Annotated in this window: 111 protein-coding genes, 3 tRNA genes, 1 pseudogene and 1 riboswitch (2 of these 116 only partly in view); of the genes and pseudogenes, 52 read left to right on the top strand and 63 right to left on the bottom strand. The window is 57.9% G+C overall.

Going from position 1 to position 113,166, the window contains the following annotated elements; all coding sequences use genetic code 11:
• Positions 1 to 1,311 carry the 3' portion of a TadG family pilus assembly protein gene (locus QE435_RS20265; RefSeq protein WP_349042463.1) on the top strand. 420 nt of this gene lie to the left of the window's left edge, so only the last 1,311 of its 1,731 coding nucleotides appear in the window; its start codon lies off the left edge, out of view; the stop codon is at positions 1,309 to 1,311.
• Between the two features lie 68 nt (positions 1,312 to 1,379).
• On the opposite strand, the gene QE435_RS20260 is transcribed toward QE435_RS20265, so the two are convergent.
• Complete coding sequence (locus QE435_RS20260) at positions 1,380 to 2,756, bottom strand: 3-deoxy-7-phosphoheptulonate synthase class II (protein ID WP_130979659.1); 1,377 nt, start codon at positions 2,754 to 2,756, stop codon at positions 1,380 to 1,382.
• A gap of 498 nt (positions 2,757 to 3,254) precedes the next feature.
• Between QE435_RS20260 and QE435_RS20255 the strand changes: the two genes are divergently transcribed.
• Entirely contained in the window at positions 3,255 to 4,163 is a 909-nt protein-coding gene (locus QE435_RS20255; protein WP_349042462.1) for a LysR family transcriptional regulator, read from the top strand.
• Here the strand turns inward: QE435_RS20255 and gor are convergent.
• From gor to rpiA, 3 genes are all read right to left on the bottom strand, one after another.
• Positions 4,141 to 5,529 (bottom strand): glutathione-disulfide reductase, encoded by a 1,389-nt coding sequence (gene gor / locus QE435_RS20250; RefSeq protein WP_349042461.1) that lies wholly within the window; start codon positions 5,527 to 5,529, stop codon positions 4,141 to 4,143. The two genes, QE435_RS20255 and gor, sit on opposite strands and share 23 nt — an antisense overlap.
• A 201-nt stretch (positions 5,530 to 5,730) precedes the next feature.
• Positions 5,731 to 6,327: a DUF2059 domain-containing protein gene (locus QE435_RS20245; protein ID WP_306932473.1), complete on the bottom strand. Its 597-nt coding sequence runs from the start codon at positions 6,325 to 6,327 to the stop codon at positions 5,731 to 5,733.
• A gap of 17 nt (positions 6,328 to 6,344) precedes the next feature.
• Positions 6,345 to 7,043 carry a ribose-5-phosphate isomerase RpiA gene (gene rpiA, locus QE435_RS20240; RefSeq protein ID WP_349042460.1) on the bottom strand — a complete coding sequence of 233 codons (699 nt, stop codon included), beginning with the start codon at positions 7,041 to 7,043 and terminating at the stop codon, positions 6,345 to 6,347.
• Between the two features lie 349 nt (positions 7,044 to 7,392).
• Here rpiA and gph point away from each other — a divergent pair, with 349 nt between their 5' ends.
• Positions 7,393 to 8,082, top strand: a complete 690-nt coding sequence (gene gph / locus QE435_RS20235; RefSeq protein WP_349042459.1) for a phosphoglycolate phosphatase — start codon at positions 7,393 to 7,395, stop codon at positions 8,080 to 8,082.
• A 120-nt stretch (positions 8,083 to 8,202) separates the two neighbouring features.
• Here the strand turns inward: gph and rpsD are convergent, their stop codons facing one another.
• On the bottom strand, positions 8,203 to 8,820 hold the full coding sequence (gene rpsD, locus QE435_RS20230) for a 30S ribosomal protein S4 (protein ID WP_062425433.1): 618 nt from the start codon (positions 8,818 to 8,820) through the stop codon (positions 8,203 to 8,205).
• A 437-nt stretch (positions 8,821 to 9,257) separates the two neighbouring features.
• Here rpsD and QE435_RS20225 point away from each other — a divergent pair, with 437 nt between their 5' ends.
• Positions 9,258 to 10,247: a TerC family protein gene (locus tag QE435_RS20225; protein ID WP_349042458.1), complete on the top strand. Its 990-nt coding sequence runs from the start codon at positions 9,258 to 9,260 to the stop codon at positions 10,245 to 10,247.
• Positions 10,248 to 10,330: 83 nt separating this feature from the next.
• Here QE435_RS20225 and QE435_RS20220 read toward each other — a convergent pair whose 3' ends face one another.
• The 6 genes from QE435_RS20220 to QE435_RS20195 form a co-directional block, all read right to left on the bottom strand.
• Positions 10,331 to 11,848 carry an ATP-binding protein gene (locus QE435_RS20220; protein WP_349042922.1) on the bottom strand — a complete coding sequence of 506 codons (1,518 nt, stop codon included), beginning with the start codon at positions 11,846 to 11,848 and terminating at the stop codon, positions 10,331 to 10,333.
• A gap of 128 nt (positions 11,849 to 11,976) precedes the next feature.
• The gene (locus tag QE435_RS20215) at positions 11,977 to 12,864 is read right to left on the bottom strand and encodes an EamA family transporter (RefSeq protein WP_349042457.1); all 888 of its coding nucleotides are present in this window, start codon (positions 12,862 to 12,864) and stop codon (positions 11,977 to 11,979) included.
• A 43-nt stretch (positions 12,865 to 12,907) separates the two neighbouring features.
• Positions 12,908 to 13,543, bottom strand: a complete 636-nt coding sequence (locus QE435_RS20210; RefSeq protein ID WP_349042456.1) for a LysE family translocator — start codon at positions 13,541 to 13,543, stop codon at positions 12,908 to 12,910.
• 105 nt (positions 13,544 to 13,648) lie between these two features.
• A complete protein-coding gene (bluB, locus tag QE435_RS20205; RefSeq protein WP_349042455.1) occupies positions 13,649 to 14,335 on the bottom strand; it encodes a 5,6-dimethylbenzimidazole synthase in 687 nt (228 codons plus the stop codon).
• A gap of 93 nt (positions 14,336 to 14,428) precedes the next feature.
• Positions 14,429 to 14,608, bottom strand: a riboswitch (cobalamin riboswitch).
• Positions 14,609 to 14,641: 33 nt separating this feature from the next.
• Positions 14,642 to 15,472 carry a TolB family protein gene (locus tag QE435_RS20200; protein ID WP_349042454.1) on the bottom strand — a complete coding sequence of 277 codons (831 nt, stop codon included), beginning with the start codon at positions 15,470 to 15,472 and terminating at the stop codon, positions 14,642 to 14,644.
• Between the two features lie 38 nt (positions 15,473 to 15,510).
• Positions 15,511 to 17,190, bottom strand: a complete 1,680-nt coding sequence (locus tag QE435_RS20195) for an NAD+ synthase (protein WP_349042453.1) — start codon at positions 17,188 to 17,190, stop codon at positions 15,511 to 15,513.
• Positions 17,191 to 17,471: 281 nt separating this feature from the next.
• Here QE435_RS20195 and QE435_RS20190 point away from each other — a divergent pair, with 281 nt between their 5' ends.
• The 3 genes from QE435_RS20190 to sthA all read left to right on the top strand — a co-directional run bounded on the left by QE435_RS20190 (position 17,472) and on the right by sthA (position 21,651).
• Positions 17,472 to 19,367, top strand: a complete 1,896-nt coding sequence (locus tag QE435_RS20190) for an LTA synthase family protein (RefSeq protein ID WP_349042921.1) — start codon at positions 17,472 to 17,474, stop codon at positions 19,365 to 19,367.
• Positions 19,368 to 19,449: 82 nt separating this feature from the next.
• On the top strand, positions 19,450 to 19,995 hold the full coding sequence (locus QE435_RS20185) for a DUF1003 domain-containing protein (protein WP_306932450.1): 546 nt from the start codon (positions 19,450 to 19,452) through the stop codon (positions 19,993 to 19,995).
• Positions 19,996 to 20,232: 237 nt separating this feature from the next.
• Positions 20,233 to 21,651 carry a Si-specific NAD(P)(+) transhydrogenase gene (sthA, locus tag QE435_RS20180; RefSeq protein ID WP_306932448.1) on the top strand — a complete coding sequence of 473 codons (1,419 nt, stop codon included), beginning with the start codon at positions 20,233 to 20,235 and terminating at the stop codon, positions 21,649 to 21,651.
• A gap of 6 nt (positions 21,652 to 21,657) precedes the next feature.
• Here the strand turns inward: sthA and QE435_RS20175 are convergent, their stop codons facing one another.
• The 4 genes from QE435_RS20175 to QE435_RS20160 form a co-directional block, all read right to left on the bottom strand.
• A complete protein-coding gene (locus tag QE435_RS20175) occupies positions 21,658 to 22,311 on the bottom strand; it encodes a hypothetical protein (protein WP_349042452.1) in 654 nt (217 codons plus the stop codon).
• 350 nt (positions 22,312 to 22,661) lie between these two features.
• On the bottom strand, positions 22,662 to 23,234 hold the full coding sequence (locus QE435_RS20170) for a nucleoside kinase (protein ID WP_349042451.1): 573 nt from the start codon (positions 23,232 to 23,234) through the stop codon (positions 22,662 to 22,664).
• A gap of 162 nt (positions 23,235 to 23,396) precedes the next feature.
• Complete coding sequence (tig, locus tag QE435_RS20165; protein ID WP_349042450.1) at positions 23,397 to 24,872, bottom strand: trigger factor; 1,476 nt, start codon at positions 24,870 to 24,872, stop codon at positions 23,397 to 23,399.
• 189 nt (positions 24,873 to 25,061) lie between these two features.
• A tRNA-Leu gene (locus QE435_RS20160) sits at positions 25,062 to 25,146 on the bottom strand.
• Between the two features lie 554 nt (positions 25,147 to 25,700).
• On the opposite strand from QE435_RS20160, the gene QE435_RS20155 reads away from it, so the two are divergent.
• From QE435_RS20155 to trmFO, 3 genes are all read left to right on the top strand, one after another.
• Complete coding sequence (locus tag QE435_RS20155) at positions 25,701 to 25,847, top strand: DUF1127 domain-containing protein (RefSeq protein WP_082447210.1); 147 nt, start codon at positions 25,701 to 25,703, stop codon at positions 25,845 to 25,847.
• 440 nt (positions 25,848 to 26,287) lie between these two features.
• Positions 26,288 to 26,431: a DUF1127 domain-containing protein gene (locus tag QE435_RS20150; protein ID WP_082447266.1), complete on the top strand. Its 144-nt coding sequence runs from the start codon at positions 26,288 to 26,290 to the stop codon at positions 26,429 to 26,431.
• A 296-nt stretch (positions 26,432 to 26,727) separates the two neighbouring features.
• A complete protein-coding gene (trmFO, locus tag QE435_RS20145; protein WP_309770952.1) occupies positions 26,728 to 28,197 on the top strand; it encodes a methylenetetrahydrofolate--tRNA-(uracil(54)-C(5))-methyltransferase (FADH(2)-oxidizing) TrmFO in 1,470 nt (489 codons plus the stop codon).
• Here the strand turns inward: trmFO and QE435_RS20140 are convergent.
• From QE435_RS20140 to yajC, 5 genes are all read right to left on the bottom strand, one after another.
• Positions 28,149 to 28,631 (bottom strand): hypothetical protein, encoded by a 483-nt coding sequence (locus QE435_RS20140; protein WP_306932438.1) that lies wholly within the window; start codon positions 28,629 to 28,631, stop codon positions 28,149 to 28,151. The genes trmFO and QE435_RS20140 overlap by 49 nt on opposite strands.
• Positions 28,632 to 28,778: 147 nt before the next feature.
• Positions 28,779 to 29,627: a phytoene/squalene synthase family protein gene (locus tag QE435_RS20135; protein WP_349042449.1), complete on the bottom strand. Its 849-nt coding sequence runs from the start codon at positions 29,625 to 29,627 to the stop codon at positions 28,779 to 28,781.
• Between the two features lie 13 nt (positions 29,628 to 29,640).
• On the bottom strand, positions 29,641 to 30,033 hold the full coding sequence (locus tag QE435_RS20130) for an Mth938-like domain-containing protein (protein ID WP_349042448.1): 393 nt from the start codon (positions 30,031 to 30,033) through the stop codon (positions 29,641 to 29,643).
• Positions 30,033 to 32,594, bottom strand: a complete 2,562-nt coding sequence (gene secDF / locus QE435_RS20125) for a protein translocase subunit SecDF (RefSeq protein WP_309770949.1) — start codon at positions 32,592 to 32,594, stop codon at positions 30,033 to 30,035. Before secDF ends, QE435_RS20130 begins: the two co-directional genes overlap by 1 nt.
• A 63-nt stretch (positions 32,595 to 32,657) precedes the next feature.
• Positions 32,658 to 33,014 carry a preprotein translocase subunit YajC gene (gene yajC, locus QE435_RS20120; RefSeq protein ID WP_309770948.1) on the bottom strand — a complete coding sequence of 119 codons (357 nt, stop codon included), beginning with the start codon at positions 33,012 to 33,014 and terminating at the stop codon, positions 32,658 to 32,660.
• 233 nt (positions 33,015 to 33,247) lie between these two features.
• On the opposite strand from yajC, the gene QE435_RS20115 reads away from it, so the two are divergent.
• Both QE435_RS20115 and QE435_RS20110 read left to right on the top strand, forming a co-directional pair.
• Positions 33,248 to 34,144, top strand: coding sequence for an ATP-binding protein (locus QE435_RS20115; protein WP_306932430.1), 897 nt, complete (start codon positions 33,248 to 33,250; stop codon positions 34,142 to 34,144).
• A gap of 499 nt (positions 34,145 to 34,643) precedes the next feature.
• Positions 34,644 to 35,543: a PhnA-like protein gene (locus tag QE435_RS20110; protein ID WP_349042447.1), complete on the top strand. Its 900-nt coding sequence runs from the start codon at positions 34,644 to 34,646 to the stop codon at positions 35,541 to 35,543.
• A 121-nt stretch (positions 35,544 to 35,664) separates the two neighbouring features.
• On the opposite strand, the gene dksA is transcribed toward QE435_RS20110, so the two are convergent.
• Entirely contained in the window at positions 35,665 to 36,084 is a 420-nt protein-coding gene (gene dksA / locus QE435_RS20105; RefSeq protein ID WP_062425454.1) for an RNA polymerase-binding protein DksA, read from the bottom strand.
• A gap of 268 nt (positions 36,085 to 36,352) precedes the next feature.
• Between dksA and QE435_RS20100 the strand changes: the two genes are divergently transcribed.
• The 4 genes from QE435_RS20100 to QE435_RS20085 all read left to right on the top strand — a co-directional run bounded on the left by QE435_RS20100 (position 36,353) and on the right by QE435_RS20085 (position 40,198).
• The gene (locus QE435_RS20100; RefSeq protein WP_349042446.1) at positions 36,353 to 36,862 is read left to right on the top strand and encodes a histidine phosphatase family protein; all 510 of its coding nucleotides are present in this window, start codon (positions 36,353 to 36,355) and stop codon (positions 36,860 to 36,862) included.
• Positions 36,863 to 36,963: 101 nt separating this feature from the next.
• Positions 36,964 to 38,439, top strand: coding sequence for a YcjX family protein (locus tag QE435_RS20095; RefSeq protein ID WP_349042445.1), 1,476 nt, complete (start codon positions 36,964 to 36,966; stop codon positions 38,437 to 38,439).
• On the top strand, positions 38,436 to 39,512 hold the full coding sequence (locus QE435_RS20090) for a YcjF family protein (RefSeq protein WP_349042444.1): 1,077 nt from the start codon (positions 38,436 to 38,438) through the stop codon (positions 39,510 to 39,512). The genes QE435_RS20095 and QE435_RS20090 overlap by 4 nt, the downstream gene beginning before the upstream one ends.
• A gap of 128 nt (positions 39,513 to 39,640) precedes the next feature.
• Positions 39,641 to 40,198 (top strand): hypothetical protein, encoded by a 558-nt coding sequence (locus QE435_RS20085; RefSeq protein ID WP_349042443.1) that lies wholly within the window; start codon positions 39,641 to 39,643, stop codon positions 40,196 to 40,198.
• A gap of 18 nt (positions 40,199 to 40,216) precedes the next feature.
• On the opposite strand, the gene folK is transcribed toward QE435_RS20085, so the two are convergent.
• The 3 genes from folK to folP are packed head-to-tail and all read right to left on the bottom strand — an operon-like array spanning position 40,217 to position 41,884.
• Entirely contained in the window at positions 40,217 to 40,741 is a 525-nt protein-coding gene (gene folK, locus QE435_RS20080; RefSeq protein ID WP_309770944.1) for a 2-amino-4-hydroxy-6-hydroxymethyldihydropteridine diphosphokinase, read from the bottom strand.
• Entirely contained in the window at positions 40,734 to 41,099 is a 366-nt protein-coding gene (gene folB / locus QE435_RS20075; protein WP_062425460.1) for a dihydroneopterin aldolase, read from the bottom strand. The genes folK and folB overlap by 8 nt, the downstream gene beginning before the upstream one ends.
• Positions 41,096 to 41,884, bottom strand: a complete 789-nt coding sequence (gene folP / locus QE435_RS20070; RefSeq protein ID WP_349042920.1) for a dihydropteroate synthase — start codon at positions 41,882 to 41,884, stop codon at positions 41,096 to 41,098. Before folP ends, folB begins: the two co-directional genes overlap by 4 nt.
• Positions 41,885 to 42,167: 283 nt before the next feature.
• On the opposite strand from folP, the gene QE435_RS20065 reads away from it, so the two are divergent.
• Positions 42,168 to 42,797 carry a DUF922 domain-containing protein gene (locus QE435_RS20065; protein WP_349042442.1) on the top strand — a complete coding sequence of 210 codons (630 nt, stop codon included), beginning with the start codon at positions 42,168 to 42,170 and terminating at the stop codon, positions 42,795 to 42,797.
• Positions 42,798 to 43,094: 297 nt separating this feature from the next.
• Here the strand turns inward: QE435_RS20065 and QE435_RS20060 are convergent, their stop codons facing one another.
• Positions 43,095 to 43,415, bottom strand: coding sequence for a 2Fe-2S iron-sulfur cluster-binding protein (locus tag QE435_RS20060; RefSeq protein WP_062425462.1), 321 nt, complete (start codon positions 43,413 to 43,415; stop codon positions 43,095 to 43,097).
• Between the two features lie 155 nt (positions 43,416 to 43,570).
• Complete coding sequence (locus tag QE435_RS20055) at positions 43,571 to 43,939, bottom strand: Hpt domain-containing protein (RefSeq protein WP_306932414.1); 369 nt, start codon at positions 43,937 to 43,939, stop codon at positions 43,571 to 43,573.
• Between the two features lie 477 nt (positions 43,940 to 44,416).
• Here QE435_RS20055 and QE435_RS20050 point away from each other — a divergent pair, with 477 nt between their 5' ends.
• Positions 44,417 to 47,713 (top strand): hypothetical protein, encoded by a 3,297-nt coding sequence (locus tag QE435_RS20050; protein ID WP_349042441.1) that lies wholly within the window; start codon positions 44,417 to 44,419, stop codon positions 47,711 to 47,713.
• Positions 47,679 to 51,332: a hypothetical protein gene (locus QE435_RS20045; RefSeq protein WP_349042919.1), complete on the top strand. Its 3,654-nt coding sequence runs from the start codon at positions 47,679 to 47,681 to the stop codon at positions 51,330 to 51,332. The genes QE435_RS20050 and QE435_RS20045 overlap by 35 nt, the downstream gene beginning before the upstream one ends.
• Positions 51,333 to 52,194: 862 nt before the next feature.
• Here the strand turns inward: QE435_RS20045 and QE435_RS20040 are convergent.
• Together QE435_RS20040 and QE435_RS20035 are read right to left on the bottom strand one after the other, a co-directional pair.
• Positions 52,195 to 53,139, bottom strand: coding sequence for a DUF2497 domain-containing protein (locus QE435_RS20040; protein ID WP_349042440.1), 945 nt, complete (start codon positions 53,137 to 53,139; stop codon positions 52,195 to 52,197).
• Between the two features lie 196 nt (positions 53,140 to 53,335).
• Entirely contained in the window at positions 53,336 to 54,007 is a 672-nt protein-coding gene (locus tag QE435_RS20035) for a protein-L-isoaspartate O-methyltransferase (protein ID WP_349042439.1), read from the bottom strand.
• A 241-nt stretch (positions 54,008 to 54,248) separates the two neighbouring features.
• Between QE435_RS20035 and QE435_RS20030 the strand changes: the two genes are divergently transcribed.
• The 5 genes from QE435_RS20030 (at position 54,249) to QE435_RS20010 (ending at position 56,121) form a co-directional block, all read left to right on the top strand.
• Complete coding sequence (locus tag QE435_RS20030) at positions 54,249 to 54,401, top strand: DUF3309 family protein (protein WP_306932407.1); 153 nt, start codon at positions 54,249 to 54,251, stop codon at positions 54,399 to 54,401.
• A gap of 165 nt (positions 54,402 to 54,566) precedes the next feature.
• Positions 54,567 to 54,640, top strand: a tRNA-Cys gene (locus QE435_RS20025).
• Positions 54,641 to 54,718: 78 nt separating this feature from the next.
• Positions 54,719 to 55,342 (top strand): RNA ligase family protein, encoded by a 624-nt coding sequence (locus QE435_RS20020; RefSeq protein ID WP_349042438.1) that lies wholly within the window; start codon positions 54,719 to 54,721, stop codon positions 55,340 to 55,342.
• Positions 55,343 to 55,396: 54 nt separating this feature from the next.
• The gene (locus QE435_RS20015; protein ID WP_349042437.1) at positions 55,397 to 55,699 is read left to right on the top strand and encodes a hypothetical protein; all 303 of its coding nucleotides are present in this window, start codon (positions 55,397 to 55,399) and stop codon (positions 55,697 to 55,699) included.
• Between the two features lie 176 nt (positions 55,700 to 55,875).
• Positions 55,876 to 56,121, top strand: coding sequence for a DUF982 domain-containing protein (locus QE435_RS20010; protein WP_349042436.1), 246 nt, complete (start codon positions 55,876 to 55,878; stop codon positions 56,119 to 56,121).
• 478 nt (positions 56,122 to 56,599) lie between these two features.
• On the opposite strand, the gene wrbA is transcribed toward QE435_RS20010, so the two are convergent.
• The gene (gene wrbA / locus QE435_RS20005; protein WP_306932403.1) at positions 56,600 to 57,199 is read right to left on the bottom strand and encodes an NAD(P)H:quinone oxidoreductase type IV; all 600 of its coding nucleotides are present in this window, start codon (positions 57,197 to 57,199) and stop codon (positions 56,600 to 56,602) included.
• A 245-nt stretch (positions 57,200 to 57,444) separates the two neighbouring features.
• Here wrbA and QE435_RS20000 point away from each other — a divergent pair, with 245 nt between their 5' ends.
• On the top strand, positions 57,445 to 58,218 hold the full coding sequence (locus QE435_RS20000; RefSeq protein ID WP_349042435.1) for a competence/damage-inducible protein A: 774 nt from the start codon (positions 57,445 to 57,447) through the stop codon (positions 58,216 to 58,218).
• A 119-nt stretch (positions 58,219 to 58,337) separates the two neighbouring features.
• Complete coding sequence (locus QE435_RS19995; RefSeq protein ID WP_349042434.1) at positions 58,338 to 59,183, top strand: universal stress protein; 846 nt, start codon at positions 58,338 to 58,340, stop codon at positions 59,181 to 59,183.
• 171 nt (positions 59,184 to 59,354) lie between these two features.
• Here QE435_RS19995 and QE435_RS19990 read toward each other — a convergent pair whose 3' ends face one another.
• From QE435_RS19990 to QE435_RS19975, 4 genes are all read right to left on the bottom strand, one after another.
• Positions 59,355 to 60,128 (bottom strand): amino acid ABC transporter ATP-binding protein, encoded by a 774-nt coding sequence (locus QE435_RS19990; protein ID WP_296018970.1) that lies wholly within the window; start codon positions 60,126 to 60,128, stop codon positions 59,355 to 59,357.
• Between the two features lie 11 nt (positions 60,129 to 60,139).
• Positions 60,140 to 61,297, bottom strand: a complete 1,158-nt coding sequence (locus QE435_RS19985) for an amino acid ABC transporter permease (protein WP_306932400.1) — start codon at positions 61,295 to 61,297, stop codon at positions 60,140 to 60,142.
• A 5-nt stretch (positions 61,298 to 61,302) separates the two neighbouring features.
• Positions 61,303 to 62,499, bottom strand: coding sequence for an amino acid ABC transporter permease (locus QE435_RS19980; protein ID WP_306932398.1), 1,197 nt, complete (start codon positions 62,497 to 62,499; stop codon positions 61,303 to 61,305).
• 105 nt (positions 62,500 to 62,604) lie between these two features.
• The gene (locus QE435_RS19975) at positions 62,605 to 63,627 is read right to left on the bottom strand and encodes an amino acid ABC transporter substrate-binding protein (RefSeq protein ID WP_349042433.1); all 1,023 of its coding nucleotides are present in this window, start codon (positions 63,625 to 63,627) and stop codon (positions 62,605 to 62,607) included.
• A gap of 340 nt (positions 63,628 to 63,967) precedes the next feature.
• Here QE435_RS19975 and QE435_RS19970 point away from each other — a divergent pair, with 340 nt between their 5' ends.
• On the top strand, positions 63,968 to 65,155 hold the full coding sequence (locus QE435_RS19970) for a cystathionine beta-lyase (protein WP_349042432.1): 1,188 nt from the start codon (positions 63,968 to 63,970) through the stop codon (positions 65,153 to 65,155).
• On the opposite strand, the gene QE435_RS19965 is transcribed toward QE435_RS19970, so the two are convergent.
• Entirely contained in the window at positions 65,152 to 66,321 is a 1,170-nt protein-coding gene (locus QE435_RS19965; RefSeq protein ID WP_349042431.1) for an FAD-dependent monooxygenase, read from the bottom strand. The two genes, QE435_RS19970 and QE435_RS19965, sit on opposite strands and share 4 nt — an antisense overlap.
• Before the next feature lie 21 nt (positions 66,322 to 66,342).
• Complete coding sequence (locus QE435_RS19960; RefSeq protein ID WP_296018961.1) at positions 66,343 to 66,588, bottom strand: zinc-finger domain-containing protein; 246 nt, start codon at positions 66,586 to 66,588, stop codon at positions 66,343 to 66,345.
• A gap of 152 nt (positions 66,589 to 66,740) precedes the next feature.
• Between QE435_RS19960 and QE435_RS19955 the strand changes: the two genes are divergently transcribed.
• The 3 genes from QE435_RS19955 to QE435_RS19945 all read left to right on the top strand — a co-directional run bounded on the left by QE435_RS19955 (position 66,741) and on the right by QE435_RS19945 (position 68,876).
• Positions 66,741 to 67,529 (top strand): alpha/beta hydrolase, encoded by a 789-nt coding sequence (locus tag QE435_RS19955; RefSeq protein ID WP_349042430.1) that lies wholly within the window; start codon positions 66,741 to 66,743, stop codon positions 67,527 to 67,529.
• Between the two features lie 133 nt (positions 67,530 to 67,662).
• The gene (gene cysE / locus QE435_RS19950; protein ID WP_349042429.1) at positions 67,663 to 68,487 is read left to right on the top strand and encodes a serine O-acetyltransferase; all 825 of its coding nucleotides are present in this window, start codon (positions 67,663 to 67,665) and stop codon (positions 68,485 to 68,487) included.
• Positions 68,488 to 68,672: 185 nt separating this feature from the next.
• Positions 68,673 to 68,876, top strand: a complete 204-nt coding sequence (locus QE435_RS19945; protein ID WP_062425480.1) for a DUF3126 family protein — start codon at positions 68,673 to 68,675, stop codon at positions 68,874 to 68,876.
• A gap of 24 nt (positions 68,877 to 68,900) precedes the next feature.
• On the opposite strand, the gene QE435_RS19940 is transcribed toward QE435_RS19945, so the two are convergent.
• The gene (locus tag QE435_RS19940) at positions 68,901 to 69,065 is read right to left on the bottom strand and encodes a hypothetical protein (RefSeq protein WP_349042428.1); all 165 of its coding nucleotides are present in this window, start codon (positions 69,063 to 69,065) and stop codon (positions 68,901 to 68,903) included.
• A 200-nt stretch (positions 69,066 to 69,265) separates the two neighbouring features.
• Between QE435_RS19940 and QE435_RS19935 the strand changes: the two genes are divergently transcribed.
• Positions 69,266 to 69,340: transfer RNA gene (locus QE435_RS19935), tRNA-Glu, on the top strand.
• 135 nt (positions 69,341 to 69,475) lie between these two features.
• Here the strand turns inward: QE435_RS19935 and recJ are convergent.
• The 4 genes from recJ to QE435_RS19915 form a co-directional block, all read right to left on the bottom strand.
• Positions 69,476 to 71,278 (bottom strand): single-stranded-DNA-specific exonuclease RecJ, encoded by a 1,803-nt coding sequence (recJ, locus tag QE435_RS19930; protein ID WP_349042918.1) that lies wholly within the window; start codon positions 71,276 to 71,278, stop codon positions 69,476 to 69,478.
• A gap of 96 nt (positions 71,279 to 71,374) precedes the next feature.
• On the bottom strand, positions 71,375 to 71,575 hold the full coding sequence (locus tag QE435_RS19925; protein ID WP_306932383.1) for a hypothetical protein: 201 nt from the start codon (positions 71,573 to 71,575) through the stop codon (positions 71,375 to 71,377).
• 230 nt (positions 71,576 to 71,805) lie between these two features.
• The gene (locus QE435_RS19920; RefSeq protein WP_349042427.1) at positions 71,806 to 72,246 is read right to left on the bottom strand and encodes a YqaA family protein; all 441 of its coding nucleotides are present in this window, start codon (positions 72,244 to 72,246) and stop codon (positions 71,806 to 71,808) included.
• A gap of 39 nt (positions 72,247 to 72,285) precedes the next feature.
• Complete coding sequence (locus QE435_RS19915) at positions 72,286 to 73,545, bottom strand: glycerate kinase (protein WP_349042426.1); 1,260 nt, start codon at positions 73,543 to 73,545, stop codon at positions 72,286 to 72,288.
• Positions 73,546 to 73,730: 185 nt separating this feature from the next.
• Here QE435_RS19915 and QE435_RS19910 point away from each other — a divergent pair, with 185 nt between their 5' ends.
• A complete protein-coding gene (locus QE435_RS19910) occupies positions 73,731 to 73,964 on the top strand; it encodes a hypothetical protein (RefSeq protein ID WP_306932377.1) in 234 nt (77 codons plus the stop codon).
• Between the two features lie 65 nt (positions 73,965 to 74,029).
• Positions 74,030 to 75,604, top strand: a complete 1,575-nt coding sequence (locus QE435_RS19905) for a phospholipase D family protein (RefSeq protein ID WP_306932375.1) — start codon at positions 74,030 to 74,032, stop codon at positions 75,602 to 75,604.
• A gap of 59 nt (positions 75,605 to 75,663) precedes the next feature.
• Here QE435_RS19905 and QE435_RS19900 read toward each other — a convergent pair whose 3' ends face one another.
• From QE435_RS19900 to QE435_RS19880, 5 genes are all read right to left on the bottom strand, one after another.
• On the bottom strand, positions 75,664 to 76,503 hold the full coding sequence (locus QE435_RS19900) for a response regulator (RefSeq protein ID WP_306932373.1): 840 nt from the start codon (positions 76,501 to 76,503) through the stop codon (positions 75,664 to 75,666).
• Between the two features lie 143 nt (positions 76,504 to 76,646).
• Positions 76,647 to 77,024, bottom strand: coding sequence for a response regulator (locus tag QE435_RS19895; RefSeq protein WP_309770924.1), 378 nt, complete (start codon positions 77,022 to 77,024; stop codon positions 76,647 to 76,649).
• A 3-nt stretch (positions 77,025 to 77,027) separates the two neighbouring features.
• Positions 77,028 to 79,055 carry a GAF domain-containing protein gene (locus tag QE435_RS19890; RefSeq protein WP_349042425.1) on the bottom strand — a complete coding sequence of 676 codons (2,028 nt, stop codon included), beginning with the start codon at positions 79,053 to 79,055 and terminating at the stop codon, positions 77,028 to 77,030.
• A 136-nt stretch (positions 79,056 to 79,191) separates the two neighbouring features.
• Positions 79,192 to 79,896 carry an SDR family oxidoreductase gene (locus tag QE435_RS19885; RefSeq protein WP_349042424.1) on the bottom strand — a complete coding sequence of 235 codons (705 nt, stop codon included), beginning with the start codon at positions 79,894 to 79,896 and terminating at the stop codon, positions 79,192 to 79,194.
• A gap of 25 nt (positions 79,897 to 79,921) precedes the next feature.
• Complete coding sequence (locus tag QE435_RS19880; RefSeq protein WP_349042917.1) at positions 79,922 to 81,085, bottom strand: aminotransferase class I/II-fold pyridoxal phosphate-dependent enzyme; 1,164 nt, start codon at positions 81,083 to 81,085, stop codon at positions 79,922 to 79,924.
• Between the two features lie 269 nt (positions 81,086 to 81,354).
• Here QE435_RS19880 and QE435_RS19875 point away from each other — a divergent pair, with 269 nt between their 5' ends.
• The 5 genes from QE435_RS19875 to aat all read left to right on the top strand — a co-directional run bounded on the left by QE435_RS19875 (position 81,355) and on the right by aat (position 85,183).
• The gene (locus QE435_RS19875; RefSeq protein WP_349042423.1) at positions 81,355 to 82,122 is read left to right on the top strand and encodes a DsbA family protein; all 768 of its coding nucleotides are present in this window, start codon (positions 81,355 to 81,357) and stop codon (positions 82,120 to 82,122) included.
• A 146-nt stretch (positions 82,123 to 82,268) separates the two neighbouring features.
• Entirely contained in the window at positions 82,269 to 82,706 is a 438-nt protein-coding gene (gene aroQ, locus QE435_RS19870) for a type II 3-dehydroquinate dehydratase (RefSeq protein ID WP_349042422.1), read from the top strand.
• 27 nt (positions 82,707 to 82,733) lie between these two features.
• Entirely contained in the window at positions 82,734 to 83,213 is a 480-nt protein-coding gene (gene accB / locus QE435_RS19865) for an acetyl-CoA carboxylase biotin carboxyl carrier protein (protein ID WP_349042421.1), read from the top strand.
• Between the two features lie 11 nt (positions 83,214 to 83,224).
• Complete coding sequence (gene accC, locus QE435_RS19860) at positions 83,225 to 84,568, top strand: acetyl-CoA carboxylase biotin carboxylase subunit (protein WP_306932358.1); 1,344 nt, start codon at positions 83,225 to 83,227, stop codon at positions 84,566 to 84,568.
• A 3-nt stretch (positions 84,569 to 84,571) separates the two neighbouring features.
• Positions 84,572 to 85,183: a leucyl/phenylalanyl-tRNA--protein transferase gene (gene aat / locus QE435_RS19855; RefSeq protein WP_349042420.1), complete on the top strand. Its 612-nt coding sequence runs from the start codon at positions 84,572 to 84,574 to the stop codon at positions 85,181 to 85,183.
• Positions 85,184 to 85,219: 36 nt separating this feature from the next.
• On the opposite strand, the gene QE435_RS19850 is transcribed toward aat, so the two are convergent.
• The 5 genes from QE435_RS19850 to gatB all read right to left on the bottom strand — a co-directional run bounded on the left by QE435_RS19850 (position 85,220) and on the right by gatB (position 88,906).
• Positions 85,220 to 85,657: a DUF2155 domain-containing protein gene (locus QE435_RS19850; protein ID WP_062425495.1), complete on the bottom strand. Its 438-nt coding sequence runs from the start codon at positions 85,655 to 85,657 to the stop codon at positions 85,220 to 85,222.
• Between the two features lie 143 nt (positions 85,658 to 85,800).
• A complete protein-coding gene (locus QE435_RS19845) occupies positions 85,801 to 86,199 on the bottom strand; it encodes an NADH:ubiquinone oxidoreductase subunit NDUFA12 (RefSeq protein WP_306932353.1) in 399 nt (132 codons plus the stop codon).
• A gap of 105 nt (positions 86,200 to 86,304) precedes the next feature.
• Positions 86,305 to 86,766 carry a GNAT family N-acetyltransferase gene (locus QE435_RS19840; protein ID WP_349042419.1) on the bottom strand — a complete coding sequence of 154 codons (462 nt, stop codon included), beginning with the start codon at positions 86,764 to 86,766 and terminating at the stop codon, positions 86,305 to 86,307.
• 4 nt (positions 86,767 to 86,770) lie between these two features.
• A complete protein-coding gene (locus QE435_RS19835; protein WP_309772989.1) occupies positions 86,771 to 87,268 on the bottom strand; it encodes a GNAT family N-acetyltransferase in 498 nt (165 codons plus the stop codon).
• A gap of 135 nt (positions 87,269 to 87,403) precedes the next feature.
• Complete coding sequence (gene gatB, locus QE435_RS19830) at positions 87,404 to 88,906, bottom strand: Asp-tRNA(Asn)/Glu-tRNA(Gln) amidotransferase subunit GatB (protein ID WP_062426125.1); 1,503 nt, start codon at positions 88,904 to 88,906, stop codon at positions 87,404 to 87,406.
• A gap of 152 nt (positions 88,907 to 89,058) precedes the next feature.
• Between gatB and QE435_RS19825 the strand changes: the two genes are divergently transcribed.
• Positions 89,059 to 89,343 carry a DUF1294 domain-containing protein gene (locus QE435_RS19825; RefSeq protein WP_349042418.1) on the top strand — a complete coding sequence of 95 codons (285 nt, stop codon included), beginning with the start codon at positions 89,059 to 89,061 and terminating at the stop codon, positions 89,341 to 89,343.
• A gap of 21 nt (positions 89,344 to 89,364) precedes the next feature.
• On the opposite strand, the gene QE435_RS19820 is transcribed toward QE435_RS19825, so the two are convergent.
• Positions 89,365 to 89,874 carry a GNAT family N-acetyltransferase gene (locus QE435_RS19820; RefSeq protein WP_349042417.1) on the bottom strand — a complete coding sequence of 170 codons (510 nt, stop codon included), beginning with the start codon at positions 89,872 to 89,874 and terminating at the stop codon, positions 89,365 to 89,367.
• Positions 89,875 to 90,157: 283 nt separating this feature from the next.
• On the opposite strand from QE435_RS19820, the gene QE435_RS19815 reads away from it, so the two are divergent.
• Positions 90,158 to 90,418 carry a YjhX family toxin gene (locus QE435_RS19815; protein WP_349042416.1) on the top strand — a complete coding sequence of 87 codons (261 nt, stop codon included), beginning with the start codon at positions 90,158 to 90,160 and terminating at the stop codon, positions 90,416 to 90,418.
• Between the two features lie 97 nt (positions 90,419 to 90,515).
• Here QE435_RS19815 and QE435_RS19810 read toward each other — a convergent pair whose 3' ends face one another.
• The 5 genes from QE435_RS19810 to QE435_RS19790 all read right to left on the bottom strand — a co-directional run bounded on the left by QE435_RS19810 (position 90,516) and on the right by QE435_RS19790 (position 94,190).
• A complete protein-coding gene (locus tag QE435_RS19810) occupies positions 90,516 to 90,986 on the bottom strand; it encodes an SRPBCC family protein (RefSeq protein ID WP_349042415.1) in 471 nt (156 codons plus the stop codon).
• 65 nt (positions 90,987 to 91,051) lie between these two features.
• Positions 91,052 to 91,543 carry a GNAT family N-acetyltransferase gene (locus tag QE435_RS19805; RefSeq protein ID WP_349042414.1) on the bottom strand — a complete coding sequence of 164 codons (492 nt, stop codon included), beginning with the start codon at positions 91,541 to 91,543 and terminating at the stop codon, positions 91,052 to 91,054.
• The gene (gene gatA / locus QE435_RS19800; protein ID WP_306932337.1) at positions 91,534 to 93,015 is read right to left on the bottom strand and encodes an Asp-tRNA(Asn)/Glu-tRNA(Gln) amidotransferase subunit GatA; all 1,482 of its coding nucleotides are present in this window, start codon (positions 93,013 to 93,015) and stop codon (positions 91,534 to 91,536) included. The genes QE435_RS19805 and gatA overlap by 10 nt, the downstream gene beginning before the upstream one ends.
• 57 nt (positions 93,016 to 93,072) lie before the next feature.
• Positions 93,073 to 93,360 (bottom strand): Asp-tRNA(Asn)/Glu-tRNA(Gln) amidotransferase subunit GatC, encoded by a 288-nt coding sequence (gene gatC, locus QE435_RS19795; protein ID WP_306932335.1) that lies wholly within the window; start codon positions 93,358 to 93,360, stop codon positions 93,073 to 93,075.
• Positions 93,361 to 93,485: 125 nt separating this feature from the next.
• Positions 93,486 to 94,190, bottom strand: coding sequence for a metal-dependent hydrolase (locus QE435_RS19790; RefSeq protein WP_306932334.1), 705 nt, complete (start codon positions 94,188 to 94,190; stop codon positions 93,486 to 93,488).
• An 80-nt stretch (positions 94,191 to 94,270) separates the two neighbouring features.
• On the opposite strand from QE435_RS19790, the gene QE435_RS19785 reads away from it, so the two are divergent.
• Together QE435_RS19785 and ruvX are read left to right on the top strand one after the other, a co-directional pair.
• The gene (locus tag QE435_RS19785; RefSeq protein WP_306932332.1) at positions 94,271 to 94,573 is read left to right on the top strand and encodes a zinc ribbon domain-containing protein YjdM; all 303 of its coding nucleotides are present in this window, start codon (positions 94,271 to 94,273) and stop codon (positions 94,571 to 94,573) included.
• A 9-nt stretch (positions 94,574 to 94,582) separates the two neighbouring features.
• Positions 94,583 to 95,071 (top strand): Holliday junction resolvase RuvX, encoded by a 489-nt coding sequence (gene ruvX, locus QE435_RS19780; protein ID WP_306932330.1) that lies wholly within the window; start codon positions 94,583 to 94,585, stop codon positions 95,069 to 95,071.
• Here ruvX and QE435_RS19775 read toward each other — a convergent pair.
• From QE435_RS19775 to QE435_RS19755, 5 genes are all read right to left on the bottom strand, one after another.
• The gene (locus QE435_RS19775; RefSeq protein WP_349042413.1) at positions 95,014 to 95,340 is read right to left on the bottom strand and encodes a DUF6105 family protein; all 327 of its coding nucleotides are present in this window, start codon (positions 95,338 to 95,340) and stop codon (positions 95,014 to 95,016) included. The genes ruvX and QE435_RS19775 overlap by 58 nt on opposite strands.
• The gene (locus QE435_RS19770) at positions 95,337 to 95,513 is read right to left on the bottom strand and encodes a hypothetical protein (RefSeq protein WP_306932327.1); all 177 of its coding nucleotides are present in this window, start codon (positions 95,511 to 95,513) and stop codon (positions 95,337 to 95,339) included. The genes QE435_RS19775 and QE435_RS19770 overlap by 4 nt, the downstream gene beginning before the upstream one ends.
• A gap of 206 nt (positions 95,514 to 95,719) precedes the next feature.
• A complete protein-coding gene (locus tag QE435_RS19765) occupies positions 95,720 to 96,370 on the bottom strand; it encodes a TetR/AcrR family transcriptional regulator (RefSeq protein WP_349042412.1) in 651 nt (216 codons plus the stop codon).
• Positions 96,371 to 96,501: 131 nt separating this feature from the next.
• Positions 96,502 to 97,116 carry a GNAT family N-acetyltransferase gene (locus tag QE435_RS19760; protein WP_349042411.1) on the bottom strand — a complete coding sequence of 205 codons (615 nt, stop codon included), beginning with the start codon at positions 97,114 to 97,116 and terminating at the stop codon, positions 96,502 to 96,504.
• Positions 97,116 to 98,768: an acyl-CoA dehydrogenase family protein gene (locus QE435_RS19755; RefSeq protein WP_349042410.1), complete on the bottom strand. Its 1,653-nt coding sequence runs from the start codon at positions 98,766 to 98,768 to the stop codon at positions 97,116 to 97,118. The genes QE435_RS19760 and QE435_RS19755 overlap by 1 nt, the downstream gene beginning before the upstream one ends.
• Positions 98,769 to 98,897: 129 nt before the next feature.
• Between QE435_RS19755 and QE435_RS19750 the strand changes: the two genes are divergently transcribed.
• From QE435_RS19750 to rpmG, 10 genes and pseudogenes are all read left to right on the top strand, one after another.
• Positions 98,898 to 99,839 carry an aspartate carbamoyltransferase catalytic subunit gene (locus QE435_RS19750; RefSeq protein ID WP_306932319.1) on the top strand — a complete coding sequence of 314 codons (942 nt, stop codon included), beginning with the start codon at positions 98,898 to 98,900 and terminating at the stop codon, positions 99,837 to 99,839.
• Positions 99,836 to 101,128: a dihydroorotase gene (locus tag QE435_RS19745; protein ID WP_349042409.1), complete on the top strand. Its 1,293-nt coding sequence runs from the start codon at positions 99,836 to 99,838 to the stop codon at positions 101,126 to 101,128. Before QE435_RS19750 ends, QE435_RS19745 begins: the two co-directional genes overlap by 4 nt.
• Positions 101,129 to 101,171: 43 nt before the next feature.
• Positions 101,172 to 101,789, top strand: a complete 618-nt coding sequence (gene plsY / locus QE435_RS19740) for a glycerol-3-phosphate 1-O-acyltransferase PlsY (RefSeq protein WP_349042408.1) — start codon at positions 101,172 to 101,174, stop codon at positions 101,787 to 101,789.
• A gap of 32 nt (positions 101,790 to 101,821) precedes the next feature.
• The gene (dprA, locus tag QE435_RS19735) at positions 101,822 to 102,979 is read left to right on the top strand and encodes a DNA-processing protein DprA (protein WP_349042407.1); all 1,158 of its coding nucleotides are present in this window, start codon (positions 101,822 to 101,824) and stop codon (positions 102,977 to 102,979) included.
• 243 nt (positions 102,980 to 103,222) lie between these two features.
• Positions 103,223 to 105,913 (top strand): type I DNA topoisomerase, encoded by a 2,691-nt coding sequence (gene topA / locus QE435_RS19730; RefSeq protein ID WP_349042406.1) that lies wholly within the window; start codon positions 103,223 to 103,225, stop codon positions 105,911 to 105,913.
• Positions 105,910 to 108,266 (top strand): annotated as a pseudogene (gene rnr / locus QE435_RS19725) (ribonuclease R). The gene topA and the pseudogene rnr overlap by 4 nt, the downstream one beginning before the upstream one ends.
• A gap of 72 nt (positions 108,267 to 108,338) precedes the next feature.
• Positions 108,339 to 108,773, top strand: coding sequence for a DUF983 domain-containing protein (locus QE435_RS19720; protein ID WP_349042405.1), 435 nt, complete (start codon positions 108,339 to 108,341; stop codon positions 108,771 to 108,773).
• Between the two features lie 51 nt (positions 108,774 to 108,824).
• Positions 108,825 to 109,457, top strand: coding sequence for an NUDIX domain-containing protein (locus tag QE435_RS19715; protein ID WP_349042916.1), 633 nt, complete (start codon positions 108,825 to 108,827; stop codon positions 109,455 to 109,457).
• Between the two features lie 9 nt (positions 109,458 to 109,466).
• Entirely contained in the window at positions 109,467 to 110,639 is a 1,173-nt protein-coding gene (locus QE435_RS19710; RefSeq protein ID WP_349042404.1) for an MFS transporter, read from the top strand.
• Positions 110,640 to 110,728: 89 nt separating this feature from the next.
• Complete coding sequence (rpmG, locus tag QE435_RS19705) at positions 110,729 to 110,896, top strand: 50S ribosomal protein L33 (protein WP_003496403.1); 168 nt, start codon at positions 110,729 to 110,731, stop codon at positions 110,894 to 110,896.
• A 694-nt stretch (positions 110,897 to 111,590) separates the two neighbouring features.
• On the opposite strand, the gene QE435_RS19700 is transcribed toward rpmG, so the two are convergent.
• Entirely contained in the window at positions 111,591 to 112,958 is a 1,368-nt protein-coding gene (locus tag QE435_RS19700) for a PleD family two-component system response regulator (RefSeq protein WP_349042403.1), read from the bottom strand.
• Positions 112,959 to 112,976: 18 nt separating this feature from the next.
• Positions 112,977 to 113,166 carry the 3' portion of a response regulator gene (locus tag QE435_RS19695; protein ID WP_034854043.1) on the bottom strand. It continues 182 nt past the right edge of the window, so only the last 190 of its 372 coding nucleotides appear in the window; its start codon lies beyond the right edge, outside the window; its stop codon occupies positions 112,977 to 112,979.

Genomic DNA, 113,166 nt, shown 5'->3' with positions numbered 1-113,166 from the left:
GTGAAGGTCGAGATCGTTGAACGAGGAACGCTCTTTTTCGCATCGAGTTTCACCACGCCACCGAAGGTTTCCGCAGTTGGAACGGCGGCAGCACAGCGTATAGCGGCCTTCTCCGTGGGATCGCGTCTGGTGTCACTTAATGAAGGCATCCTCAACGCGCTCCTCAGCGGGCTCTTGGGCTCGTCTGTCAGTCTCAAACTGATGGATTATCAGGCGCTCGTCAGCGCCGACGTCAATCTGTTGAAGGTCATCGACGTCCTTGCTGTCGATCTCGGTCTACAGGCTGGCACTTATCGGGAGGTGTTGGCGACTGATGTCACCGTCAGTCAGTTTCTCAGCGCGCTTGGCCGCACAACCGGCCTGTCGCCATCTGTGGCGGCAGCGGTCAAAACGCTGGAACGGACGGCCAACAAAAGCAGTATCAGCCTCCCTCTTGAGAAGATCGTCAACCTCGGTCCGTTTCTGGACTCGATGGTCGGCAACAGCGAAAACCTCAAGGTCACGGCGGGTGTCTTCGATCTGGTCTCAGCGGCAGCGGTTGCAGGCAACCGAAGCCAACAGATTGCGATCAATGCGGGCGCGTCCGTTACAGGGCTTGCGGCAACCAAGATCACGCTGGCAGTGGGCGAACCTCCTGTCAGCACGCCCCCACTGGCCGTTGGCGCATCCGGCACGGTCGTTCGAACGGCACAGACACGCCTTGCCATCGATACGTCGGTCGTTGGGTTGAAGGCGCTTCTCGGTCTACAGATTCACGTCCCTCTTTATGTCGAAGTGGCCAACGCAGAAGCACGGCTTGCCGATATCCGGTGTATGACGCCCGGCAACGGCGCGGTCGATATCGATGTGGTGCCGGGTCTTGCTGAGATTTCGCTCGGCAATGTCGACACCAGTGCATTCAACAATTTCGGCCGCACACCACGTGTCACCAAAGCGTCGATCGTCGATTCTGCCGTGGTCAAGATCAACGGCATGGCGCAGATCAACAGCGGCAATCTGACGAAGAGCCGACTGACATTCTATCAATCGGAAATCCAGCTCGGCAGGATCAAGCAGGTATCGACGAAGGATGTCACCACTTCGCTCGTCACCTCGCTTCTGAAGAAGCTTGATCTCGATATCAACGTGCTGTTCCTGACGATTGGCTCACCCACGGTTCTCCAGGCAGCGCTTGCCGATACGTTGAGCGCTGCGACAAAACCCATTGATGAGCTTCTCTACAATACCCTACTGGTCCTGGGCGTTAAGATTGGCGAAGCGGATGTGCGGGTGACGGATCTGCGCTGCATGCAGCCTGTGCTGGTTCAGTGATCCCTGCTCAAAACAAGAAAGCCGCCGGATCGCTCCGGCGGCCTCATCACATCTAAGCCTCAGTTCGCTCAAGCGTTGGCGACGGCCAAGCGCTTTTCGTCGCGACCGCTCTTCATGCGCTCGGACAGGAGGAAGGCCAGTTCCAGAGCCTGGTCGGCGTTGAGGCGCGGATCGCAGTGCGTATGGTAGCGGTCGGACAGCGAATCTGCTGTCACGGCGCGCGCACCACCGGTGCATTCCGTCACGTCCTTGCCGGTCATCTCGATGTGGATGCCGCCCGGATGCGTGCCTTCGGCGCGGTGGATCTGGAAGAAGCTTTCCACTTCCGACAGAATGCGCTCGAATGGACGCGTCTTGTAGTGGTTGAGCGTGATGGTGTTGCCGTGCATCGGGTCGCAGGACCAGATGACCTTACGGCCTTCCTTCTCGACAGCGCGGATCAGCTTCGGCAGATGGTCGGCGACCTTGTCATGACCAAAGCGGCAAATCAGCGTCAGGCGTCCTGCTTCGTTGGCGGGGTTCAGCGCGTCGATCAGCTGGATCAAATTGTCCGGCTGGAGCGACGGGCCGCACTTCAAACCGATCGGGTTCTTGATGCCGCGGAAATATTCCACATGCGCGTGGTCGAGCTGGCGCGTGCGGTCACCGATCCACAGCATGTGGCCGGAGGTCGCGTACCAATCGCCCGATGTGGAGTCGATACGGGTCAATGCTTCTTCATAGCCGAGAAGCAGCGCTTCATGGCTGGTGAAGAAATCCGTTTCACGGAGGCTCGGATTGTTATCGGCGCTGATGCCGATCGCCTTCATGAAGTCCATCGTTTCGGAGATACGACCGGCAAGCTTGCGGTAGCGATCGGCCTGCGGGGAATCCTTGACGAAGCCGAGCATCCACTGATGCACGTTCTCCAGATTGGCATAGCCACCCATGGCGAAAGCGCGAAGCAAGTTCAGTGTTGCAGCCGACTGACGGTAGGCGTCCAGCTGGCGCTCCGGGTTGGGAATGCGCGAGGCTTCGTTGAACTCGATACCGTTGATGATGTCACCACGGTAAGACGGAAGTTCTACGCCATTTTGCGCTTCGATGTTGGACGAGCGCGGCTTGGCGAACTGGCCGGCAATGCGGCCAACCTTGACGACGGGCAACTGCGCGCCATAGGTCAGGACTACGGCCATCTGCAGGAAGGCGCGGAAGAAGTCACGGATATTGTCTGCGCCATGCTCCAGGAAGCTTTCCGCGCAATCGCCACCCTGCAGGAGGAAGGCTTCGCCTTCGGCAACGCTCGCAAGCTGCTTCTTCAGGCGGCGCGCCTCACCGGCAAAAACCAGAGGAGGATAGCTTGCAAGCTGGGCTTCCGTTGCTGCAAGCGCAGCAGCGTCCGGATATTGTGGAACCTGCTGGATGGGCTTCTGTCTCCAGCTACCGGGCGTCCAATTCTGTGCCATTCTACTCACCTGTCTCCCCGCCCGAAAAATTGCGCGGGCGTCCGCACCTTTAAAAATTGAGCGGCTTATAAACCTTTGGAAGGAGCTTGCCTAGTCAATTACCGACGCTTTTGGACCTGCGGAACCCCCCCGGGATTCTAGATTATCCTTGAATTGAAGCCTGCGTGCTTCACGTCGTTGTTTTTGCAGCCCATCGCGATTGTGCAACCGCTGCACAACGCGCCAGAGAAACAAGCCGAAATGGTCGAGACGTGTCGATGGCCATGTCTCCCATCGGTCATCATCTCCACTCTTCCGCTCCGTGACGTTGTTACGAGCCAATCTCTCCATCGCAAACATGGTTTCCGGCAACATGATCTTCCTCCTGTTTTTTCGACAGGAGGTAAGGCAGAGGCTGCGGGCGGCGTAGATGCAGAAATGAAAGGCGCGTTTCAGCGGCGAACGGTGCAAAGCGGCATTGATCCGGCTATAAATGTCCGATCAGCCGGAGAGCTTGCCATGACAGACGTGAACTGGGACGATCTGAAACTCTTCCATATCGTTGCGACCGAAGGTGGTCTGGCAGGCGCGGCAAGCCTGACCGGCATCAGCGCGCCGACGATTGGCCGCAAGATGCTGTTTCTCGAACGGGCGATGGGTCGCACGCTCTTCATCCGCAGCCAGCAGGGGTACAAGCTGGCGCCCGATGGGGTAATCCTGTTCGAACGCGTGCAACACATGCGGCGGACCGCGGCTGAGATCAGCCAGTGGCACGGCGACGCCTTCTCGCTGCCAATCGTTTCCATTTCCAGCAATATCTGGCTGATGGGTTTCATTGCCGAAAATGCGAGCGCCATTCGAGGACCAGACGACGCCTTTCGGCTGTGCTGCAAGCACTTCGGCCCCGACGATGACCTCACCTACCGGCGTGGTATGATCGGGGTCTTTGATGCTCCTCCACAGCACGGCAACTTTGCTGTGCGCAAGTCCATCACGGTCAATTACTGCGTTTACCGGTCGAAGGAACTTCACCAGGATGCATCCGCGCCCTGGATTTCAATCGGCACGGAAGTTGCGGCGTCGGACGCGGAGATGTGGGTCTTTCGCAATCGGGAGCAGATGATCCACACATGGACAAATGCGCCGGCCCTTTTGCCGCGCCTGATCCAGAGCGGGGCCGGCAAGGGCGTGTTGCCCGCCTATATCGGCGACGCCCTGCCCGGCGTGGTGCGCGACGGCGACATTATCGAAGAACTCGCTCACAACCTGTGGATCACCGTCAATGACGATGATCGTCACACGCCGGAGATGCGTGTCGCCATCGACAGGCTCGCGGCATTGTTAAAGCGCAACGAGCGACACTTCGAAGGCCTGCACGCAGAGCCTGTCGACCATCAAAGCCCGGTTATACTCTTTCCCCGTTCTTGATGCGGTAGCTTGGCGTATACATTGTCACCAGCTCCTCGGCAGCCGTCGGATGGACCGCCATGGTGGCGTCGAAGTCGTCCTTGGTGCAACCGGCCTTCAGCGTGATGCCGAGAAGCTGCGCCATCTCACCAGCCTCATGCCCCAGGATATGCGCGCCCACGACCTTCCGGTCGGCGGCGTTGACGAGAAGCTTCATGATGGTCTTTTCCTGACGACCGGAGAGCGTTGCCTTCATCGGGCGGAACTGCGCACGATATACCTCGACCTCGTCGAATTTCGACGCCGCCTGCTCTTCCGATAGGCCCACCGTGCCGATTTCGGGCTGGGAGAAGACTGCGGTCGCAATCAGATGATGATCGGGCTTTGTCGGGTTGTTCTTGAATTCCGTCTCGATGAAGCACATCGCCTCATGAATGGCGACGGGGGTCAGCTGTACCCGGTCGGTGACGTCGCCGAGTGCATAGATGTGCGGGACATTGGTGCGCGAATACTCATCGACGATGATCGCGCCCTTCTCATTGGTCTTGACACCAGCCTTTTCAAGCCCGAGACCCTTGGTGTTGGGATCGCGGCCAAGTGCCAACATGACGAGGCCGACATGGATCGACGTGCCCTTTTTGGTGCGGGCCATGAAGCCGCCTGCCCCGTCCTTGCTCACGTCCTCGATCACATCTTCAAGGACGATGCGGATGCCCTTGGCTTCCATCGCCTCATGCAGGCCTTTGCGCATGTCGCCATCGAAGCCGTTCAGAATTTCCTTGCCGCGATAGATCAGCGTCGTTTCGACCCCGAGGCCGTGGAAGATATTGGCGAATTCGACGGCGATGTAACCGCCGCCGGCAATTAGGATCGACTTGGGCAATTCTTCCAAATGAAAGGCTTCGTTGGACGAGATCGTCAGCTCATGGCCCGGCAGTGACGCGTGGGCATTCGGCGTGCCGCCGACGGCAATCACGATACGCTCTGCCGTTACCGTCTGTCCGGTGCTGAGAAGCTTCACGCTATGCGCGTCGACAAGCTCTGCACGGCTATCGAAAACGTCGGCTTTGGCGTTTTCCAGGCCCTTGCGGTAAAGGCCTTCCAGACGCTCGATTTCCTTGTCCTTGGCGGCGATCAGCTTTTTCCAGTCGAAGGTGCTCTCACCGACGTTCCAGCCAAAGCCTTTGGCATCTTCGAAGTGCTCAGGATATTGCGACGCGTAGACAAAGAGCTTCTTCGGCACGCAGCCTCTGATCACGCAGGTGCCGCCGTAACGATATTCCTCGGCGATGCCGACCCGCTTGCCCAGCGACGCTGCTACGCGGGCGCTGCGCACACCGCCGGAGCCGCCGCCAATAACAAAAAGATCGTAATCGTAGGATGTCATCATAAACCCCTGTCATCGGCCGAGAGACGTACAGTATCGACTGTCGCAGCGTGGAAAATCAGCCCGTTAAGCAAAGCGGCGCATCAGAAACGCGCAGTACCCAGGCATCGTCTTGATGCTCATATAGGTGCCCGTACCGGCAAAAGAAAAGCCCGGAATTCTCTCCCGGGCTTTGAAAAATACTGAATGATCAGCCTGCGATCATGGCTTTGGCGCAGGCGCCGCAGCCGGAGCAGCCGTCGCTCCCGGAGCGCCGCCAATGTTGGCTGCGTTCGCAGGAAGCGGCTGGAGATCAGCGCCGGCGACCTTCTGAAGCTCTGCCATGCTGGAGGCGTTGAGATCACGGTTGATGCCAGCTGCCCAGATGTCGGCGGCCTTCATCAGTTCGCGTGTCGCAATCGGTCCGTCCTTGAGAAGCTTTTTGCCGGCTTCGCTGCTGTAGAAGCCGGAGATGGCCTTCAGCTCATCGATCGAGAAAGCGCGCGCATAGGTCAGGGCCGCTTCGCGTTCCAGGTCGGCGCGGCGTGGCGCGAGTTCCAGTGCCTTGGCATCGACCGTCGCGGTGATCTGGTCTTCGACGTTTGGCGACGACTGAATGAGTTCGGACTTCAGACGCTCCGCAAGACCCGGCAGAATGTTGTCGAAGCGATCGGTGACGCCCAGTGCCGTGATTGCCTGCTTTGCAGCAGCGATATGCTCTGCAGAAATCTCCTGCGCGCGTGCGGCAGTGCCGAACACGAGGCCGGAAATAAGGATCGAAGCAGCGGCAGCTTTGCCCAGTCCCGCTATTTTACCCATCAACTCTCTCGCTCCTGTTATATTTTCGCCTGCATGACGCGGGCGCCATCCGGCCCTGCGATGATAGCAAGCGATGCCAAATTAATGAAAAGTCCGTGCTCGACGACCCCTGGAATCGTATTCAGCTGACGTGCCAGCGCTTCTGCATCAGGAATACGGCCAAATGATGCGTCGAAAATGAGATGACCGCCATCGGTCTTGAACGGTCCATCCTCAGAAGAACGTAGCTTCAACTCGCCCGAAAGGCCCATTTTGGAAGCCAGTTTCTCGATTGCGATGCGGGTTGCGATCTGGCCGAAGGCATTGATTTCGATGGGAAGCGGAAAAGCTCCCAGCGTCTCGACCACCTTCGTCTGATCTGCAATCACGATCATGCGCGATGAAGCAGCCGCGACGATCTTTTCGCGTAGCAGAGCACCGCCGCCGCCTTTGACCAGACGAAGCCCGTGATCGACCTCGTCGGCGCCATCGATCGTCAGATCGAGCTCGGGCAGTTCATCCAGCGACTTCAGCGGAACGCCAAGCTCGACACACAGACGCGCGGTGCGTTCCGATGTCGGGACACCCTCGACTTTCAAACCGTTCGATACTTTTTCGGCAAGCAGGCGGACAAATTCTTCCGCCGTGGAGCCTGTACCGATGCCTAGACGCATACCGTCTTCAACATGGGCAAGGGCAGCCTCTGCGGCCTTGATCTTCATTTCGCGGGCATCCATGCGCCTGCAACTCCGCTTTACTCATGGGCCGTGAGGTGAATGTCCGCACGAAAATGCCCTGGTGGTTGTGCATCGGACAGGACCAGATGACTGGCCCCGATCTTTGCGACTGCGTGTGTTTACACGTCTAGAAACCCAAACGAAAGCCCCTTTTGCTGCTTCGAAATGGACCATTCAAGGGTTTCGTTCGAAACGAGATCTTGCCCAGGACTAGATCGGCTGAGGAAAAGTGCCGAAGCTCTGCGCAGACCTTCAACGTAATGCCGTGCTTTTCCGAAAATCGGTTACGATTTTCGGGCCGATGCTGTAGGTTCTCGTAATATTGACACAGACAGACGAGGTTTCCTCTTTGACTTCACCCCTTGTTATTTTCGATCTCGACGGCACGCTGATCGACACCGCCCCCGACCTGATCGACAGCCTGAACCACACGATCGCTGCCGCAGGTCTTGCGCCCGTCACCTTCAACGACCTGACGCACCTCGTCGGCCAGGGCGTTCGTGTCATGGTCCAACGCGCCTTTGCACTGAGGAACAAGGAGTTGCCGCAGGAAGACGTGGAGCCGCTACACCAACGCTTCATTGCGCATTACAAAGAAGAGATGCCAGGTCAGAGCAAACCTTATCCCGGTGTCGCCGAGGCTCTGGATCGCCTTGCTGCCGCAGGCTTCAGCCTTGCCGTCTGCACCAACAAAACATCGGATCTGGCCCTTCCTCTGCTCGAGAAACTCGGACTGAAGGACCGCTTCGCGACGATCACCTGCGGGGACACCTTTGAATGGCGCAAGCCGGACGCGCGCCACATTCTCGGAACCATTGAGAAAGCCGGTGGCGATGTAACCCGCAGCGTGATGGTGGGCGACAGCGTCAACGATATCCTGGCGGCCAAGAATGCCAATATCCCGTCCATCGGCGTGACCTTCGGCTACACCGATGTTCCCATGGCGGAGCTTGGACCGGATGTGACGATCGATCGCTACGACACCCTGGATGCAGCACTTGTCGAAAGACTTCTGGCGCAGCGCGTCGCTGCGGCCTGAAGGCGCGGCCGACCGTGAAAGTCCTTGGCCTCGCGCCAAGGACTGAAATTTTCTCATCAAAAAATGCGCACAAAAAAGCCGGCCACAGGGACCGGCTTTTTTGCTGAACTTGGACGCGGATTAACGCGAGTAGAATTCGACGACCAGATGCGGTTCCATGATGACGGCGTAAGGCACGTCAGCAAGAGCCGGTACGCGAGCAAACGTCGCGGTCATCTTGTTGTGATCGACTTCGATGTAGTCCGGAACGTCGCGCTCTGCGAGCTGAACAGCTTCGAGAACGATTGCGAGCTGCTTGGACTTCTGGCGAACTTCGATGACGTCGCCAACCTTGCAGCGGTAGGAACCGATGTTGACGCGAACGCCGTTAACCGTGACATGGCCATGGTTGATGAACTGGCGAGCCGCGAAAACGGTCGGTACGAACTTGGCGCGGTAGACGATGGCGTCCAGACGCGACTCGAGCAGACCGATCAGGTTCTCGGAGGTGTCGCCCTTACGACGGTTTGCTTCGTCGTAGGTTGCGCGGAACTGCTTCTCGCGGATTTCGCCGTAGTAACCCTTCAGCTTCTGCTTGGCGCGCAGCTGCGTGCCGAAGTCGGACATCTTGCCCTTGCGGCGCTGGCCGTGCTGGCCTGGGCCGTATTCGCGACGGTTAACCGGGGACTTCGGACGACCCCAGATGTTTTCGCCCATGCGGCGGTCAATTTTATACTTGGACGATTCGCGCTTGCTCATCGTATTTCCTTCTCAACAGTTTATACCGATCTGTTGTCAGATCGGATTAAGGAAACACGCCCTCCTCTGAGGCTCTGTTGAAGAACCTCTGACAGGCTTCTCACATGCGATATGGAGAAACCACGGGACATGTCGGTGATGTTGACCGCCGAACGTCAGCTCATTACTGCAAGGCAGTCAACGAAACACACCGGGCATTGCTACCCGGCGTTGGAGCGGCTTCTAGGGGCGCTTCATAAAAATGTCAACGATAAAACGCAGCAACCCTCTTGAAACCTTTGCGGCGCCTCCCATTTCATCCTGGTGATCAGGACTCGGGCCCCTCTGGCGTATTACCGGACAATACGCGATGTCGAGTCTCCAAGGATGGGGCGCGACTTTTTTCAATCACGTTCCCCCATCTGTTGAGCCAACCTCGTCCGGACAAAGGTTGACTGATGGACTTTCTGTTTACGGATTTTCTCGGTACCCCCACATGGATGTGGGGCATTTTCATTACTCTCGTTTTAGGCCTCCTGGCGCTCGATCTTGGCGTTCTGCATAAAAACTCCAAGGAGATCGGCATCAAGGAAAGCCTTATGATGTCGGGCTTCTACATCGCCATCGGCCTGGCCTTCGGCGGCTGGATCTGGTTTCAGTCCGGTCAGCAGCCAGCCATGGAATATGTGACGGGCTTCGTGGTGGAAAAAAGCCTGGCGATGGACAACATCTTCATCATCGCCATGATTTTTTCCTACTTCTCGATCCCGCGCCAGTACCAGCACCGCGTGCTGCTGTGGGGTATTCTCGGCGTGATCGTTCTGCGCGGTATCATGATTGCCGCGGGTGCCGCGATCGTCGAAAACTTCCATTGGGTTCTCTATCTCTTCGCCGCCTTCCTGGTGTTTACCGGCATCAAGATGCTGTTCTCGGCAGATCATGAGGAGCAGGATATCGGCAAGAACCCTATCCTGAAATTCCTGCGCACCCGGCTCCCCGTCACCGAAAAGCTTCATGAGGAGCGGTTCTTCGTCAAGCAGCCCGACCCGAAGACCGGCCGGTTGAAGACCTTCGTGACGCCGCTCTTCCTGGCGCTCGTCATGGTCGAAATCGCCGACCTGATCTTTGCGGTCGACTCGATCCCGGCGATCTTCGCGATCACCACCGATCCGTTCATCGTCTACACATCGAACATCTTCGCGATTCTGGGTCTGCGCGCCCTCTACTTCGCTCTTGCCGCCCTGATCCACCGCTTCGCATATCTCAAATATGCGCTGGCTGCGGTTCTGGTCTTCGTCGGCTCGAAGATCTTCCTGGCAGACATGCTCGGCATCGCAAAGATCCCGCCGTCCATCTCGCTCGGTATCACCGTTGCGATCCTTTTGACGGGTATCGTCGGCTCGCTGTTTGCCACGAGAAATGACAAGAAGGTCATCGACGAAGTCTAAAGGGCTTTGCCTCCAAGACTTTTAAAGGCGGGGCGACCCGCCTTTTTCTATGGGCTGTGTGATAGCTTGGCGCTTCGACGGCTTTATTCAGCAGCCAGACTCATATCTCCGTCGGGAGCATCCGCGTCGCCAGGCGCGGTCTTGGCTTCAAGGTCGGGGAAGGCGACGATGCGCTTGCCGGAAAAGTCCGCATGCACCACCACCAGTTCCTTTTCCTCAAAGTAGCCGAGCAGTCGTCTTGCGCGGCGCGCCGAATGGGTACCGTAGGCACGCGCAATCCGCGCGTCTGAAGGACATGGCTCTTCCGCAAGAGCCGCCTTCACCAGAAGCAGGAAGACGCCCTGCAGGTCATCCGAGACGCTGCGGGAAAGCTCCAGCGCCTTCTGCCAATTCTCGCTTGCCGCCATCTCCACATCCACACCTGAGCGCGTGATGGCGATCTGGCGGCGGAACTCCGATAGCGCCATCGGGGTACCCGGAATACGGCGCATGCGGGCGCGCACGAGGAAGTCCTGATAGAGGACAGCATCGGTGCGATAGGCCGATTGCGGGTCGTCGAGAATTTCGGTCAGAACAGCCGTGATCTTTTCTTCCCGCTCTTCCGGCGTGAGGTCCGGCTGGCTCGAACGCTGCGGCTGTTCGGACGTCGGCGCGATAGCGGCGGGCGTCGAGCGCGAGAGTTCGGCGAGAATGTCAGTCGTCGGCCGCGGTGCTGGCGGCGTACGGCGAACAGCGGGCCGGGCGAACTCTTCCGGATCTGGCGTGAAGATCAAATCCTCCACATCCTGCGGCGCGTCCGGCAGCGGCATGAGCTTCGGCGACGAGGAGCGCGCCGATGTTTCCACCGGACCGATGACGATCGGCAGCGGGCGCCGAGAGAGAGCGGGACCAAGGGCAACAAAATTGCCGCGTTGAAGATCGCGGAACATTTCCGCCTGACGGCGGTCCATGCCGAGAAGATCGGCGGCGCGCGCCATGTCGATATCGAGGAAGGTGCGCCCCATGAGGAAGTTGGACGCTTCCGCCGCAACGTTCTTGGCAAGCTTTGCCAATCGCTGCGTGGCAATTACGCCGGCAAGACCGCGCTTACGCCCGCGGCACATGAGGTTGGTCATCGCGCCGAGCGACGCCTTGCGGGCATCCTCGGTGACTTCGCCACCGACAGAGGGCGCGAACATCTGCGCCTCATCCACGACCACCAGAACCGGATACCAGTATTCGCGATCGGCATCGAACATGCCATTAAGGAAGGCGGCTGCGGCGCGCATCTGCTGCTCGATATCGAGCCCTTCCAGCGTGAGGACGCAGGAGACACGATGCTGGCGAATGCGGTTGGCAATCCCTGCAAGCTCCGCTTCGGTGCGCTCACCATCCACCACCACATGGCCGAACTTGTCGGCCAGCGTGACGAAATCACCTTCTGGATCGATGATGACCTGCTGTACCCAGGGGGCCGACTGCTCCAGCAGGCGGCGCAGCAGATGCGACTTTCCGGAACCGGAATTGCCCTGCACCAGCAAGCGCGTGGCGAGCAGTTCCTCAATATCGAGCTTGGCACTCTGCCCGCCCGAAAGCGTTCCCATGTCGATACCGACCTGCACGTTGACCCGTCCCTGCACTGCAATGATCAAAAGCGCCGCGTCATCGCGCGGCGAACACTCTCTTTACCAAAGTTTTCCGCAAATGCCCCGCTGCATCGCAACAATGCACAGGGAATTGCAGATCGCTCTCACGCGTTTCCAGACGGCGCACGGCGCAAGGACAGGCGGCGGCCAAACACGTTCAATGCAAGACCGGCAACGACGAGCGCGCTACCAACGATTTCGAGCGTGGTGATATGTTCGGCAAAAGCAAAATAGGCACCGAGGAAGCCGACGATCGGCACCAGTAGCGAGAAGGGCGCCACCGTCCCCGCCGGATAACGCAGCAGAAGAAAGCTCCAGATGCCTGCCCCGATGATCGTTGCGCCATAGGCCATATAGGCGATGACCGCCACCGTCATCATGTTGGCATTTGCCAACCCTTCGCGAATCGCCTGCGGGCCTTCGAGCAGCAGCGAAAGTGCGACCAGCGGCAAAACCGGGGCGAGACTGGTCCAGGCGACAAAGGAAATGGCGTTGACGCGGCCCACCTTGCGGTTGACGATGTTGCCGACAGCCCAGCTGAAGGCCGCTCCTACGCACATCAACAGTGGCACGAGCGCTGTCAGTTCCAGACGTTCCAGGCCAATCACCGCAAGGCCGGAAAAGGCAACGGCTGCCCCGGCAATGTGAGACTTCAGCGGAATTTCACCCAGCAGCGTCACGGCCAGCGCCATGGTGAAAAAAGCCTGCGACTGCATGACGAGCGAGGCAAGTCCCGCAGGCAGACCCCATCTGATGGCTGTGTAGAGGAGCCCGAATTGCGCGCAGCCCATCACCATGCCGTAGACGACCATATGCTTCCAGGGAACCTTGGGGCGCGGCAGGAAGAAGATCAGCGGCACGGCTGCGAAGAGGTAGCGCAAGGCTGTGAGGAAAAGAGGCGGCATATCCATGACGCCGACTTTGATCACGACGAAGTTGAAGCCCCAGAGAAAAACGGTGACAAGGGCAAGAAGAATGTGCGGCACTGACATTGCTATATTCCAAAACTCGGCGCCGCACGGAATGGCGACGCTTTTAAGCGGCCGCCTTCTTCCAGCCTGCCGCGAGCAGTCCGGCACCGATCAAAAGTCCGCCACCGGTGCGGTTGACGACACGCTGGACGGAGGGCTTGCGGATGGTGTTGCGGGCTGCACTTGCCAGCAACCCATAAAGAGCGGCGTTGCAAGTCGCAAGCACAAGAAAAGTAACTTCGAAAATAAGCACCTGCGGCCAAAACGGCAGGGTCGGCACCAGGAACTGCGGCAGGAAGGCGACGAAGAAGATGATGCTCTTCGGGTTCAGCGCCGTGACGATGTAGGTGTGCAGGAAGATCTTGAGCGGACGCTCGCGGCCCGTCACGTCACCCTCGCCTTGCGCCGACGTGCCGACAGGCGCGCGCCAGAGCTTGATGCCGAGATAGATCAGGTAGGCAGCACCCACCCACTTCAAGACAGTGAAGAGAACGGCGGAGGTCGCGAGCAGTGCACCGAGACCCAGCATGGACGCGGTCATGGCGGTGAAGTCGCCGAGGGCCACGCCGGCAACAGTGGCGCTGCTTGCCTTGCGACCGTGACCAAGCGCGTAGGAAATGACCAGCAAGATCGTTGGTCCGGGAATGGCGAGCATAATGGCGGATGCGGCAACGAAGGCCAGCCAGTTTTCAATCGGCATAATATGATCCCCTCTCGAAATGAGAGTGAACTAAGCCACCGGCCATGAGGACTGGCAAGTGGATTTTGGCTGACTGATACGCCCACCGACAAGATGGCCTCTTCGCTACTTGGCACCCCACCGGTCTTTGAAAATCAGTTCGTCCAGCGGCAAACGCTGACGCCAACCCTTCACCGCTAACTCAGGCTCGGCGTAGAGTTCAGCGACGTAGCCGAGGCAGAGCCATGCGACGATTTCGATATGCTCGGGGATGCCCAAAATCTTTCGGATATCATTGTCATGAAAGATGCTAACCCAACCGACGCCCACACTTTCGGCACGTGCCGCCAGCCAGAGGTTCTGCACAGCGCAGACGGTGGAGTAGACATCCATACGCGGATTGTGCGTTCGCCCCAACACGACATCGCCACCTCTTGTGGTGTCGCAGGTGACGCAGATGGAGAGCGGCGCCTTTCTGATGCCCTCCAGCTTGAGGCTTCGATAGAGGGCCTGCTTTTCGTCCGCGAACATCAAAGCGGCTTCCTCATTGGCGCGGCTGAAAGCCTGCCATGCGGCATCTTTGATGTCTGTATCGCTGACGAGGGTAAAATTCCACGGCTGCATAAAGCCCACCGAGGGCGCGGCGTGGGCTGCGGAAAGCAGCTTGTTGATCAGCTCATCCGAGAGCGGGTTCGGCAGAAACTCGTTGCGGACATCGCGACGTGTCTCGATGGCGCGGTAGACCGCAGCCTTTTCGTCTTCAGCAAATTCCAAGGCCGGCATCAGGCCGTGCCGGGTATCATCAGGTCGCATCGTCAATCCCCAACAATGCAGAAGAAACCGCATGAGCGTGCCAATCGGGGCACTGCACACCGTTCTTCCTCACAACCTGCCGCCGTCCGCGCGGACTGGTCTATCGTGTCAGGCCGGTCTTCTGACTTGGCTTCTTCTGCCCGTTACCGCCTTCCCGATTGCTCAGTGGCTTATGGCAACAGGCATCCGCCTTACAGCGTTGGGCACGTTGCGGTCTTGCACCGCATTCCCGATTCTCCTGCCAAAGCAGGCACCTGACGACGTTGCGTATGGGCAATTGCCGATCGGAAGGCAAGCGCGCTACGTCTATCCAACCGGAAAATATCGCACATAGGCGAATTCGTCACCGTCCGCTGACCAGTTGGGTGAGTTCATTGTCCCCTGCCCGCCGAAGAGACCGAAGAGCGTTTCGACGTTGCCACCATCGGTATCCATCAGTCGCACGCGAACATCGAGATCACGCGGATGGTCAAAGACGTCGCCGTCATAGGAAATGAAAACGACCTTGTCTCCCTTGGGCGAGGGATGCGGAAACCAGTCGCCATATGGGCTATCGGTGATGCGCTCCACATCCGATCCGTCCGGCCTCACCCGCCAAATCTGCATCTGCCCGGTGCGGCTGGAGTTGAAGTAGATCCACTGACCATCGGCTGAATAATCCGGGCCGTCATTTCGCCCCTCGCCATGGGTCAGGCGTATTTCGGTGCCGGTCTCGATGTCCATGGCATAGATATCGAAAACCTGATCCCTGATCCCGCAATAGGCGAAGCTTTTGCCATCCGGCGCCCAGCCATGCCAGTAGGACGGCAGGTTCCGCGTCATCAGTTTCGGCGTGCCGCCGATGGATGGAAGAAGATAGATGGCGCTTTTGCCGAATTCGACCTTATCGGAAATGGCATAAACAGAACCGTCCGGCGAGACGCCGTGGTCGTTGTTGCACTGGACGGCAAAGCCAGTGTCTACCTTATCGACGGAGATGTCTCCGGCAAGAAACAGACGGTAGAGAGCTCCATCGCTGTTCAGCAACAGATACTGCCCGTCCGGAGACCAGTTCGGGGCTTCGAACAGCTTTTCCGTCTGCCAGACCACGCGGTTCTCGCGGGTGCGGACATTGAATATCTCGACTGAACTTCGCATCGTTCCTCCCGTTGCGATTGCCCTTGGACCAGTCGGAGTTACCTGTCGCGGAACCGATTGGTGATCGGATACCGGCGATCGCGACCGAAGTTTTTCTTGGTGATCTTCACGCCTGGCGCAGACTGGCGGCGCTTATATTCGGCGAGATAGAGCAGATGCTCGATGCGGTGGACCGTCGCGAGATCGTGACCGCGGGCCACGATCTCATCGACGGACATTTCCTGCTCCACCAGGCACTCGAGAATATCGTCGAGAACCGGATAGGGTGGCAGCGAGTCCTGGTCGGTTTGGTTGGGACGCAACTCGGCAGAGGGTGCCTTGGAAATGATGTTGGCCGGGATGACTTCGCCCGAAGGCCCAAGCGCGCCAGGCGGCACGTGGGCGTTGCGCCATCTTGAGATGGCATAGACCTGCATCTTATAGAGGTCCTTGATCGGGTTGAAGCCGCCATTCATGTCACCGTAGAGCGTCGCATAGCCGACGGACATCTCCGATTTGTTGCCGGTCGTCACGACCATCGAGCCGAACTTGTTGGATACGCCCATCAGGATCGTACCGCGCGCGCGGCTTTGCAGGTTCTCCTCGGTGATGCCCTCTTCCGTTCCTTCGAACAAATCCGACAGTGCCGACATGAAGCCATCGACAGGTTCGGCAATCGGAACGATATCATAACGGCAGCCAAGCGCCTTGGCGCAATCGGCAGCATCCTTCAGCGATTCTTCCGAGGTGTAGCGGTAGGGCAGCATGATACAGCGCACCCGCTCCTCGCCCAGCGCATCGACCGCGATCGCGGCGCAGATGGCCGAGTCGATACCGCCGGAAAGGCCGAGAACGACGCTCTTGAAGCCGTTCTTGTTGACGTAATCGCGGAAGCCCAGCATGCAGGCGCGATAATCGGCCTCCTCACCCTCTGGAATATGCGACACCGGACCGTGGCTGCAGTGCCAGCCATTCTCCGTGCGTTTCCAGTCGGTGACTGCCAGCGTTGCTTCGAATTGGCTCATTTGGAAAGCCAGCGTCTTGTCGGCATTGAAACCGAAGCTCGCACCGTCGAACACCAGCTCATCTTGACCGCCTAGCTGATTGACGAAGACCAGAGGCAGACCGCTTTCAATGACCTGGCGGAGTGCGACCTGATGACGGACATCGACCTTGCCGCGATAATAGGGTGAGCCATTTGGCACCAGCAATATCTCGGCGCCAGCCTCCGCCAGTGTCTCGCAGACGCCGAAATCGTTCCAGATCTCCTCGCAGATCGGAATGCCGATGCGAATGCCCCTGAAATTATAGGGGCCGGAAATCGAGCCTTCGCTGAAGACTCGCTTCTCATCAAACTCGCCGTAATTCGGCAGATCCACCTTGTCGCGCAGCGCGACGATCTTTCCGCCATCCAGCAGAGCAACGGAATTATGCCTGCCCTTTTCTCCCTGTCGCGGGAAACCGATAATGACGCCCGGCCCGCCATCGGCTGTGTCTGCCGCGAGATCTTCCACCGCCTTGAGGCAGGCTTTTAGAAATGCCGGTTTGAGAACCAGATCCTCCGGCGGATAGCCGGAGATGAAAAGCTCCGTCAGCAAAAGAAGGTCGGCGCCCTGGGCCGCCGCATCCGCTCTTGCCTCGCGCGCTTTGGCAAGGTTGCCTGCGACATCTCCGACGGTCGGGTTGAATTGTCCGACCGCGATCCGGAACGTGTGGGGAATGGTCTGTTCTGTGCTCATGCCTTCCTCATTATCGCGCCGGCTCTTACTCTGCAACGCGCCGGATAAAACTGTTGCAAAACAACGACCAGTCAAGACGGTTTCGGAACGCCTGCGCAATATCGATGGCTCACGCGATGGTTATCTTTGAGACCTGTGAATTTTGCATAGTTCATGTCGCGTTCATTGCACGTATGTGACAGTTAGATGACGCTTATATGACAGGTGATTCACACCTGTCGTCATGACTGCCGGAGTACAACTTGACGAAATCGGTGCCCAAAACAACGGTTGCCGAAAGGATGAAGCTCGTCCTTTCAAAACCCTGGACACGCTCCCCTGCCCGCTTTGCAAATGATGCCCAAACGCTGATCAATCTCGTTCTCGCAGCGGTTCTCCTGGTCGTCTGTATGGAGTGGATCGCACGCGGCACGTTGCACGATGTCGGCTCGTTTCTGTTGTCGCCCGCACGGCCTGGCCTCACGACGATCGTTACGGTCGTTGTCGGACTGATGGCGCTCGACGCACTCTTTGGGCGTCATTATCAGTCGCTTCTGGTTGCCGTTCCGCTGCTCATCCTCCCGGCGTTCATTTCCAGCCAAAAGCAACTTTACCTCTCCGATCCGCTCTATCCTTCCGATCTGCTGTTCGGGCGCCAGATTCTCCAGCTCTTGCCCGCCATGCTGAGAGCCCAACCGTTGACTGCGATAGCGCTCGCAGCAGCGCTTGCCCTTGCCGCCTTTGGCATCGTGATGCTGTGGCGTCTTTCGCGTCATGCCATGCCGGTCATGCCCTTCAAGGCAAGGATGTGGCGGCTGGCGCTTGCCGTTCCGCTCTTCGTCGGCTTTGGCTCGATGATGGAATATTCAAGCTATTCCTGGATCAGGGATCGCCTCAACATCATTCCGATGATGTGGGATCAAAAGGAAAACTATCGTCACAACGGCTTCATCATGGCCTTCGCCTTCAATATTCCGATGGCGAAAGTGACGGCACCCTATGGCTATGGCGAAGCGGCGATCGCGGACATTGCGTCCGACAGTTCCGCCTTCGCCGTCAATCATAGCAAGCGTCCCGATGTCATTATGATCATGAGCGAGTCGCTTTGGGATCCGACACGCTTGGAGAACGTCACGCTCTCGAAAGATCCGATGCCGCGCATCCGCGCCATGCAGTCAGGCCATGTGTTTTCGCCTGAGTTTGGCGGCATGACGGCCAATGTGGAATTCGAAGCGCTGACCGGCTTCAGCAATGCCTTCCTGCCCTATGGCAGCATTCCCTATCAGCAATATGTACGCCGCCCTGTTCCCTCGCTTGCGACCTTCTTTCGCTCGGAGGGCTACTCCGCCATTGCCGTCCATCCCTTCCAGGAATGGTTCTGGAATCGTCGCGAGGTCTACAAGCATTTCGGCTTCGAAGAATTCCGCTCCGAAGAAACCTTGCCGCCAATGGAAAAGCGTGGCGCCTTCGCATCGGATGAAGCGCTGACGAATGAAATCATCCAGACGGTGGATGCTGCCGAAAAGCCGCAGTTTCTTTTTGCCGTCACGCTTCAGGGACATGGCCCCTATGAAGCGAACCGCTACGCTGAAAAAGCCGTCTCCGTCAGCGGTGACCTCTCAGACAATGCCCGTGATGCGCTTGCCACCTATGCGCAGGGGGTCTCGGAAGCCGACAACAGCTTTGCAAAGCTCATTGCATGGGCCAAGGGTCGTGAGAGAGAAACCGTCATCGTGCTTTTTGGCGATCATCTGCCACCACTTGGCCAGGCCTTCGTTGAGAGCGGCTACATGCCGGGCATGGTGGCGACACGCCGTGCACCGCTTGTCACAATGAAGAAAGAGCATGAAACGCCTCTGGTTGTCTGGTCTTCCAAAGCCGGATTGCAAAACCGGATCGGCACGATCAGCCCCTCGCTATTGCCCTATCACATCCTCAAGACTGCGGGTTTTGACGATCCCTTCTACACCGGCGTCTTGGGCAAGGTGCATGCGTCCTATTCCGTCATCGACCGCCATATGCTGATGGAGCGAAACGGATCCGCCGTGCCTGACTGGTCGATCGCGCCCGCGACTGTGCCATCGGCGCTGAGCGAGTATCGCCAGCTGCAGTTCGACATGATGTTTGGCGATCAATTCGGCAAAGAGCGATTCTTTCCCGGCTTCAACTGGATCCACGAAACCACGCCATCCGGTTAACGCGCCTTCCGGGCCGCAATTTCGTTTGAACTTGCAGGCCCCTTGCGTTTATCTCCAGCCAACGCCTTGCCGGAGATGAATCATGCCTGCCATTCCAGATTACGTCCTGTCCCATTTCAAGCGATCCTCCCGACAGATCGGTGAGGTCGAAAAGCGGATTCTTGAGGTGGCGCATCAGAAGCAACTGATTTCCACCGATACGAATGCCGAGTTTTCCAAGGAATCCACAGTGGGCGCCCGGCTGGCGGACAGCATCGCGCGTGTTGGTGGCTCATGGGGTTTCATCATCAGCTTCATGGTCTTTCTGGCCGTATGGGCAGTCATCAATACGGTTGTTCTGACGACGACGGCCTTCGACCCCTATCCCTTCGTGTTCCTCAATCTCATTCTTTCCATGTTGGCCGCCATCCAGGCGCCGATCATCATGATGTCCCAGAACCGGCAGGCAGAACGCGATCGCTTTGAGGCTGCGAAGGATTACGAGGTCAATCTCAAGGCCGAGCTTGAAGTTCTGTCTCTTCACGAGAAGATCGATCTTAAGGTTCTGGCCGAACTGACCGCATTGCGCGAAGACATCGCGAAGCTGCACCAACTACACAGCCAGCAGAGCAACGGCGCCGCGTCCTGATTGATCGATAGCCGGTTTGCGGCTTTTTCTGTGCCGGTTACGAATCCGTCAGATTTCTACGCTACAGATTGACGCAGGCATTTGTTGCAATGCACTCTGCGGTCTCATGACATCCAGATGTGCGGATGCGGAGATCATTTCCGCATGCTGAGAGCATCACGCTTTTCGCGACAATTCCGCACATCGGATATTCACACATTCGGGCATTGATCCCGGTTCACGTCCAGAGGCTTTTTCATGAACCAATACGATCTCATTGTTGTTGGCAGCGGTCCCGCCGGCAGACGCGCGGCCATTCAGGCGGCAAAGCTCGACAAGAAGGTTCTGGTCATCGAAAAGGGCAGCCGCGTCGGCGGCGTATCCGTCCACACCGGTACGATCCCATCCAAGACGATGCGAGAGACCGCGCTCAATCTTTCCGGTTGGCGCGAGCGTGGCTTTTACGGCCAATCCTATCGCGTCAAGCAGGAGATCAGCGCAGAGGATCTGCGCCAGCGCTTACTGATCACGCTCAATCATGAAGTGGAAGTACTCGAGCATCAGTTTGCCCGTAACCGGGTGCAACATATTCGCGGCAAGGCAAGCTTCATCACCCCCGACACGCTGCAGATCACCAAGGATGACGGCGAAGTCCTGCATGTGATGGGCAAGAGCATTCTGCTTGCCGTCGGTACCCGGCCTTTCAGGCCAGACTATATGCCTTTCGATGGAAAGACCGTCATCGACAGCGATGAGTTGCTGCAAATCGAGAAGCTGCCGCGTTCGATGGTGGTGATCGGCGCTGGCGTTATCGGCATTGAATACGCAACGATTTTCAGCGCACTGGACACCGCTGTTACGCTGATCGACCCCAAGTCGACGATGCTCGACTTCATCGATAAGGAAATCGTCGAAGATTTCACCTATCAGCTGCGCGACCGCAACATGAAGCTGCTACTGGGGCAAAAGGCGGAAAAGGTGGAGCACACGCCGGAAGGCAAGGTCTCGATCAAGCTCGACAATGGCCGCACGATCATTACCGAAATGGTGCTGTTCGCCGCCGGCAGAATGGGTGCGACCGACACGCTGAACCTTGCCGCCGCAGGCCTTGAAGCCGACAGCCGTGGCCGTCTCTCGGTCAATCCCGAGACGTTTGAAACCTCTGTTCCAGGCATCTTCGCCGCTGGCGACGTGGTGGGCTTCCCAAGCCTTGCCTCTACCTCCATGGAGCAAGGCCGTATCGCAGCACGCGTGGCCGTCGGTGCAATTGCCATGGAGCCGCAGAAATACTTCCCCTATGGCATCTATGCCGTTCCAGAAATTTCGACCTGCGGCCTGACTGAAGAAGAAATGAAGGAGCGCGGCATTGCTTACGAATGTGGTATTGCGCGCTTCCGGGAAACGTCGCGCGGGCACATTATGGGGCTTGATACCGGCCTTTTGAAGCTGATCTTCTCCTTGAAGACACGGCGTCTTCTTGGCGTACATATTGTTGGCGAGGGCGCGACGGAGCTGGTTCACATTGGGCAAGCGGTGCTGAACCTCAAGGGGACGGTCGAGTATTTCGTAGAAAATACCTTCAATTATCCGACGCTTGCCGAGGCTTATAAAATTGCCGGGCTGGATGCATGGAACCGCATGGGCGACATCAAGAACAGGAACGAAGCGGCCACGTGAGCCGCTTCACCACCTGATCTTGTAACTTGCATGCACCGCCGGGCGGAACCGATCTTCAAACCCTTGATCGAAACTGCCCGTCACCGTCAGATTATCTGAAAGCTTCTGTTCGAGCGCGAGACTGGAGCTGAACTCCTGGAATGTATGGCGGCTCGCACCTGTCAGCACGAACGCTGTGCCGGTCGCAGAGCGGGTCAGCCGCAAGGATTGCGAGACGTCGAGCCCATTCCACTGCTGGCTGGGACCGTCATAGCGCACCGTCACGTTTCGGTTCGACTCCACATCGAAATCGGCCGTCGCCACGCGCTTCTGCGTCATCGTCATCGTCACCGCGCTCGAGCCAGTCAGTGCGTTCATCAGAACACCGATGTCTCTTGCAATCCTCACGCCCGGTAGATTGGTGGACATGAGCGTCATATCGCCCCAGAATTTCACGGGCGTGTCCACCACCGCACCACCTTCAGACGCGCTCATGCCCATTTCAAGACCGGCGCGCAGCGGCGTTTCCGTAGGAAGCCTAGCACCAAGCCGCGCCGAATAGGAGCGATCGGAATTTTTGGTGGGTGCCCAGATCAACCCCCGTTCCTGCGCCTTCACCTGTACCGGCGACAAAAGGATGAACGAGGCAGCAGCAAGGGTGCCCACTATCTTGACCAACATGTTATTTCCTCAAGCTCTAAAAAGACCGACTGCGCTTGGGAGGAAAACAGCAGGTCTCGTTTCGGCTTGGGCGATCCAGAAAACGGAGATCACCCGGGCTCATTTCTGCTGGCGCCGCGCGCCAGACTGACCCGCGCCCGCTTACGGGCGACACGGATCGACAAGCGCGGCATGACACCCGCGCTCGAAAGGAAGATGAAACTAAAGGCTTGAAGCCAAGCCGCGTTTGGCGGCGGATCGCTCTCGATGCACAAACACATCCGGCAAATCACCCCCAAAGGGTGCCAGATGAACGGGAGATGAACAAGAGCAGGCGCAGCAAAAAGTCATTGTGCACTGCATTGTGATCTTCAGAACACAGTTGTGGACGTGCTGGCCCATTGGAAATACCGGAATGACTGCACCTTGATGTGGGATAACAGCTCCGCAACAACCGCTCCAATTGGCTGAGTCGCATTGATCTCGATGCCGCCCTTCGGAACGTCCTGTCCGTTCTCATGGAGCCCTAGGATAAACGCTCGCTCCTCAGCTTTCCCACCGAACTCGTCTTCTGGTCTCATTAAAAGACGCTTCTCCAAGGTGGCTCTGTCGAGTTGCAGGATGAACACGGCATCGAACAGACCAATGAAGGTGGAAAAGTTGCGAGCGCCGCCGCAAAAAAAGGTGACCGCATGGCTTTGATCGGCCATCAAAGCTTTTACTTTCTCGACACACCAAAGGTGATGACGGTGAGCAAAAGATACATCCATGACCCACGCGCCATCCAACTGCCCTTCCAACGATAATCCGGTCTCAGGATCACCTTTATAGGCAAGCTCTCTGTCACCATGAATGACATGATGGCCTTGTTGCTGAAGCTCCGTTGCCACAGACGTTTTGCCCGAACAGGACACACCTTCAACGAGATAGTTTTTAACGCCCATAAGACCCTCACTGCTGGTGGGTGCAGCAAAAGTCGCTCATACACTCTTGCGATGACGGCAGGATGTCTTTTCGCTGTGAATGCAAACGTCTTTCGGCATTCCTAACGGAAAAGGCCGCAGCTTTCGCCGCGGCCTTTCCTAAAAAATGATGAGAAGAGCAGATTACTCTGCGTCGCCTTCGGCTGCCTTCTTCTTGGCAGGGGCCTTCTTCTTCGGAGCAGCTTCTTCGCCTTCAGCAGCGTCAGCCTTGGCTGCAGCCTTCTTCTTGGCCGGAGCCTTCTTCTTGGTTTCTTCGCCTTCTTCGGCGTCGTCAGCCAGAAGCTCTTCCTTGGAAACCGTCTTGTCGGTGACGGAAACTTCGGTCAGCAGCTTGTCGATGACCTTTTCTTCGAAGATCGGAGCGCGCAGCGAAGCGGAAGCGCCAGGCGTGTTGCGGAAGTAGTCGAGGATTTCCTTCTGCTGGCCCGGGAACTGCTGCAGCTGCTGGAACAGCGCGCGCTGCATTTCTTCTTCGGTGACTTCAACGCCAGCCTTCTCGCCGATTTCGGAGAGAACGAGGCCGAGACGAACGCGGCGCTCAGCGAGCTTGCGATATTCTTCGCGCGCTTCTTCTTCGGTCGTGTCTTCGTCAGCGAAGGTCTTGCCGGACTGTGCGAGATCGGTGTTGATCTGGCGCCAGATGTTGTCGAACTCGGCGTCGACGAGACCGGCAGGCGTGTCGAACTTGTAGAGTTCGTCCAGCTGGTCGAGAATCTGACGCTTCACCTTCTGGCGGGTCACGTTGCCGTACTGGCTTTCGATCTGGCCGCGAACGATTTCCTTCAGCTTTTCAGCCGATTCGAGACCGAGCTTGGTTGCCAGTTCGTCGTTGATTTCAACGTCGGCAGCAGCAGCAACTTCCTTGACGGTGATGTCGAAGGTGGCTTCCTTGCCAGCCAGCTCAGCGGCCGGATATTCGCTCGGGAAGGTCACGGTAATGGTCTTCTCGTCGCCAGCCTTGACGCCAACGAGCTGGTCTTCGAAGCCAGGGATGAAGCGGCCGGAACCGATAACCAGTTCGGCATCTTCAGCAGCGCCGCCGTCGAAGGCTACGCCATCAACCTTGCCGAGGTAGTTCATGGTGACGCGGTCGCCTTCAGCGGCCTTGCCATCTTTCGTCTCGTAGCTACGAGCGCTTTCGGCAATCTTGAGGATCTGCTCGTTGACTTCGTCTTCGGTCACTTCGACGACTTCGCGCGTCACCTTGATGCCGTCATTCGACTTCAGCTCGATTGCCGGAATGACTTCGTAGGCAATGTTGAATTCGAAATCGGTTTCGGCGGCGAGGATCTTGTCGGCTTCCTTCTCATCTTCCGTCATGGAGATGGAAGGCTGGGTCGCAGACTTTTCGCCACGGCTGGAAATGATTTCGGAAGGCTTTTCGCGAACCAGTTCGTTGACGAGGTCAGCCATGATCGACTTGCCATACATCTTCTTCAGATGGGCGGCAGGCACCTTGCCTGGACGGAAGCCGTTGATACGAACCTTGTCCTTGGCTTCAGCGAGGCGCTCGTCAAGGCGAGCCTTCATGTCGGCGGCCGGAATAACGACCTTGATTTCGCGCTTCAGCCCTTCAGCGAGCGTTTCGATAACCTGCATTTTCATACCTTCACATCATGGCGGCAGTGCTCAGACAGCCGTCGGTTTACTTTCGAGCACAGCGCCGGAATCTGAAATTCACCGGCCGTGACTATAAAACTTGCATGCACAGGCGCGTTGCGGAGCAATTATGCCTGAGCCAGGGAAAGGGCAAAACGAAACGTTCTGCCTAGCTCTCCCGGCGATTTGTGGTGCGGGTAGAGGGACTCGAACCCCCACAACTCTCGTCGCCAGAACCTAAATCTGGTGCGTCTACCAATTCCGCCATACCCGCGCTCTTTAAATCCTGCATAAACAACATCTGGCACATGAGGCCTTCCGGAGCGCGGCGTCTCTATATCATCCGTTTTCAGGAGCGCAAAGGAAAAATGACGCCTTACAAGCCCTATTTCCATGGGTTTTAAGGCCTGTATGACAATGACAAGCAAGGTGCGAGCAGGAATCACGAGACGCGCCGTTCAGCCGACTCTCCTGGAGAACCCTCTCCTTAACCCCGCGCCCTCATGAAATGCATATCACCGCGCTCACTACAAAGCGCGCGCGCATCGTGAAGTACTTTGGGCGCTGTTGAAGACCTCGATGAACCATTGAAAAGACCTTTGGAGCGGACCTCCCACTCCAAATAGCCCTAAAAACAGCCCATAGTGCTGCCAAATTATGCATTCGTTAAAGAAGTGAGCGTCGATTCGGCCCGTGCCCTGCGTTCAATGCATAGGTGTCATCCTTCTTTGTCTGTTTTTGAAGCGCGAGGAAACGCTTATATTCAAATTCAGAAAACGAAGCCGGGTTGATCCCAAGCAACCGGCGAACCGAAACGAGGATAAGACCATGAACATTGCACGCTCGCTGAACAACTGGCGCAAGTATCGTCAGACCGTAACTGAACTTGACCGCATGAGCGATCGCGAACTGAGCGATCTCGGCATTGGCCGCACCGACATTCGTCGCGTTGCTCGTACTGCAGTCGGGATGTAATAAATCAATAACACCGGCCGGCGATATTTTGTCTGCCCGATGTGTTACCCTCAAAAGGCCCTGAGCACCCGCTCCGGGCCTTTTCTTTTTGCGCATACGGCCCCCGCCCGGCCTCTTGAGAATCGAACTCATTCCCAAGACATAGCTCACAAAACCAGCGCAGGTTTTTGAAAAGCATGATGCTCGGGCGAACCCCTGTGCGCCCAATAGGACGTGCCGCGGCGCGCCATGTTCTCGCCGCTCAAATAATGCGCATATCTCCCCACAAGATGCAAAAATAGACGACACATTGCACAAATGCATGGCAGTCGCTCAAAATCTGCACTCCAAGTCATCGCTATGAATATGTATATACCACTCAACAGCCGAGAGCGCAGATGACCAGCGGCCCGGCGGACTGAATTCAAAGATCAAACACATCATAGATTGAGGAAACCACCATGAACCCGCTTCGCATCGCAAAGAACTGGATCAGCTATCGCCGTACGCTCAACGAACTGGGCAGCCTCTCCAACCAGGCTCTCAGCGATATCGGCCTGACACGTTACGACATCCGTAACGTTGCCTCCCGTTCGTTCCGCTAATCAGCGTAAAGGGTCATCCGAAAGAGCTGACCTCCCAAGTCATCGGATGACTGAGCGACAGGCAAAAAAAACGGCGCCACGAGCGCCGTTTTTTGATTCTTGCTGGTTGCTCTCGATCTTCGCATGAAGCGACCTCCTTGACGGCGCAGGCTTGCAAGTGGCCGAAAAAGTTTGGCGGCCCGCACCGCTCGTGATACTGCATCGGCCAAATGCCTCCTGAGAGTGAGGCCAAGCCAATCAAGAAAGATGGTCGACCCGCAGCACCCGTTTGTGCCGGTTGACGATGTGAGCGCGCGATGCAAGACAAGACGAATTCTCCTATCCACGTTATCGGCGGCGGCCTTGCCGGCTCCGAGGCGGCTTGGCAAATCGCTCAGGCTGGCATCCCCGTCATCCTGCACGAAATGCGCGGCGTTCGCGGCACCGATGCCCACAAGAGCGATGGGCTTGCAGAGCTCGTCTGCTCCAACTCCTTCCGTTCCGACGATGCCACGGCCAACGCGGTCGGTGTCATCCATGCGGAGATGCGTCTGGCCGGGTCGCTGATCATGGCCTGCGCCGACAAGCATCAAGTTCCGGCAGGCGGCGCTCTGGCAGTGGATCGTGACGGCTTTTCTGAAGCGGTGACGGCTGAACTTGAGGCGCATCCGCTCGTAACCGTTGTTCGCGAAGTGGTTGCGGGCCTTCCGCCGAAGGAATGGGGCAACACGATCATTGCCACAGGGCCGCTCACAGCGCCGGAACTGGCTGCCGCCATTCAAGCGGAAACCGGCGAAGATGCGCTGGCCTTCTTCGACGCAATCGCACCGATTGTCCATCGCGATAGCATCAACATGGATGTCTGCTGGTATCAGTCCCGCTACGACAAGGTCGGCCCTGGCGGCAATGGCAAGGACTATATCAACTGCCCGATGGATGAGACGCAATATCATGCCTTCATCGACGCGCTGATCGCCGGCGACACCGTCGGCTTCAAGGAGTGGGAAGGCACGCCATACTTCGATGGCTGCCTACCGATAGAGATCATGGCCGAGCGCGGACGCGAAACGCTTCGCCATGGTCCCATGAAGCCGATGGGATTGACCAACGCTCACAACCCGACCGTCAAGCCCTATGCGGTGGTGCAGTTGCGCCAGGACAATGCTCTCGGCACACTTTACAATATGGTCGGTTTCCAAACGAAGCTGAAATACGGCGCGCAGGCGGAAGTCTTCCGGATGATTCCGGGACTGGAAAATGCAGAGTTTGCACGCCTCGGCGGTCTTCACCGCAACACCTATATCGATTCTCCGCGCCTGCTCGATCCGTCGCTAAAGTTGAAGTCCCGTCCGGACATCCGCTTTGCTGGACAGATCACCGGCTGTGAAGGCTATGTGGAGAGTGCATCCATTGGGCTCCTCACCGGACGTTTCGCCAGTGCAGAGCATAAGGGCGAGCCGATCCGCCTGCCGCCTGCGACAACGGCGCTCGGCGCCCTTCTCAACCATATCACCGGCGGGCATCTTTCGACCGATGAAGAGCCGGGCAAGCGATCATTCCAGCCGATGAATGTCAACTTCGGTCTGTTCCCGGATCTTGCACCCGGCTCGATCGTCAAGCCTGAAGGCGTAAAGCGCTTCCGCGGCAAGGACAAGACCATCATGAAGCGGCAATTGATGTGCGCGCGCGCGCTGAAAGATTGCGCGGCATGGCTTGGCGTTGCGCCGCCGGTTCTCGATCAGGTCGCGGAGGAAGGAGACGAGCTGGAGTCTGCTTCTTTGAGCTGATCCGGCGCGGCATCTGCCGCCTCCAGATAACTGCCAAGCAACCAGAGAGACACTTCAGCGGCTTCACCGATCGTCTTGAAGCGATAGGCGCCGCTATATTTTGGCGTGTCGATAAAGGTGACGACAAAACCATCGCCACTTTCCAGATGCTCGACCGTGATGCGCTCCGGGTTCAGCATCATGCAGGCATTGTGCTTGCCCATGTTGCGCATGAAGCCAGCCTTGTTGTCATGCAGGCGAACGAAGACGGCATTGCCATCAGCGGTCATATGCAGGCTGCGAATCGCCTCATTGGGGAAAGCGCGGGCAAAATCCAGAATGGCCTGTCCCGTATCGTAACTGCTTTCGCTTTCCGAGAAACGCTTGAGGCGCCAGATATAGACCGCAATCGCGCCTAACAGCGCGAGGATGATGATCCAGATGGCAAGGCTCATCTCTGTCACTCCCTGGAGCGTCATCAGTCCTTCGGGACATAAAGGATACGCTCTGACTTCCCAAACTTACGCATAGGCCGATGCGGTCGTCCATACGTGCTTATCAAACCAGTTAGCAGTCAAGGCTTGCGTGGACGTGGAGCGCGCTCAAAAGCGCTTGAGAAAGGCGGCCTTGGCGAGCAGCCACTGGCGATGGAGCAGAGAAAGCTGGATACCGTTCTCGAGAACATTCGCGCCTGCGCGATGCGCCGCCTTCAACACGGCCTCGACCTGCGCCACGGTTAGGAACGCTGGAACGACTGCGGGAGGAAGAGAAGTCTGGCGCGCCTTTTTCAGGTGATCTTGCGCGTGCGCGCAGAATATTTCGATCGCCGCACCGATCTTCTCACGATCTTTGCCTTCCAGAAAACTCTCGCGGTTCAGCCCGGCAGCCGACAACACGTCCTGCGGGATATAGACCTGTCCGCGGCGGCGATGCAGCGGCATCAAAAGCAGCATGCCGGCCATGGCCTGGGCAACGCCTGCATGGCCTGCGGTCTCGGCGCTTCTCGCTGCATCATTCGGAGAAAGCACGATGCTGGCGAGCTGTATCAATGCGGAGGCCGTCTCGCCTGCATAGCCCTCAAGAGCGTTGCGGTTCTCGAACACGTCATCGTAGAGATCGAAGATGCGCGCCTCGATCATGTCGATCAAAGTCTGCCGGGGCAAATTATGATTGGTGATCGCATTTAGGAGCGCTGCGGCAACCGGATGGCCGATGCTGTCTCCGTGCGGATTTCCCTCCAGAAGATCGCGCCACCATTGCATGCGCACTTCGCCGGGAAGCGGCTCCCGCACCACATCGCGAATGCGGGCAATCTCGGCGTTGAACGCGTAGAGCGCCGCTAGATCACCGCGCTTGTCTTCCGGCGCAAGAAGGCATGCGAGATATCTGTCGCGATCCATGTCACGCAGCATCGCGAGGCATGCGCCCTTATCTGCCGGCAGGTCTGTCATCGATAACCGTTCTTCAGCCTTCGACCGCAATCAAGGCGGCAGCCACTGCCCGCGACTCCGAAAGCATGATGTTGTATGTTCTCACAGCGGCACCCGTGCTCATCGGATCGACGGAAATGCCAGCCTCTTTCAAAGCTGCCTTCAACTCTCTCGGTACGACCCGCATCGAGTCACCCATGCCGATCAACAGAAACTCGATGTCGGCGGCTTGTTCCAGAACCTTGGCGAAATCATCGACCGAGAGCTGCAAGGGATCGTTGACGCTCCATCCGTGAATACCGGAAGGAAGGCAAAGAAGCGGACCGCGATGCGACATCTCGGCGAAGCGAAAACCACCATTTCCATAGGCATCGATGGGCGCCCGGCCAGGAAAATGGGCCGGGCGTATTTCTATTCCGCCAGCCATCAGACTGCCGGTTTGCCGGTGATCGTATTCGCCTTCTGATCTTCCTTATCGTCGGCATCCGTGCTGGTCGGACGCAGATTGAAGGCGATCAGAACCGGAGCAGCGATGTAGATCGACGAGAACACGCCGATACCGACACCAAAGAGCATGGCGAAGGTGAAGGAGCGAATGACCTCTCCACCGAAGAGGTAGAGCGACAGCAGTGCAAGCATGACCGTCAGACCCGTGAGGATCGTGCGCGATAGCGTCTGGTTCAGCGAGACGTCGATGATCATGGACAGCGGCATCTTCTTATAGCGCCGCAGGTTCTCTCGAATTCGGTCGTAAATCACCACCGTATCGTTCAGCGAGTAGCCGATGATGGTCAAAATCGCCGCGATACTGGTGAGGTTGAACTCGATGCCTAAGAAGACGAAGAGGCCGATGGTGAAGACCACGTCGTGGACCATGGAGATGATCGCACCGAGCGCAAACTGCCACTCGAAGCGGAACCAGATGTAGATCATGATCGCGATCATGGCGAGCGCAATGCCGATCGTCGAGGTGACGGTCAGATCGCCCGAGACGGCCGGTCCCACGACTTCCACGCGGCGGAAGTCGTATTTATCCTGCAGTTCGCCGCGGATCAACGTGATGGCCGACTGCTCGGCATTCTCGCCACCTTCCTGCGCCTGGATGCGGATCAGCACATCATCCGGAGAGCCGAAGCTTTGCGCCTGGATTTCTCCAAGGTTCAACTGGCTGAGGCGCTCGCGAATATCTGCGATATCGGCAGGGCCGCTTTTCGACTGCACCTCGATGATCGAGCCGCCTTGGAAGTCGATGCCAAGGTTCAGGCCCTTGGTCATGAAGCCGCCAAGGCAGGTCAGCATGATGACGCCGGTAATACCGAAGACGATGCGACGGTACTTCATGAAAGGAATATCCTTGCCATCGAACATGGCGGTGCGGATACCCTTCGGCAGATGTTTCGGACGGGCCCGGCGAACCCAGGCGCCAAACAGCCATGCTGTCAGCGTATAGGCCGTGAACACGGTGGTAACGATACCGACCGCGAGCGTAACCGCGAAGCCCTTGACCGGACCGGTACCCATATAGAAGAGCACGGAAGCCACGATGAACGTCGTCAGATTGGCATCGATGATGGTCGCGAAAGCGCGGGTAAAGCCGTTCTCGAGTGACGATATCAACGGCTTACCGGCTTTGACTTCCTCGCGTATGCGCTCATAGATCAGAACGTTCGAGTCCACCGCCATACCGATCGTCAGGACGATACCGGCAATACCCGGCAAGGTGAGCGTCGAGCCGATGATGCTGAGAACCGCAAGCAGCATGACGATGTTGATGACCAGAGCGATGTTCGCCAGCAGGCCGAAGAAGCCGTAGAAGATAAACATGAAAAGGACGACGCCGGCTGCACCGATGGCGCTGGCGGTCAGACCCGCATGGATGGAGTCACTACCAAGGCTTGGTCCAACGGTGCGCTCTTCCACAACGGTCAATGTTGCAGGCAGGGCACCTGCGCGCAGCAGGACGGCAAGGTCGTTTGCGCCTTGAACGGTAAAGTTGCCGGAAATCTGGCCCGAACCGCCGACGATCGGCTCGCGGATCACAGGGGCGGAGATGACGGCATTGTCGAGAACGATGGCGAAAGGCTTGCCGACATTCTGTTGGGTGGCCTGAGCGAAACGCTGCGCGCCGCGGCTGTCGAAGCGGAACGTAACGACCGGCTCGTTGGTCTGCTGATTAAAGCTTGCCTGCGCATCGACAAGATTGTCACCCGAGACCAAGGCACGGCGTTCAACAAGATAAGGGACCGGTGGATCGTCCTGCGAATAAAGGATTTCATCCGTTGCCGGTGGACGCCCGTTCAACGCTTCCTGAACCGGCATGGATGTATCCACCATGCGGAAGGAAAGCTTAGCCGTCTGGTTCAGCAAAGACTTCAGGCGCTGCGGATCCTGCAAGCCGGGGACCTGAACGATAATGCGGTCATTGCCTTGGCGGACGATCAGCGGTTCGGTCGTACCAAGTTCATCCACGCGGCGACGCACAACTTCGATCGACTGGGAAACGGCGGACGACAGACGATAATCAATGCCTTCGTCCGTGAGGTTCAGGCGAAGAAGATTGTCTCCGCCGTCGCTCATTGTCACTTCATGCACGGAGGTGCCGACCAGGGTACCGACTGAGACAGGCTGTGTCAGATCCTTCAGCGCATTCTTTGCCGCCTCATACTGAGCCGGATCGGTAATGCGAACCTGGATCTGCTGGCCGTTACCGGTCAGTCCCGAATAGCGGATGTTGGCATCGCGCAACTGGGCGCGGACATCGCCAACGATGGTTTCGAGACGTTCCTTGACGATATCGGAACGCTCGACCTTGAGCATGATGTAGGAACCGCCCTGAAGGTCGAGACCAAGCGTCACCTTGTTATGCTTGTACCAGTTCGGCATTCCCTCCAGTTGCTTGTCCGTAAACAGGTTGGGGGAAGCGATGACGGCGCTTATCAGCACGATCAGCCAGATGAAGACTGTTTTCCAGCGGGAAAAATGAAGCATTTCGGTCTCGGTCAGGGTTGGGTTAAAAAACCCAGGCCGCGTCAATGCGCAGCCTGCTTATTGTTACTTCGCGTTTGCGGGAGCTTCGGTCTTGACCGGCTCGCCCTTGACACGAACCTCGGCAATATAGGTGCGCGATGCGCGAACCTTGACGCCGTCGGCGATTTCGACTTCGAGTTCGTTATCGTCGATAACCTTGGTAACCTTGCCGACAATGCCGCCGCCGAGTACGACCTGATCGCCACGACGAATGTTGGTGAGCGTCTCTTGACGCTTCTTCATCTGCGCGCGCTGCGGGCGGATCAGGAAGAAATACCAGACAACCATCAGGGGAGCGAAAAGGAAAAGCATCTCCAGGCCGGACCCGAAAGCCGACGGTGCGCCTGCTGCATCCTGAGCAAAGGCTTGGCTAATGAACATAAAAAACTCCTCAGATTTCGGGCACAGTTCTAAGCCACTGGCCAGCTTTCAAGCCGCCGGAATATAGTTGCGATCCCCTAGAATGCAACAGAAAGACTTGGGCCCCCGTACCGTTTCCACGCCTCATACTCTTTCGAGCTGCCAAACGCCATGCTACGCCGCGCAAAATCCACGGATGTTCCGGCATTCAACTGGCTTCCCCCAGCCGTGGAAGACGACAAGGAGCATTGATCATGACGTCAGAAGAAACCAGCGCACTTTTGCTTCTCGAACTTCGCCGTCTGGCGGACGCCGTGGAGCGGCTGGCGGGGCCCCCACCAGCGTCAAATGACTGGGAAAGCGCCGATTGTTTCGTCTGGGCGCCTGCCAATTCATGGCTGCAGCCCGTTCGCCGTCCGAACCGTATTGCTCTGACATTGATACGCGGCGTCGATCATGTCAGAGATATATTGCACGAGAACACGCTTCGTTTCGCCGAAGGTTTTGCTGCCAACAATGTATTGCTTTGGGGCGCTCGCGGCATGGGTAAGTCCTCGCTCGTCAAGGCGGTTCACGAAGACGTGCGTGCGGCAAGCGGCGCATCCTTGAAGCTTGTCGAAGTGCACCGCGAAGATATTCATACCCTCCCTGCCCTCCTCGATATCCTGAAAGCCGCTCCGCACAGGGTTATTCTCTTCTGCGACGATCTCTCCTTCGACCATGACGACACAGCCTACAAGTCTTTGAAGGCAGCACTCGATGGCGGCATCGAAGGCCGTCCTGATAACGTGCTCTTCTACGCAACCTCAAACCGGCGCCATCTGCTTCCCCGCCATATGATGGAGAATGAGCAGTCGACCGCCATCAACCCGTCGGAGGCGGTGGAGGAGAAAGTCTCGCTTTCGGATCGCTTCGGGCTATGGCTTGGTTTCCATAAATGCAGCCAGGATGATTATCTGGCGATGATCGACGGCTATGCGGAGCATTTCGACCTTGGTCTCAGCCGAGACGTTCTTCACCGAGAAGCTCTGGAATGGGCGACGACGCGTGGAGGCAGATCCGGTCGTGTGGCCTGGCAATATATCCAGGATGCGGCTGGGCGCCTGAGAAAGCCATTGGACCGGTCCTTAGAGCGTTTCCTTGTTAAATAGAAACGGTTCTGTTGGTTCAAACGGGATCGACTGATTGTCCGGAGGGCGCGTGCCGTAGCCAAAGCATACGGCCAAGCCGTCCGGGCAAGCAGGTGGCCCGTTTCAACCAACCCTCCCGCAGATTTGCTGGCAAATCTGCAAGAGCTTAAATCGCCCGGCGCGCTAATCGCTTCGCACGGCGAAGCGGCGCGACGGGAGGGCCGGGCATCTTTCCGCCAGGCTCAAAGGCGCCAAAATCAAGGGGGGGCGGCTCGACCGTACCTTTGGGTATGCCCTTCGCCAATCGCCTTTGCCCTGACGAAAACCTGCTCCGGCAGAACGTTTCTATTTAACAAGGAAACGCTCTAGACAAACAAGCCGCCGATCACAACCACAGTCATAGCCGCTGAACCAAAGGACACTTCGCTTAATCCGCGATACCGAGTGCGCGATGGAACAAACGGATTGAAAGGCCGTTCGACTGCTGCGCAACCTTCGCGCGATTATTAGGAGAGTCTAAATGGTTGATCAGGCCCGCTATGCAACATCGACGGTGGCCGCGCGCAGCGCGGTGTGGCCGGAAGCAGTGACACTTATTTCCTGGGGTGGCGTTTTTGCCGGTGTCGCGGTTGCACTGACACTTCATTTGCTCCTCAACCTGTTGGGCGTCGCCATCGGCGCAGGCGTGATTGATCCCGCGCATAACGACACGCCATCGGCGACGTCGCTCTCTACTGGCTCGGTCATCTGGATCATTGCCAGCGGTATCATCTCATCCTTCATCGGTGGCTATGTCGCCAGCCGCCTTTCCGGTCGCGCTGTTCGCTCCACCGGCGCCCTTCACGGCTTGACCACGTGGGCCGTCACCACGCTGATCGTCTTCTATCTATTGACGACCTCGGTTGGCGCTCTGATTGGCGGCGCTTTCACCGGCGTTACGAGCGTCTTCTCCGGAGCAGGTTCGACGATTGCAACCGCCGCCACCACGGCTGCACCGGCACTCGCAAATACGACCGATCCGCTGGCAGGCGTTGAACAGCGTATCCGTGAAGCAAGCGGTGGAAACGACCCGCAGGCTCTTCGCGATGCAGCCGTCAGTGCGGTTCGCGCCGTTCTGACTGGCGACCAGGCCCAAGCTGAAGATGCACGCAACCGTGCTGCTGACGCCCTCGCCCGCGCTCAGAACATCCCGGTCGATCAGGCCCGTCAGCAGGTGACCGACTATGAGAACCAGTATCGCCAGGCTGTCGAGCAGGCCAAGGTTCGTGCGACGGAAGCTGCACAGGCTACTGCGACAGCCGTTTCGACTGCCTCTTATGTTGCCTTCGGCGCGCTTCTTGTCGGTGCGGTAGCCGCTCTCTTCGGCGGTAGCGTCGGCACCAGCCGTGTCCACCGCGAAGGCGACGTCGTCACCGAGTAATATTGATTAAACCGGTCAATCGAATGCCCGCGCCAGTCGCGGGCATTTTGATTCGAGAATACGAAAAAGGCCGCCTCATGTCCGAGGCGGCCCTTCGATCAGTCATATTCGCAAGTGGCGATTACTCGTCGCGGTAAACTTTTTCGCGCCGCTCATGCCGCTCCTGCGCTTCGATCGACAACGTCGCGATCGGGCGCGCATCCAGGCGCTTGATTCCAATCGGTTCGCCTGTCTCTTCGCAGTAACCGTAGGTGCCGTCCTCGATCCGTTGAAGAGCAGCATCGATCTTGGAGATCAGCTTGCGCTGGCGATCGCGAGCTCTAAGTTCGATGGCTCTGTCTGTTTCGGAAGAGGCGCGGTCCGCAAGATCAGGGTGATTGGCGCTTTCTTCTGCAAGATGACCGAGTGTCTCGCGCGCTTCTCGCAAAATGTCGTTTTTCCAACCGATCAGCTTGGCTCTGAAATAAGCCCGCTGGTTGGCATTCATGAACTCGTCGTTTTCCGAGAGCACATAGTTACTAAGATCGATCTTCTCACTCAACGCGATTCTCCTCGAAGAACATCTCATATGGCGGCGGTATACTCCAATGCCGTGTAGCCATTCAAGCCTGGAGATTCGTTTTTAGGCATTTTTAAATCTGTCACAAAAATCATCTAAACGACTATTTTTTATACATTATTGCGAAAACACGGATTATTTCTTCGATCACTTTATCTAGACTTGATCGCTCACAGCCGCTCTTGCGAGTTGACCTCGTTCTCCTGTAAACCAACCTTCTCCCTTTTTAATTGCATTAGGATGCTCCGGAATGGCGCCGTCGCAACAGCAGACTTTCCGGCTTTATCTCTTGCGTCACGCCCAGGCTGGATGGGCCGAACCCGGCGGACGCGATTTCGACAGAAGGCTAACGGAAGAGGGAAAGGCCGAGGCGGCATTCATCGGTAAATCCGCATCAAAGAAACATTATCGCCCCGAACTCATTCTTAGCTCCGCCGCTATTCGGTGCCGCGAAACGACAGGGACTTTGCTGCAGTCATTCGAAGAGCCCATTGCGGCCTCCTATCTGGACGAGATGTACAACGCGCAGGCTAAAACCTATCTCGATCTGGCACTTGGACAGGCCGACGTTTCTTCCCTCATGCTTGTTGGACATAATCCGACAATGGAGGCGGTTGCAGAGGCCCTGCTTGGTCGCGAGATCCTGGAAGCCTCTCTACCGCATGGTTTCCCGACCGCCGGGCTTGCGGTGCTGGAATGCGTATCGGCAAACAAAGCCAGTCCAGACGCTTGGCGCCTCTTAGACTTTCTAGCGCCATAGGCGGGAGCGAGCGCCGCGCAAAACTTTCCTCGGCGCTTCTTTTTTGAGCATGCGGCTATCCTATATATTTTCAGTAAACTGATTATTTTTAGGAAACGTCATTGCCGCCATCCCTGACATCTTTCACCGACAGCGCATTGATCGCGCTCGACAATCTCGCGGATCGGGCAAGCGCACTGACCAATCCGACATTGCGGCTCGGTGTGACGGGGCTGTCGCGTGCGGGAAAGACGGTCTTCATCTCGTCGCTCGTCCACAATCTCTTGAATGGTGGACGCTTGCCACTCTTCGAGGCCATTCGTTCAGGGCGTGTCTCGAATGTGCGGCTAGAGCCGCAGCCGGATGACGCCATTCCACGTTTTCAATACGAAGATCATATCCAGGCACTCGTTCGAGACCGAATCTGGCCGGATTCGACGCGCGCCATTTCGGAGCTGCGCATCACGCTGGATTACCAGAGCGCGAGCGGCTGGGGCCGCTGGTTTTCACCTGGCAGGCTCTCCATCGACATCGTCGATTATCCAGGCGAATGGCTGCTCGATCTTCCGCTGCTGACGCAAGATTACAAGACCTTCAGCGACAACACCGTTTCGCTGGCGCAAACTGGCGTCAGAGCCGAACTTGCACGCGAATGGCTGGGGATTGCGTCCTCCCTTGATCTTGATGCACCCGCCGATGAGATGACCGCCAAGCACCTGGCAGAAAGCTTTGCGGCCTACCTCAAGGCTTGCAAATCGGATGAGCGTTCGCTTTCGACACTACCACCTGGACGCTTTCTGATGCCGGGCGATCTGGAAGGCTCACCTGCCCTCACCTTTTCACCTCTGCCCGGTATCGGCACCGAGAAGGCGGCCAAAGGATCGCTCCGCGCCATGATGGAGCGGCGCTTCGAGGCCTATAAGTCGATCGTGGTGAAGCCCTTCTTTCGTGAGCATTTCGCCCGTCTCGACAGGCAGATCGTCCTCATCGACGCGCTGCAGGCGGTCAATCGCGGGCCGGAAGCGGTGCAGGATCTGGAGCGCGCGCTTGGCGATGTGCTTGCCTGTTTCCGCCCCGGCAAGAACAGCCTGCTCTCGTCACTCGTCGGTCGGCGAATCGACAAGGTGCTGGTGGCCGCGACCAAGGCGGATCATCTGCATCACGAAAGTCATGATCGCCTGGAAAGTCTGACTGCGCGCCTGGTCGACCGCGCCGTGACAACCATCGGCATGAGTGGCGCAGGTATCGAAGTAATGGCGCTCGCCTCGGTGCGCGCGACGAAGGAAGCGAGCGTGCGTCAGGATGGCGTGTCACTGCCGGTCATCGTCGGCACGCCGATTGCTGGTGAGAAGATCAATGGTGAGGTCTTCGATGGCAATCGCAGCACGGCAATCTTTCCCGGTGACCTACCGGAAGACCCGGAGCCACTCTTTCGCCAGATCGATACGCAAGGCGCTTCGGCAGACCTGCCCGACGTCAACGTTATCCGCTTCCGTCCACCGAAACTAGAAGAGACCGCAGGCGGCATCAAGCTTTCGGTCCCGCATATTCGGCTGGACCGCGCCATGCAGTTCCTGTTTGGAGACAAGCTCGCATGAAAGACGACAATAAAGGTTCTTCCCGCAGACCCGCGGCTTTCACCCTGGAAACCGAGCCACGACAGGATATGCGGACGGCTTTGCCAAAGCGTCAGCCGCGAAGCTTCGACACTGACATCTCGATGGTGCCGGACGAAGAGGATCCCTTTCTTGTACCGGAGGAGATCGACGCAGCGCCGCTTCCCGTCGCAGAACCCCGCCGTCACCGCTTTTCTTTTGGCAAGCTTGCTCTTGGCGCAATTGGCGTTCTTCTGTCGCTTGCCTTCGGCCTTTGGGCAGACCAGCTGATCCGCGATCTGTTCTCGCGATCGGACTGGTTGGGTTACACGGCGAGCGTCGCGCTCATCGTTGCAGTCGTCGCCGTCTTGGTGCTTGTCGGGCGAGAAGTCTTTGGCATCATGCGTTTGAACGCCGTTCAGTCGCTTAAGTCCGACGCGGAAGACGCTGCCAGCCAAAAGAAGGCATCCGCAGCGCGTTCCGTGATCACAAGACTGATGGCCGTCCTCTCTCACCGGGCGGAGACAGCGAAAGGTCGGGCCGCTCTCAAAGATACAGAGAGCGATGTGATCGACGGACCGCATCTGATGGAGCTCGCCGAACGGGAGCTCTTGACCCCGCTCGACCGGCAAGCCCGCGCTTTGATTCTCAACGCCTCGAAGCGGGTCTCGGTCGTAACCGCTGTCAGCCCGCGAGCAATCGTCGATCTGGCTTATGTGCTGTTTGAAGTGACCCGGCTCGTTCGCGCCATGGCAGAACTCTATGGCGGGCGCCCAGGCACGCTTGGCATGATCCGGCTGCTGCGCGACGTGATCGCCCATCTGGCCGTTACGGGCTCGATTGCGGTCGGCGATGGGCTGGCCCAGCAGGTTCTTGGACATGGTCTCGCCTCGCGCCTATCAGCCCGTCTCGGCGAAGGCGTCATCAATGGCTTAATGACTGCCCGGATTGGCATTGCCGCTATGGACCTCTGCCGCCCGCTTCCTTTCCGGGCGCTGAAGCGGCCCGGCATCAGCGACTTCATGTCCGATCTGACACCGGATCTGAAGGGGGCCACGAAAACGGAAAAGCCCTGATTTCCGGGCTCTTCGGGGCTAAATGGTTACAATTCGTTATCCTTATTTTGGCGAAATATACCAAGCGTTAACCATTCGCGACATAGATTGCTCCCACACAAAGCGGCCTATTCGCCAGGGAAAGTATCATGTTTTCGCGCTTCTTTTCGCTTCTGGGCGGGCTTGCCGCCGTTATGTCCGTCAGTAGCGGGCTCGCAATTTCCGACGTTCAGGCCGCATCGCGCGACGATGTCTTCTTCGGCTCTGTCGCCGGCACTTGGTCTGGCCCAGGCGAGATCGTCGCAGGTAAGTACAAGGGCACGAAGTTCAATTGTGATCTGACTGGCGAATCGCTTGGTGACAAAGAAACCGGCATCAAGCTTGGCGGTACCTGCCGCGTCGGCGTCTTCAAGCAGCCCATGTCCGCCATCATTGCCAAGAAGGGCGGCGGCTATGAGGGTAAGTTTCTCGATGGCTCCGAGGGCAAGGGACTGGACGTCACGTCCGGTCAGGTCAGCGGTGACAAGGTCGTGCTCGGCATCAACCGCGCCAAGCTTAACGGTGTGATGGTTGCTCGCGTGATGGAAGACAGCAAGTCGATGAACATTACGATCTCGGTGAAAGTCGCAGACCAGATGATTCCCGTCATCGGCCTGACGCTGGCGCGCAATGTCGACTCGATGGCGGTTGGCTCGATCAAGCCATAACGCACATCAATTCGATTCTCATTCCGAAGCGGGAGTGGTCCACCATTCCCGCTTTTCGTTTGCGCGCACGATGCCGGTCTTATCCGCATCTGCCAGCCAGTCGATCACCCGCCTGCCCTTGACCACGAGATCCGGCGCAATATCGGCAAGCGGCATCAGGACGAAGGCCCGCTCCGTCATTCGGGGATGGGGAATTTCGACACGCTCGGTCAAGACCTGCGTGTCGCCAAAGGTCAGCACATCGATATCGATGGTGCGCGGCCCCCAGCGCTCAAGGCGCACACGCTTCATCCCCCGTTCGATATCAAGGCAGAGGTCGAGCAGAGCCTCGGCCGATAACGCCGTTTCGATCAGGGCGCAGCAGTTGAAGAAATCTGCCTGATCGGTCTTGCCCCAGGGCGGTGTGCGGTAAAGCTCGGAGACCGACAAAAGGCGGCAATCGATACGGTCGCTCAAGGCGGTCAGGGCCTTTGCCATGGCTGTCTTTGGATCACCAATATTGCCGCCGAGACCGAGCGTCGCGGATGTCCACATCTCAGGCATGCTGTTCGACGCAGACCTGAGCATAATCGAGGATGCCTGGAACGGGCGCCGACGGCTTGCGCACGGTGATCTTGACCCGCACGATCTGTGGATAACGCTGGCGAAGGGCAGTGGCGATATCATTGGCCAGCGCCTCGATCAGATAGCGCCGTTGGCCGACCACGATCTTTTCGATGACGGCGAAGGCCACGCCGTAATCCACGGTGTTGCCGATCTCGTCCGTCTCAAGCGCATCTCCAGCCTCGACATCCATTTCGGCATCGACGAAGAAGCGTTGACCCAGGACCTCTTCCTGCTCCAGCAGGCCATGGCGGGCGAAGAACGAACAGTTCTTCAAAAGGATCGTATAACGGCTCAACGGCGTGTCTCCTGTCGCTTCTTCTGGTCAAGGACAGCATCGGCGACAGCCAAGGCATCCTTTGTCATGGACACGTTATGAACGCGGAAAATGATCGCACCTGCAAGACGCAGGATCGTGGTCGTTGCCGCCGTCCCCACATCTCGCTCATCTGCTGCCTCCCTTCCGGTCAACGCGCCGATGAAGCGTTTGCGCGACGTGCCAGCCAGAATAGGCAGGCCGAAAGCAGAAAGCTCATCGAAACGCGACATCAGCGCGACGTTTTCGTCCACGTCCTTGGCAAAGCCGAATCCGGGATCGAGCACGATACGGTCACGCGCAATGCCTGCGGTATCGGCAATCGCGAGAGAGTGATTCAGAAAAGCGAATTGGTCGGCGATGACGTCGTTCAGTTTCTGCCGCTCCCGGCCGGTGTGCATGATGCAGACGCCCGCTCCAGAGCGCGCTACGACCTTAGCCATGTCTGCATCTTTCTGCAGTCCGAAAACGTCGTTGACGATGTGAGCCCCTGCTTCGATGGCCAGGCGCGCCGTCGAGGCCCGGTATGTATCGATAGAGATCAGCGCATCCGTTTCCCGAGAAAGCCGTTCGATCACCGGAAGAACGCGGTCCTGCTCCTCCGCATCTGTTACGCTTGCAGCGCCTGGACGGGTCGATTCACCACCGACATCGACGATATGCGCGCCATCTTTCACGCAGGTCAAAGCATGCTGAACCGCCTGGTCCACGGTCTCAAAGCGCCCCCCATCGGAGAAAGAATCCGGCGTGGCGTTGATGATCGCCATGATAAGGCCGTGTCCATCAAGTTTCAGGAAGCGGCCATGGGCCGCTTGCCACAGATTACCGCTGGCTGTTATCAAGTAACATACGCCTTTCCGAATTCGTGGAGTGCCTTGCCATTTACACCGATCCCGCTCCGTTTTCCGCATCGGTCGTTGTGAGACCGATATCGACCATTCCCGGGCGCGGTACGTCTTCCAAAGGATTGAAGCGTCGTTTGCGCGCTTATTCGGCTACCCTGCGCTCTATGACGCAATCCTCCGGCAAGTTCAACATGAAGGCCGGAAAATGAAACAGCTTCGCCCTGTCTGCCGCGCACTCCTGGCGAGTGCACTGTTGTTGCCCATTCTGGAACGTCCGGCTGTCGCGGAGACGATCAGTACCAAGACCTATTCCTATTTCACCGTCGGCGGGAAAACGGCTGAAGATTTGGATCGTGAACTGTCGCTCCGCGGACCGATGACCAAATCCACGGGCTTTCGCCATCCAGGCGCGACCGAAATCAAGTTTGGCGGCGAACTTACCTATGTGGAGAAAAATGGACGGTGCGGCGTCGGTACCGTGAAGGTGACGCTGCACACGAAAATCCTGCTGCCGCGCTGGTCGAACCGGCGTCGCACCAATGCGGATCTGGCGCTGATCTGGGATACGCTTGCCGCCGACATCAAGCGCCATGAGGAGCGGCATGCCGAAATTGCCCGTGGATATGCCCGTGATCTCGATCAGAAGCTCCGCGCACTGCGTCCGCAGTCCAATTGCGACACCATGCAGAAGATGGTCGCAGACGTCAGCCAACAGGTTATGGATGCGCATGACAAGGATCAGGTACGCTTCGACAAGATCGAGTCCAAGAACTTCGACGCCAGAATGACGCGGCTTCTCAAGAACCGCATTCAGCAACGCGCGGGCTCACAGTAACGCGGGTCTGATGCACTTGGCGCTTGTGCCAGCACGTCGTTGTCAAAAAGGTTTTGCCGGATAATCACCGTTGATTTCTTGCCATGGTACCACAGGGCAGACTCACGTATTGGTGAAGCAACAGAGAATAAACATATTCGAAGACTTGAAATTCACGATCGCACGGGCTCTCCCGGTGCGTATGAAGCCGCAGGTGTCTTCCTCTCCGCCTGTCGGTAACGCGCCCAACTGGAGCGGTAGGTGGAGTGATTATGGCCACCGCCGCTCAATCTTTTCAAAGATTTATCGAGATTTTGGTCATCCCTGGCGCTCAGGTACGTGGACAACCAGACCGTTGAGGTCGTCGGTCATCTTGATCTGACAGGAAAGACGCGAGGTTGGGCGAACGTCGAAGGCGAAATCGAGCATGTCCTCCTCCATCGGCTCCGGCGGCCCGACCCGCTCCGTCCATTGATCGTCCACATAGACATGACAGGTCGCACAGGCGCAGGCGCCGCCACATTCGGCATCGATGCCGGGAATGGAATTACGAACGGCATTCTCCATCACGGTGGAGCCGTTGCTGACGTCGAGTTCATGGGACGTGCCGTCGAAAGCAACGATTGTCAGTTTGGTCATTTCAAAAGATCCAGGCAAGGTGTTTGAGAATTCTTCTAAACACATAGAAAGGCCGGCTGCGATTGGCAACCCGTCAATGCGGTTGCGAACCGAACCGGCCCTGTCATCGAGGTGTCGGAGAAGACTTCCCCGGCAGCATCCGCAGTGGTGGAGATTTACCGGCAGAGCTTCAGGATGAAGTTCTCGGCCTCCACTATGGAGGCGGCAAGCTTTGCAAGCGCTGCACCGTCATATTCGCCGTTTTCAAGCGCTTCCGCTGCGGCGGAGACGTTGAAGGCGCCAACTGCATCGGCCGATCCTTTTAGACGGCCGGCGATCCTGCGCATCGATGCCTTGTCGGCCACCGCAAGCTCCTGAAGAATAGACCGCGAATGCCGCGAGAAGAGCTGGAGAACAGCGATCTCAAGATCCTTATCGCCCTTCGTTTGACCGGCAAGGTGAGCGAAATCGATCGTCTTTTTTCCAGAAGCGGCGTTGCCGCCGTGATTATCCGGCGCTTCAAATGCGATACTAAGCGCAGCCATTCCGTTTTCCTTTAATTGCCTCGGTAGAGGTTGTTCGAATGTGTTTCACATCAAAGCAGGCTATTGTCGCTTTCCGCTGAAAATGGGGCGCCTGTAACGGGAAAATCTTTCGCTATGGTTAATTTATGTTAAACTTCTCATAATTCAGGGTTTCCAAGCCTTTTAGGGGTTTAAAAACTGTTAACAAGCAGGCACTTGGTCAGCCTTCCCCGCCCGTGTTAATTGTTTAAAAGCTGCAAATGTGTCACTACCGTTATTCGGTGCCGCATCACCTCTTCCCGGGTTTTGCGGATTCCGCAAGCTGATGTATTTTTTGCCTTAAAGCTGGGTGACCGCTTTCAGGTGTTAGTAAGGCGCAGGCCACCGCGTACCATGATGGTTCAAGGTGTCTTGTCGGCATGATGGCGGATATTCGTTTGCAGGCGGCGGGCGAATGAACGGCATGAGCCGGGCGTATATGTAACGAGGCGTAACCGCATGGCGAACAACAAGTTTAGCGACTCGATCGACGAAACTGCGTATCAGGCACTTGAAGATGCCTTGCAGCTCGGCGCATACGAAAATAAGCCGGAGCCTCGTAGAAGGTCCACTCCCAAGCCCGCGGAGGCAAGAGTGCCAGAACAGAATAGACCGCGTAAGAACGAACAGCAGGCACAGTCTTCGGCGCAAGCAGCGGCAGCGCGTGCAGCGAGCGAGCAGCAGTCCCGATCCGGAGGGCTTGAGGCTGCCAATGACGGCACCAAGCGTAGCCCAGCCATGATCCTGCGATCGCTGGAGGCTGGTTCCATGACTGGTGCCATCCGCAATGCCTCTATCGTATCGGTCTTCTGGGCGATCGCCGGCGTTGGTCTGGCGCATGCCATCTATGGCGGTCAGATCTGGAATGTAGGCTCTATCGCACAACTGTTCGCCATTCCCGGCCTGATGGCGATCATGGTCGGCATCGTCGTGCCGATCATGCTGTTCTTCGCCTTCGCCATCATGATGGCGCGTGCCAAGGATCTGCGCAATGCTGCGCGCTCCATGGCAGAAGTCGCGCTGCGTCTTGCAGAGCCGGAAACGATAGCTTCCGAGCGGATCATGTCGGTTGGCCAGGCGGTTCGCCGCGAAGTCTCCGCCATGAATGACGGCATCGAGCGCACCATTGCCCGCGCGACCGAGCTTGAGACGCTCGTTCATTCGGAAGTCAACGCGCTTGAGCGCAGCTATGCCGACAACGAACTGCGCGTGCGCGGCCTCGTCCATGAGCTGACGGCAGAGCGCGACGCCATTATCAGCCATGCGGAGCGCATCCGCTCCTCAATCTTCGGCGCCCAGGAACAGCTCAAGGAAGAACTGTCACTGGTTGGTGAAGAGCTTTCCATGCGTCTTGCCACCAGTGGTGAGGCCTTCGCTTCGATGATCGACACACGCTCCGCAGCGCTGCTGGAGAAATCCCGCGTTTCGACGGAAGCCATGGGCACGCTGATTGCAGCGAAGACCGAGAATCTGCTGAATGCTCTGAACAGCTCTGGAGCGGCGCTCAACAACGAATTCGATCTGCGCCTGCATGATCTCTCCAACACGTTCGACGAGCGTGGGAACGCTTTGATCGAAAAATTCGCGACGCATGCCACCGCACTTTCGAGCGGCACGGAAACCCTCAACCGGTCGATGGATGAGCATACGCGCCTGCTCAACGAAACGCTGACCAAGCGCACGCAGGAACTGTCGCAGAATATCAGCCGCGGCCAGCAGGTCATCGACGGCTCTCTCGACACGGTGCTCGGCAAACTCTCCGCGACGCTGGAAGAGAAGGGCATGTCCTTCCGCCAGAGCCTGCAAAGCACGGCAGACGATGCGATCATGGATCTCGATCTGCGTTCGGGCCTCTTCGAAGAGAAGCTCCAGACGACCGTCGGCCTCGTGAACACGGCTTTCGACGCGCATGTTGCAGAGTTTGCCAGCGCCTTCGACCAGCGCGCCGGTACGCTCGACAGCAAGCTAATGGAGAGCCTCGCACGCATCAACGAGACCGTTGCGGGCGGCACGGATTCGCTCAGCGGCATCTTGAATTCCAATATCGATCGCCTGAACAGCACCCTCACCGATCAGTCCCTCGCTCTGGCGACATCGCTGGGCGCCGGTCAGGAAATGCTGGAAAGCTCGCTCGAAACGCGCACCCGCGAACTGACCGACGCCTTGAGTGCCCGCACCAACGAGATTTCCAGCGCGATCGTCGGCACGCATGAAAAGATCGACGCTGTTCTTGCCGAGCGCAGCGCCCAGCTTTTCGGCGCGCTCACCGAAAGCCAGAACCGTTTCGACAGCGCGCTCGCCAGCCGCTCCGAAGCGATCACCGTATCGGTCGCCGGGACGGCCGAACACCTTGCAGCACTGCTGGAGGAGCGAGCCGCCGCCATCAATAACGTCGTCGCCGATGTCGAGCGTCGCCTGGCCGAAACACTTGATAGCCGCGCTGCCGCCATTACCGGTGCCGTCTCCGGCGTTGAAGACCGCATCGCTGACACGTTGGACAGCCGCACCGCAGCGCTCAGCCACGTTGTTGCCGGCGTCGAGGAACGCATTGCCGACACGCTCGACAGCCGCACCATGGCGCTCGACATGGCCTTCTCAACAGCCGAAGAGCGAATTGCCGAAACGCTCGATACACGCACCTCCGCTCTGACGACCATTGTCAACGATGTCGATAGTCGTCTGGCCGAGACGCTCGACAGCCGCACCTCTGCACTCGGAAACGTCGTTGCGGGTGTTGAGGAGCGTATCACCGACGCACTCGACAGCCGTACCATGGCGCTCGACATGGCGCTCTCGACTGCTGAAGAACGCATTGCTGAAACGCTTGACAGCCGTACGTCCGCCATTACCACCGTCGTCAGCGGCGTTGAAGATCGCATTGCCGAGACGCTGGACAGTCGTACCTCTGCGCTCGGCACTGTTGTTGCCGGCGTGGAAGAACGCATTGCGGATGCACTCGACAGCCGCACCATGGCGCTCGACATGGCGTTCTCGACTGCAGAAGAACGTATCGCCGAGACGCTGGATACACGCGCTTCCAACCTCACCAATATCGTCAGCGGCGTCGAAGGTCGCTTGGCCGAGACCCTGGACAGCCGCACCTCTGCGTTCGGCGCTGTCGTGACCGGTGTGGAAGAACGCATCGCCGATGCGCTCGATAGCCGCACCATGGCACTCGACATGGCGTTCTCCACAGCAGAAGAGCGTATTGCGGAAACGCTTGATACCCGCGCTTCCAACCTCACAAATATCGTCGGCGGCGTAGAAGGTCGTTTGGCCGAGACCTTGGACAGCCGCACCTCCGCCTTGGGCAATGTTGTTGCAGGTGTGGAAGAACGTATTGCAGATGCGCTCGATAGCCGCACCATGGCGCTCGACATGGCGTTCTCGTCCGCTGAGGAGCGTATTGCGCAAACGCTTGATACCCGCGCTTCCAACCTCACTAACATCGTCAGCGATGTCGAAGGTCGTTTGGCTGAGACCCTGGATAGCCGCGCCTCTGCACTCAACAGCGTGGTTGCCGGTGTGGAAGAGCGCATTGCCGATACGCTCGACAGCCGTACCATGGCGCTCGACATGGCGTTCTCGTCCGCTGAAGAGCGGATTGCAGACACACTCGACAGCCGCGCGGCCACACTGACGAACGCCGTTTCCGGTATCGAGACCCGCATTGCCGATACGTTGGAAAGCCGCACCCATGCGTTGACGGATGTCGTCAATGGTGTCGAAGGGGCGGATCGCCGACACGCTCGATAGTCGCACCATGGCGATCAATATCGCCTTCTCCAGCGCTGAAGAGCGTCTTGCCGAAACCCTGGATGGACGCACTAGCGCCCTCACCTCCGTGGTATCCGGCGTGGAAGAGCGTCTCGCCGATACCCTCGACAGCCGTACAATGGCCATCGACATGGCCTTCTCCTCTGCCGAAGAGCGTCTGGCAGAAACCCTGGATGGCCGTACAAGCACCCTCACCTCCGTGGTGTCTGGCGTGGAAGAACGTCTCGCCGATACGCTGGACAGCCGCACAATGGCCATCGACATGGCCTTCTCCAGCGCTGAAGAGCGCCTGGCAGAAACTTTGGATGGCCGGACAGGCGCCCTCACCTCGGTGGTTTCCGGTGTTGAGGAACGACTTGCTGACACGCTCGACAGCCGTACCATGGCCATCGACATGGCGATTTCGTCCGCCGAAGAGCGCCTCGCTTCTGCTCTCGATGGACGCGCGGCGAGCCTTGCCCGCACGGTCTCGGATGCCGAGGAACGACTGACCTCGACGACATCCGCTATTGAAGAAGCCATGTCCGTTGGACATCTTCGTCTCGACACGATGCTGGGAACACAGGCCTACACCATCAGCCGTACCGTCGAGCGCAATAGCGAGCTGATCGAGCAGACCGTTGCTTCGGCAGCGACCCGGATCGAAACCGCAGTCGAATCCGGTGCCGGCAACTTCGCCAATACGATGGAGAGCGGCGTCCAGCGTCTGGAAAACAATCTCCAGACATCGCACGAAGCCATCCGCAGCACCTTGGATCAGCATCATTCCGCTCTGTCGGAGACATTGGGCTCAGCCAAGGAACAGCTTGGCGATCTTCTGTCCGAGCAGACCATGTCGCTTGCGACCACCGTCGCTTCCAGCACAAGCATGCTGGAAATGTCCTTCGAGACGCAGCAGGAGGTTCTGCAGCGGACGATCGATACTGCATCGGAATCGCTGACCTCGCGTATCGAAAACTCTGTCAACACCGTCTCCAACCGTCTCGGTGAAACCGGCGCTCGGCTGGAGAACAATATCGAAGCCCTGCATGGCAAGCTTCAGTCCGATCTGAGCAACGTCAATGCAACGCTTGACGACGCCACGCAGAAGATCGAAGGCGTGTTCATTACGGGTACGGCTCGGATCGACGAGCGTCTCGGCACGATGGATCGCGCGCTTAACGTCGGTCTCGAAAACGTCAACCGCACGATTGAGGGTAAAGCCTCTGGTCTTGCTCGCAGCCTTCGCGATGCGGTGGCTGACGCGGCTCAGAGTATCGATCATGAGGCAGTCCGCTCGACCGAGTTCATCGGTAAGACCGGTCTCGAATTCGCCGATCAGATCAAGGCCCGCAATGACGAGTTCACTCGTACCGTCGAACAACGTTCAGATGAGATCGTCGGTCGTATCTCCGACGCACAGAGCCGGCTCTCGGGCCAAGCCGCCGCGGTTGCGCAAACCTTCTCCGACGCTGGCAACGCCATCGTCAACAAGGTTGCGGAAGCAGAAGCGGTCGTTCGCACGCAGGTCGGCGCCATCTCCGAGACGCTGACCAATGTCGAAAGCGCCCTTGATGCGCGTGGCGAGTCTATCCGCCATACGCTCGACAGCCGCACCCGCGAACTCAACTCCATGCTGGCCAGCCGTTCTGCAGAACTGTCCCGCCTCATCGAGGAGAAGGCAAAGCCGATCGTCAACGAATATGCCGTCGTCGGCCAAGAAGCAGCCGAGAAGATCGTTACTGCGGCTCAGCAGAGCGCAAGCCTGCTGTCGGAAACCAATAGCGGCATGGTCGGCATGGTCGAACAGGCCATCGACGATTACGCACGCGCCAGCAGCGATGCAGCCAACAAGGTGGTCGCGGCAACGCGTCAGAGCACCGACATGCTGTCGCAGACTCATTCCAGTATGACGGATGTGGTGAACGGCGCTACCGACAGTCTGAATGTGGCTGTGGCGCGCGCTACGCAGGAATTCAAGCAGGCCGACGTGGCTCTCAACAGCGCCACCACAAGCTTCTCGGAATCCGCATCGCGCGCATCCGACCTCATCACCACATCCAGCCGCCTGCTGGAGAGCAAGGTCGATCGTCTGGCCAATGTCTCCGGTACCACGCTGTCTCAGGTCGCTGGAATCGTAGCGCGTTTCGACGAGCACTCATCGGTTCTGTCGCAGGCAGGCGAGCTTCTCACCTCCGCGCAGGCCAATCTCGTCGGCACGCTTGAAGAGCGTCAGGAAGCGCTTCGTTCGCTCTCAGTCGGTCTGTTGCAGCGCTCTGAGGAAATCGAAAACTCAATGCGTGGCGTGATGTCCGTCGTCGAGCAAACGCTGGGCGAGGCCGAACAGCGCTCAAGCAGAGTGGCAGGCAACCTGCGTGAAAACCTCAACTCCTCCTTCGACGATATCGGTCGTTCGCTGGACGAGACAGAGCAGCGCGCACGCAATGCGGCGCAGAACGTGCGCGGTGCGCTTGTTGCGGCCAGCCAGGATGCAGCCCGTTCGATCGAGGGCACTATGTCCGAGGCGCAGAAGCATTCGGACGAGCTTGCAGGCCGCCTGCGCAACGGCGTCGCGTCGTCGCTGTCTGACGTCGATAAGCTGATCAACAGCGCTACCGACAAGTCAAACGCAGCGGCAACAGTCATGCGCGAGACACTGCGCGAAGCGGTACAGGACGCAGTCAATCGCTTCTCCGGCGCGACGGAAGAAATCCGTCGCTCCAGCCAGGATATCCGCCAGGAGCTCGACGCAACCCGCGCCGAACTGAAGCGCGGCGCATTCGATCTGCCGGAAGAAGCCAAGGAAAGTGCAGCCGCCATGCGTCGCGCTGTTTCCGAGCAGATCAAGGCACTACAAGATATTTCGCAGCTCGTGGGTCGCTCGACCCAGCAGTTTGAAATCTCCGAGCCGACAGCACGGGCGATTGCGGCCACCAAGCCGGCCGCCCCGCAGCCTCAACAGATGCGTTCGGAAACACGCCCCCAACAGCAGCCGCTTTCTGCACCGGCAGCGACACAGGCTCCCGTTCAGCAGCAGCCGGCCGCACCGGTCATCCGTAACGTCGCGCCCGTCGAACAACGTCCCGCCCCGTCGCAGCCTGGTCTTTCCGCGCCGCTTCAGCGCCGTGAAGACGGTGGCGGATGGATCAGCGACCTGCTGCGCGGCGCCTCTCGCGACGCTCAAGACAATGCGGCGCCGATGGCACCCGCCCCGTCGGCAGCCCGGCCTGCCGCTGAGCAGCAGACACGTGCCGCTGACAGCCGCAACCCACGCCATGTCGTCGAGTCGCTGAATTCGCTTTCCGTGGATATCGCCCGGGCAATCGATCACGACGCATCTGTCGAGTTGTGGGGCCGCTATCAGCGCGGTGAGCGCGACGTCTTCACACGTCGTCTCTACACACTGAAGGGCCAGCAGACCTTCGACGAGATCAAGCGCAAGTACGAGCGCGAGTCGGAGTTCCGCACCGCGGTTGACCGCTATATTTCCGACTTCGAAAAGCTTCTGGCGGATGTTGCGCGCACGGATCGCGACCGCACGGTGACGCAATCATACCTTACGTCGGATACCGGTAAGGTCTACACCATGCTGGCCCACGCCGCCGGACGCTTCAGCTAAGCAAGCTCTTCCACGCGCTGTTTGAAAACGCCCTCGCCAACCGCGGGGGCGTTTTCATTTGTTCAGCCATGCCGCTGCCGATGTGCATTCACAAAGATCTAGCCGAAATGCGATCAATCAATCCTGGGGCAATCAAGGCAGAATGAATAAACGGCTCTTCTGCGTGAGATCGGCGCGTGATTCGCAATTCCCTTGTGGCCACTGGTGCATTGCTACTGAAGCGCATCCCTAGCCCTCATCGCTTCCTGTCCTTCGACTTAGGGAGCGGCCTACGTCGCGTCGATGCGGTTTCTCGCTCTTCTGCTGCGCTCGGCACCAAGACGTCTCATGTAGGGAACGGAGATCGGAAGCATCCAGAACTTCGCCGATAGCTCTATCGAGTAGACCGACTGTCGTCTTGAGAGCGCTTTGTACTTCCGGGATCTGCAGGATTTTCTAGCCGGTGACCCGACACATTCGGCTGCCGGAAAATCGGTCGGTATTTCCAGCTCGCTGCCTCAGGTCCAGCATGGCTTAAGTCTTCACCCGAACGTCACTTGCTCCGCTCCGCCCTTGACCGGTTCCTAAAGGGTTTAGGCGTTGTGAGAATTTCCAGAGACCGGCCCTTGCTGAATACAGGTCACGTTCACAACACAAGCGCTGGTGCGCGACAGCGATGCGAGAGGTGAGTGTGGTTTAGACTGAAAAACCGCGGCAACAGATGGCGGAAGCGCTCGCGCAAACGAGGCACATAAAAAAGCGAAAGCCGCTGGGGAGATCATCTCCTCAGCGGCTTTCTGTATCAACGAAAGGTCATCATGACCTCAAGGTGACCTCATCTCGGCACGATCAGGAGAAAGGTGCAGCCTTCCTCCAATGCGCATCAACGACGAGGACCACGCGCAACGCGCTCGATTTCTTCACGAACCATGCGCTCGACAATCGTTGGCAGGTTGTCTTCCAGCCATTCCTGCAGCATCGGGCGCAGCATATCCTGAGCGACAGTCTCGATGGTCGGGTTGCGCACGCCGTCAAATACGTCAGCGAGAGCGCCGAAGGATCGGGCGATCTGGGCGCTTGCCTCGGCAGATACCAGGTTCAACGGTAGATCGAGCTTCGGTTCATTTTTCTGAACGACAGGTTCAGCAACGGGCTCCTGACGAAGGTCGACAGCCCGAGAAACAGGCTTTTCTTGTTCTTCAACCGCGCCGCGCAGTTCCATCGTTTCCCAAACCGGGACAGGCTGCGGCGCTGGCGCCGGCGCAGAAACTTGCGGCGGAGGATTGAATGTCGGCATTTCCCGAACAGGCTGAGGTGCCGGTGCTACCGCCGCCATCAGCGGACGCACATCCGTCGGGCGAGCCGACTGAACTGGCTGGGGGCGCTCAGCTTCAAACGAGGGTCGGGTGGGCACTGGCGCGGCCGCTGGTGCTGGGGTTGCGCCCTGCCCCTGTCCTAGTCCACCCTGCGGCCCCAGTGCTGCGTTGCGATCTGCCGCTGCACGGACGCGTGCCGCGACATCGGCGAGCGACATCGATTTCTCGGCAGCAGGTTCCTCTCTTTCGGCAACAGGCGCGAAATCATTGAACTGGCGCGCGCCATAGCCCTGATTGGCAGCCGGTGGAACATGGGCCGGCGGGCTCGGAATCTCTGCGGAGATATCCTCGGCAAAATCCACATCCAGCTCTACATCACCAAGCTCGAACTCGGGCGCTAGCTGACCTGGAAATCCATTCGACGGCGCAGGCTCGTTGCTTTCGATGATCCTGCGGATCGATGCCAGAATCTCTTCCATGGATGGTTCACGCGCTACACTCGGCTGAGCCATTTTTACCCCGATTTTCACGTTCAAGACGGGCCGGAGCAGAATACGCATGCTCCGAATCAACTTGAGTGTAGGGCACGAGGGCTCAGAAGAGAATCCATGTGGGTGGCCGATTTGCGCGATACACAGCTTTATTTGCAAACAGAAATGGCCCGGCGTTAACCGAGCCATCTGTTAACCATCTGCTTTCGCGGACGAATTAAAAAACGAATTGCTTGGCTTTGGCAAAGCCCGGAAGAGGCCTCAGCGACGCATTGAAGAAGGTCGCAGCAGAAATACCCTTTCCGTCGCGGCGATAAACGGTAACCTTGGCTGCATTACCATAACCCACGACAGCGATCAGACGACCACCGTCTGCGAGTTGGTCGAGAAGCGCCTGCGGCACTTCCTCAACAGAGCCATTGATGAAGATCACATCGTAGGGTGCCTGGGCAGCATATCCCTGCTCAAGCGGGCTACAAACCGTGACCACATTGTCGTAACCGAGTGCGGTAAGCGTTTCGCTCGCCTTCGCAGACAGTTCCGGATCGCTTTCCAGCGAAACCACGGAGCCTGCGAGTTCCGACAGGATCGCGGAGACGTAACCTGTCGCACCGCCAACTTCCAGTACCAAATCATCCTTGGTGACGGCCACGAGCTGCAGCATCTTGGCGATGGGCGAAGCCTTCAACAGGTAACGCGCCCCAAAACCATCCTTGGCAGGACAGATCTGCAGATCTTCGTCCATGTAGGCAACCTGTTTGACGTTTTCTGGAACGAAGGCCTCACGCGGTACGGAGAGAAACGCCTTGAGCACCGAATGGGACGTCACGTCGGTCGTGCGCACCTGGCCGTCCACCATTTTCGCGCGTGCGGTTTCAAAATCCATCATGTCGTGCTTGCCTCTAGTAAAGCCTGGCGGAGACAGGTGTGTCCGCTTTTTGCTAATCGTCTTAATGGGCTCCGCCTGCGCTTTCAAGCACAAGCATGCATCAGTAGGCTAAAAAGAAACGGTCTTGCGCCTCGGCGTGTTGCTTCGCTGGGCCGCATCCTCTGATACCGTGCCCGGGAACTTTTTTATCCGCCTCATCATTATTGCGTTACTGACGCATCATCAACGGGTGGAGGTAAACATGCTCGGTACAATCCTGGTTATAGTCCTCATTCTATTCCTTATCGGAGCGCTTCCGAGCTGGGGCTACCATAATTATGGGTGGGGGCCGTCGGGTGGCATCGGCCTCGTGGTGGTCATCTTGCTGATCCTAGTCCTGCTCGGACGAATCTGATCGGCTGGACCACAAAAGCCCTGCTGCGATCAGTGGTCCGGCGGGGCTTATTCATGACCTTAAAGCGCTCGGGAAAACTTATCCGCGGTTTTTCAAACTCTGCTATTGCACCGAAAATGGATTCGTTCTAAATCCCCGCCATCGCTCAAACAGACGAGCGTGTGAGGCCTCGTGGCGGAGTGGTGACGCAGAGGACTGCAAATCCTTGTACCCCGGTTCAATTCCGGGCGAGGCCTCCAAAAAATTCCCCACATAGTTACCTCTGGTACGTCATTCGATCGTCGCGTTCGATCACAACCAGTATGATCTTCTTCCACATGAGAAAATACGGTCGCACATTTCACCTGCCGCAATCGCCGGGAGCAACCAGCGACGACAAAATCATGGCGTCTATCAATGGCTTGAAGATCGGTGACCTGGTTGTCACCGAAAAGATGGATGGTGAGAACACCACCATTCACGCTGGCGGATGCCACGCGCGAAGCCCCGATGGCGGCTATCATTCTTCTCGTGACTGGATAAAGGCGTTTGCCGCAGGTATTGCTCCGCAACTTGCGGAGGACGAGCGTATTATCGGCGAAAACTTATACGCGCGCCACTCCATTACCTATCATTCTTTACCTTCGTATTTCCTGGGTTTTGCGTGGATAATTGGTGACGAAATCCAGCCATGGGACATGACGCTTGCTCGATTCCAGGAACTAAACATTCAACATGTCCCGATAATGTATCGAGGCCCCTACAAACAGAGCTTATTCGATGATCTCGCGAAAGCGCTCGATCCGTGCCGCCACGAGGGCTTCGTGGTCAGACGTGCGTGCGCTTTTGCGGAGAGTGCTATGTCCGACTGCTTGGGCAAGTACGTTAGAGAGGGACATGTGCAAACGGATGCCCACTGGATGAAGATGAACATCGTACCCAACGGCTTAGCCGAGACATAGGAACCTTGGTCGAGGCTTTCAGTTTACTTCGCTGCCGAAGTCATTTGGCACCCCATGGAGCCCATCATGAACGCCAAGTCCATTATTGCAGTTTCCGTTCTTGCTGTAGCGCTTGCAGGCTGCACAACCGGAATCTCGTCTGTCAATCTTGAGCCTATTCCGGGCAGCATTACCTATAATGGCCAGCCGCGCACCAAGTTGACCAAATCGCCTGTCGGCAGCACCTTCACCCATAATTTCAGGCGCTGGAACGGCGACCGTGTGATCGAGACCTATCAGATCCAGCCGGATCGTTCGATCAAGATCATCGACCGCAGGATTATTCGCGACTGGCTGACCTTTGGGCCTGACGATTGATCCAAAGCGTGGTCCAAGCAAGACTATGAAGCGTTTTGCGATAATCACATGCGACAAAACGAAGACCTAAAGCGTAAGGAGCGAATCTGAACGAGCGCGCACGCTTTAGGCCGTTGAATACAGCGTTCTAACGGGATACACGCATCCTCTGATCGAATAGAGCGATGGACAATAAGATGCACACGAAATGGAGCAAGCCGGTTCTGGTCGCGCTGGAAGAACCCGGCAACTACATCAGCATCGATACAACGCAAGCCGCGTCTTGGGCGATGATCGAAGACTGGCCAGTGGAAGACGGTGACGCACTCGATCAAGCTCTCCTCGTCTGCGCTGCCGTCGGATCGGGTAAAAAGAAACCCGAGGACGCCCGGCGCGCATTTGTTGCTGCTGCGCTTGAGGCTGGCATCGATATCAAGGCATAATGTCGCAACAGCCAGAAGGTGGCTTAACGCCTAAGCTCGCGGGGCGTAGAAGACGGCGACTGATTCACCTTGGAAGAGTATGTAAGACGATGAAAAAGCCCCTGCTCCTGCTTTTGATGACCTGCCTTGTCGTCGGCATCGTCGGCCATCTTATCATCGCCTTCGTCATTACGGGTTGATCAAAAAAGCACGGGCTCACGAGATTTTCTTTACCGTCCATTAAGATTCGCACCATTGTCGCGGAACTACGTTATCTTTTCCACGTTTTCCTGGCACGGAAATCTGGAGAGTAATGAGATGCGTGACGGCCTGAACAGTTTGCTTGAAATTTCGCTGCTGGGCTTCGTGGTTGTGACCTGCCTTATGATGGTCAACCCGCCGGTCTGAAGCTTTTGATTAGTTCGATATGAGAGCCGTCTTCAATGACGGTTATGAAAATGCGGCCTTATTGGCCGCATTTTCGTTTTTATCTATCTGCTTAAGCCGAGAGCTTCGCTGCAAGCTTGGCGACATGCGCGCCCTGGAACTTAGCGCCTTCGAGCTCGACAGCCGAAGGCTGGCGGGAACCGTCACCATCGGTGATGGTGGATGCACCATAAGGCGAGCCGCCCTTGATTTCATCAACGCCCATCTGGCCCTGGAAGGCATAAGGCAGACCTGCTACGACCATGCCGTGGTGCAGGAAGGTCGGGATAAAGCTGAGGATCGTCGATTCCTGACCGCCATGCTGCGTGGCGCTTGAAGTGAAGGCCGAGCCAACCTTGCCGACCAGTTTACCGCCAAACCACAGGCCGCCCGTCTGATCCCAGAAATTGCGCATCTGCGAGGCAACGCTGCCGAAGCGTGTGCCGGCGCCGACGATGATCGCATCGTAATCTGCAAGCTCATCGACAGTCGCGATCGGTGCCTGCTGATCCAGTTTGAAGTGAGAGGACTTCGCGACCTCTTCCGGAACGAGCTCGGGAACACGCTTCACGACAACGTCGGCGCCTGCAGACTTTGCACCTTCTGCAACGGCGTAAGCCATTGTTTCCACATGACCGTAGGACGAGTAATAGAGCACCAGAACTTTTGCCATCGTTGGTCTTTCCTCATTGTTTGTTGTTCAGCATCAAGATTGCGGACGAACTCTACGCCGCTGATGTAACAGAAGGCTAACAGAGGAATGGGGCGAGAGCGAGAGGTGCGAAAAGGACGGACCGTTCTCGATTAGCGAACGACAGCTGCCAGTGAGTTGACGTTCCTATTTTATGATTCGGCATATTGCATTCGCCGCTGGCGGGTTTAACGTCTGCGCACATCGTGTCGCGTAGGTATCCTCCCATGTCTTCTGCATCTCACTCCTCCCCGGTTACGGCCGCCATGCTCGCCATCGGCGATGAGCTTTTGTCTGGTCGCACCAAGGACAAGAACATTGGACACCTTGCTGACGTGATGACGATGTCCGGCATCGATCTGAAAGAGGTACGGATCGTCGCAGATGACGAGCCAGCGATTGTCGAAGCCTTGAATGCTCTTCGTGCTCGCTACGATTATGTGTTTACCTCCGGCGGAATCGGCCCGACGCATGACGACATTACGGCCGATGCCGTGTCGGTGGCGTTCAACCTGCCCTGTGAGCATGATTCGGATGCCTTGCGAATTCTCGGAGACATGTATCGCGCCCGGGAGATGGAGTTTACAGAGGCACGCAAACGCATGGCCCGCATGCCGCGCGGAGCACAGCATATCGCCAACCCGGTCTCGGTCGCGCCAGGCTTCATTGTCGAGAATGTCTATGTCATGGCGGGCGTGCCGCAAGTGTTTCAAGCCATGCTCGACAGTGTCGTGCCGACCCTCAAGACAGGCGCAAAGATGATGTCCCAGTCGGTGACATCTCAATTTGGCGAAGGTGACATCGGAACGCCCCTGAGCGAGATCCAGAAGGCTCACCCTCAGACCAGCATCGGTTCCTATCCGAAATATGATGGGCATCGCTTCTCCACCGAGATCGTGGTTCGCGCCCGCGATGCTGGCCTGTTGGAGGCAGCAGCGAAAGACGTGGCGGCGATGATTGAAAACATTGCGAAAGCGAAGGCTTCATCCACGTTTGCGTGAACTCCTTAGGGCGCAATACGTTTACTCTGTGCAGATTTCGCCTTGATAAGAATCAAGGCGATGAGCGGATGACGGGGTCATCTTGGACCTCTCATCGATGCGTCACAAGGAGAATGGCCATGGGCTACAGAACGATCCTCGCTGTTGTTGACACTGCTGAAAACACGCGTCATCTGGACGCTTTCGTGGTTCAGCTGGCGCAACAATTCTCTTCCCATGTGGTGGGGCTCCATATGGAAGCTCTTGCCGCTGTGCCTCTCGTTGCTCCCATGGAGATGCCCGATCCGGCCACTGTGCAGGCGGTGCAGGATGTGGCGCATAAGGAGACCGAGGAGTCTGGCAGGATCTTCGCCGAGAGCATGGCAGCGAACGGGATCTCCAGCGAATGGCGCAGCTTCGCGTCGTCGGTTGGCTATTCTGCCAAGTCCTCGATCCAGAGTGCGCGCTGCGCCGATCTGATCGTAGCTCGCCAGCACAGTTCGTCAGCCTTGTCGGATAGCCGCGCCGACATTGACAATTTTCTCTACGAGAGCGGACGACCGGTCCTTCTCGTCCCGCATGTCCTGACAGCGCCAAGACCGATCCGACGCGTTCTGATTGCATGGAATGGGTCGCGTGAGGCTACACGCGCGACGTTTGATGCCCTGCCCTTCCTGAAGGCAGCCGAGAGCGTCGAAGTCTTCTCGGTCGACCTGGAAGATAATGATTCGCAGACGGCCGCACTGGCGGGTTCGGAGATCGCCACAACGCTTGCTCGCCATGGCGTCAACGTGACAGTCACCGCGCAAGAAAAGATCCAGGGTGTCGCACCCCATACGGCGATCGAGAACCGCCTGGCGGATAACAGCATCGATCTATTGGTGATGGGTGCCTATGGTCATTCCCGTTGGTGGGAAATGCTGTTTGGCGGTGTGACCCGCACGCTTCTCGACTCGATGACGGCGATGACCCTGATGTCACGCTGACATTCAGCCCTTTTTTCAAAAGGAAACCCGCCGGTCGCCCGGCGGGTTTGTTGTTTTTATTCCGAAAAATCCTAAAGCACGTCCCGCAAAAGTGTGTAGCGGTTTTGCGATAACGACATGCGATAACAAGGACCTAAGCGTATGAGCGAATCCGAAAGATCGCGACACGCTTTAGTGCAGGATCTGGCTGAGGAAGAGCTTGGTACGCTCGTGCTGAGGATTGTCGAAGAATTCCTGCGGGGCATTCTGCTCGACGATCTGGCCTTGGTCCATGAAGATCACGCGGTTTGCCACCTGGCGGGCAAAGCCCATTTCGTGAGTGACGCAAAGCATGGTCATGCCGTCTTCGGCAAGGCTCACCATCGTGTCGAGCACTTCCTTGACCATTTCCGGATCGAGTGCCGATGTCGGCTCGTCGAAGAGCATGATCTTCGGCTTCATGCAAAGCGAGCGGGCAATCGCCACACGCTGCTGCTGGCCGCCGGAAAGCTGGCCTGGATATTTATGGGCCTGCTCAGGGATCTTGACGCGCTTCAGATAGTGCATCGCGATCTCTTCGGCGTCCTTTTTGGGCATCTTGCGAACCCAGATCGGCGCCAGTGTGCAGTTTTCCAGAATGGTCAAATGCGGGAAGAGGTTGAAGTGCTGGAACACCATGCCGACTTCGCGGCGCACTTCGTCGATCTTCTTCAAGTCGTTGGTCAGTTCGATACCATCGACGACAATGCTGCCAGACTGGTGTTCTTCCAATCGGTTGATGCAGCGGATCATCGTCGATTTGCCGGAACCGGATGGACCGGCGATGACGATTCGCTCGCCCTTCATGACCTTGAGGTTGATATCACGCAGCACGTGGAAATCGCCGTACCACTTGTTCATGCCAGTGATTTCGATCGCGACATCCGTCGCCGAAACTTCCAGCTTCTTTGCTTGGGTTTCTGCCATGAGATTTTCCCTTATTTTCTATGTCCGGTGTCGAGATGGCGCTCCATGAACAAGGAATAGCGCGACATGCCGAAGCAGAATATCCAGAATATGAACCCGGCAAACACGTAGCCTGTGACAGGCGTTACGGGTGTTGCCCAGTTTGCATCCGACTGGTTGAGGTTGACGATACCGAGGAGGTCGAACATGCCGATAATCGACACGAGCGAAGTATCCTTGAAAAGACCGATGAAGGTGTTGACGATGCCGGGGATGACGAGCTTCATTGCCTGCGGCAGGACGATCAGACGCGTCTTCTGCCAGTAGTTCAGGCCCAGCGAATCCGCACCTTCATACTGCCCCTTTGGAATGGCCTGAAGGCCGCCGCGAATGACCTCCGCCATATAGGCAGAAGCAAACAGCGACACCCCGACCAGAGCACGCAGAAACTTATCGAAAGTCACGCCGTCAGGCAGGAAAAGCGGCAGCATGATGCTGGCGAAGAACAGGACCGTGATCAGTGGAATGCCGCGGATGACCTCGATGAAGGTCACGCACAGAGTCTTGATCACCGGCATGGTCGAACGACGGCCAAGCGCCAGGAGAATACCAAGCGGTAAGGACACGGTGATTCCGAAGAACGACAGGATCAGCGTGACCATCAGCCCGCCCCACAGCTGCGTCTCCACCCGTGGAAGGCCGAAATAGCCGCCGACCAGCAGGAAGAAGGAAACGAAGGGCAGCACGAGGAAGAGCAATACCGCGTTGGCAGTCTTGAACGGCGCCTTGGGGATCAGCATCGGGATGAGCAGAATGACGAACATTGCCGCCACCAGAAGCGGACGCCAGCGCTCATCCAACGGATAACGTCCGAACATGAACTGCTGGAACTTGGCTCCGACGAATGCCCAGCAGGCACCGGCCTGACCGTCCGGGATAGCGCCACCTTGGGCAACCGTGAGGCAAGCAAGTCGGTCGGTACCAGTCCAGACGGCGTCGACGAACAAGAACTGCACCAGCGGGGGAATGATATAGGCGAGCAGTGCAATGGACAGCACCGTCATCACCACATCTTTCGGCGTCGCGAAGAGTTTCGTCTTGAGCCAATGGATAACGCCGACCTGGCTGGAGGGCGCCGGCTGAGCCGGCACCAATTCACGGCGGATATAGGAAACGGGAGTACTGGTCATGTCTCTTATCTCTCCACCAATGCCATCTTCGCGTTGAACCAATTCATGAACAACGCCGTCGTGATGGATAGCGACAGATAGACGATCATCCAGATCGCCACGACTTCGACAGCCTGACCCGTCTGGTTGAGAATGGTGCCGCCGACTGCAACAAGATCCGAGAAGCCAACGGCAACAGCGAGCGACGAGTTCTTCGTCAGATTGAGATACTGGCTGGTGAGCGGCGGGATGATGATGCGCATGGCCTGCGGAACAACGATCAGGCGTGTCGTGGTGCTGGAACGCAGGCCGAGCGCGTCGGCCGCTTCCGTCTGCCCCTTTGGTACCGCCTTGATACCACCACGGACGATTTCAGCGATGAAGGAGGCGGTATAGAAGGAAAGCGCCAGATAGAGCGACATGAATTCCGGCGCAATGACCGAACCGCCGGCCAGATTGAAGCGGCCGAGAACCGGCAGATCGAAGGTCAACGGCGCGCCAAGCGCCAAAAACGTCAATAGCGGCAAACCGATGATGATCGCGGTGCCGACGAGACCGGTGCGGAAAGGCTGCCCGGTGCGCATCTGCCTGGCTTTGGCCCAGCGATAGATGAAGAAGGTGATGACGATACCGACGAGGAATGCTACCGGAACCATCCAGGTGCCCTCGCCCCATACAAACTTGGGGTAGAAGAAGCCGCGATTGTTCAAATAGGTATCGAACGGCAGAGCAAGCGATTCACGCGCCTGCGGAAGAATCGTGATGACGCCCTTGTACCAAAAGAAAATGACGAGAAGCGGAGGCAGATTGCGGAAGATTTCCACGTAGGCCTGCGCAAGCTTCGATACCAGCCAGTTTCTGGACAGGCGGGCAATACCGACGAGGAAGCCGAGGATCGAGGCGGTGATGATGCCAAGAACCGCCACCTGCAAGGTGTTCAATATACCGACAATCAGCGCGCGGCCGAACGTGTTGTCGTTATTGTAATCGATCAGCGTCTGGCCGATATCGAAACCGGCTCTTCCGTTCAGGAAGCCAAAGCCTGACGCGATATTGGCTCTCTGAAGATTCTGGATCGTGTTGTTGGTGATGAACCAGACAGCCAGCACCAGGATGATGAGCGTCACGGTCTGATAGAAGATGGACCGCATGCGCGGATCGTTGATCATGGACGTCGCGCCGGATGCGCCGGACGGTCCAGAACGGATCGTCTTGCCTGCCATAGGCACCTTTCCCTCTATATGCTCTTTTCGAGCTTATTTTATGAAGAAGAAGGAGGCAGAGATGAACATCTCCGCCTCCTGCAAAAGCTTTAGGCTTTCAAGCAATCAGCGGATCGGAGGAGCGTACTGCAGGCCGCCCTTGTTCCACAGAGAGTTCAGGCCGCGCTCGATCTTGAGCGGAGAGCCAGGACCGACGTTACGGTCGAAGACTTCGCCGTAATTGCCAACATTCTTGATGATGTTGTAGGCCCACTCGTTGGTGACGCCGAGATCGGTGCCGATCTTGGTGCCTTCTTCTGTGCCGAGAAGACGCTTGACGTCTGGGTTGGCAGAAGCCTTCTGCTCATCAACGTTCTTGGAGGTGATGCCGAGTTCTTCAGCATTGACCATGGCGTAGTGGACCCAGCTGACGAGGTCGAACCACTGGTCGTCACCCTGGCGAACGGCTGGTCCGAGCGGCTCCTTGGAGATGATTTCCGGCAGAACCACGTTCTCGTCGGGGTTCTTCATCTTCAGACGGATAGCGTAGAGGCCAGACTGGTCCGTCGTGTAGACGTCGCAACGACCGGAGTCATAAGCGGACGTCGCGTCCGATTCTTTTTCGAATACAACCGGGTTGTACTGAAGGTTATTGGTCTTGAAGTAGTCGGCAAGGTTGAGTTCGGTCGTCGTGCCCTGCTGAACGCAGACGGCGGCACCAGAGAGCTCGAGAGCAGACTTCACATTCAGGCTCTTCTTAACGATGAAGCCCTGGCCGTCGTAATAGTTGACGGTGCGGAAGTTGAAGCCGAGAGACGTATCGCGGCTGATCGTCCAAGTGGTGTTACGCGTCAGGACGTCAACTTCACCAGACTGGAGAGCCGGGAAACGATCCTTCGAGGTCAGCGGAACGTACTTGGCCTTAGAAGCGTCACCGAAAATAGCGGAAGCGATACCGCGGCAATAATCAACGTCGATACCGGACCATTCGCCCTTGTCGTCTGGGTTCGAGAAACCCGGAATGCCAGAGCTGACGCCGCAGGTGACGAAACCCTTTGCCTTAACATCCTGAAGAGTACCGGCAGATGCAGCCGTTGCAGCTCCCAAGACTGCTGCGCCAATAGCGGCTGACAGAAGTGCCTTTTTCATTTTTCCCAACCTTTGTCTGTTTTTTCTCGATTGGAGATGACCGGCACACGCCATGCGCTTGCGACAGTCTCTCCGCTTCACCTCCCGGTGCGCGCCCCTATCACAATCACAATTACCGCCATGGTCAAGACTTTCGCTAAGCAATTGTGTCTAAAAAACGGAATTTTCAAATTTTCGTCTTTTAAGTAAGCAGATGACTATTTTTTGCGCGAAAATCGCTCAAAATCTGGTCATCCTGTCTGACAGATAGACTGGTTTTCCCCAAGCTTGGAGAAGCGGCTTGACCTCAAGAGCAAATCCCCGGCATCCTCCCGCATCACATTAATGAGAGACGGCCAGCATGAAAGACAAGAACGAGATCCTCGGTACCTCGGGTGTAAACACGCGCCTTGCGCATTTCGGAAACGACCCGAGCGACTTTTTCGGCTTCGTCAATCCTCCGATCGTCCGTGGCTCGACCGTTCTTTTTCCGAATGCTGCGACTTTGATGTCGGGCAACCAGCCATACACCTACGGCACCCATGGGACACCCACGACGGACGCGCTTTGCAAAATGATCGACGAACTGGAAGGATCGGCTGGCACCATTCTTCTGTCGTCCGGCCTTGCCGCCGTGACCGTTCCGTTTCTCGCCTATCTCTCCGCCGGCGACCACGCGCTGATCGTCGATTCGGTGTATTTCCCAACCCGCCGCTTCTGCAATACGATGCTGAAGCAATATGGCGTCGAGGTCGAATATTATGATCCCGCGATCGGCGCCAATATTGAGGCACTGATCCGTCCCAATACGCGCCTTGTGCATCTGGAAGCGCCCGGCTCGAACACGTTCGAGATGCAGGACGTGAAGCTGATCTCGTCTATCGCACACCGCCACGACTGCGTCGTTACCATGGACAATACCTGGGCAACGCCGCTTTACTTCCGCCCGCTCGATCATGGCGTGGACGTCTCCATCCATGCTGCCACGAAATATCCGGCGGGCCATTCCGATGTGCTGATGGGATTTGTCTCCGCCAACGAAAAACATTGGAAGAAGCTGCGCGACGCCAACACCAATCTCGGCATGTGTATGACATCCGACGAGGCTTATCAGGTGCTGCGCGGCATGCGCACCATGGGCATCCGGCTGGAACACCACCAGAAAAGTGCGCTTGAGATCGCCCAATGGCTTGAGACGCGTGACGACGTCGCGCGCGTGTTGCACCCTGCCCTGCCGAGCTTTCCGACGCATGACATTTGGAAGCGTGATTTCAAAGGATCCAGCGGCGTCTTCTCGTTTGTCTTGAAGGCGCATGAGAACCAGTTCACCGAAAAGGCGCATGCCTTCCTCGATGCCTTGTCGATCTTCGGGCTTGGCTTCTCATGGGGCGGCTACGAATCGCTTGCGATCCCGGTCAATCTCGCCGACCGGACCTTGGCTGCTGCACCGACGGAAGGGCCGGTTATCCGGCTTCAGATCGGGCTTGAGGACGTCAAGGATATCAAGCGCGATCTGGAAGCGGGTTTCGCGGCAGCGGCGGCAGTCTAAAGCCCTCTCGCCCTGTAGCCATAAAGCCAGTCGAAGTCCGCCAGGAATTTTTCCGGCGGACGCATCGACAGAAGAAGATCGCGCCCTATGCGCATGGGGCCCGAAGCGTGATAGGCGAAGCTATTGAGCGCGGCCCGTTTGCGGGCCTTTTCAATGCGAGGCATGCGATGCGCTGCAAAATCCGGCAATGACGTGACGAGCGTCTTTCCTTGCGAAACGAAGGTTGCAAGCTCGAAAGCATCCTCAATTGCCATGGCCGCCCCCTGGGCAGCAAAAGGCATCATCGCGTGGGCCGCATCACCGATCAGCACCGTGTCGCGGCCATTGTGCCACCGCCCTGCCCCTACCTGAAACAACGGCCAGAATGTTGGCCGCGTGGGACGCTGCAGCGCTTCGCCAAAAGCTGGATGCCAACGACGAAACTGCTGGAGCAGAAACGCCTTCTGCTGACTTTGCGCTTCCGCCTTCCACGTATCTCCGGGATTTGCGCCGACAGCAATCGCAACGATGTTGAAGCCACCCGTTTCCCCCAGTGGATATGCCACCACATGCGCGGATGGTCCAAGAAATGCTGTAACAGCCGTGCGATCGAGAAAGTCGGGCGCGTCCTCTCCAGATAAGGTAAATCGCCAGGCGATATTGCGTGAAAAGGTTGCAACCGGGCTGTTCGGCACGGCGTAGCGCGCACTTGACCAAACGCCATCGGCACCCACGACCAACTCCGGCTCCGTGAAGATCGTGCGGGCAATCTCGGTTCTGCTGGCAGTCTCCAGCCTTTTGCCGAGATGCAGGCGGCATAGGGGATTGTGTCTGACTTTCGCCAGAAGCGCCTGTTGCAGGCTCGCCCGATGCAGCACGCCATAAGGCGCATGCCAACGGTCTCTCGCAACATCCTTCATCGGCAGGGAGACGAGCGTCTTGAGCGAAAGGCCCGACGCCAGGTCGACTGTCTCAGGCTCGAGCCATTTCTCTTCAATCAGAGGCAGAACATCGAGGGCGGAAAGGATATGGGCGGCATTGGGCGAGATTTGCAGCCCTGCGCCGACCTCTGCGAGTTCCGACGCCTGCTCGATGATGTCACTTGCAATGCCATAACGGGCAAAAGAAAGGGAGGCGGTGAGACCAGCTATACCGGCACCGATAATCGCCACGGATTTTATGGGCATGGAGAGCCCCGATATATGGGGTTACGCTGCCTTCACGTGGAAGACGCAGCCGGGAGGATTGGTCTGCGTGGCCTTCAGCGACGGATTGTAGCGATAGAGCGTGGAACAGTAGGAGCAAACCTTCTCGTTCTCGTCGCCCATATCGATGAAGATATGCGGGTGATCGAAAGGAACGGACGCTCCCGTGCACATGAATTCCTTGACGCCGATCTCGATCATGCGGTGTCCGCCGTCGTTCTGGAAGTGAGGAATTGTATGGCCGGCCATGTTCGTCTCCAAATGCAACTTCGTCTCTGAGCCAACGCTCGTATTGTTCGAGTATGTAGCGTTAAATCACGCGGACCTCCATAGAAAAGAGTGTCGAATATTCCCAACAGGTCTATTTCCTGACATATGGTCGGCAAAAAAGGAGGTCCTTGATGAATCTCAACCTACCGCAATTTTCATCGTTCCAGCGCGATGGACTGGAACTGGCCTATTTCGACGACGGCGACCCGTCCGGAGCACCGGTTCTCCTGATCCACGGATTTGCGTCGAGTGCGGCAGTGAACTGGGTTCATCCTGGATGGGTAAAGACCCTTGGAGATGCCGGCTATCGTGTGATCGCACTTGATAATCGAGGCCATGGCGCCAGCGACAAGCCACATGATCCGGATGCCTATTATCCTGCTGTCATGGCTGAAGATGCGGTTGGCCTGCTCAACCATCTCGGCATCCCAGAAGCCCATGTCATGGGTTACTCGATGGGCGCGCGTATCTCCGCCTTCGTGGCGATGGCACACCCCGATCGCGTGCGCTCGCTGGTGTTCGGCGGGCTCGGCATCGGCATGGTGGATGGCGTTGGGGACTGGGATCCGATTGCAGATGCGCTTCGCGCCCCGTCTCTCGATATCGTCACCCATGAACGCGGGCGCATGTTCCGCGCCTTTGCCGAGCAGACGAAGAGCGATCGCATAGCGCTTGCTGCCTGTATCGAGACATCGCGCGTTCTCGTCACACGCGAAGAAGCCGCCAAGATCGATGCACCGACGCTGATTGCGGTTGGCACCAAGGACGATATTGCAGGCTCGGGCCAAGAGCTGGCCGATCTGATGCCTCACGCCCGAGCGATCGACATTCCCAACCGCGATCACATGCTTGCGGTGGGAGATCGCGTCTTCAAGGCGGCGGTATTGGAATTCTACAGCGAGGTCGACAAATCGGCGTGATCAAGAAATGCCGTTCCACAAAGCTTTCAGAAAAACTGATGCTTTACCTCCTTTAACGCTGCTCGCGCATACCCATTTCTGTGCAACGTATTTTTCTGTATAGTGACGCAAACCGGTTTTAAGGACAGCTGACATGGTCGCACGCATAGAGACCCGCCAAAATGATCAGATCACCGTCGTCGATCCGATCTGGGGCAGCTTGTTAAACGAAGCGCGCACAGCCGCCGCGCAGGATCCGCTGCTTTCGGCATTCTTCTATTCCACGATCCTCAATCACCATTCGCTGGAAGAGAGCGTCATTTATCGCATCTGCGAGCTGCTAGACCATCCGGATATGCAGGCCGTTCTCTTGCGCCAGACGTTTTCAGAGATGCTTCACGACTGGCCGGAATGGGGCGCAGTACTGCGCGTCGACATTCAGGCGGTCTATGATCGCGACCCCGCCTGCACGCGGTTCATCGAGCCAGTCCTCTACTTTAAAGGCTTCCACGCCATCCAGACGCATCGTCTTGCCCATTGGCTGTGGTCGAAGGGACGGAAGGATTTCGCCCTTTATCTGCAGAGCCGGTCCTCCAGCGTCTTCCAGACGGATATCAATCCGCAGGCAAAGGTTGGCAAGGGCCTGTTCCTCGATCACGCGACCGGCCTCGTTGTCGGCTCGACTGCCGTGATCGGCGACAATGTCTCCATTCTCCAAGGCGTCACGCTTGGTGGCACGGGCAAGGAAACGGGCGACCGTCATCCAAAGATCCGCAGCGGCGTGTTGATCGGCGCAGGCGCTAAGATCCTTGGCAATATCGAAGTCGGAAGCTGTTCACGTGTTGCGGCAGGCTCGGTCGTCTTGAAGCCCGTTCCACCCAATGCGACGGTCGCCGGCTTGCCCGCCCGGATCGTCGGCGAAGGCGGTTGCAACGAGCCTTCCCGCATCATGGACCAGATCATCGGCGCGGATATCTGATTACATTGGATGGAGTAAAAATCGCCCGTGTGGATCGCGTAGTGGATCACATGGGCGATTTGCCTCTTTGACTTTACTTTCGCCTTTAAGCCGTGCCACAAGCGGCGCAGATTGAAAATCACGATATCCGAACGACGCGTCTGCAAGGACGATGGAAGACGTGAGAACCGCACAGGAGAAGACTGGTGAAAGCCGACGAAATCAAAAAGCTCGACGCCTATTTCAAGCGCACGTTCAACGACAAGATGGCCGTCAAGGCACGTCCGCGTAAGGATGATTCCGCTGAAGTCTATATGGGCGAAGAGTTCCTGGGCGTCGTCTATATCGACGATGAAGATGGCGATCGTTCCTACAACTTCTCCATGGCGATCCTCGACGTCGATCTTTGATCGTAACGTCCAAGTCGCATGACATCAGCCGCCCAAGACAATTGTCTTCGGGCGGCTTTTTGTTGCTGCAAGAGGCAGCACGATGACCGGTAAAGCGATTTTTTGTGGTTCGTCTCGCAAGTCTGGAACCAAATTCTTCACCGCTCGTTTTTTCGCTGTCCCCCCGATGAAGCGTGAGGCGGCGATCAAACGGGAAGCCCCTGATCCCACGCCACCTCACGCTTCCCCCTCCTTCAATCATCAGTTTCGTTCATAGCCGAAGGTGTGGATCAGCTTGTCCACAGCGCCTGCGCTCCTTCGACAAAAAACATCGTCTAAAACCAAAAAAATCGAAATTGCCGCTTGCGGAGAATCCGCTGCCTGACTATAAGGCCCCCACCACAGCGCACGCGCCCTTCGTCTATCGGTTAGGACGTCAGATTTTCATTCTGAAAAGAGGGGTTCGACTCCCCTAGGGCGTGCCACTTCTCCCTTAATTTCATGATGTTATGCGCAGATCTTGATCAAGCGCATGAACCTGTCCGCACTCTATGCGGGATGGTCACACAGGCGATTCCGTATGTCGAGACTTCAGAATATGCTTAGCCTCTCATGACGCGCTACGGCGCAAAGGCTGCGTCCAGAACGCGCAATTGTATGCGCTTTTGACCCTGCCAGTGCTCTGCCCCAAGAGTACCGGCCACATGGATTTGACGCCCGCGGGCTGCCATCAACATCTGTCCGAGAGGCGCATCCGCAGCACGGAAGGCAATACCGTCAAGGCGCGAGCCGTCCAGAGCTTCCAACGTGATCTTGATGTGCGAGGTACCGACGATGCGCACATCACGCAGCCGATGCGCCGGCACGGCGAAAATCGGCTGCGAATGGCCCGACCCATAGGGACCCGCCTGCTCCAACTGGTCAACCAGCGCCAGCGTGGCGCCCGAGGCGCCGATGGCACCGTCAATTTTCAGCACACTGTTCTCGACAAGCTGCGAGACCGTCTTCTGTGCCGCTTCCTCGAAGAAGGTTCGCAAGCGCCCGAGATTGGCGCGTTCCACGGTTAGACCGGCTGCCATGGCGTGGCCCCCGCCCTTGATCAGCAGACCGGAGTCGACGGCATTGCGCACCATGCGCCCCATGTCGAAGCCATTGATGGAGCGCCCGGAGCCCGTGCCTCGTCCTTGCGAGTCGAAGGCAATGGCGAAGGCAGGACGGCGAAATCGGTCCTTGAGCCGCGAAGCGAGAAGGCCGACGATGCCCGGATGCCAATTCTCTCTCGCTGTCACGATAACGCCAGCACCGGAGCCATCGCCATATTCAAAGAGCGCTTCGGCTTCAGCCTCGGCAAGCATCGCCGCCTCCATCGCCTGGCGCTCGCGGTTCAACTCATCCAGCTTTTCCGCAATGACTTCGGCCTGCGTGCTGTCATCCAGTGTCAGAAGACGGCTTCCAAGAGCCGCATCACCGATACGTCCTCCGGCATTGATGCGTGGACCAATCAGGAAGCCGAAATGATAGGGTGTCACCGGACCGCCAAGCCCCGCCTTCTTGAACAGAGCTGCCAGCCCGACATTGTTCATATGCCGCGCAGCAACCAGTCCTTTGACCACATAAGCACGGTTCAAGCCCTTCAGTGGCACGACATCGCAGACCGTCGCGAGCGCCACGATGTCGAGATAGGTTAGAAGGTCGAGCATGAAGGCCTGGCGATTGTGTCTCTCCTTCAGAACCCGGAGCGTTGCCACCAGCACAAGAAACACCACGCCTGCCGCGCAGAGATGCCCCTGCCCCGACAGATCGTCCTCGCGGTTTGGATTGACCAGGGCAACCGCTGGCGGGAGCTCGGTTCCGACCTGGTGGTGGTCGATGACGAGCACATCGGTTCCTGCATCGCGAGCAACGCTCAGCGATTCATGGCTGGTCGAACCGCAATCGACGGTAATGATCAGAGTCGCGCCATTGGCGGCGAGTTGCTGCATGGCGGCGGGGTTCGGGCCGTAGCCTTCGAAGATGCGATCTGGAATATAGATTTCAGGCTCGAGGCCGAAATGATGGAGGAAGCGGTACATGAGCGCCGAGGATGCGGCACCGTCCACGTCATAATCGCCGAAGATGGCGATCTTCTCGCGCTTTTCGATCGCGTCGGCAATGCGCTTTGCGGCGTTCTCGCAATCCGTCAGCGTGTGGGGATCGGGCATCAGCGAGCGGATCGTCGGATCAAGAAAGGCAAGCGCGTCATCCACACCGACATTGCGGCCCGCCAGTACGCGGGCGATCAGTTCCGGGATGCCATGGACCTGGGACATGGCGAGCGCACGGTTCTGCCCGGCCTGATCTAGCCGCGACATCCATCGCTGGTCTGTTGCCGATCGCTCCACCCCGAGGAACGCCCTCGGCACGGCATCGACCGTTTCAATCATTACCATAGTCAGCCCGTACCGCCATTCATGCTCTGTGTAACGGGCTAACGACCGATCCGGTCTTTTTCAAGCAAAAACCGGCCTTTGTGTTTCCTGTTACCACAACGGCAGGAAGATGAAGGCAGAAAGCCCGCACACGATCGCACCGATGAGACAGAAGAGACGCCAGTCGCGCTCTTGACCCGCAGTCTCGAATTCCAAGCTCGGGATATTGTCGTTCGCGCCGACGCGGTGGATTTTGCGGCGGGATATCAGACCCCGCGGATGATCATCTCTGAACAGGATTTTGGATTTCACGGCAGCGCCTCCCTTCGCCTCGGTGAATTCTCACAGGATCATATCATCACAGCCAAAGCTTTTGCAAAGCCTACGCAGGGGTGAAGATGATCTGAAAGCCTATCGCGATCTTTCAGCGTCGCTCATACGCCTTATCTCCTTGTTTCATCGCATGTCGGTATCGCAAAACCGCTGTGCACTTTTGCGCGAGATGCTTTAGCGAGACATATCACCGCCTGGTGATGCGAGCCTCAGAGAAGGCCTTGCGTGACCAACGCCAAAGCCACATAACGTCCCGCCTTGGCGAGGGTTACGATCGCGATGAAGGATGGGAGAGGTTCACGCAGCACGCCTGCGACCACCGTCAAAGGATCGCCCACGACAGGAAGCCAGCTTGCCAGCAAAGACCACCGTCCGTAACGGGCGTACCAGCCTTGCGCTTTCTGGAGTTTGTCAGAGGAAACCGGAAACCAGCGCCGATCACGATAGTGCTCGATGCCTCGGCCCAGATACCAGTTGAGGACGGATCCCAGAACGTTGCCGAGGCTTGCCACCGCGACAAGCAATGGAATGGAGTGGTGGCCTTTCGCTATCAAATAGACCAGGACCGACTCCGATTGAGCAGGGATGAGCGTTGCCGCAAGAAATGCAGAGGCGAAAAGGCTGAGATAGGCTCCGATGTCACCGCTCATCGCGTGGTCGCTGGCATGTCGTCAGAACCACCACGCCGCCTACTGCAGCAGAAAAGCGCGGAAATCGTTGACATTGGTGCCCGTCGGACCGGGTGCAAAAAGATCACCTGCCAGGGAAAAAGCCGACCACGCGTCGTGGCCTGAGAGACAGGAGCGCGCATCGCCCCCGGCGGCACGGATGCGCGCCACGGTTTGTCCGTCACAAAAGGCGCCGGCATTATCTTCCGATCCATCAATCCCGTCCGTGTCCGCTGCAAGCGCGGTTATACCCTCGCTTGCCTGCAAGTCGAGAGCAGCAGAAAGCAGCAGCTCGGAATTGCGACCACCCTTTCCATATGTGCCGTTACCGATCGTCACCGTCGTTTCGCCGCCGGAAAGAAGCACCATGGATTTGCCTACTGACACGCGGGTTGAAAACTCCAGCGCCAAGGCAGCGTGCATTCTGCCGATGTCCTTCGCCTCCCCTTCGATGCAGTCTGAGAGTATAAGTGGTTCCACACCCCGCTCCACTGCAAGCTTCGCAGCCGCTTCCAGAGAGACGCGGGCTGAGGCAATGATATGCACCTCGTGTCCAGTAAATGTTGCATCCGAAGGCTTCGGTATCACCTCTTGGTGAATAAAATCGACGATACTCTGGGGCAGCGCAATTTTGTAGTCGCGGATCGCGCGCAACGCGTCGGAGGCGTCGCCTTCGTCCGACACCGTCGGACCGGAGGCGACGAAGGCGGGATTGTCTCCCGGCACGTCGGAGACGATCAGGCTGACGACACGCGCCGGATGGGCAAGAGCAGCCAACCTCCCCCCCTTGATGCGAGAAAAATGCTTGCGCACCAGATTCATGGCGGAGATCGGCGCGCCGGAAGCGAGCAGCGCCTCGTTAAGCGCAATTTCGTCTGCAAGCGAGAACCCCTCTGGCGGTGCAGGTAGCAGCGCCGAGCCACCGCCGGAGATAAGAGCGATAACCAGATCGTCCTTCGTCAGTCCATGTACGGCTTCGATAAGGGCCTGCGAGGCAGCGAGACCGGCTTCATCGGGGACGGGATGCGCCGACTGCACTATCCTGATGGTCTGACATGGAGCAACCGGCCCGTGGCGCGCCACGACGACGCCCTCGAAAGGATGAGGCCAGGCACGTTCAAAGGCCTCTGCCATCTGGCTTGCCGCTTTACCAGCGCCGATCACGACGGTTCGTCCTTTTGGCCTTTCGGGAAGATTGGCGCAGATCGCTTCATAGGGGTCCGCCGCGCGAACGGCTGCGAAAAACAAATCTTTCAGAAATGCGCGCGGGTCGGCAATCACGACTCTCTCCCAGAGCAAAAGGTTGCAAGCCCATCCACCTTGTCTGCTGCGACTGCAGGCGACAAGGCCGCGTGACCGGAAAAGCGCCCAAGCAGCTTCATTCGTGTGCCCTGATGAAACCACCAGTGCGGTTGAAGCGTTCGATCGGTCACAGCCGTAACTTTTAACAGGCGCGGAGAAGCACCATGGCCAACACAGAAAACCTCGGCCCCGAATATCATCACCACAGCAACAAGAACCGGTTGCGGCACCGCCGCTTCGTATGGTCTCGCCGCAAGTCCAAGCCGTGGGGTCTGACAATCGCTGTCATCGGGACCCTTATCGTGGCGGCCAGCGTCGTTGCAATCACCTATCTGGTGACATCACATCCCGGAATGCCCGAACCTAATCCCGGGATCGAAACCCAGGCGATGCGATAAGCTTACAGCGCTCAATAAACCGGAGCGTTGATAATCGAAACTGGTACGGGGGCCAAAGAGCAGGGATGGGAGACATCGTGGCGGGGATCATAATAACGACGCTTATTTTAATCGTCGGCCTCCTCGCCGCGCTTGTTGCCCTGTCGCGCCGTCAGGAACGAGCCATTACGAAAGTCGCTTCCACAGCGCTTCCCAAGGCCGACGACGCCACGCCGCTTGACCGCCATTGGACCCATATACGTGATAGCGATAACGGCGACAGACTGACGGCACTGGCGCTGGTTCAATCTAACATGGATGCTTTCGCCGTCCGCGTCTCAACCGCTCGGGCTGCCGGCCGTAGCCTCGATCTGATGTACTACATGTGGAATGCGGATCTTACCGGTCGCCTCATGATGCGAGAGGTTCTTGCCGCGGCAGACCGCGGCGTCCGCGTCCGGCTGTTGCTGGACGATCTCGGCGTTACGATGTCGGACAGGATTTTTCACGCCATAGACAGCCATCCCAATATCGAGCTGCGCCTGTTCAACCCGACGAAGGCACGGGAAAACATCTTCCGGCGCGGGATTGAGCTCGTTTTACGCTTCCGCAGCGTCAACAGGCGAATGCACAACAAGGCGTGGATTGCGGATGGAAGGGCGCTGATCACTGGCGGACGCAATATCGGAGACGCCTATTTCGGTGCAGCTGAGGCTGCGAATTTTCGTGACTTCGACGTGCTTGCCCACGGCAAAGCCGTCAGCGACGCGGAAGAGATTTTCGATGATTACTGGAACAGTGCTGTTGCCATCCCGGTGCGTTCCTTGCTGGCCAAACGCCCGAGTAGACTTGCAAGGCTGCGGCGCAAGCTGGATGCGCTCGCCACTGGCGATGCAGCCCGGCCCTATCTTGAAAAGGTCGAGAGCCTTCATCACGATGGCGAGTTCCTGTTGGCGGATAAGCTTCACAAAGTCGCCTCGGCAACCGTCTTGGCAGACCCACCGGAGAAAGCCGCCGGCAAGCGCCGCAGCGGACATAACTATCTGATGGAGAATCTTCTTCCCGTCATGGAAGGCGCAGAAGAAAAGCTCAAGATCACCTCCCCCTATTTTATTCCAGGGCAGAAGGGTGTCGAGACGCTGTCGCGCCTTTCAGCAAATGGCGTGTGCGTATCGGTGCTCACCAACTCACTTGCTGCAACAGATGTTGCCGCAGTGCATGCCGGCTATGCCCGCTACCGCCGTCCTCTGCTGCTGAATGGCGTCAAAATCCATGAATTACGCTCGCTTGCCGACCAGCAAAATTCGCTGTCACTTCGAGGTTCTGGACAGGCGAGCCTGCACACAAAAGCCTTCACCCGTGATGGTGAGACCGGCTTCATCGGATCGCTGAATTTCGATCCGCGCTCCATGTCGCTGAATACAGAGATGGGCGTGCTGTTCAATTCCCCGGAACTGGCGTCTGCAATGGACGAAATTTTCAAGGAGGAAACAAGCCGGGAGATGAGTTTCGAATTGGCGCTCACTCCTAAGAAGCGACTGATCTGGACCGGCCTCGTAAGAGGCAGGCCTCGTCTTTACGCCAACGAGCCCTATGCCAGCCTCTCAAGGCGTGGGGTCGCGCTGATTATGGGTATTCTTCCACTGGAGTCACAGCTTTGAAATGGCAAAGCCGCCCTCGATGTGAGGACGGCTCTCGGTGTTCTAGAGATTAGTGCCCGTCAGGCCGCAGCGGCCTTCTTGCTATTGCCACGGGCCGTCTTGATCTGCACCAGCGTGTCGAGGTTCTGATTCACGCGGCAATAGAACTCTTCCTCAATAAAGGGTCGGAGCATGAAGTCATTGCCACCAGCCTTCAGGAAGCGTGCAGAGAGCAGACGATTGTTCGAAGACGATACACCAATGATGCGCAGTTCGTGCGAGCCACGCATCGTGCGAATGCGACGAGTGAGTTCGAAGCCATCAATATCCGGCATATTATAGTCGGTGACGACCAGGCCGATATCCGGATTGTTGCGAAGAATCTCGAGTGCCTTCGCGCCGCTGTCGGCAAGGCTAACGCGGAAATTGTAGCGTTTCAATCGGCTGGACAACAGGGCACGCGCGGTCGGGCTATCGTCGACGATGAGAACGTGATGACGATGATTGGTCAGGAAGCGGCAGACCGATTCGGTCAGCATGTCGACGGCGAACACATTGTCCTTGAGGATATAATCGACCACCTCCTTGGTGATCAGCTTCTCGCGCGTGTCTTCATGAAAGGTGCTGGTGAAGACGATCGTCGGGATCGACAGATCCACCAGATATTCCAGGGCCTCGCCGCTTTCCGCGCCTGGCAGATTGATGTTCGAGATGGCGAGGGTCACCTCCTCGGTGGAGCGCTCGTAGCACTCTTGTAGCTCCTCGAAATTGCGGCAGACTTCGACCGTCAGTCCAAGCAACTCCTTCAACCGAGCTCCGATCATCTGGGTAAAGACATTTGAATCTTCCGCGAGCAATATTCGTGTATCGTGAAACGGAACGCCCGAATATTGCATACCTGTAATGCCAAGAAAATTCATGTAGTCCCCCAGAGCCAAATCTTGGGGAGACAATAGAAAATTTTATTTTCTGAAAAATTAATGCGAATTTTCACCGATCATCTTGGTTTATAACCGGTGAATTTGGTGAAACCCAGGTGTCGCGCTGAGTTTCCAGCAGCCGCTTAAGCCGCGAATTTCCGCAATACCTCAGACACGATGTTGAGGTCGTATGGCTTGGGGAAGAAAATGCTGCGCGGTGGCAGGGTTTCCTGATCAAGACGATGGTGCCCGGACGTGAGCACGATACCAATTGGCCTGTCTGTCTGGCAAGCGAGATGCGCGAGCTGGACTCCATCCATGCTGCCAGGCATGTCGATATCGGTAAACAGCACGCCGACATCGGGTCGCGTGTGCAGGATTTCCAGTGCTTCGTCGGCTCCACCAGCCTCGATCGCACTGAATCCCGCGTCTTCGACCATATCGACTGCCATCATTCGCAAGAGTGGATCGTCCTCCACGACCAGTACGACATGTTTGGCGAATGGTTGCTTCTGTCCCATCGTTCACGCTACCTGTTGCAGTTGAACCAGAGACGCTGTCATTTCGACCTCTAGTCCTTGATCTAAGTAACGCGTCGATACACCGCCGGTTCCTAACAGCCCCATCGAAATGAGGCGCGAGCCAAAGCCCTTTGATTGCGGCTGGACGACCGGTGGCCCGCTTGTCTCACTCCAGATCAAACGAAAGACGGCATCCTCCCTCTCGCCCTGAACATCCCACGACACCAAGACCCTGCCATGTACAGAGGACAGACTTCCGTACTTTACGGCATTGGTCGTCAGTTCGTGCAAAAGGAGAGACAGAGACAGCGCACCCTTGGGATTGACCGAAATATCGTCACCGCGAATATCGACCTTTTCAGTCATTCCCAGCGTGTCGATGACACGTAGAAGCACCGTGCGGACATCGGCATTCGCCCAGTTGTTGCCAAGCAGAATGTCGTGGGCCGAGCTCAGCGCCTGGAGGCGCTGCTCGAAATTCAGCACCGGGCCCCGGTCCTGAACGGGTCTCAAGGTCTGCTTCGCAAGCGCCTGAACCATGGCAAAGGCGTTCTTCAACCGGTGGCCGATCTCACGGTTCAGCAGGTTCTGTTCGGCTTCGGCACGCAAGCGGCCAATCGCACTCTGGATACGGTCACCAAAACTTCTGACGAAGGCCAGATCGTCATCCATCCATTCGAATAGATCACAGTGGTGAACGAAGACGACCAGGGCGAATTTTCCCTGATCGAAAATCGGAACGTTGACCAGTTGCCGGATTCCAAGCGCCAGCAGTGCGTCAGCCTTGTCCTTGGTTCTCGGATCGGTCGTCACGTCCGAGATGACGACACTCATGCCGCCCTTCAAGTCATCGATATAGGAGCCGTAGTCGCGAAAGTAATGTCTGCCCGCCAGAGATGAGACACCTGGCGCACGCCATTCCGGCTGCATCATCACTGTCTCGCGAACGGGATCAACAACGCCAAAGCCCGCGCGTGTCGCGTCCAGCGCACGCGCCATCAGCTCAGCAGCGGTCAGGGCGATCTCTTCGACGTCGTTCAGATCTCGTAGCCGGTCACCCAGTTCCAAGAGAGTCCGGATTCGTTCGGTCGCCCGTTTTTGCTGTGTGACATCCTGAACCGTACCGAGCAGCTTGATCGGCTTGCCATCCTCATCCCGCTCGAAGGTCGCCTGACGGCACACCCACCGGATGCCGCGAGAGCTGGTGACGATGCGGTACTCGACAGTGGTGACGGCCGAACCATTCTTGCGAGTCTCCTCCGACGACTCGCGCCCACGGTCATCGGGATGGAGCATCTTCTCGAAATCGCGGGCGTGATAGTGACCCATCGGCGGCACGTCGAAAATCCGGCAAAACTCGGCCGAGACCTTGATGTTTCCCGTTTCGATATCGAGTTCGAACGTGCCGATCCGCCCGGCCTCCTGCGCTGTGAGCGCCGTCCGGACGCTATCGCGCATCATCATGTTGATCTGTTTTTGGCGCTCAATAAGTTCGCGCTGACGGTTTGCCGCGCGGCGAAGTTCCAGATGAGCGGAAATCTGTGCGGCGAGAGCCTTCAAAACGGAGCGTTGCTCTGGCGTCAAGCCCTCCGGCCGCGGAACATGGTCAATGACGCAAAGGGCGCCAACAGCCACGCCATCTGCAAGAATTAGTCTTGCGCCAGCGTAGAAACGGATGAAAGGAGCTTTGGTGACCAGAGTGTTGGCCGACGTGCGAGGGTCCTTCGTGAGATCTGGAATAATCAACAGATCGTCAGAATCGAGGGAGTAGCGGCACACGGACTGATCAATTGGCGTCTCGGTCGGAGGAAACCCGACACGGGCCTTGAACCACTGACGCTCTTCCTGCACCAGGCTGATGAGGGAGACTGGCGCATTGCAAATCGTACTGGCAATCTGAACCACATCATCGAAAACGGGCTCAGGCCCGCTGTCGATGATCTGCAACTCCTCAAGAGCCTCCAAACGCTCCACATCGGATGCCGAGAATACGGACACTTCTGGCTCGGAGTCGCGAATTATATGAACCAAGTCCATTCCCCAATTGAATAAAGGGCGTGGCGTCCATCAACTCGCGATTTCCCTCTGGCATCGAGATTAAAAAGGACACTCCCCCGCGCCGCTACAACGCTGGGAAAGAAGATCGGTTCCCGAGCCCGAAAAAAAGTTAGACGGAGCGAGTCAGCCCACCGTCAACCTTGAGGTTTTGCCCCGTAATGTAGCCTGCACCCTCGGAAGCCAAAAAGGCAACGGTGGCGGCGATTTCTTCACTTCTCCCGTAGCGCTGCATCGGTACCATGTCACGGCGCTGTTCGGTTGCCGGGAGGCTGTCGATCCAGCCGGGCAAAACATTGTTCATGCGCACATTGTCCGCGGCGTATGTGTCGGCAAAGATCTTGGTATAGGCCGCCAGCCCGGCTCGAAACACTGCGGATGTCGGAAACATGTCACTCGGCTCGAAAGCCCATGCCGTTGAGATATTGACGATCGCACCACTCTTCTGGGCGACCATGAGAGGCGCGATGATGCGGGTCGGTCGGATGACGTTCATCAGATAGACGTCGAGCCCCGTGTGCCACTGTTCGTCGGTGATTTCGAGGATGGGCGCACGGGGACCGTGTCCGGCGCTGTTGACCAGCACGTCGATGCGACCGAACTTTTCCAGCGTAAGGTCGGCTAGCTTCTGGATATCGTCGTTGGACTGGTTGGAGCCCGTTACCCCCACGCCGCCGAGTTCAGCAGCCAGTGCCTCGCCCTTGCCGGAGGACGATAGGATCGCCACCTTGTAGCCGTCTTGCGCAAAGCGCCTTGCAACCGCCGCACCCATGCCGCTTCCACCTGCCGTCACGACTGCCACTTTATCCATCGTCATCGCCTCATTTCGCTCCGCTTATCCGTCAATCCTGTTTCAGCCATCCGGCTATGCGTCCGACCGCCTCGGCAATATCCGAAACCGAACCCGCATAGGAAAACCGCATGGCACGATGCCCTTCCAGAGGATCGAAATCCAGCCCCGGTGTGGCGGCCACATCGATTTCTGCGAGCATACGCTTGGCGAATTCCATACTGTCGTTGGAATAACGGCTGGTATCGACATAGGCGTAAAAGGCGCCATCCATGGGCGAGGCCAGCGGCAGGCCGAGTTCCGGCAGACGGCTCATCAGAAAATCGCGGTTGGTGCGATAGCTTTCCTTGTAGATGTCCAGCTCTTCGGGCGCGGAAAATGCAGCCGCTGCCGCAAGTTGGGATAGTTCGGGCGCCGAGATATACATGCTTTGCGCCAGACACTCGACAGGCCGAATGAGCTCTTCCGGCAGGACCATCCAGCCGACCCGCCAGCCCGTCATGCAATAGTATTTGGAGAACGAGTTGATGACGATGGCCTTGTCGGTGACTTCAACCGCACTGGTTTCATCGCCGACGAAGGTCAGGCCGTGATAGATCTCATCTGAAATGAACGCGATATCGCGGCTGTCGCAATAGGTCGCTAGCCGCTTTAGCGCGTCTCTGCCGGTGACTGTACCGGTCGGGTTGGCGGGGCTTGCAAGCAGCACGCCCTTGAGCTTACAGCCCGCCTTAGTCTCTGCCCGCTCCAGACTGGCCGGCGTCAGCGTGTATCCCGTTTCTGCCGTGACCGGCACTTCCACCACATTCAGCCCAAGCGCCTTCAAGATGTTGCGGTAGGCGGGATAGCCGGGTCTCGCGATTGCAACCGCATCACCGGCATCGAACAAGGCCAGGAAGGCAAGATTGAAGGCTGCTGAAGAGCCGGTCGTCACAGCGATACGGGCGGGATCGATGATTGCCTGGTGGCGCAGCCGGTAATGGGCGGAAATTGCCTCTCGCAACTCGCGAAGACCGAGCGCATCCGTATAGCCGATACGGCCATGCTTCAACGCGGCTTCGGCCGCCTCCAGCGACGCCTTCGGCGCTGGATGGGAAGGCTGCCCCACGGCCATGGAAATGACGGGACGCCCCGCCTGTCTTCGCCGGTTGGCCTCCGCCAAGATATCCATGGCATGAAAAGGCTCAACGGCGCTTCGCTTGGACAGTGTTATCAAGGGCATGGTCTTTCTGTATGCTACTGCCTTGGCCCGAAAATCGGAATCGATTTTCGGAAAGTATGATGCGTAGACTTAAAAGTAGATAGAGCGCCTGTTTCGCGTCCAAAATGACGCCCCGGCGCTCTATGACGGAGATTTGCCGCATTGTTGCGCTCTTCACAATGACGAGAGAGCAACGAACGCGATTTATTTGCGATATGGCAATTCCTTTAAATTAAGGTAATTGCCTGCGAGATGAAACCACGACCAACCCAGTGAGGACCGACATGGCACTTTCCATCCGATCAGCAACACTTGCCTGTGTCACGGCCCTTTCCACCCTTGGCGCGAGTCTCCCCGCTCATGCGCTGGATGCCGACCAGAAGAAGGAGATCGGCGCCTTCATCAAGGAATATCTGGTCGAAAATCCTGAAATCATGCTTGAGGTCCAGGATGCCCTGGAGAAGAAGCAATATGCAGCCCGCAATACCAAAGCGGCGGAAGCTGTCGCCGACAATACCAAGGCCATTTTCGATTCCAAATACGATCTCGCGATCGGCAATCCTGACGGCGATGTGACGCTGGTCGAGTTTTTCGATTACAATTGCGGGTACTGCAAGCGCGCCATGGCCGACATGGACAATATCCTCAAAGAGGACAAGAATGTCCGTGTCGTGCTGAAGGAGTTCCCGATCCTCGGACCGGAATCGGTCGAGGCGCACAAGGTTTCCAATGCAGTAAAGCTGCTTGCGCCAAAGAAGTATGCGGAATTCCAGCGTACGCTGCTCGGTAGCCGCGGACGCGCCAATGAGGCCAAGGCGATGGATGTTGCAACATCGCTCGGGCTGAAGGAAGCCGACATCCGCAAATCAATGGCAGAGAACCCGAATGATGCGCAGGTTCAGGAAGCCTACACCCTTGCCAGCAATCTCGGCATTTCCGGTACGCCTTCCTACGTGATCGGCAACGAAGCGGTCTTCGGTGCTGTCGGTGCCGAGCCATTGAAGGAAAAGATCGCCAATATGCGTAGTTGCGGCAAGGCAAGCTGCTCCTAAGAGACACGCTCCGGCCTGTCTGAAAGCCCAAAAGCCACTGAATAACTTCGACTTACGCTGCCCCCGGCCCTCTTTCCAGGCTCCGGGGGCTTTTCCTTAACGGTCGCGCAGTCTATAGGTGGCGCTGATTTTTGACGGAACCGCGAATGAGCAACACGATCTTCGTCCTGAACGGCCCCAATCTCAATATGCTGGGAAAGCGGGAGCCGGGCATTTACGGCGGCAAGACGCTGAAGGATATCGAAAACGACTGCGTGGTGGCTGGTGAAGGGCTTGGCTTTTCGGTCGAGTGCCATCAGTCCAATCATGAAGGCGTTCTTGTGGATCTGTTGCATGAGGCGGGCGAACGCGCCGCCGGTGTCGTCATCAATCCCGGTGCCTATGGCCATACATCGATTGCTCTGCATGATGCCATTCGCGCCATTTCCGTTCCCGTCGTGGAAGTTCACATTTCCAACATCCACGCCCGCGAAGAATTCCGCCACAAATCGATGATAGCGCCCGCTGCAAAAGGCATGGTCTGCGGCTTCGGGCCTTACGGCTACATCATGGCGCTCAACGCCTTGAAGAACATCACGGCATAAAAAGAAACAATCAGAATAGGGTTTGTCATGTCTGAAAAGAAAAACGGTATCGACAAGGAACTGATCCGCGACCTCGCGAACATCCTCAACGACACCGATCTTTCCGAGATCGAAGTCGAGCAGGACGATCTGCGCATCCGCGTTTCCCGCTCCGCGCCGCCTGCAACCGTCTATGCCGCAGCTCCCCAGTATGCACCGGCACCTGCTGCAGCACCTGCGGCCCCCGCAGCAGCACCTGCTGCCGCCGCCCCTGCTGCACCTACGCGCAACCCGGCAAACACCGTCACCTCCCCGATGGTCGGCACGGTTTATCTGTCGCCAGCACCCGGCGCCCGCCCCTTCGTCGAAGTCGGCGCGACCGTCAAGGAAGGCCAGACCATTCTCATCGTCGAAGCCATGAAGACCATGAACCAGATCCCGGCTCCGAAGTCCGGCAAGGTGACGGAAATCATCGTCAATGACGCACAGCCCGTGGAGTATGGTGAAGCCCTCGTGGTCATCGAATAAGGGCTGCTTACATGGTTTCCAAAATCCTCATTGCCAACCGCGGCGAAATCGCCCTTCGCGTGCTTCGCGCCGCCAAGGAACTCGGTATCCCGACGGTTGCCGTTCACTCCACGGCTGACGCGGACGCCATGCATGTGCGCCTCGCTGACGAGAGCGTGTGCATCGGCCCGCCCCCATCGCGCGACAGCTACCTCAACATCCATCAGATCGTTGCGGCTTGCGAAATCACCGGCGCGGACGCGGTTCACCCTGGCTACGGCTTCCTTTCGGAAAACGCCAAGTTTGCCGATATTCTCGACGCACACGGCATCACCTTCATCGGGCCGACCGCCGAGCATATCCGCATCATGGGTGACAAGATCACCGCCAAGCAGACAGCCCAGGAACTCGGCATCCCGGTCGTTCCCGGCTCCGATGGCGAGGTAAAGCCTGAAAACGCGATGGAAATCGCCCGTTCGATCGGTTTCCCGGTTCTGATCAAGGCGACGGCAGGTGGCGGTGGTCGCGGCATGAAGGTTGCCAAGACCGAAGCCGACCTTGACGAGGCGGTTTCGACCGCGCGTTCCGAAGCGCTTGCCGCTTTCGGCAACGACGCTGTTTACATGGAGAAGTATCTCGGCAAGCCGCGCCATATCGAGGTGCAGGTCTTTGGCGATGGCGAAGGCAATGCCGTCCACCTCGGTGAGCGCGATTGCTCGCTGCAGCGGCGTCACCAGAAGGTGCTGGAAGAGGCCAATTCCCCTGCCCTCACCGTCGAGCAGCGCATGGAGATCGGCGAGATTTGTGCAAGCGCGATGCGCAAGCTCAAGTATCGCGGTGCTGGCACCATCGAGTTTCTGTATGAAAACGGCGAGTTCTATTTCATCGAAATGAACACCCGTCTCCAGGTGGAGCATCCGGTTACGGAAGCGATCACCGGCATGGACCTCGTGCAGGAGCAGATTCGCGTTGCCTCCGGCCAGGGCCTTTCCGTTACGCAGGCCGATATCGAATTCCATGGCCACGCCATCGAATGCCGTATCAATGCCGAAGACCCGCGGACCTTCGTACCATCTCCCGGCACACTGACCTATTTCCATACGCCCGGCGGTCTTGGTGTGCGCGTGGATTCGGGTGCCTATCAGGGCTACAAGATCCCGCCATACTACGACAGCATGATCGGTAAGCTCATCGTCCACGGTCGCGACCGTGACGAGTGCATTCGCCGCCTGCGCCGTGCACTCGACGAGTTCGTCGTCGACGGCATCAAGACGACGCTTCCGCTGTTCCAGGATCTGCTTCAGAACGAAGACATCCTGAAGGGCGAATACGACATTCACTGGCTGGAAAAATATCTGGCCGGCGACGCGCACTAAGGAATGGGGCGGCGCAGCAGAGATAGCGATATCACTGTCGACATGCTGCTGCGCGCCTATTCCATCGGCCTCTTCCCCATGGCCGAAGCGGCTGACGACCCGGAGTTATTCTGGGTCGAGCCGGAACTGAGGGGCATCATCCCCCTCGATGATTTTCACGTTTCGAAAAGTCTCGCCAAAGCGATTCGAAAGAAGCCTTTCGACATCCGCTTCGATACGGCCTTCAGTGCCGTCATGGCGGGTTGCGCGGCGCAAGCGCCGGACCGCCCGAATACCTGGATCAACGAGACGATTCGGAAGCTCTATACCGAACTGCATGAGATCGGCCACGCGCACAGTGTGGAGGCCTGGGAGGGTGATGAACTGGTCGGCGGTCTTTACGGCGTATCGCTGGGGGCCGCATTCTTCGGCGAGAGCATGTTCTCTCGCCGCACCAACGCCTCGAAAATCTGCCTCGTTCATCTAGTGGAGAGACTGCGCGCACAAGGCTTCATGCTTCTCGATACCCAGTTCACCACCGATCATCTCAAAACCTTTGGCGCGATTGACGTGCCGAAGGACGAGTATGCGAAAATGCTGGACCGCGCAGTGAACCAGCCGGATCTCAAATTTTAGATTTTGCGGAACGCCGACTTCTGAGAAGCCTCACGCTCACTTGCTCGCCGTCGATGGCGGCGGGACGTCTGAGTCCTGCTTGCAGCCCGTGAGCCAGACATCATAGATCGGATGCTCGACAGCGTTGAGACCGGGGCTATCGGCGAACATCCAGCCGGTGAAGATGCGGCGGATCTTGCGGTCGAGAGTGATTTCATCCACTTCGACGAAGGAATCGATCTTCTGCGCCTCGGTGTCGTCGCGCGAATAGCAGACTTTGGGAGTGACCTGCAGCGCACCGAACTGGACCGTCTCGTTGATATAGACGTCAAATGAGGTGATGCGGCCGGTGATCTTGTCGATACCGGAGAAGACGGCGACCTTGTTTTCAAGGCGGGCGGCGGAAGCCGGAGACACGAGACCCACTGCCGGAAGAAGCGCCAGAAGCGAAACCGCCAGTGCACGCAAAGATACATCCCGCGTGAATGTTCTCATATCAAACCGTCTCCAGAAATCTGCCCCGCTTATCGAAGCGCCCATCACGCCTAAAGATCGAATGTGGCAAAAGCGGGTGGCGGCCATGATGAAATGCCCGCCCTTTTTCGCCCCGATGCGCACGGGGCCTTGGGTGAAGTTGATCAGCCGCCAGGCGTCCAGGCGTCGTAGTCGCCGGTGACGCGCGGGCGTTCACCTGGAACAGCGATCGATCCCTTAGGACGGTAAGCCTGAGCGGAACCGGTCAGGTTTGGCTGGTGCTGCTTCTGCCAGTCGCGTGCGACATAGCTTTCCTTGCTCGGTGGCGTATCGGTGCGGTAATGCATCCAGCCGTGCCAGCCGGGCGGGATTGCCGACGCTTCCGCGTAGCCGTTGTAAATCACCCAACGGCGCGGCATGCCCCAGGAGGTGGTGCCACCTTCGTAATAGGTGTTGCCAAACTCATCCTGCCCCACCTTCTTGCCGAAGCGCCACGTATGGAAGCGCGTTCCAATCGTCTGGCCGTTCCACCAGGTGAAGATTTGCAGCAGAAGAGTCTTCATTATCCGTTCCTCGGGCTTTTCACATGCGTTGCTTTCGCACTCGCACGGCCACAAGCTTATGACGTTCTCACCAACGATTGTCCAGCTTTTCCAACGTCACGACGATTATTTCAGCTTCAGCCGGAAGCCGAAATGGCGCTTCTCGAAGCCCAGCCTTTCATAGAAGCGGTGGGCGTCGATGCGCGCCATTTTGGAGGTGAGCTGAACGCCAGCAAGGCCACGCTTTTCAGCCTCTGCGATACAGTATCGGATCATCGTCGCGCCGATGCCGCGACCGCGCATATCTTCCCTGGTCTGCACCCCTTCCACCACCATCCACACCGCACCACGCCCGGCGAGCTTGGTGAGAATCACCGTCTGGAAGGTGCCGATCACCTGGCCTTCGAACTCAGCGACGTAGAGTGTTTCGAGGGGTGACATGGCGATCGCCCTGAAGGCCGCGAGATAGTCGGGCATCGCTGCTTCATCGGTGGTGTCGCCATGCCCACCCACATCATCGGCGGCAAACATCGCAGCGATTGCTGCAACATCCTCTTCGCGCGCTTTACGAATGATCAGACCATCCATTCTCTTACCGCCTCAAGCTCTTTTCCATCACGATTCCCGGCATCCCCTCGACGCCTGCCATGCGCTCGATTCGGTCCACCTCGGAGAAGCCGACGCCTTCATAGAAGGCGATTGCGACAGTATTTTTAGGCTCGACCTCAAGCCGCATGATTTCCGCGTCGGGAAAGCAGGTTTCCAGCTCGGCGAACAGATCACGCCCGACGCCCTGACGTTGGAACTGCGGATCGACATAAAGCTGATAGAGCAACGCAGTTTTCGCCATGCTGGTGGACATGACGGCATAGGCCATGCCACCGATGCGCTTGCCATCATCGGCCACGAGAAACTCGCCGCCCTTTTTCTCGACGCGCTCCTTCAAGGCCGCTGGCGTGTGCCACAGGGCGATCATGTCATCGACCTTGTCCGTGCCATAGATCGGATCATAGGTGGCGTGCCAGGTCTTCATCAGCAAAGATCGGACCGGTTCAATATCCCGCTCACCAGCGGTGCGAATGAAGAACACCATATTACTCCCATCAAAATAGAAAAGCCGGGAGCGATCCCGGCATTGCTAATGTCGTCTCGACGTTCCCAGCGCCTGGCACGAGGACGACGGAGGAAAGCGCCGGCGTCCCACAGCGAGAGGCCGGACGCCGACTTACTCCTCGATACCGAGCTTGGCTTTCACCAGTTCCTGGACGGCCTGCGGATTTGCCTTGCCGCCTGTTGCTTTCATCACCTGGCCGACGAACCAGCCGGCAAGTGTAGGCTTTGCCTTGACCTTTTCCACCTGATCTGGATTCGCAGCGATGATTTCGTCTACAGCCTTTTCGATGGCGCCGGTGTCGGTCACCTGCTTCATACCGCGGCTTTCAACGATCTCTGCCGGGTTACCACCCTCGTTCCAGACGATCTCGAACAGATCCTTGGCAATCTTGCCGGAGATCGTGCCAGCCTTGATAAGGTCGATGATGCCGCCAAGCTGGTCGGGCGAAACAGGCGTTTCCTCAATCGACTTGCTGGACTTGTTCAGCGCGCCGAGGAGATCGTTGATCACCCAGTTGGCAGCCGCCTTCGGATCACGGCCAGCGGCCACAGCTTCGTAATAATCGGCGATTGCCTTTTCCGACACCAGGATCGAGGCATCATAGACGGAGAGGCCGAGTTCGGCCACGAAACGCGCCTTCTTGTCGTCTGGCAGTTCCGGCAGACCAACCTTCAGGCTTTCTACGAAGGCATCGTCAAATTCCAGCGGCAGCAAATCTGGATCGGGGAAGTAGCGATAGTCATGCGCATCTTCCTTGGAGCGCATGGAGCGCGTCTCGCCCTTGCCCGGATCGAAAAGGCGGGTTTCCTGATCGATAACACCGCCATCTTCGAGAATGGCGATCTGGCGACGGGCTTCATATTCGATGGCCTGGCCAACAAAGCGGATAGAGTTGACGTTCTTGATCTCGCAACGCGTGCCAAAACCTTCGCCCGGGCGACGTACCGAAACGTTGACGTCGGCGCGCATGGAGCCTTCGTCCATATTGCCATCACAGGTACCGAGATAGCGAACGATGGAGCGCAGCTTGGTCAGATAGGCTTTTGCCTCATCGGACGAGCGCATATCCGGCTTGGAGACGATCTCCATCAACGCAACACCAGAACGGTTCAGGTCAACGAAGGACATGGTCGGATGCTGGTCGTGCATCGACTTGCCGGCGTCCTGCTCGAGATGCAGACGTTCGATGCCGATCTCGATATCCTCAAAATTGCCCTGACGGTCAGGACCGAGCGAAATCGTGATGGTGCCCTCGCCGACGATCGGATCCTTGAACTGCGAGATCTGATAGCCCTGCGGGAGGTCGGGATAAAAGTAGTTCTTGCGGTCGAAGATAGAGCGATTGTTGATCTTGGCCTTAAGACCAAGGCCGGTACGAACCGCCTGCGCCACGCATTCTTCGTTGATGACCGGCAGCATGCCAGGCATGGCCGCATCGACCAACGACACGTTGGAATTGGGCGCATTGCCAAAGGTGGTGGAAGCGCCAGAGAAGAGCTTCGAATTGGACAGAACCTGCGCGTGGACCTCCATGCCGATGACGATTTCCCAGTCGCCGGTGGCGCCGGGGATAAAACGCTTCGGGTCGGGTGTGCGAACGTCTACAAGGGTCATATCAAGCTCATAAGATACGGAATTTCTATCCGTGGTGAGGTAGAGCAATTGGCCGGGAGGTGCAAGACTTGTAAGGCGCTTACGGCTAAAGCCTGGTCTTTTTAACCGATCGGGAATGCCCGCCGAGCGTGATTTGGATTATAGAGCCGATCATGACATTCATCCCAGCGGCTTTCGGCATCTATACCCTCATCAACATCATCGCTTTCGCCCTCTTCTGGTGGGACAAGCGTGCTGCAAGACGAGATGATAGACGGATTCGCGAAAAGACCCTGCTCCTTTGCGCGTTGGCGGGCGGAAGTCTCGGCACGGTGACAGCGCAACACATGCTGCGTCACAAGACACGCAAGCAGCCGTTTCGCGGCCTGCTCTTGGCAATCGTTTTTCTTCACCTCGCTGTGGCGGCCCTGTGGGTGTTTTTCGTCTGGGCCGCGTAAGTTCTCCGAGCGGTCTTGCGGTTAGAAAGACGGACCATAGGTCGTCGTGTCGAATTCTTTCAACGCCTTGCGCAGTCCGATGGTCTGGACTTCGCGGTCAAGCTTTCGCGCATATTTCATCGACAGCCAACTGACGTTGTATCCATGCTTGCGAAAGAAAGACAGAGCTCGCTCATTACCAGCGTGGCTCTCAAGCCCGATTGAGTAAAAGCCCGCGGCAAGGACTTGATCTTCCACCGCACTGAGGAGCTTGCCGCCAAGGCCTTGCCGTTGAAGCCGTGGATCGATCCAGAAATCGGAAATCATATCGTCGGAATTTTCCCGCGCCGCCCAACCGGCGGGCGCGCCGTGTCTTTCGACAACGAGGATGCGATGCCAGAAGGATTGCGTGAAGCCTGCAAAGGCTTCTGCCGCGTTCATTTCCAGGACAGCCGTCAGCCCCAGCGCAGAGCTTGCGACCCGCCATGCCTGCAGGCCGATGGCCGCAAGATGGTGCGCATCCTGTTCATTTGCGTTGCGAATGACGATCACGTTCTGGTCCCTATGGCCCGACGAGATAAAGCATCGGCCCCGCGATTCTTCCAGTCGTATCGGGAATGACCGCGTGGATTCGACCGATTCTTGACTGAAAGGCAGCAAGCTCTTAATCAGGAACGACCAACTTTGGAGTTTTGATGTTCTCTCAATCGGAGTCCCGGTAAAGGCCCTGCCCGCAAGTCACTTGCGAGCCGGGCCATGTTGAAACCGAGCCGGATGCCATTGGCACCCGGGTTTGTTTTCACGCGTCCATATGGACGCAAGCCGGATTCCAACCATGGACATTTCCCGCGCAGAACAGCGCATCCTCCACCTGCTCGCGCAGGGCGGCAGAATTGAACTGACACGAGACGAGAACCGCAAGATCGAGAAAGCCGTACTTTACACGCGCGAAGGCTGGGCTTTCAGCGGGCTCGATCTCATCACCTTCCGCAAACTGAAGAGCAAAAGAGCAATCTCGTCCTCCAGAAGCCAGCCTTATCACATTACCACGCGTGGGTTGGAACTTGTGAGAGGCGAACTCGACAATCGCCGATAAGTGAGCGCGGCGGCTATAAGAGCCGCCGCCTCTCTCCGATTCTCGAGCAATTCCCGTGAACGATCCGACCGTAGGCCTTCGTGCCTCACCGTGGTCGCTATATGGTCGCAACAAGTGCTTCGAGTTGATCTGCGGCAGCGCCCCAGCCTTCATGAAAGCCCATGGCCTCATGCGTCTGTTTGTCTTCTTCCGTCCAGTGGCGTGCCATGGCTGTGTACTTGGTGCGGCCATCGCCCAGCAGTTCAAGAAGGACAATGCCCGTCATGAAAGGCTTGTCCGATGGTACCCAGGCGGACTTGAAAGCGTCGGTAAAGACGATCTTCTTATTCGGCACGACTTCCAGGTAAACGCCGCGGTTTTCAACCTCTTCGCCGTTCGGTCCCTTCATGACGATGAAGCTTGAGCCGCCTGCGCGAACGTCAAGTTCAGCGTGAGACACGCCCCAAGGCTTAGGACAGAACCATTGCTTCAACATTTCCGGATCTGTCCAAGCGCGAAAAATCTTCTCCGGCGGCGCGTCGATCTCGCGCATCAGAATGAGTTCATGCCTTGCGGTTTCAGATGTCATCGTGGCCTCCCGTGCTTGTGTGCCTGAAGCATAACAGAGGATCACGGGATAAACAGGCTTGTTCTTCAGAGGGGCTTTTCCAGCCGCACCTTCTGAAGTTCCACCTTCATGCTCTCGGACCATTGCGTGCCCTGCCACACCACGCGAAAGCCGCAACGTTCATAGACACGGATGGCGTTGATGTTCTTGGCATGGGTAGCGATCTTGGCTGTCTGCACATGGGCGCTGCGCATCTCATCCAGAAAATGCTCGACCAAGACTCGACCGATGCCTCTGCCCTGGTGGTCGGGATCGATCCAGATATCGGAAATGTAGTCCGGCTCTCCAGCACGCGCACCCCAGCCGACAATCATGCCGTCAATCTCTGCAACGACGACATCGCAGTCGGTCTCTCTAGCGAAGACTTCAAACTCGCCGCGCACCCGGTCGATTACAACGGGATCGAGATAGGTATCTTCAAATGCACTGCTCGATTGCCAGGCGCGAATACCGACGAGGCCGACCGCATCGCGATCGGCCTCGGTCATGGCACGAATGATCAGGCCGCTTACCACCACTTGGCGGGCGTGAACTTGCCCGCGGCTTGCTCGATGGCATGCGCCGTCTTGAACAGCGTTTCTTCCTCGAAAGGCTTGCCAATCAGCTGAAGGCCGAGTGGAAGGCCCTTACCATCAAGGCCAGCTGGAACGGAAAGGCCAGGCAGACCCGCCATGTTGACGGTGATGGTGAAGACGTCCTGCAGGTACATCTTGACCGGATCGGAGGCCAGTTCCTTATCGCCGATCTCGAAAGCCGAGGATGGCGTGATCGGCGCGAGAACAGCATCGACGCCTTCGTGGAAGACGTTCTCGAAGTCGCGCTTGATCAGCGTTCTGACCTTCTGCGCCTTCAGGTAATAGGCATCGTAATAGCCGGCAGACAGCACATAGGTGCCAACCATGATACGGCGCTTCACTTCCGAGCCGAAACCAGCGGCGCGGCTCTTCTCATACATGTCGGCAATGTCCTTGCCATCGACGCGAAGGCCATAGCGAACGCCGTCATAGCGGGCGAGATTGGACGATGCTTCGGCGGGTGCCACGATGTAATAGGCCGGCAGTGCGTATTTGGTGTGCGGCAGAGAGATATCGACAACCTCGGCACCGGCATCCTTTAGCCAGGCAACGCCCTGAGCCCAGAGCTTTTCGATCTCTTCCGGCATGCCGTCGACGCGATACTCCTTCGGAATGCCGATCTTGAGTCCCTTCAGCGACTGGCCGATGGCCTTCTCATAATCCGGCACCGGTAGATCAACGGAGGTCGTGTCCTTGGCATCGACGCTGGCCATGGACTTCAGCAGGATTGCCGCATCGCGAACGTCGCGCGCAATCGGGCCAGCTTGATCGAGCGAGGACGCGTAGGCGACGATGCCCCAGCGCGAGCAGCGGCCATAGGTCGGCTTGATGCCGACGGTGCCGGTGAAGGCTGCGGGCTGGCGGATGGAGCCGCCGGTATCGGTTGCGGTGGCACCGGCGCAAAGATGCGCGGCGACGGCTGCGGCCGAACCACCGGAAGAACCGCCGGGAACGAGATTCTTGTCAGAACCCTGAGCGCGCCAGGGGTTTACGACAGGGCCGTAATAGGAGCTCTCGTTCGACGAGCCCATGGCGAATTCGTCCATGTTGAGCTTGCCGAGAAGGACTGCACCGTCATCCCACAGGTTCTGAGTCACCGTGGATTCGTATTTCGGCTTGAAGCCGTCCAGCACATGCGAGCAGGCCTGGGTGTGAATGTCGCGGGTGGCGAACAGATCCTTCACACCAAGCGGAATACCTTCGAGCGCACCGCCATTACCAGCGGCCAGCTTCTGATCGGAGGCCTTTGCCATATCACGCGCCTTGTCATGCGTCGTCACGACATAGGTATTCAGCTTATCGTTGGCGGCGTCGATGGCGGTCAGATAGGCATCCGTCAGTTCGACGGCGGAGAATTCCTTGGCCTTCAGTCTGTCACGCGCTTCGGCAATGGTGAGGCTGGTCAGTTCGGTCATATCGGAAACAGCTTTCGAAACTTTTGAATTTTCAATGTGGGAGCAAACGGGAACCGCTTACTCAACCACCTTCGGGACCATGAAGAAATTGCGGTCGGTGGCGGGCGCATTGGCAACGATGTCATCGGCCTTGTCGCCATCCGTCACCACGTCAGGGCGCTTCTTCATCGCAACCGGCGTGACCGAAGTCATTGGCTCGACGCCATCCACATTCACTTCCGAGAGTTGCTCCACGAAGCCGAGAATGCCGTTCAACTGGCCGAGCATGGTGTTGGCTTCGTCTTCGCTAACGGCAATACGGGACAGGCGCGCGACGCGCTTCACGGTGGCAAGATCGACGGACATGGTTCTACTCCGGTCAAGAATTTTCTACCCGCTATAATGACCATGTCCGTCCTTCGCAACGGTAGAAAGCGTGTCGTGGCCCTCTGCGGCGCAGTTTTGGGCCAGGACACGCCGATGCCGGGTCATCAGAATGTCAGGACTTGACCAACCTTCGGCACGTCCACCCGTGTCTCCGACCCGTCCATGCCCGAGACGAACTTGTCGGCAGTCTGGTCGACGATCGGGAATGAGCCGTAATGGCAGGGAATGGCGTGGCGGAACTTAAAGAAGCGCTGGCAGGCAAGAGCGGCCACCGCGCCACCCATCGTGAAGCGGTCGCCGACGGGAACAAGGCCGACATCCGGCTCGTGTAACTCGTTGATCAGCGCCATATCGGAAAAGATGTCCGTGTCGCCCAGGTGATAGACCGTCGGGCCATCTTCGAAGTGCAGCATCAGGCCATTGGCATTACCGAGAGAGTGCGACACGCCGTCTTCGGTGATCTGCGCAGAGGAGTGCAGCGCATTGGTGAAGGTGGCTGAGAAACCGTCGAAACCGACCGTTCCACCCGTATTGCCCATCTCCAGCTTCTGAACACCCTTGGAGCCGAGCCATGCTGCAAGATCGGCGTTTGCGAGCACCGTTGCACCGGTCTCTGCGGCGAGCCGAACCGTATCACCCACATGGTCGCCATGGCCGTGCGTTAGGAGAATATGGGTGATGCCGCTTGCCGCATCCTTGGCGTCCTGTCCGGCAAAGCCTGGATTTCCGGTGAAAAACGGATCGATCAGGATCTTTGCATGTCCTGTTTCGAGGCGGAAAGCGGAATGGCCGAGCCAGGTGATTTTCATCTAAGTTCTCCTTTGTGTTCTGGTCATACTATGAGATAGGACGGGCCATAACACCCAAAACCTTACTTTGGAGCGATAAGATGGCCGCAGATAATGACGACTATGTATATGACGAGGTGAGCGGCGAATGGCGCCCCGCATCGGAAATCGCGGCGGCGGCAGCCAAGGCGAATGAGGTTCGCGATGCCGCTGGCAATTTGCTGGCAGATGGTGATTCCGTCACGCTGATCAAGGACTTGAAGGTCAAGGGAACCAGCACCACGCTGAAGCAGGGAACCGTGATCAAGTCGATCCGCCTGACCGACAATCCAGAAGAAATCGATTGCAAGAGCGATGCGGTCAAGGGCTTGGTGCTGCGCACGGAATTCGTCCGCAAGAGATAAAGGTAGGGCATGGCAACGCTGACGATAGAAGAACTGGCTGAGACCTTGGGGCCGGGACAGGCGATCGCCGGTCTCGATCTCGGCACCAAGACGATCGGTCTTGCCATGTCGGACCTGTCGCGGCGCTTTGCCACCCCTCGCCCGGTGCTCAAGCGGATCAAGTTCACCCAGGATGCAGCGCTGCTTCTGGATTTCGCCGCGAAGGAAAGGGTCGCCGCCTTCGTCATCGGCCTGCCGATGAATATGGACGGCTCTGCCGGTCCGCGCGTTCAGGCGACGCGTGCCTTCGTCCGCTCGATGAGCGAGAAGACCGATATCCCCTTCATCTTCTGGGATGAAAGGCTCTCCACCGTGGCGGCCGAAAGAGCACTTCTGGAAATGGACGTGTCGCGGGCGAAGCGCGCCGAACGCATCGATTCCGCCGCCGCAAGTTTCATTCTTCAGGGTGCCTTGGATCGGCTTTCCATGTTGGCCAGAGATGCGTCGACGGACGGCTGACGCGCGCGCCACCATGCGGCAATCGCCTTACGCTTGCGAAAGCCGATGATCGCAAAGACAATCAGGCTGTCGACAACGATCGCGCGCGCCACGAGCGGCGGGATCGTCTCCGGTGGAATCCCCAGCACATTGCCATAGATCTGGAAAACCAGATCATGCGCCTGCCGCGTCAGCATGAAAAAGCCGAAGCTCATATCGTAATAAGACAGGCTATACCAACTGCTGAGCAGCAGCACGGGCCCCGCCCACATTATCAAAAACCACTTCATGCCATTCGCTCCCCGGCCAAAGTCGTTCCAGCCATCTGGTCGTCAGGCAGAACGGCGATGACGCCCCAGCGCAGCAACGCCATGATGCACAGGTTCAGTGTCGGGGCATTGAGATCGAGTGGTAGCAGGGCGAAAAACGTCATCATGACGCTCAAAGGTATCCAGCGGCTCACATCGCTTCCTTCTCATCCAGCTCGGAATTCATGGTTAACAAATCGTTAACACCATGAACTCAAGGTTAACGCGGAGCAAATGAAACCTGCATTTATGGTTAACGCGGGACCTTGGGATGTGGATAACAACGGGCCGAACAGGCGCCGCGCGTCGGGCAAGGCAACGCGCCTTCTTTCAGTTTGAAAGTCGTCTAAGGAACGATGGATCAGCCGTAGAGGGCTCGAACGACACGCTTGACCGCCGTGGCGATCTTGTCCCAATCCTTGTCACCTTTCAGCGACACGCCGGAAAACTGGCCATTTGTTGTTCCGGCAATGACGAGGTGCTGGATGGAGGCAAAGAGCATGGCGTTCATCACGGCCGAGTCTACGCCCTTCGGTGGCTGGAGGGAACCGCGCATGCGATCGATCCACCTGGCCAGCGCTTTCGAACGGGCGTCTGCCAATTGCGTCACCTGCGGGGTCTGCTCGGACACTTCCCAGGCGATGATCTTGCAGACCAGCGGATCGGCGCGCAGCGCATCGAGATAGGAGAGCATCAGCCTCTCCATCAGGTCACCATAGGTCAGCAGGAACATACCGCCTGTATCTTGCGGAATGCGCTCCTGCACCCAGGATGCCAGATCCTCGCCGATGGCTGAAACCAAGCCTTCGAGGCCGCCGAAGTAACGATAGATCAGTTGCTTGTCGCAACCGGCGCGACGCGCCACGGCGTTGATGCCGAAACCCTGAAAGCCTTCTTCCGCCAGCAGGGATTTTGCCGCAGCGAAGATTACCCTCTCCGTCGCGGCGCGATCCTTGATGCGCTTTTCCGGCGCGGGCGACATGAGGGCGGCAGTGCCATCGATGGCGAGCATGGCTTTTCCGAATCTCCGTGTGGTGACCTATCATGTGCGGTTAGCAAAGAGTTAACAACACGACAATCGAGACGGAGCCTAGCAGCCATAGCTTTCCTGTGGATGGTGGAAAGGATGGCTATTCCGCAGGGTCAGGCACCCAACGACATCCCGAACCACGCGGTACCAGCTGGCATCCCCGCAAGCGGTGAGAATCCGCGCGACTGCCAGAAGGCGATACCATTGTGATTGTCAGGATTGGCGCCGAGATGGATGCCGGAAATGCCATTGCTCCGCGCCATTTCCACCCACATCGACAACAGCCGAGAACCACCACCGGTGCCGCGGGCTCGCTCCAACAGGTTCATGTGGATATGGGCGGGGTAATTCTGAAGCACGGAAGCGGGCATGCGGGATGGCCGATGAATGAAGGCAACGCGCTTGCGGTGTTCTTCTGGCAGAGCGTTGGCCTCTTCTTCCGCGAGCGGATAAAGCTTGCGCAGCTTCGGCCACCAAGCCTGCTCTAGCCGTTCTTGGTAAGCTGCGGTATCAGTGGCGCCGACGATGTAGCCGCAGACGCCCTCCCCATCTTCCGCGACGAAAGCGCTGTCTGGACACAGATGGAGATAGTGAACGGCATAGATATTACCGACGATCTTGTCGTCGCCGTAAAGGTGCGAGGCATCCTTGCCCGCGTCGCCCGTTGCAAGGCAAATGGCAAACAGCGCCTCTTCGTCTTGCGGAACAGCTTTGCGGAAGGTGAGCATCACGACACCGGCGGGTAAAGCAGATCGATGATGTAAGTGGGATCGAAGCGGCTATCGAGCATGCCGTATGTATGACGCCAGCCTCCGGCCAAGCGCGTTTCGAGGAAGGCATCGGCGATGCGCCCTGCCCCGATACGGCAGAGTTCGGCAGCAGCAGCGGCAAGAGCAAACTGCTCTACCAGCAGACGGGCAGCGCCTTCGTCACGCTCGCAGAGTGCAATCGCGGCGCGCAGCACATCCGTGGTCTTTTTGCCCGAAGGGCCCAGATCGCGTTCAAGAATTTCGAAGACGAGATCGAACAGATCCTTCCCTCGCTGGAGCACACGCAGCACGTCCAGCGCCATGACGTTGCCGGAGCCTTCCCAGATAGCGTTGACCGGGGCTTCGCGATAGTGCCGAGCAATCGGGCGCTCTTCGACATAGCCGTTGCCGCCCAGGCTTTCCATCGCCTCATAGATCAGGGCGGGCGCGATCTTGCAGCACCAGTATTTGACGATCGGCGTCATCACGCGCGCGTAAGCCGCTTCCGCCGGGTTGCTGCGGGCGCTGTCGAAGGCAGTCGCTAAGCGGAAGGACAAGGCGGTCGCAGCAGCGACATCCAGCGCCATGTCCGCCAGCACGCGCGTCATCACCGGCTGGTTGACGAGCGGCTTACCGAAAACCGAACGACCGCGGGCAAAATGCACGGCTTCCGCGAGCGACGCGCGCATCATGCCGGAGGACGCCAATGCGCAGTCGAGTCGCGTCAGTGTCACCATGTCGAGAATGGTGCGAATGCCAGCACCGGGCTCGCCCAGCAGATAACCGAAGGCATCGCTGAATTCGACTTCGGCCGACGCATTGGAGCGGTTGCCGAGCTTGTCCTTCAAACGCTGGAAATGCAGGCCATTGGCCGAGCCGTCTTCCAGAAAGCGCGGCACAAGGAAGCATCCCATGCCATCGCCCATCTGCGCCAGCATGACAAAGCCGTCGCTCATCGGAGCCGACAGAAACCATTTGTGACCGGAGAGGCGATAGATGCCCTCGCCCACCCGCTCTGCGGTGGTGCGGTTGGCGCGCACATCCGTGCCACCCTGCTTCTCGGTCATGCCCATGCCGACGGTCACGGCCGTCTTATGCATCGCAGGTTTCTGTGAGGAATCATATTTGCGCGAAAGGATTTTCGGCGCCCATTCGTTCTGCACGCGGGGCGATGCCATCAGCGCCGCCACCGAGGCATGCGTCATGGTCAGCGGGCAGAGATGGCCCGCTTCAAGCTGCGCCGTCAGATAGAACTTCGTGGCGCGTGCCTTGTGCTCGTTGCCACGCGTATCGGCGGAGTTCTCCCAGGCCGCACTGTGCAGTCCGGACGACATGGAGCGGCGCATCAGCGCATGCCAGGCCGGGTGGAACTCCACCTGATCGAGACGCTCGCCGCGTGGGCCGTGGGTGTGCAGCTGTGGCGTGCTGCGGTTTGCCATGCGCGCCAGTTCCTGGGCTTCGGCAGAGGTGACGTAGCGACCGATCTGATCCAGCTCATCGCGAAGCGGGCGTGATAGGTTGGAGGTCAGATCGACGATGAGCGGATCGGACCGATAGGCGTTGATCCCGGACCAGAGGCTAGGCTGGTTCAGTTCGGCAAGCTGTTCTTCGGTCCGGTTCATATCTGTCATCGTGTACTTTTATCGGGATTCGCAATTAAATGCCTAGATAGGCTCGTTCCCGGCTTATCCCATGCTTGCCGACAAAGCCACCTGTCTTTATAGACCGCGACTGACTATTCCGGCCCGGAGGACAGTTCCATGGTCTATTTTCCCCATCGCCATCTGCTCGGCATCAAGGGGCTTTCCCATCAGGATATCACACTTCTTCTCGACAAGGCCGATGAGGCCGTAAAGATCAGCCGCCAACGTGAGAAGAAGACATCCACGCTTCGCGGGCTGACGCAAATCAACCTGTTCTTCGAAGCCTCTACCCGCACCCAATCCTCCTTTGAACTGGCCGGCAAACGGCTGGGTGCCGACGTGATGAATATGTCCGTCGGTAACTCTTCGGTGAAGAAGGGCGAAACGCTGATCGACACGGCCATGACGCTGAACGCCATGCGACCGGATGTTCTGATCGTGCGTCACTCCTCTGCCGGTGCTGCAGCGCTTCTGGCGCAAAAGGTCGCCTGCTCAGTCGTCAATGCCGGCGACGGACAGCATGAGCATCCGACGCAAGCGCTGCTCGACGCGTTGACGATCCGCCGCGCCAAGGGTGGGCTTTCCGGCATAACCGTTGCCATTTGCGGCGACGTGCTGCATTCGCGCGTTGCACGCTCCAACATCATTCTCTTGAACCAGATGGGCGCGCGGGTGCGTGTCGTCGCGCCACCAACGCTGCTGCCCTCCGGCATCGCCGACATGAGCGTGGAAGTCTATCACGACATGAAGGAAGGCCTGAAGGGCGCCGATGTCGTGATGATGCTGCGCCTGCAACGCGAGCGCATGGCGGGCTCCTTCGTGCCTTCGATCCGCGAGTATTTCCATTATTACGGCCTCGATGCGGAAAAGCTGAAGGCAGCAAAGGAAGACGCGCTGGTCATGCATCCCGGCCCGATGAATCGCGGCGTGGAAATCGCCTCCGAAGTGGCAGACGGGCCGCAAAGCGTGATCGAAGCCCAAGTGGAAATGGGTGTCGCCGTGCGCATGGCCGTAATGGAAACACTTCTTCTTTCTCAGAACATGGGAGAGCGCGTATGAGTGCTGCGACCGTCCTCAACAATGTCCGTATCATCGACCCGTCGCGTAATCTCGATGAGACCGGAACGATCATCATCAGCGCCGAAGGCACCATTCTGGCGGCTGGCAAGGATGCGCAGAACCAGGGTGCGCCGGATGGCGCAACGGTCCGCGACGCCAAGGGACTGGTTGCTGTTCCAGGACTTGTGGATGCCCGCGTCTTCGTCGGAGAACCGGGTGCCGAACACCGCGAGACGATCGAGTCCGCCTCGCGTGCGGCCGCCGCTGGTGGCGTGACCAGCATCATCATGATGCCGGATACGGATCCCGTCATCGATGACATCGCGCTGGTGGAATATGTGAAGAAAACCGCTCGCGACAAGGCCGTCGTCAATGTTCATCCGGCAGCCGCTTTGACCAAGGGCTTGCTGGGTGAGGAGATGACCGAGTTCGGCATGTTGAAGGAAGCCGGGGCGGTTGCCTTTACCAATGGTCGCAAGGCGTTGTCCGATACGCTGGTGCTACGCCGCGCCATGACCTATGCCCGCGAATTTGATGCGGTCATCTCGCTGGAGACACGCGACAAATATATCGGCAATGGCGATATGAATGAGGGGCTGCTGGCGAGCTGGCTCGGCCTTCCAGGCATTCCCAAGGAAGCAGAAATCATTCCGCTGGAGCGTGACCTGCGCATCGCGGCGCTGACGCGCGCCAACTACCACGCCGCAAAGATTTCCGTGCCGGAATCGGCAGAGGCCCTCAAGCTCGCCAAGGATCGCGGCGCGAAAGCGACCTGCGGCATTTCGATCAATCATCTGACGCTTAACGAAAACGACATTGGCGAATACCGCACCTTCTTCAAACTCTCGCCACCACTACGGGCCGAAGACGATCGCGTCGCCATGGTCGAGGCGTTGAAGAGCGGTACGATCGATATCATCGTTTCCTCTCATGATCCGCAGGATGTCGATACCAAGCGCCTGCCCTTCTCGGATGCGGCCAGCGGCGCGATTGGCCTCGAAACCATGCTGGCAGCAGCGCTTCGCCTGTATCACAGTGATCAGGTTCCGCTGATGCGACTGATCGATGCGCTTTCGACCCGACCCGCGCAGATCTTCGGGCTCGATGCCGGAACGCTGAAACCTGGCGCAAAAGCCGATATCACCCTGATCGATCTCGATGAGCCATGGCTGGTTTCGGAAAAGAACCTCGTGTCGCGTTCGAAGAACACGCCGTTCGAGGATGCACGCTTCAGCGGCCGCGCCGTCAGCACATATGTTGCGGGCAAGCTCGTTCATTCACTGCAGTAGAAATGTTGGTGCGCGACGACGCACTTGAAGAGGGGACATAGACATGACTGCATTGACCGTTTGGGAGACAGCGACGGCATTTCTCGCTCTTGCCGCTATCATCGGCTACCTCCTTGGCTCCATTCCCTTCGGCTTGCTTCTGACGCGGGCCGCGGGTCTCGGCGACGTTCGCCAGATCGGCTCAGGCAACATCGGCGCGACCAATGTGCTGCGCACCGGCAACAAGAAGCTCGCTGCGGCAACCCTTCTGTGCGATGCTTTCAAGGGAACGGCTGCGGTGCTGATCGCCAATGCGCTCTGGGGATATGAGGCATCGCTGGTGGCGGGCTTCTTCGCCTTTCTCGGCCACCTCTTCCCGGTCTGGCTCGGCTTCAAGGGTGGCAAGGGTGTCGCGACCTATATTGGCGTGCTCCTGGGCGCCGCTCCACTGATGATGCTGGCCTTTGCCGCCATCTGGCTGATCACCGCCTTTGTCACGAAGTATTCGTCACTTTCGGCGCTGGTCGCCATGCTTATCATCCCGATCATCCTGTGGATTTTGGGACCGGAAAAGACCGCGCTTCTGGTCACGATCCTCAGCATCATTTCCTGGTACATGCATCGCGAAAACATCAAGCGGCTCTTGGCCGGTACGGAAAGCAAGATCGGCAAGAAGGGCTGAGACACGATTGTCTCGGGGGTCTGGGGGCAGATATGTCGCGTGAGGAAGAAGCGAAACGCGGCATCGTCCTGACGGAACGTCAAAAGCTTTCATGGTTGCGTCTGATCCGCAGCGACAATATCGGCCCGGAGACCTTCCGCGATCTGATCAATCAGTTCGGCAGTGCTGACGCGGCACTGGAAGCCCTGCCCGATCTTTCCCGTCGCGGCGGCGCGGCGCGCAGCCCACGCATCGCGACACTTGCTCAGGCCGAGCGCGAGATGGAAACCGCAACACGGTTTGGCGCACGCTTCGTCGGCATCGGAGAACCAGACTATCCGCCTGCGCTGCGCGAGATCGACGGTGCGCCGCCGTTGATCGCGATAAAGGGCTCCGGTGCTACGGCTATCCGCCCGTCTCTTGGAATCGTCGGCTCCCGCAACGCCTCCATCAATGGTGCGAAGTTTGCAGCGATGTTGGCACGACAATGCGGACAGGCGGGATATACCATCGCCTCCGGTCTCGCCCGCGGCATCGACGCGGCTGCTCACGCCGCCAGCCTTTCGACCGGCACCGTCGCCATGCTGGCAGGCGGTCTCGACAAGCCCTATCCGCCTGAAAACTTCCGCTTGCTGGATGACATCTACGCCAATGGTGGCGCCACCATCAGCGAGATGCCCTTTGGCTGGGAGCCGCGTGCCAGAGACTTTCCGCGGCGCAACAGGTTGATTGCCGGCGTGTCCCTCGGCGTGCTGATCGTTGAGGCGGCTGAGCGCTCCGGCTCTCTCATCACCGCGCGGCTGGCTGGAGATTTTGGGCGCCTTGTTTTTGCGGTGCCAGGCTCACCACTTGACTCTCGCTGCCACGGCACCAACCGATTGATCAAGGACGGTGCAACGCTGGTAACGGAAGCGGCCGATATTCTCGATGCGCTCTCACCGATGATGGCGCCGAGGTTCGATCTGCCGCACGTGGCGAGAGACGGCACAGAAGATCAGCCCATCTCTCAAGGCGCTGGCCACCACGCCGGAGATAAGGAGCGCGCCATCCTCGCTGAGGCACTCGGCCCCTCGCCTGTCGAGACCGACGACATTATCCGCCACACCGGCCTGCCCGCGTCGACCGTCTATCTTCTGCTTCTCGAACTCGACATTGCTGGCAAGTTGAACCGGCATTCGGGCGGACGCATTTCCATGATCATGGCTGAGTGAGAGGTCGAAGCGCTATTGAAAGGCAGCTTCTGATCACGTTCCAGCGACACAATTTCACCTATCTACAATTGTTTCATCCTGACGGAAATTCCAGAGGTTGCATATAGGCGTGAAGACAGAAAAACGGGCTCTCCCCCTTGACCGGAACGCATTACCTGTCCATGTCGAAATAAAAGGAAGGCGTTGTTGCGTGCGGAATCAGCGACGATGCCGGTTAACGGACATGTTTCCAGAGAAAAAAATATGAATGTCGTCGTCGTAGAGTCTCCGGCAAAAGCCAAGACGATCAACAAGTATCTTGGCCCCGGCTATAAGGTTCTTGCATCGTTCGGCCACGTTCGGGATCTTCCCGCCAAGGATGGTTCGGTTCTTCCCGACCAGGATTTCGAAATGTCCTGGGAGGTCGATCCTGCCTCACAGAAACGCATGAAGGATATTGCCGATGCCGTGAAGGCATCCGATGGACTGTTTCTGGCGACCGACCCTGATCGCGAGGGAGAAGCGATTTCCTGGCACGTTCTCGATCTTCTCAAAAAGAAGAAGGTTCTGGGCGACAAGCCGGTGAAGCGCGTGGTGTTCAACGCCATCACCAAGAAGGCTGTTCTGGATGCGATGGCCGAGCCGCGTGACATCGACATTCCTCTCGTCGATGCTTACCTTGCCCGCCGGGCGCTCGATTATCTGGTCGGCTTCAATCTCTCACCGGTTCTCTGGCGCAAGCTGCCGGGTGCGCGCTCCGCTGGACGCGTCCAGTCCGTGGCGCTTCGCCTTGTCTGCGACCGCGAATCCGAGATCGAGCGTTTCGTTTCGGAAGAATACTGGAACATCTCTGCGCTTCTGAAGACACCGCGCGGTGACGAGTTCGAAGCCAAGCTCGTTTCGGCCGATGGCAAGCGCCTACAAGGCAAGTCTATCAAGACCGGCGACGACGCGACCCGGTTAAAGACGTTGCTCGAAGGCGCAAGCTATGTTGTCGACACGGTCGAAGCCAAGCCGGTCAAGCGTAATCCTGGCCCGCCCTTCACAACGTCCACGCTACAGCAGGCCGCGTCTTCGCGCCTTGGCTTCTCCGCTTCGCGCACCATGCAAGTAGCGCAGAGGCTTTATGAAGGTATCGATATCGGCGGTGAGACCGTGGGTCTCATTACCTATATGCGTACCGATGGTGTGCAGATGGCGCCGGAAGCGATCGATGCTGCACGGCGCGCCATCGGCGAGCAGTTTGGCGACCGCTATGTGCCGGAGAAGGCACGTTTCTATTCCACCAAGGCCAAGAATGCCCAGGAAGCGCACGAAGCCATCCGTCCGACGGACTTCAATCGCTCGCCGGACAAGGTGAAGCGTTACCTCGATTCCGATCAGCTTCGCCTTTACGATCTGGTCTGGAAGCGCGGCATTGCAAGCCAGATGGCGTCTGCCGAGATCGAACGCACGACGGTTGAAATCCTTGCCGATAACAAGGGCGAGAAGGCTGGTCTTCGTGCGGTCGGCTCCGTCATCCGTTTCGATGGCTTCATTGCCGCCTATACGGACCAGAAGGAAGATGGCGAGCAGAGCGACGACAGCGAAGACGGCGGACGTCTGCCGCAGATCAATGCCCGCGAAAATCTCGCCAAGCAGAAGATCAATGCCAGCCAGCACTTCACCGAACCGCCACCGCGCTATTCGGAAGCATCGCTCATCAAGAAGATGGAAGAACTCGGCATCGGCCGTCCCTCCACCTATGCCGCGACGCTGAAGACGCTCAGCGACCGCGAATATATCGTCGTCGATAAGCGCAAGCTGATCCCGCACTCGCGCGGTCGGCTGGTGACGGCTTTTCTGGAAAGCTTCTTCACCCGCTATGTTGAGTATGATTTCACCGCCGATCTAGAAGAGAAGCTCGACCGCATTTCCGCAGGCGAACTCGACTGGAAGCAGGTTCTTCGCGACTTCTGGAAGGATTTCTTCGCCCAGATCGAAGACACCAAGGAACTGCGCGTCACCAACGTTCTGGATGCCCTGAACGAAGTGCTGGCGCCGCTCGTCTTCCCCAAGCGCGAGGACGGTTCCGATCCTCGCATCTGCCAGGTCTGCGGCACCGGCAACCTGTCTCTGAAGCTCGGCAAATATGGCGCTTTCGTCGGCTGCTCGAACTATCCGGAGTGCAACTACACCCGCCAGCTGACCTCGGATGGTGCGGAAGCCGAAGCCGCAGCGCTGAACGAGCCGAAGGCACTCGGTGCCGATCCGATGACGGGCGAAGAGTTGACGCTTCGCTCCGGTCGTTTCGGACCCTATATCCAGCGTGGCGACGGCAAGGAAGCGAAACGCGCATCCCTGCCCAAGGGCTGGAAGCCGGAAGACATCGATCATGAAAAGGCGCTGGCGCTGATCAACCTGCCGCGCGACATCGGCAAGCACCCCGAAACCGGCAAGATGATTTCTGCCGGCATCGGCCGCTATGGTCCGTTCCTGATGCATGATGGCGGTTATGCCAATCTGGAGAGTGTAGAAGACGTGTTCTCCATCGGCCTCAACCGCGCCGTGACCGTCATTGCCGAAAAGAAGGCAGCGCCGGGCCGTGGCCGCGCATCGACGCCAGCCGCGCTGAAGACACTGGGCGACCACCCCGATGGTGGCGCGATCACGGTTCGCGATGGCCGCTTTGGCCCCTATGTGAACTGGGGCAAGGTCAATGCCACGATCCCCAAGGCACAGTCTCCCGATACGGTGACACTGGACGAGGCGCTGGTGCTGATTGCCGAACGCATTGCCAAGACGAGTGGCAAGCCGGTGAAGGCGAAGAAGGCTCCGGCGAAGAAAAAGGCCGAAGGCGATGCAGACGCCAAGCCCGCAAAGGCGAAAGCGGCAAGCAAGACCAAGGCGGCCGCCAAGCCGAAAGCGGCGGCGAAGCCCAAGACAGCAGCAAAAACCAAGAAGGCAGCATCGTGAGCAAAGCAGCGCGTCAGAAACAGAATTCCGCCAATGACGGTTTCGGACGCACCGCCCGCTCAAAGCGTGTGAATGAAGGCGAAGGCATCATCCATGGGGAAGTGCCTCCGCGCGACGTGCTGCTGAAGTTCATTGCCGAACATCCGCAACAGGCCTCCAAGCGAGAAATCGCCAAGGCCTTCGGCCTGAAGGGCGATAGCCGCGTGGTGCTGAAAGCACTGCTGAAGGAACTTGAAGTTGACGGCATGGTGCAGAAGAACCGTAAGTCGCTGATGCGACCCGGCGGACTGCCGCCTGTGACGGTTCTCGACATCACCACGCGCGACAAGGATGGCGAGTTGATCGGCCGCCCGGCAGAATGGCCGGAAGACCAAGGTGCGGCACCCGCTGTCCTTATCCGTCAATCGTCACAAGACCGCGGCAAAAAGGGTCCCGCGGCCGGTTTGAATGACCGTGTGCTTGCCAAAATTTTTCCCTCGAAGGATCGAGCCGGACCGGCCTATACCGCCCGCGTCATCAAAATTATCGATCGCCGACAGGGCGCGTTGATTGGCGTCTTCAAGGAGCAACCTGGCGGCGGCGGACGTCTGATGCCGGTGGACCGGCGCGGCGAAGAACTGGTGATCGACCCCGATGGCGTCAATGATGCCAAGGACGGCGATCTGATCGAGGTGGAAGTCTCGCGCAACAGCGGACGCTATGGCCTGAAGCGCGCCAAGGTTCTCTCCGTGATCGGATCGGTGGCGTCGGAAAAAGCCATTTCGATGATCGCGATCTATGCCCATGGCATTCCGCATATCTTCCCGCAGAATGTTTTGGCGGAAGCGGATGCGGCAAAACCTGCCACCATGGCGCATCGGGAGGACTGGCGCGATCTGCCGCTGATCACTATCGACCCGGCGGACGCCAAGGACCACGACGATGCGGTCTATGCCGAGCCTGATTCGTCGCCCGATAATCCCGATGGCGTGATCGTCACCGTGGCGATTGCCGATGTCTCCTATTATGTGCGCTCTGGCGCGCCGCTCGATCGCGAAGCATTGAAGCGCGGCAACTCTGTTTACTTTCCGGATCGCGTCGTGCCGATGCTTCCGGAGCGGATTTCCAACGATCTCTGCTCGTTGAAGGAAGGCGTCGATCGGCCAGCGCTGGCGGTACGCATGGTGTTTTCCAAGGAAGGCCGCAAGGCATCGCACACCTTCCATCGCATCATGATGAAGAGTGCGGCCAAGCTTTCCTATCAGCAGGCGCAGGCGGCGATCGATGGCAAGCCGGATGACAAGACCGGCCCGATGCTGGAGCCCATCCTGAAGCCGCTCTGGCATGCCTATGAGGTGATGAAACGCGGCCGCGATCGTCGCCAGCCGCTTGAACTCGACATGCCGGAACGCAAGATCGTGCTGCGAAGCGATGGCACCGTCGACAAGGTCATCATTCCCGAACGCCTCGATGCCCACAAGCTGATCGAGGAAATGATGATCCAGGCGAACGTTTCCGCCGCTGAGACGCTGGAAAAGAAGAAGCAGCCGCTGGTCTATCGCGTTCACGATGCCCCCACGCTTGCCAAGCAGGAGACGCTGCGCGAATTCCTCGCGACACTCGGCATCACCATGGCCAAGGGTGGTCAGGTGCGTGCCAATTCCTTCAACGGCATTCTCGCGCGCGCGGAAGATACGCCCCACCAGATCATGGTCAACGAGATGGTGTTGCGCTCCCAGAGCCAGGCAATCTACAGCCCGGAGAATATCGGGCACTTCGGCCTGAACCTGATGAAATATCTGCCCACTTCACCTCGCCCATTCGCCGCTATGCCGATCTGATCGTGCATCGCGCGCTCGTTGGCTCTCTGGGACTTGGCGAAGGCGGGATCACGCCGCAGGAAGAAGCCACGCTTGACGATATCGCCGCTGAGATTTCGACCTTCGAGCGCCGCGCCATGGCAGCCGAGCGCGACACCATCAACCGTCTGATCGCTCACCATCTTTCCGAACGCGTGGGCGAGGAATTCGAAGGCCGGGTCGGCGGTGTCACCAAGGCGGGACTATTTGTCGCGCTTCCGCAGTTTGGCGCGGACGGCTTCGTTCCTATATCTACGATAGGGACCGATTATTTCATCTATGACGAAGCGCATCAGGCACTGACGGGTGAGAAGACCGGCCTCGGTTTCCAGCTTGGAGATACCGTTCAGGTTCGTCTGGCAGAAGCCGTTCCGCTGGCAGGTGCGCTTCGCTTCGAGATGTTGAGCGAAGGGCGAAAGATGCCCGCAGGAACACGATCCTTCCACAAGACGGCGCGCCGGGGTGGAGGGCGCACGGCGACACCGGGAACGAGACCGCCGCGCAGGAAACGCTGAAGCATTCTCTAAGCTCAGTCCAGCAAGACTTGGCCGAGGCGCCTCAGTGCAATAATTCTTGGAGGAACGGGCATGAGCGAGATCCAGACAGTGCAATATGCCGGCGACAAGCAGGAGCGACCGCTGGGTCGCTCGATCATGCGCGGCATCTCATGCCGTTGCCCGGCCTGCGGCAGCGGCCGGTTGTTCAAGGCCTGGCTTAAGCCCGTGGACCAATGCGCCGCTTGCGGCGAGGATCTGCATCATCAACGCTCCGACGATCTTCCACCCTATATCTCGATCATGATCCTTGGCCACGTGGCGGTCGGAGGCTTCATGATGACGGACCTGATCCTCATGGTGCCGATGTGGGTGCATTTCGCCATCTGGGTGCCCATTACGATACTGGTGGCGTTATTGACCATCCAGCCGATCAAAGGTGGCGTCATTGGCCTGCAATGGGCACTGAGGATGCATGGCTTCAGCAGTGAGCCCGAAAAGACGCAGATCGACGGATCGTCCCACTGACAGGCGACCACCGCTTTGCCTGCTGAATCGCAAAATGAAAAATCGCCCTATCTGCGTCCAAGGGATGCGGCCTGTCTGATTCTGGTCGATCGCACGGACGGCTCTCCGCGTGTGCTCGTCGGCAAGCGCAGCAGCGGACACGTCTTCATGCCGGATGTCTACGTCTTTCCGGGTGGCCGGCGCGACCCACGCGATCACGCCCTGCCCTTCAGCACCGACCTCGATCCTCTCGTTATCGACAAGCTCAGGCGCTCTGCTTCGCGTGCCATGACGGTTGCCGGCGCGCGAGCCTTGGCGCTGGCGGCTGTGCGCGAGTTGCAGGAGGAGACGGGGCTTTGCTTTGGAACCGGGTGTGAACAACAGGGACCGGATCTCTCGGCTCTACGTTATGTGGCGCGCGCGATCACGCCGCCTGGGCGCGTCAGGCGATTCGATACACGATTCTTTTTGTGCTTCACCGACGACGTCGGCATTGAGCCGGCCAATATTGAAGATTCTGCAGAGTTGCAGAACCTTCAATGGCTTGACATTCGCGACAGTTCCGGTGTGAACATGGCGGCGATTACACGGATGGTTCTCGAAGATGTCACAAACTTCATGATAGGTGATCAGCCACTACAATTTGAAAGCCGGGTGCGACTTTACTTCGAGCGTCGCGGCACATTCATTCGCGGCTTTCTGTAAAAGGTCTCCATGTCACATCCCAACTGCGACGCCGACAATATCCACTGGCCATCGCTTATTGCCGCCATATCCGCTATCAGCGCCGTGGGCATCGCTATCGGCCTCGGATTGCCGCTCTTGAGCCTCATTCTGGAGCGCCGCGGTATTTCGTCAAGCATGATCGGATTGAACTCGGCCATGGCCGGTGTTGCCGCCATGATTGCAGCGCCCATTACCAGCAAACTTGCACATGACTTCGGCGTGGCGCGCACCATGTTGACAGCCGTGGTCATCTCGTCGGTCAGCGCCTTGGGCTTTTATTATGCCGCGGATTTCTGGATGTGGTTTCCGCTCAGAATCGTCTTCCACGGGGCCACAACGACGCTCTTCATCCTGTCGGAATTCTGGATTAATGCCGCCGCGCCGCCACGCAAACGCGGGCTTGTGCTTGGCATTTACGCAACTGGCCTTGCCATCGGCTTCGCGGTGGGGCCTCTGCTCTTCTCGACGGTCGGCAGTGAAGGCATCACGCCATTTCTCGTCGGCTGCAGCATCATCCTCCTCGCCGCCATCCCGATCTTTCTGGCGCGAAATGAGAGCCCGCCGCTCGACGAGAAGCCGGCCCACCATTTCCTGCGCTATATCTGGCTCGTACCCATGGCCTCGGCCGCAGCCTTCGTCTTCGGCTCTGTCCAAGCCGGTGGCCTGTCACTCTTCCCGATCTATGCTACGCGTGAAGGCTTCAATGAATCGCAAGCAGCGCTTCTGCTGACCGTCATGGCAATCGGCAACATGACATTCCAGATTCCGATCGGCCTTCTTTCCGACCGCATCACCAATCGCCGTCTGCTGCTTGGCGTCATGGCCTTTATCGGCCTTTGTGGTACGCTTGCGCTACCACTGCTCGTCAACAACTGGATCCTAGTGGCGGTCCTGCTGCTGCTCTGGGGTGGCCTCGTCTCGGGCATGTATACCGTCGGCCTTACGCATCTTGGTTCGCGACTCACGGGATCCGACCTCGTTGCCGCTAATGCGGCCTTCATATTCTGCTACGCGACGGGCACGATTGCCGGGCCGCAGACGGTGGGCGTCGCCATGGATATCTTTGGAAGCAACGGCTTTGCCTGGGCATTGGCGGTCTTTTTCGGCTTCTATGTCGTTCTTTCCGTTGGGCGTTCGGTTTTCGGCTCAAAACAGACTTGACTTTTCAGGCGCGATCCGTAGTTTCGCGCCAGATTTAGCCGGGATCGATGAGGTCCGCGGCTCACTTACTTGTTAAAGGCAGGACGACCATGGCGAAAGCTACAACAATCAAGATCAAGCTGCTGTCGACGGCCGACACAGGTACTTTCTACGTCACCACGAAGAACAGCCGTACATTCACGGACAAGATGACGAAGACCAAGTACGACCCGGTCGTTCGCAAGCACGTTGAATTCAAGGAAACCAAGATCAAGTAGTCAACTTGATTTTGTCCTTAAAGAACGCGCCCTTGAGGCGCGTTTTTTCGTTTTGGACGGTCGTTTAAAGAATCGACCTAACGCCTGCCGCGATCTTTTAGCGTCGCTCCTTGCGCTTCAGGTCCTTGTTTTGTGGCATGTCGTTATCGCAAAACCGCTGCACAGTTTTGCGTTGTCCGTTCTTTAAGTGCGAACGGATTTCCAGGCCGATGCTTGAATGCGGGGCGTAGCCACGGCTGTAGGACGCGCGTCGAGAGAAGCTGCGCAACGCAGACGGTCGAGTTGTACCACATGTAGCTTGAGAGATCGTTATGGCGTGGGGTCGGCCGGGATAACCAGGATAGCACGAGGAACCATCAATTGGCATCGCCGGCCGACCGACCCCAAGACCCAGGAGATGCGGCGGACCTGAGCATCAAGGGGTATTTCGTGCTCGGCTCCCTTGAAAATAGAACCGAGCGGACTGTTAAAGTGCTAGTGCCTTCTATCAACTGATATGTCGGCATAAAGTTATTTGTATGAACAAAGTTTCGCTCAAGACGCCCAAAAGTTCAACACTTTATTAAGGTGTCGCCATTCTTGCTTTGAAATATGGTTAAGTGTGCCATCCCGGAACAGAGACTCGAAGCCAGCTTATTGGTAGCAACGCGCTACTGAAGAAGCCTCGAGGGTGGGTCAGTCTATGGAACTTTACTCAGGCTGCGGCAGCAACGACGCGGTTTCGGCCGCTTCTCTTCGCTTCATAGAGTGCCCGATCTGCCCGTCGCATCAATTGCTCTGGACTTTCGACGCCCGTTGCATTCGAAGCGATGCCGAGCGACGCGGTAATCTTCAAGGATTGCCCGGAGCGAAGCACAAACGCGGTGTCCTCAATGATCGAGCGCAGGGACTCCGCCACCACCGAGGCAGCCTCCACCGAGGTGTCCGGCATCACCACCACGAACTCTTCCCCACCGTAACGGCAGGCGAGATCCGCACCGCGCACGGTGGAGCGCAACCGGGCAGCAAATTCCTGCAGCACCTCGTCGCCCGCCTCGTGGCCGTAGAGATCGTTGACCTGCTTGAAGCGGTCTATATCCGTCATACAGACGGACAAGTGCCGGCCTCGAAGGGCCGCGCGGTTGAACAACGTCTTCAGGTGAAGATCCAGATAGCGACGATTATTGAGGCCGGTAAGTCCATCGATAACCGCAAGCTCCATTGTCTGGGCGAGGTTCTCACGCAGCCTGTCATTGAAGCGCTTGCGCTTGATCTGAGAGAGAGTGCGCGCCACCAGCTCATTGGGATCGATCGGACGAATGATGTAATCATTGACCCCAAGATCGAGCGCGCGCACGACCATCGCATCGTCGTTCTGCTCGGTGATGATCAGAAGCGGCAGGAAACGCGTTCTCTCAAGCGAGCGCAATTGCGAACAAAGCCTTAGCGGATCGCAATCATCGAAGTTGGAATTGATGATGACGAGATCATAGGCGTTCTCCGCAGCCTCGAAAATAACGTTGGCCGGATCGCTCCAGGCGATCACCTCGCCAACCGGCTTCAAGGCCTTGACGATACGCTCCTGCGAGCTGGCCCTGCCATCGACAAGGAGAACGCGACCAGGCTTTTCGATATGGCCGTCGGCGCCAATCGATTCCTGAATACCCATGGTTTCTGCGGTCATCGCCCGCCCACGCAGCTCGTCGCTCATGGTTTTGAGACGCGCCAGGCTCTTGACCCTTGAAATAAGTTGCAGGTCGTTGACGGGCTTCGTCAGAAAATCATCCGCGCCAGCCTTCAATCCGCGGACCCGATCCGCAGGCTGATCCAGCGCCGTTACCATAACGACCGGAATATGCGCGGTCGCTGGGTTGGCCTTCAGACGTTCACAAACCTCGAAGCCATCCATCTCCGGCATCATGATATCGAGAAGAATGACATCGACCTGGCCTTCCGCACAAATCGCTAGGGCATCACGGCCATTATCGGCGCAGACCACGTCAAAGTATTCCGCCAGCAAACGGGCTTCCAGAAACTTCACATTGGCTACAATGTCATCGACGACCAGGATTCTAGCAGTCATTCGGTCGCCCCTATTGCCTTAAGCATCGCCTAAATAAGTCTTGATCGTCTCAATAAACTTCGGAACGGATATTGGCTTGGAAACATAGGCTTCGCAACCACCTTGGCGGATGCGTTCCTCGTCCCCCTTCATAGCAAAGGCTGTGACAGCGATTACAGGAATCACATGAAGTTCATCATCTTCCTTCAGCCATTTCGTGACTTCAAGT

Source organism: Agrobacterium sp. SORGH_AS 787, from assembly GCF_030819035.1.
Taxonomy (GTDB): domain Bacteria; phylum Pseudomonadota; class Alphaproteobacteria; order Rhizobiales; family Rhizobiaceae; genus Agrobacterium; species Agrobacterium larrymoorei_B.
This window is presented reverse-complemented; position numbering and strand designations above follow the sequence as displayed.

Coding starts and splice junctions, on each gene's coding strand:
- gatB (WP_062426125.1), bottom strand. CDS start 88,906: ATGACCCTTGTAGACGTTCGCACACCCGACCCGAAGCGTTTTATCCCC.
- QE435_RS19785 (WP_306932332.1), top strand. CDS start 94,271: ATGGCCGCAGATAATGACGACTATGTATATGACGAGGTGAGCGGCGAA.
- QE435_RS19995 (WP_349042434.1), top strand. CDS start 58,338: ATGGGCTACAGAACGATCCTCGCTGTTGTTGACACTGCTGAAAACACG.
- recJ (WP_349042918.1), bottom strand. CDS start 71,278: ATGATTGAAACGGTCGATGCCGTGCCGAGGGCGTTCCTCGGGGTGGAG.
- QE435_RS20170 (WP_349042451.1), bottom strand. CDS start 23,234: ATGGGCGTTAAAAACTATCTCGTTGAAGGTGTGTCCTGTTCGGGCAAA.
- QE435_RS20245 (WP_306932473.1), bottom strand. CDS start 6,327: ATGGGTAAAATAGCGGGACTGGGCAAAGCTGCCGCTGCTTCGATCCTT.
- folP (WP_349042920.1), bottom strand. CDS start 41,884: ATGGCGATCATCAACGCCACGCCGGATTCTTTCTCCGATGGGGGGCGC.
- QE435_RS20255 (WP_349042462.1), top strand. CDS start 3,255: ATGACAGACGTGAACTGGGACGATCTGAAACTCTTCCATATCGTTGCG.
- sthA (WP_306932448.1), top strand. CDS start 20,233: ATGAACCAATACGATCTCATTGTTGTTGGCAGCGGTCCCGCCGGCAGA.
- QE435_RS19965 (WP_349042431.1), bottom strand. CDS start 66,321: ATGCCCATAAAATCCGTGGCGATTATCGGTGCCGGTATAGCTGGTCTC.
- QE435_RS20155 (WP_082447210.1), top strand. CDS start 25,701: ATGAACATTGCACGCTCGCTGAACAACTGGCGCAAGTATCGTCAGACC.
- QE435_RS19710 (WP_349042404.1), top strand. CDS start 109,467: ATGTCACATCCCAACTGCGACGCCGACAATATCCACTGGCCATCGCTT.
- dprA (WP_349042407.1), top strand. CDS start 101,822: ATGTCGCGTGAGGAAGAAGCGAAACGCGGCATCGTCCTGACGGAACGT.
- QE435_RS19900 (WP_306932373.1), bottom strand. CDS start 76,503: ATGAATTTTCTTGGCATTACAGGTATGCAATATTCGGGCGTTCCGTTT.
- QE435_RS19845 (WP_306932353.1), bottom strand. CDS start 86,199: ATGAAGACTCTTCTGCTGCAAATCTTCACCTGGTGGAACGGCCAGACG.
- QE435_RS20185 (WP_306932450.1), top strand. CDS start 19,450: ATGCCTGCCATTCCAGATTACGTCCTGTCCCATTTCAAGCGATCCTCC.
- QE435_RS20000 (WP_349042435.1), top strand. CDS start 57,445: ATGTCTTCTGCATCTCACTCCTCCCCGGTTACGGCCGCCATGCTCGCC.
- QE435_RS19910 (WP_306932377.1), top strand. CDS start 73,731: ATGGCCAACACAGAAAACCTCGGCCCCGAATATCATCACCACAGCAAC.
- QE435_RS20040 (WP_349042440.1), bottom strand. CDS start 53,139: ATGGCTCAGCCGAGTGTAGCGCGTGAACCATCCATGGAAGAGATTCTG.
- QE435_RS20135 (WP_349042449.1), bottom strand. CDS start 29,627: ATGACAGACCTGCCGGCAGATAAGGGCGCATGCCTCGCGATGCTGCGT.
- QE435_RS19790 (WP_306932334.1), bottom strand. CDS start 94,190: ATGAAAATCACCTGGCTCGGCCATTCCGCTTTCCGCCTCGAAACAGGA.
- QE435_RS19755 (WP_349042410.1), bottom strand. CDS start 98,768: ATGACAGATATGAACCGGACCGAAGAACAGCTTGCCGAACTGAACCAG.
- secDF (WP_309770949.1), bottom strand. CDS start 32,594: ATGCTTCATTTTTCCCGCTGGAAAACAGTCTTCATCTGGCTGATCGTG.
- rpmG (WP_003496403.1), top strand. CDS start 110,729: ATGGCGAAAGCTACAACAATCAAGATCAAGCTGCTGTCGACGGCCGAC.
- QE435_RS19850 (WP_062425495.1), bottom strand. CDS start 85,657: ATGAGAACATTCACGCGGGATGTATCTTTGCGTGCACTGGCGGTTTCG.
- QE435_RS20090 (WP_349042444.1), top strand. CDS start 38,436: ATGAAAGACGACAATAAAGGTTCTTCCCGCAGACCCGCGGCTTTCACC.
- QE435_RS19760 (WP_349042411.1), bottom strand. CDS start 97,116: ATGCTCACCTTCCGCAAAGCTGTTCCGCAAGACGAAGAGGCGCTGTTT.
- QE435_RS19980 (WP_306932398.1), bottom strand. CDS start 62,499: ATGGCAGGCAAGACGATCCGTTCTGGACCGTCCGGCGCATCCGGCGCG.
- tig (WP_349042450.1), bottom strand. CDS start 24,872: ATGCAGGTTATCGAAACGCTCGCTGAAGGGCTGAAGCGCGAAATCAAG.
- QE435_RS19920 (WP_349042427.1), bottom strand. CDS start 72,246: ATGAGCGGTGACATCGGAGCCTATCTCAGCCTTTTCGCCTCTGCATTT.
- QE435_RS20020 (WP_349042438.1), top strand. CDS start 54,719: ATGAGAAAATACGGTCGCACATTTCACCTGCCGCAATCGCCGGGAGCA.
- topA (WP_349042406.1), top strand. CDS start 103,223: ATGAATGTCGTCGTCGTAGAGTCTCCGGCAAAAGCCAAGACGATCAAC.
- accC (WP_306932358.1), top strand. CDS start 83,225: ATGGTTTCCAAAATCCTCATTGCCAACCGCGGCGAAATCGCCCTTCGC.
- QE435_RS20225 (WP_349042458.1), top strand. CDS start 9,258: ATGGACTTTCTGTTTACGGATTTTCTCGGTACCCCCACATGGATGTGG.
- QE435_RS20175 (WP_349042452.1), bottom strand. CDS start 22,311: ATGTTGGTCAAGATAGTGGGCACCCTTGCTGCTGCCTCGTTCATCCTT.
- QE435_RS20150 (WP_082447266.1), top strand. CDS start 26,288: ATGAACCCGCTTCGCATCGCAAAGAACTGGATCAGCTATCGCCGTACG.
- QE435_RS19985 (WP_306932400.1), bottom strand. CDS start 61,297: ATGACCAGTACTCCCGTTTCCTATATCCGCCGTGAATTGGTGCCGGCT.
- QE435_RS19955 (WP_349042430.1), top strand. CDS start 66,741: ATGAATCTCAACCTACCGCAATTTTCATCGTTCCAGCGCGATGGACTG.
- QE435_RS20200 (WP_349042454.1), bottom strand. CDS start 15,472: ATGCGAAGTTCAGTCGAGATATTCAATGTCCGCACCCGCGAGAACCGC.
- aat (WP_349042420.1), top strand. CDS start 84,572: ATGGGGCGGCGCAGCAGAGATAGCGATATCACTGTCGACATGCTGCTG.
- QE435_RS20015 (WP_349042437.1), top strand. CDS start 55,397: ATGGAGCCCATCATGAACGCCAAGTCCATTATTGCAGTTTCCGTTCTT.
- trmFO (WP_309770952.1), top strand. CDS start 26,728: ATGCAAGACAAGACGAATTCTCCTATCCACGTTATCGGCGGCGGCCTT.
- QE435_RS19765 (WP_349042412.1), bottom strand. CDS start 96,370: ATGCTCGCCATCGATGGCACTGCCGCCCTCATGTCGCCCGCGCCGGAA.
- QE435_RS19970 (WP_349042432.1), top strand. CDS start 63,968: ATGAAAGACAAGAACGAGATCCTCGGTACCTCGGGTGTAAACACGCGC.
- bluB (WP_349042455.1), bottom strand. CDS start 14,335: ATGCGACCTGATGATACCCGGCACGGCCTGATGCCGGCCTTGGAATTT.
- QE435_RS20260 (WP_130979659.1), bottom strand. CDS start 2,756: ATGGCACAGAATTGGACGCCCGGTAGCTGGAGACAGAAGCCCATCCAG.
- QE435_RS19745 (WP_349042409.1), top strand. CDS start 99,836: ATGAGTGCTGCGACCGTCCTCAACAATGTCCGTATCATCGACCCGTCG.
- QE435_RS19960 (WP_296018961.1), bottom strand. CDS start 66,588: ATGGCCGGCCATACAATTCCTCACTTCCAGAACGACGGCGGACACCGC.
- QE435_RS19905 (WP_306932375.1), top strand. CDS start 74,030: ATGGGAGACATCGTGGCGGGGATCATAATAACGACGCTTATTTTAATC.
- aroQ (WP_349042422.1), top strand. CDS start 82,269: ATGAGCAACACGATCTTCGTCCTGAACGGCCCCAATCTCAATATGCTG.
- QE435_RS19775 (WP_349042413.1), bottom strand. CDS start 95,340: ATGAAGTGGTTTTTGATAATGTGGGCGGGGCCCGTGCTGCTGCTCAGC.
- QE435_RS19895 (WP_309770924.1), bottom strand. CDS start 77,024: ATGGGACAGAAGCAACCATTCGCCAAACATGTCGTACTGGTCGTGGAG.
- QE435_RS20035 (WP_349042439.1), bottom strand. CDS start 54,007: ATGATGGATTTTGAAACCGCACGCGCGAAAATGGTGGACGGCCAGGTG.
- gor (WP_349042461.1), bottom strand. CDS start 5,529: ATGACATCCTACGATTACGATCTTTTTGTTATTGGCGGCGGCTCCGGC.
- QE435_RS20065 (WP_349042442.1), top strand. CDS start 42,168: ATGAAACAGCTTCGCCCTGTCTGCCGCGCACTCCTGGCGAGTGCACTG.
- QE435_RS19885 (WP_349042424.1), bottom strand. CDS start 79,896: ATGACGATGGATAAAGTGGCAGTCGTGACGGCAGGTGGAAGCGGCATG.
- QE435_RS20060 (WP_062425462.1), bottom strand. CDS start 43,415: ATGACCAAACTGACAATCGTTGCTTTCGACGGCACGTCCCATGAACTC.
- QE435_RS20215 (WP_349042457.1), bottom strand. CDS start 12,864: ATGTCAGTGCCGCACATTCTTCTTGCCCTTGTCACCGTTTTTCTCTGG.
- wrbA (WP_306932403.1), bottom strand. CDS start 57,199: ATGGCAAAAGTTCTGGTGCTCTATTACTCGTCCTACGGTCATGTGGAA.
- QE435_RS19975 (WP_349042433.1), bottom strand. CDS start 63,627: ATGAAAAAGGCACTTCTGTCAGCCGCTATTGGCGCAGCAGTCTTGGGA.
- QE435_RS19990 (WP_296018970.1), bottom strand. CDS start 60,128: ATGGCAGAAACCCAAGCAAAGAAGCTGGAAGTTTCGGCGACGGATGTC.
- QE435_RS20190 (WP_349042921.1), top strand. CDS start 17,472: ATGAAGCTCGTCCTTTCAAAACCCTGGACACGCTCCCCTGCCCGCTTT.
- cysE (WP_349042429.1), top strand. CDS start 67,663: ATGGTCGCACGCATAGAGACCCGCCAAAATGATCAGATCACCGTCGTC.
- QE435_RS20195 (WP_349042453.1), bottom strand. CDS start 17,190: ATGAGCACAGAACAGACCATTCCCCACACGTTCCGGATCGCGGTCGGA.
- QE435_RS19700 (WP_349042403.1), bottom strand. CDS start 112,958: ATGACTGCTAGAATCCTGGTCGTCGATGACATTGTAGCCAATGTGAAG.
- rpsD (WP_062425433.1), bottom strand. CDS start 8,820: ATGAGCAAGCGCGAATCGTCCAAGTATAAAATTGACCGCCGCATGGGC.
- QE435_RS19825 (WP_349042418.1), top strand. CDS start 89,059: ATGACATTCATCCCAGCGGCTTTCGGCATCTATACCCTCATCAACATC.
- QE435_RS20115 (WP_306932430.1), top strand. CDS start 33,248: ATGACGTCAGAAGAAACCAGCGCACTTTTGCTTCTCGAACTTCGCCGT.
- QE435_RS20055 (WP_306932414.1), bottom strand. CDS start 43,939: ATGGCTGCGCTTAGTATCGCATTTGAAGCGCCGGATAATCACGGCGGC.
- yajC (WP_309770948.1), bottom strand. CDS start 33,014: ATGTTCATTAGCCAAGCCTTTGCTCAGGATGCAGCAGGCGCACCGTCG.
- QE435_RS20130 (WP_349042448.1), bottom strand. CDS start 30,033: ATGGCTGGCGGAATAGAAATACGCCCGGCCCATTTTCCTGGCCGGGCG.
- folK (WP_309770944.1), bottom strand. CDS start 40,741: ATGCCTGAGATGTGGACATCCGCGACGCTCGGTCTCGGCGGCAATATT.
- accB (WP_349042421.1), top strand. CDS start 82,734: ATGTCTGAAAAGAAAAACGGTATCGACAAGGAACTGATCCGCGACCTC.
- QE435_RS19750 (WP_306932319.1), top strand. CDS start 98,898: ATGGTCTATTTTCCCCATCGCCATCTGCTCGGCATCAAGGGGCTTTCC.
- QE435_RS20030 (WP_306932407.1), top strand. CDS start 54,249: ATGCTCGGTACAATCCTGGTTATAGTCCTCATTCTATTCCTTATCGGA.
- QE435_RS19875 (WP_349042423.1), top strand. CDS start 81,355: ATGGCACTTTCCATCCGATCAGCAACACTTGCCTGTGTCACGGCCCTT.
- QE435_RS19810 (WP_349042415.1), bottom strand. CDS start 90,986: ATGACATCTGAAACCGCAAGGCATGAACTCATTCTGATGCGCGAGATC.
- QE435_RS20010 (WP_349042436.1), top strand. CDS start 55,876: ATGCACACGAAATGGAGCAAGCCGGTTCTGGTCGCGCTGGAAGAACCC.
- QE435_RS20085 (WP_349042443.1), top strand. CDS start 39,641: ATGTTTTCGCGCTTCTTTTCGCTTCTGGGCGGGCTTGCCGCCGTTATG.
- QE435_RS20110 (WP_349042447.1), top strand. CDS start 34,644: ATGGTTGATCAGGCCCGCTATGCAACATCGACGGTGGCCGCGCGCAGC.
- gatA (WP_306932337.1), bottom strand. CDS start 93,015: ATGACCGAACTGACCAGCCTCACCATTGCCGAAGCGCGTGACAGACTG.
- plsY (WP_349042408.1), top strand. CDS start 101,172: ATGACTGCATTGACCGTTTGGGAGACAGCGACGGCATTTCTCGCTCTT.
- QE435_RS20140 (WP_306932438.1), bottom strand. CDS start 28,631: ATGAGCCTTGCCATCTGGATCATCATCCTCGCGCTGTTAGGCGCGATT.
- QE435_RS20100 (WP_349042446.1), top strand. CDS start 36,353: ATGGCGCCGTCGCAACAGCAGACTTTCCGGCTTTATCTCTTGCGTCAC.
- QE435_RS19720 (WP_349042405.1), top strand. CDS start 108,339: ATGAGCGAGATCCAGACAGTGCAATATGCCGGCGACAAGCAGGAGCGA.
- gatC (WP_306932335.1), bottom strand. CDS start 93,360: ATGTCCGTCGATCTTGCCACCGTGAAGCGCGTCGCGCGCCTGTCCCGT.
- QE435_RS20210 (WP_349042456.1), bottom strand. CDS start 13,543: ATGCCGATTGAAAACTGGCTGGCCTTCGTTGCCGCATCCGCCATTATG.
- QE435_RS19840 (WP_349042419.1), bottom strand. CDS start 86,766: ATGGATGGTCTGATCATTCGTAAAGCGCGCGAAGAGGATGTTGCAGCA.
- QE435_RS20050 (WP_349042441.1), top strand. CDS start 44,417: ATGGCGAACAACAAGTTTAGCGACTCGATCGACGAAACTGCGTATCAG.
- ruvX (WP_306932330.1), top strand. CDS start 94,583: ATGGCAACGCTGACGATAGAAGAACTGGCTGAGACCTTGGGGCCGGGA.
- QE435_RS19815 (WP_349042416.1), top strand. CDS start 90,158: ATGGACATTTCCCGCGCAGAACAGCGCATCCTCCACCTGCTCGCGCAG.
- rpiA (WP_349042460.1), bottom strand. CDS start 7,043: ATGGATGCCCGCGAAATGAAGATCAAGGCCGCAGAGGCTGCCCTTGCC.